Origin of the sequence: Ornithinimicrobium cavernae (assembly GCF_003121625.1) — a bacterium.
Taxonomy (GTDB): domain Bacteria; phylum Actinomycetota; class Actinomycetes; order Actinomycetales; family Dermatophilaceae; genus Ornithinicoccus; species Ornithinicoccus cavernae.
On the sequence record NZ_QDDJ01000007.1, the window covers coordinates 113,489 to 228,831 of the forward strand.

Consider the following 115,343-nt stretch of genomic DNA (forward strand, 5'->3'; position numbering starts at 1 on the left):
CCGGCGTCGGAGCCGAAGCCGATGTGCAGCCAGGTGGCCTCGAAGTGCACGATCTCCGCGGCCGCCCAGACGAGGTGGTCGCGCCAGGGGATGCCGGACAGGGCCAGCACCGGCAGGAGCCACAACCCGGACTGGACCGACAACGACTTCGCAGTGAGCGCCACGACCAGCAGCATCACGGCAGCGACCTGCACGGCGTCGGGGTGGCCCAGGGAGCGGAAGGTGAGCCAGGCACCGACCGCCAGGGCGGCCACCCAGCCGAGCAGCGCGACACCGGTCACCGTCGCGGCAGACAGCCCGGCGCCGAACTGCTGGGGAAGCAGGGCGAGCGCGCCGTAGCCCGGGCCCGCTGACCACCAGGCGCGCGGTGCCTGCAGCACGGCGTCGCCCAGGAGGAGGAGGGCGGGCAGGAACAGGGCGAGCGCTGCGAGCGCCGCCGACACCACGGCGGTCAGCGCAGCGCGCCCCCGACCGTCCCGCACCCCGACGAGCACCAGGGCGAGCAGGAAGACGAGCGGGTAGGGACGCACCAGGAACGCCAGGCCCAGCAGGGTCCCGGCCACGGCGGGGCGGTCGCGGCTCCAGGCCCACCACCCCCACATCACCAGGGCGATGCCGACCAGGTCGGTCGAGACGAGGGCGAGCACCGCCAGGACCGGTGAGGCAGCCAGGTGCGCGACGTGCCACGGGTCACCCGGTGCCAGCGCGATGCCGGCCAGGACGGCACCGCCGAGGAGCACCAGCGCCAGGGCGGCCCACAGGAAGAAGATCCACTGCTGCGCGCCCACCCCGGTGCCCGCCTGGGGGGTGACCCTGGCCAGCAGCCACATCACGAGCCCGGACAGCAGCGGCTGGTCGCTGCCCGAGCCGGCGTAGGGCAGCTGGCGGTCGGCCAGGCTCGTCGTCACGTGCAGGACCGGGATGTCGGAGTAGCACGCCCGCCAGAACTGGTCCGGGTTGGCCCACCCCTTGGCGACGCAGTGGCCCTTCTGGAAGACCCCGAGCGCGAGGGCGACCCCCGCCAGGGTGAGCAGCGTCGCGGCGACTGCGGCGAGGCCGCGGGCGCCGATCCGGGCGAACCGTCCCACCGGGCCGCCGAGGAAGCGGCTGGCCGTGGCAACGACCGGGTCGTGGCGCGAGGGCACGACGTACGGCGCTCTGGGCATGGCGGCAGGTTAGCCGGTCCGGCTGGCTCCTCCGGTCCCACGCGTGCCGGTCCCGTTGGTGCCCGTGGTGCCGGGCTCCGCGGGGTCGGTCGGGTCGTCCGTCTCGCCCGGACCGGTCGGGCCCGGGTCACCACCCGGTGGACCGGTCGGTTCGGTCCCGGTCGGCTCCGGCGGGGTCGTCTCGGTCGGCTCCGGCGGGCTGGTCTCGGTCGGCTCGGGAGGCCCGGTCTCCGTGGGCTCCTCGGTCGGTTCCGTGGTCGTCGGGTCCTCGGTGGTCGTGGTCGTCTCGTCCTCCGTCGTCGTGGTGGAGGTCTCCTCGGTGGTGGGCTCCTCGGTCTCGGTGACGGTGTCCTCCGTGGTCGGCTCGAGGGTCTCCTCCACCTCGTCCCCGATCCCGACGCGCTCCGGGAACGCCTCGACGGGCTCCCCCTCCATCGCGGCCCGCATGAAGTCACCCCAGATCCGGGCCGGGTAGGTGCCGCCGGTGACCTGGTCGAACTCACCGATGTCCTGCATCGCGACCGTGCCGTCACCCTGGTACATCCCGACCGTGGCGGTGAGCTGCGGCACGAAGCCGTTGAACCAGGCCGACTTGTTGTTCTCGCTCGTCCCGGACTTGCCCGCGGCCGGACGGCCCAGCTCGCCGGCCGAGACCCCGGAACCCTCGGTGATGACGTGCGTCATCGCCTCGGTGACGTCGGCGGCGACGGCCCCGTCGAGGACGTCCTCGGTCAGGGGCTCGCGCTCGTAGTCGTAGACGCCGTTCTCGCTGCTGACGGTCGTCACCAGGTAGGGCTCGGCGCGCACGCCCTCCGCGGCGAGCACCGAGTAGGCCGCGGACATCTCCAGCACCGTGGGGGCCGCGGGGCCCAGCACGTTGGAGAGCTCGTCGTCCAGGCCAGGCGTGTCCTCGGGCAGGCCCAGCTGCTCGGCCACCTCTCGGGTGCGCTCCGGGCCGATCTGCTGGTTGAGCTGGACGTAGACGGTGTTGACCGAGTGGGCGGTCGCCGTGCGCAGGTCGATGGGGCCGAACTGTGCGTCGCGGAAGTTGTTCACCTCGTAGGGCTCGTCCTGACCCTCGATGGTGAACTCCATCGGGCTGGGGCCGGGGAAGACGGACTCGGTGCTGATCCCGTCCTGGACGGCCGCGATGAGGGTGAAGACCTTGAAGAGGGAACCGGCCTGCAGCTGCGCGTCGGTGACCGTGTTGAGCTGCTGCTCGCTGTAGTCGGCGCCGCCGTACATGGCGGTCACCGCCCCGTCACCGGGCCGGATCGCGACCAGGCCGGCCCGCAGGTCCTCCGGCTCCTCGGGCAGGTTCTCCCGCACGGCGGTCTCGGCCGCCTCCTGGTGGCGCTCGTCGATGGTCGTCACGATGCGCAGACCGCCGCGGTCGAGGTCCTCCTCCGCGATGCCGAGCTCGTTGACCAGCTCCGCCCGCACCCGGGTGGCGATGTAGCCCTCTGTGCCCGTGGTGGCGGTCGTCGGCTCGGGGTCCTGGATCTCCGGGAAACCGGTCGCCTCGGCCTCGGCCGCGGGCAGCCACCCCTCCTCGACCATGCCGCCGATGACGTAGGCGAAGCGCTGCTCGGCGCGCTCCTGGTTGCCGTCCTGGTAGGCCGGGTCGAACAGGGCCGGACCGTTCGTCACCCCCGCCAGGAAGGCGCCCTCGGCGACACTGAGATCACTGACGTCCTTGCCGAAGTAGGCCCGCGATGCGGTCTGGATGCCGTAGGCCCCACGACCGAAGTAGATCGTGTTGAGGTAGTTCTCCAGGATCTGGTCCTTGGACAGCTCGCGGTCGATCTTGACCGCGATCAGCACCTCGTTGAACTTCCGGGTCAGTGTCTGCTCGTGCGAGAGGAAGTAGTTCTTGACGTACTGCTGCGTGATCGTCGAGCCACCCTGGGTGCTGTCGGACGTCAGGTTGCGCCACAGTGCCCGCGCGGTGCCGGTGACCGAGACGCCCTGGTTCTCGTAGAACGAGCGGTCCTCGGCGGCCAGCATGGCCTGCCGGACGTGTTCGGGCACCTCGGCGAGCGGCACGGACTCCCGGTCGTAGCCACCGGTGAACCGGGCCAGCTCCGTCTCGCCGTCCGCGTAGTAGAGGATGGAGCTCTCCGAGGTCGCGAACTCGTTGGGTTGCGGGATGTCAGTGCGGCTGTAGACCAGGGCCAGCACCGCACCGCCCAGCAGCAGCCCGGCCACGCCGAGCCCGAAGAGCGTCAGCAGCGCCCTGCGCCAGGTGAGCCGACGGCGTCGGGACCTGCGGGCGCGCACCGTGCGGCGCTGGCCGGCACGCGTGCGCGCGGGGCGTTGGGGTCCGTTGCCCACAGCGGGCCTCCTCGTTGTTGCGGGTGGGTCCATCCTGCACCGCGATGTGCCGGAGGGCGCGGGTCGACGCGACCTGCACCGGAAGTGCCGTACGATATATCGGGTCGATATATCCGGGTGACCGCGGGGTGTCGCCCGGACCGGCTCGGCAGGCTGCCGGGTCGTCCCGGTCCCAGTGGAGGAGGTGTGGCGTGACCAGGCGTTCCGAGATGCTCGAGCTCGCCATCCTCGGTCTGCTGCACGACTCCCCGATGCACGGCTATGAGCTGCGCAAGCAGGTCCACCGCGTGCTGGGCACGGTGCGAGCGATGTCCTACGGCACGCTCTACCCCAGGTTGCGGCTCCTGGTGGAGCGCGGTCTCATCGTCGAGCACGACACCCCGGTGTCGGGTCGTAGGGCCCGCATCACCTACGCCGTAACGTCCGCCGGCCAGCAGCGGTTCCAGTCCCTGCTGACCGGGGCCGGACCGAACGCATGGGAAGATGACGCCTTCGACGTGCACTTCGCCTTCTTCGGTCGCGCGGACCGTGCGGTCCGCCTGCGAATCCTCGAGGGCCGCCGCGCCCGCCTGGAGGAGCGTCTGGCGATGTATCGCGCCAACAGACCCGCAGAGGGAGACACCCGCGACGGCTATGCCGTCGAGCTTTACCGCCATGGCCTGGAGTCCGCCGAACGCGATGTGCGTTGGCTCACCGGGTTGATCGAGACCGAGCGCAGCGCGGGCCACCGCGGTGTCGCGCAACACGAGGAGTAACTATGGGATCAGTTCGAGTCGCCATCGTGGGTGTTGGCAACTGCGCGAGTTCGCTGGTGCAGGGGGTGGAGTACTACCGCGACGCGGACCCGGCCGCCAGTGTGCCCGGCCTGATGCACGTCCAGTTCGGCCCGTACCACGTGAGCGACGTCGAGTTCGTGGCGGCGTTCGACGTGGATGCCAAGAAGGTCGGCTTCGACCTGGCCGAGGCGATCAACGCCAGTGAGAACAACACCATCAAGATCGCCGACGTGCCGCCCAGCGGCGTCCTCGTGCAGCGCGGGCCGACCCTCGACGGCATCGGCCGCTACTACCGCGAGACCATCGAGGAGTCCGACGCCGAGCCCGTGGACGTCGTCCGGACGCTCCGCGAGGCGGAGGTGGACGTCCTCGTGTCCTACCTGCCGGTCGGCTCCGAGCAGGCGGACAAGTTCTACGCGCAGTGCGCCCTCGACGCCGGCGTCGCCTTCGTCAACGCGCTCCCGGTCTTCATCGCCTCCGACCCGGAGTGGGCCGCCAAGTTCGAGGAGGCCGGCGTCCCGATCATCGGCGACGACATCAAGTCGCAGGTCGGCGCCACCATCACCCACCGGGTGATGGCCAAGCTGTTCGAGGACCGGGGCGTGGTGCTCGACCGCACCTACCAGCTCAACGTCGGCGGCAACATGGACTTCAAGAACATGCTCGAGCGGGACCGGCTCGAGTCCAAGAAGGTCTCCAAGACGCAGGCCGTCACCTCCAACGTGAGCCACGACCTCGGCGCCCGCAACGTGCACATCGGCCCGTCGGACTACGTGCAGTGGCTCGACGACCGCAAGTGGGCCTACGTGCGCCTCGAGGGGCGCGCCTTCGGTGACGTCCCGCTGAACCTCGAGTACAAGCTCGAGGTGTGGGACTCACCGAACTCGGCGGGGATCATCATCGATGCGCTGCGTGCTGCCAAGATCGCCAAGGACCGGGGCGTGGGCGGCCCGATCGTGTCGGCCTCGGCCTACCTCATGAAGTCGCCGCCGCAGCAGATGCGCGACGAGGAGGGACGCGCTCAGGTCGAGGCGTTCATCCGGGGCGAGATCGATCGCTGAGCGCCGCCCCGCTCCTCCCACCGCCACCCGGACCTGCGGGTCCGTCCGAGAGTCCGCCCCACGCCGCGGCGAGGGCGGACTCTCGCCGTGTGGCAGGTAAATCACACCGATGGAATTCCCGGTGGTGTTTTCGTCTTTTGTCGGCGCACGAGAATGACACCTTTGTCATTTAAAAAACTGTGACCTACCCAACTGTTCGGTAGCTCGATTTCTTGTGTATTCTCCTAACGCCTCATAAGTCACAACGACACCATTGATCACAGGCGTCCGGCCCCGGTTCTGTGATGAAGGGAAGAACACATGCGCCCCCGCTCCTCGCGCCACCTCCGTGCGGCCAGCGTCGCGACGCTGGCCCTTCTGATGGCCGCACCGGTCGCCCAGGCCGATCCGGTCCCGGAGCCGGCTGTCGGCTCGGACGGGGCGGAGGACGTCGAGCTGCACGAGCACGACCACGGGCACGATGCCGCCACCCGGGCGTCCCTGCAGTCCCTGGGTGACCCCTTCGCCGAGAGCCTGCTCCTCCAGAGCGATCCCTTCGTGGTGCCGGAGGACAGCGGGGCGGGTGAGCTGGTGCGCACCTTCCCGGAGAGCCCGATGGACTGGGTGGGCCCGCCGCCGGACCCGTCCGAGTTCCCGGAGGAGTGGCTCACCGAGCAGCCGGCGGTCGAGGTGGACCCCGCGACGCCGGAGGAGCTGATGTCGGCCGCGGACGGCTACCTCGGTGGGGGCTATGACGCGCTCGGCGTGGCACCGGAGGAGACCGGTGTCGTCCCGGCGGCGGTGCCGGCGCCCCCGACCAAGGACCTGCCGAGCACCCTCGACGCGGCACCCCCGTGGCAGTACACCTACTCGTGCGACCCGAACAACCGGGCGGGCATGGTGGCCTTCGCCAACCTGGTCTCGAAGCACTACGACCGACCGACCTGGTGGGGTTCGCGGGCCTGCAAGTACGGCGACAACAGCCAGCACTACGAGGGCCGTGCCTTCGACTGGCCGATGAACGCCTACAACGCGGACGACAAGGCCATCGGGGACGCCGTCGCCCAGTGGCTGACGGCCAACAACGGTGAGATGGCCCGTCGCTTCGGTGTGCAGTCGGTCATCTGGAACAAGTACTCCTGGTACCTCTACAAGCCCGGCGCCTGGTACCCCTACTACGGGCCCTCCCCGCACACCGACCACCTGCACATCAGCTTCAGCTGGGACGGTGCGATGGGGCGCACCTCGTGGTGGGACGGCACGCCCATCACGACGCACGACCACGGCACCTGCCGGGTCTTCCGCGACGCGTACGCGCCCCGCTACACCCGCTACAACCCCACCCCGTGCCCCACGAACCTTCCGGCGCCGCCGACAGCCCCCAACCCCGTGCTGCTGCCGGGCGCCCGCAACGACTACGTCAAGCAGGCCCAGCAGGCCCTCGGCTTCACCGGCGCCGACGTGGACGGCAGCTTCGGGCCGATGACGCTCCGGGCGCTCCTGAACTACCAGGCGAACAAGAAGCTCCCGTGGACCGGAGTCCTGGACAAGTCCACGTGGGCGCACATGATCAGCTCGGGTGCCCTTCCCCCCGCGCCCCCGCCGCCTCCGCCGCCCCCCGCGCCGCCGGCGCCGGACCCCGGCGTCAGCCGGGTCTCGGGAACGGACCGCTACGCCACGGCCGCGAAGCTGTCCTCGCTCTTCCCCACGGGCAAGCCGTTGTACCTCACGGTGGGGGAGGAGTATCCGGACGCGCTGACGGCCGCTGCCCGCGCCGGGTCCCTCGGTGCTCCCGTGCTGCTCACCAAGTCGACCACGGTGCCGGGGGCGACCAAGGACGCGATCAAGCGCCTGAGGCCGTCCCGGGTGGTCGTCGTCGGTGGCAGGGGAGCGATCGCCGACTCCGTCCTCACGACGGTCCGGTCGCTCACTCCGGCGCCGGTGTCCCGTGTCGGTGGTGCCGACCGCTACGCGACGGCCGGTGCGCTGGCCCGCAACTTCGGCACCGCCGTGCCCGTCGTCTACGTCGCCACCGGCACGGACTACCCCGACGCGCTGGCCGGTGCGGCGCGCGCCGGCTACAACGACGGGCCGGTGCTCCTCACCCACCAGGACGGCATCCCGAGCGAGACGCGCAGGGCGATGCAGGCGATCAACCCCTACCGCGTCGTGGTGCTCGGAGGCAAGGGTGCGGTCAGCGACGCGGTCGCGGAGGACCTCCGGTCGATGACCCGGGCCAAGAACCTGCAGCGCGTCGCGGGACGGGACCGCTACGCGACCGCCTCCGAGCTGGCTCGGTACTACCCCAACGGTCTCGAGACGGTGATCATCGCCACGGGCAAGGAGTTCCCGGACGCGCTGGCCGGCGCGGCGCGGGCCGGTGCGCGTGGGGGACCCGTCCTCCTGGTCACGCCCAACTCCGTGGACAGCACGACGCGGGCCGCCCTGGCCGCCCTGGACCCGCAGAAGATCGTGATCGTCGGCGGCACGAACGTGGTCTCCCACAACGTCGCGACCATCCTGCAGGACTACGTGCAGTAGCAGCCACCGTGCGGACAGGCCTCCCGAGGACACCCTGAGGGCGTGGGTGCTCCACGGGAGGCCTCGCCCGTGCCCGGCTCAGCCCAGCAGCAGGAGGGTGGACCAGGCCAGCAGGGCGGTGGCGACGACCGTGCCGCCCCGCTCGAGCCACCGGGTGTGGCTGGAGAGGAACTGCTGCCAGCCGGGCCGTCCGAGCAGGATGTACTGCAGGACCGCCACCGACCGGGCCACCCCGAAGGCCGCACCCAGGCACGCGGCCCAGCCGAGCGGCATACCGGCCAGCAGGACGAACAGGGCCGCGACGTAGGAGGCGGCCGAGGGCACCAGGGTGCGGAAGCCGCAGCCGTACTCGACCCCGAACCGGAAGCCGCCGCGCGCCATGCCGCGGGCGAACACCTCCTGGGGGATCAGCTGGCTGCGCTGCGGCAGGCGCAGCACGGGCTGGCGCAGGTCCAGCACCACGAGGAACAGGGCGAGGGCGCCGAGCACCCCGGCGCGCAGCGGCAGCGGCAGCGGTGACAGCAGCCCGGAGAACACGCCGAGCGCCGTGCCGGTGAAGGCACCGCCGACGGTGCAGCCCGCCAGGAAGGCGAGCCACAACCGCAACTGGATCGACCGGCCCCGGACCGAGGCCACCAGCGCCCACGCGCTGTTCAGGCCTCAGGTGGAGCCCGACAGGGCCAGGCCCGCCGCGACCACCGCCAGCAGCGCCGGCACGGGCCAGGGCACCGCCACGCCGCCCAGGTGCAGCACCCCGAGCACGCCCCCGGCAGCTGCCAGCAGCCCGAGCAGCGGCAGCGGGTCGGCGACCCACCGCCGCGCGGGGGAGACCGGCGTGGTGCTCAGATCGCCCACGGGCAGATCGACTTGCTGCAGGCGCCGGAGGCGCTGCAGCTCCAGCCGTCGGAGCAGCGGTAGGTGTTGCCGTCGCTGAACTTCCAGTGCCAGGAGTCGTAGGTGCCGTTCCAGCAGTCGTCGGGCCGGTGCGTGTAGTAGCCGGTCGATCCGGGCGCGTGCTTGTGCCAGCCGACCAGGTTGCCGGCACCGTTGCGGTACTTCCAGCAGCACGCGCGCGAGGTGCACATCGGCGAGGGGCCGCACATGATGCCGTGCTCGGTGTGCTCCTTGGCGTAGGTCGCGCAGGGCCCGGTGGAGGTGTTGGTCCAGTCCTGCCAGTACGCCGCCTGGGCGCTGTCGGCCGCCCGGTTGACCAGGAACAGCGAGCCGAGCCCGACGGCGGCCCCGGCACCCAGGACCGAGCCCAGGAAGGTCCGCCGCGACGGTCGCGGCCGCAGTCTCCTGCGCAGGTGCCGCGTGTCCGCGACGGGGAGGTCGGCGAAGCGGATGGTCTGTCCGGTGCTGAGGTCGTCGCTCATCCCTGCTCCTCGGTGAGGCTGATCGAGCCGCGGGTCGCGCGGACCCAGGCGGTGAGGTCGGTGTGCTGGTCCGGCAGCGTCGCCGCGACGATCGTGCCGCCGCTGTCGAGGGCCATCAGGTAGGGGGTCGCGGGGACGTGCAGCTGCTCCAGCAGCGCGCGCCCCTCGGCTACGCAGCGGCCGGTGCCGGACAGGCTGCCCAGTGCCGGCCCGCAGGAGCCGGTCGAGACCGCCACCAGGGCGACCGAGCCGTCCCGCACGTCGGGGACGTCGGTCAGACCGCTCAGGGTGAGGTCGCACGAGGAGCACCCGGGGGACACGAAGGTCACCACGGTGCGGTGGGCGCCCGGCTCGGCCAGCCCGGCCAGCTCGCCGTGCGCGGGGAGCCGGAACCCGACCAGGTCGCGCGTGCTGCGCGGGGACCCGGAGGCCGCTGCCTGGGACCCGCCGCCGGCCTGGCCCCGGGTCAGCAGCGTGACCTGCCGCAGCAGCCCCGCGAGGCCCAGGGCCAGCAGCACGAGCGCGACCCAGGCCAGGAGCACGGCCGACTCCAGGAAGCTCATCGGTGGCCCCCGTGGTCGTGCGGCCCGGAGGCGAGCAGCGCCGCCTCGGGCACCGCGCGGGCGGCCGGCAGCAGGGCGGCCGCGAGCGCGAGGACCACCATGGCAGCGAGCGTCACGAAGACCTCCCGGGCCGGCGCCGTGGTCAGGCTCCAGCCCGCGGCGGTGGTCCCGCCCACGACGGCCAGGACGGCGAGTATGCCGCCACGCAGGACCGCGGACGGGCTCACCGGGGCGTCGCCCAGGCCGCAGGCGCAGGGCACGACCCTCCCGGCGGTGACCCGCAGCACCTGCCACAGGTAGCCGGTGAGGAGCAGGAGGAGGAGAGCGGACGGCATACTCACGGCGAGGGTGACGCCGGGTGGCGCGCCGGTGAGCGCGGTGACCAGCGCCGCGCCGCCCAGCAGCGCCTCGACCGGGCCGAGGACCCGCGCGACCGGTCCGTGGACTGTGCCGGGCAGGACCCCGTGGGCGCGCAGCCCGTCGCGCAGCGCGCCGGGGGAGCGCAGGTGCCCGGCGGACGCGGCGACGAGCACCAGGCCGACCGTGCCGAGCAGGGCGGGGGACAGGACGCTCATGCCAGCTCCGCGGTGACCTGGCTGAGGGTGGTCGCGACCGTGTCGAGGTCCTCGATGGTGCCCGGGATGCCGTAGACGACGAACGCCGGCGCCTCCAGGACCGCGTAGTGCGCCCGCTCGTCCTCGGCGGAGCGGCTCAGCCGCCCGCCGCGCACGTCCACGCCGGCCCCTGAGGGACGGGTGACCCCGGTGCGCGTCCGGCGGACGTCAAGGAGGGCGTGGCCCCCGGTGGACAGCTCGACGACCTGGGCGACGTCGTGGGTGCGGTAGGGCGACCAGTCCACGGACCCGCTCGGCGTGAGCACGGGACCGTCCGGCGTCGCCGTGAGCTCCACCTGGGACAGCACCGCGCTCAAGCCCTCGAGGTCGAGGGTGGGCACTGTGAAGCCGTAGACCTCGTGACCGCCGACGGCCACCGCGAAGGCCAGCCCGGAGGCGGGGTCGCCGCCGTAGCGGCCGTGGCGCAGGGTGACCCCGGTGCGCAGCCGCACCTCGTCGGTGAGGGTGCTGCCGCTGACGGACAGGTAGTGCTCCAGGTGATGGGCCACGCCGCTGTTGACCTCCAGCTCGAGCCCGTCGTGGGCCAGCACGCTGATGGAGGCGGCCGGCGGCAGCCCGGCGGCGGCCGGCACGTCCAGCAGGAGGGTCTCTCCGGTGTGCAGACGTCGTGTGGTGCGCATGGTCACTCCTCTCAGCCGACGTAGCGGCCGAGCTGGTCCAGGACGATGGGGCCGAGGGAGGCGCGGCCACCGATCAGCACCCCCGAGTCGGCGTCGAGGCTGGCGATGGCGGCGCGGCTGCTCTGGGGGAGCCGGTAGGGCTGGGCGAGGAGCACCGGGTTGTGCTCGCCGCCGGCGAAGGCGGAGCCGGCCAGGGCGTCGGGGAAGTCGGTGCCGGTGGCGACGAAGACCCGGCTGCGGTGGTCCGGGAAGGTCCTGGCGATGAGGGCCGCGGTCTCGTAGCGGTCGGCCCCGGCGATCCTGGTGACGTCCCCGTCGGTGTGTTGGGCGAGCGTGCGGGCCACCGCCTCGGAGACCGCGCCGGAGCCCCCGAGGATGACGATGCGACCGGGGTCGAGCCGGTCAAGGGCCGCCGCCGTGGCGCTCGGCAGCTGGGTCGGGTGGGTCAGCAGCAGCGGCCGGTCGTTGCGTCCCGCGGCCGCGCCACCGGCCAGCGCGTCCGGGTAGGCGGTGCCGCTGGCGACGTAGACCGTGCTGATCCCGGTCGGATAGGTGTCGGCGATCGCACGCGAGGTCTCGTAGCGGTTCTCCCCGGCCAGCCGGGTGACCTCGCCGCTGGTGGCGTGGGTCCGTGCCTGCTCCACCACGGCGGAGCCGACGGCCCCTGTGCCGCCGAGGACGACGATCCGGGCCGGGTCGAGCCGGTCCAGCTGCGCCGCCACCGGCTGCGGGATGCGGTCCTGCTGCACGAGCAGCACCGGCGCCTCGTGCTTGGCGGCCAGCGCCGCCCCGGCCAGCGCGTCGGGGAAGTTGGTGCCGTTGGCCAGGTAGACCACGTCCTGGCCCGCGGGGAACTCCGCGGCGATGCGCGCGGAGGTGTCGTAGCGGTTCTCACCCTGCACGCGGCTCACCGCGGCGCGCCGGCAGGTGTAGATCTGGATGTTGTCGACCTCCCACCACTGGGTCGCCCCGATCTGGTGGCGGTGCTGGAACCACGGGCCGAGACGGCCCGACTCGTCCTTCGTCGCGGCGGTGATGTCGAAGACCTTGCCGCGCCAGGACTCGGTGTTGGCCGCGGCCTGGAGGGACACCGAGTTCACGTCGGCGCGGGAGTAGCCCGAGGACTGCACGTTGCCCCGCGAGAGGAAGGCGAGCATCGTGTGGGCTCCCACCGGAGCCTGGGCCCAACGGGTGAAGAACCAGTCCTCGCTGTCCCCCGAGTTGACCTCCGAGCGCGCGGCGGCGCCGACCAGGCCCCGGGTGACCAGCCGCCAGCCGTTGTTGAAGCCGGCGTGGGGCACGCCCTTGCCGAAGCCCTCGGTCATCAGGGTCGCGTTGCGGCTGTGGCCCTCGGGGCAGGGCGCCTCACCGGCCAGCCCACCCGCCCACGACACGGCCTGGCGGCTCTCGTCGGGTGAGGCGGCGCCCCCGGGTGGTGGTGCCGTGCTGGCTGACCCGGTGGCCAGGGTGGCGGCCACGATCACCGTGACCAGGGCAGCGACCCCCCGCCGTGCTGTGCGCGTACTGAGCGCCATGTCTGCTCCCCGTCGTGAACTGCGTGCCCGTCTCTGCACCCCAGACGCTACCGGGTGGTCAGAAGGTTGCACAGGAAAAAGTTGAGGTCCCTCCGGGCCCCCGCGACACCGCATACGGACCGGTCCGATCCGTCGCCCGTGAGACGATATGCGCTGCCCCGAGACCCCGACCTGACCTGCTGAGTGACTGCCCCCAGTTCTGAGAACGTGCAGCAGACCCGCCGACCGCGCCACAGCCGCGGCAGCGGGTCTACTGGTGGGTCCCCCTTCCGGGGCGACATCGAGGGGTTGCGGGCGATCGCGGTGCTGCTCGTCCTCGTCTACCACGCCGGCGTCGCCGAGGTCTCCGGCGGCTTCGTCGGGGTCGACGTCTTCTTCGTCGTCTCGGGCTTCGTGATCACCAACCAGCTCGTGCGCGAGGTCGAGTCGACCGGCCGGCTGTCGCTGTGGGGCTTCTACGGCCGCCGGGCCAAGCGCCTGCTGCCGGCGGCCGGTCTGGTGCTGGTCACCACCTCGGTCGTGGCGTGGCTGATGGCCTCGCGGGTGCAGTGGCAGACGATCGGCGGGGACATCGCGGCGGCCGCGGCGTACGTCGTGAACTGGGGTTTCGCGGCCCGCTCCGTGGACTACCTGGCCGAGGACGTGCAGCCCTCGCCGGTCCTGCACTTCTGGTCACTCGCGGTGGAGGAGCAGTTCTACCTCCTGTGGCCGGTGCTCATCCTCGGCCTGCTCGCCCTGGCGCGGCTGCCGTGGCGGCGCCGCACGGCCGCCGGGGACGACGAGGTCTCCCCGGGGCCGGTGCAGGGTCGCCTGGCGCTGGGGCTCCTCGTCGTGCTCGTCCTGCCCTCCTTCCTGTTCTCGGTGCTCTACACGCAGCAGGCGCCGAGCGAGGCCTTCTTCATCACCCCGACGCGCCTGTGGGAGCTCGGCCTGGGGGCCCTGGTGGCGCTCGGGGCGGGGGTCTTCGAGTCCTGGGGCCGGTTCGTCGCGGGGCTGGTCGCCTGGCTCGGCCTGGGGGTGCTGCTGTCCAGCGCCTTCCTGGTCGACGCGACGACCGCCTGGCCCGGGTATGCCGCTCTGGCACCCGTGCTGGGGACGGCGGCGGTCATCGCGGGAGGCTTCCGGGCGAGACGGTGGGGACCCGCCGGCCTGCTGGGCCTGCGGCCGTTCGTGTGGGTCGGCGGGCTCTCCTACTCGTTGTACCTGTGGCACTGGCCGCTGCTGCGGTTCTGGGAGTGGGAGTTCGGCACACCGTCGGTGTGGCAGGGCCTGGTCATCGTGGCGGCGTCCTTCCTGCCGGCCTGGCTCGCCTACACCTTCGTGGAGACCCCGGTCCGGCACGCCCCCGCCCTGAGCGCACGGCCGCGGTATGCCCTGTCCGTCGGCGCCAACTGCTCCCTGGCCGCCCTCCTGGCAGGGGTGCTGCTCGTCCTCGGCGCCCTCGGGGGGACCTCGGGGGGCGGGCAGTCGACCGGTGCCGGCTGGTCGACGGACGGCTCGGCCGCCACCGCGCCCGGCGGGCAGGCCGAGGAGCCGTCCGGTGCGGACGACCCCGGGTCGGCGGGCGACCCGCAGGAGCCGGGGACGACGGGCCCGCCCCTGCCGGGGGAGGAGCAGCCCGGCGACGAGCCGTTCTTCGACCGCCTCACCCCGGACCCGCTGGAGGCGACGGCCGACGTGCCCGGGCTGTATGCGTCCGGGTGCCAGATCCGTCAGGACGACGACAGCTCCGAGCCGTGCGACTTCGGCGACCTCGACAGCGACGTGGTCGTGGCCGTCGTGGGCGACTCCAAGGCGGCCCAGTGGATCCCGGCGCTGGAGCGGATCGGTGAGGAGCAGGGCTGGCTGATCCGCACCTACACCAAGCAGACCTGCGCCTTCGCGGACGTCCTGCAGCTCACCCCCCAGGGGGAGCCCTACACCACGTGCCGGGACTGGGGGCGCGACGTCCTGGAGCGGCTGACCGGTGAGGAGCGCCCCACCGTCGTCCTCGCCTCCGGAGTCCGCAGCGAGGCGCTGCCGACCGACGACGCCACCACGGAGTCCACGCAGGCCCTGGTCGACGGTTACGTGCGCTACTGGTCGGCCCTGCGTGAGGAGGGGGTCGGCGTGATCGCGCTGTCCGACACGCCGTCACCGGACGGGGACGTGGGGCCCGTGTACGAGTGCGTCGACGAGCACCGGGACGACCCCGGCGCGTGCTCCTGGCCCTACGATCCCTCGCCCGGCACGGAGGCGCTGCAGGAGGCGGTCAACCAGGTCGAGGGGGCCCAGTTCGTCGACATGGGGCCGTGGGTGTGCCCGGGAGGCACCTGTGTGGGGGACTATCGGAACGTGATGACCTATCGACAGGGCTCGCACATCACCGCGACCTTCGCCGAGGTGCTCGCCGAACCGCTGGCGGCCTACCTGGCGCCGCTGGTGGAGACCTTCGCCGCCGATCCACCGGGCGACGAGGGCCGGGGCGAGGGCCCGGCCGGATGACGGCGGCCACCGCCACCCCCGCGACCGGGGAACGGGTCACCGGCTCGCGGTTCCGCAAGGACGTGGAGGGCCTCCGGGCCGTCGCGGTGCTGCTCGTGCTCGCGTACCACGCCGGGGTGCCGTGGCTCAGCGGCGGCTTCATCGGCGTGGACGTCTTCTTCGTCGTCTCGGGGTTCGTCATCACCAACCAGCTGGTGCGCGAGGTCGAGGCCACCGGGCGGGTCCACCTGCTCGGCTTCTACGGGCGCCGGGCCAAGCGGCTGCTGCCCGCCTCCGCCCTCGTCCTGGTCGTCACCGCCGTGGCGTCGTGGCTGCTCACCTCGCGGGTCCAGTGGCAGAGCATCGGCGGGGACATCGCCGGCTCCGCCGTCTACCTCGTCAACTGGGTGTTCGCGGCCCGCTCGGTGGACTACCTGGCGGAGGACGTCGAGCCGTCCCCGGTCCTGCACTTCTGGTCGCTCGCGGTGGAGGAGCAGTTCTACCTGCTCTGGCCGCTGGTCCTCATCGGCCTGGTGCTCCTGCTGCGCCGGCGGGCCCGGCGCTCCGGCGCTCGCGGCGCGAGCGGGGCCGCCGTGTCCCGGCGGTCGCTGGCGGCCGGCCTGCTCGCGGTGATCGTCGTGCCGTCGCTGGTGTTCTCGGTGGTGTTCACGGCCCTGCAGCCCGCAGCGGCGTTCTTCGTCACCCCGACCCGGCTCTGGGAGCTGGGTGCGGGGGCGCTGGTGGCGCTCGGCGCGGGCACGTTCGGCAGGTGGCGGCAGCGGACGGGCGCCCTGGTCGCCTGGGTCGGGCTGCTGGTGCTCGCGGCCAGCTCGGTGGCCGTCACGAGCAGCACGCCGTGGCCGGGGGCGGCCGCCCTGGCTCCGGTCCTGGGCACCGCAGCCATCATCGCCGGTGGCTTCAGCTGCCGGCGGATGGGGGTCGCCGGCCTGCTGGGGCTGCGTCCCCTGGTCTGGGTCGGCGGGCTGTCGTACTCGTTGTACCTGTGGCACTGGCCGTTGCTGCGGTTCTGGGAGTGGGAGCTCGGGACCCCGTCTGCCGTGCAGGGCCTCGTGGTGGTGGCCTTCTCGTTCCTCCCGGCGTGGCTCTCCTACCGTTACGTGGAGTCCCCGATCCGCCACGCCCGGGCCCTCAACCTCTCCCCGCGCTACGCCCTGTCGGTGGGGGTCAACGCCACCCTCGTGGCGCTGGTCGCCGGACTGGCGCTCGGGCAGGGCGGCACCCTCGGCCCGTCGGCGGCAGCACGGCCCACGGGCGCCACCTGGTCCGGCTCGGCCGCGGGGGACGGCGCGTCACCGCCGGACGCGGACCCGTCCGGACCGTCGCTGGCCGGTGAGGTCGTGGCGCTGCCGCACCCGAGCTCGGAGAAGCCGGGTGACGAGCCGTTCTTCGACCGGGTGACACCGGACCCGGCGTCGGCGACCAGCGACCTGCCGGCCCTGTACGACCTGGACTGCGCCAGCGAGGTCACCGATGCCACGGTGCGGATGTGTGAGCGGGGAGCTGCCGACGGGGACGTCGTGGTGGCGGTCGTCGGCGACTCCAAGGTCGGGCAGTGGCTGCCGGCACTAGAAGAGATCGCGGCCGACCGCGGCTGGCTGCTGCGGGTCTACACCAAGAGCGGCTGCACCTTCACCGCGGCGACGATCGTGCTGCCCGAGACCGGAGAGCCGTTCACATCCTGCCGGACCTGGTCCGACGAGGTCTTCCAACGGATCACGGGCCCTGAGCTGCCGGACGTCGTGGTGACCTCCGGTCTGCGTGGTGAGGCCCTGGACGCCTCGGGCGAGGTCACCGAGGACGCCATGGTCGAGGGCTACACGGCCTACTGGACGGCTCTCGGGGCCGAGGAGGTCCCGGTCATCGCGATCTCCGACAGCCCGCAGCCCCGCGGCGAGGTCCGCAGCTACCAGTGTGTGGCGGACGCGCCGGACGACGTCGCGTCCTGCGACTGGCCCGCGGGGGACGGGAGCGGCTCGCCCGCCCTGCGCGCCGCCGCCCAGCAGGTGGACACCGCCGAGTACGTCGACATGAACCCGTGGGTCTGTCCGGAGGGAACCTGCCCCGCGGTCTACCGCAACGTGCTCACCTATCGACAGGGTTCCCACATCACGGCGACGTTCGCCGAGGTGCTGAGCGAGCCCCTCGCCGGCTACCTGGTGCCGCTGGTGGAGGGCGCCGGGCCGTCCGGCGACCCGGAGACGTCCCCCGGTCGCTGATGCCGACGGCCGCGGTCAGGGGCTGAGCAGGCCGGGGAGCAGCTCCTCCAGCTCGAGGACCTGCGCCTCGCTGAGCCCGGGAGCCGGCACCCAGCGCGGACCGGTGCCCCACCAGGCCCGGCAGGTGTCGCTCACCGCGAGCAGGTCGATCGGCAGGCCCGAGGTGTCCGGTGCCAGGACCCGGGGTGAGAGCCACACCTCGACCTGACCGGCCCGGAGACGGCAGGGCTGCGCCTCGGCCAGGAGCAGGACCCCGGGGTCCAGCACGACGAGCCGCTCGACCCGGACCTCGTCCAACCGGGTCAGTGGCACGACGGCACCCTCGGAGGCGATGAGGCGGTCGAACCACGCGTCGTGCATCTCCGGGCGCTTCCTCCGCACTGGTGGGGCGGCCGTCTCCAGGTGCCACAGGCCGACCCGCGGCTCGCGGGGCTCGCCCAGCTCGCGCCAGAGGTGCCCGTCGGCGCCGGCCCCGGACTCACGCGGGTCGGCCGAGAGGTCGCCGAGGTAGGCCACGGGCACCGTGTCCCAGTCGGGGTAGTGGTCGAGCCCGCGCAGGAACGAGCGCGGGACGGGGCAGCCGAGCTGGTCGTCGGGGCCGAGGACGGCCGAGGTCGCTGGCGGGCCGCCCTCCCGGTCGGTCGTGAGCCTGCGGTGCCACGCCCGGTAGCTTCCCTTGAACACCAGCCGCTCCGGCGTGGACCACTGGTAGGTGAAGTCACCGCGGGAGAGGGTGCCCGTGCGCAGCCGGGTGATGGCCAGCGGCGTGCCGGTGTCCAGGACCGGACCGGCGAGACAGGTGACCCGTTCGGCATACTCCGAGTCCGCCCCCTTCCGGATCGCCCCGAACGGACCGATCCGGTCGATCACGCTGCGGCGCACCATCAGGCTGGAGGCGTTGTCGCGGACCGAGCGGTAGCCGAACCACTGGTGGGTCAGGTCGTCCTTGGCCCGCACGGCGAGGCTCCGGCTCGCTGCCGCCTCCGCGTCGGCGGTGAGCAGACGTGCCTGGTGCTCGATCCGTCGCGGGTGCGACCAGTCGTCGGCGTCCTGGAAGGTGACCAGCTCCCCGCGGGCCTGCTCCAGGGCGGCGTTGCGTCCGAGGTAGCTGCCACCGTTGCGCGGCATCCGCACCAGCCGGGCCCGGTCGTCGGAGGCGACCGCGCGCTCGAAGAGCTCCTCGTGGTCCGGTCCCGAGGCGTCGTCCACCACGAGGATCTCGAGGTCGCCCCACGTCTGGTTGCTGATCGAGGCGAGGGAGGTCAGCAGTCCCTCGTCCGGCCGGTAGCACGGCATGATCACCGTGACCAGCGGTCCCGGGCCCGCGGTGCCCCTCAGTCCCGGGTCGGCCCGTAGCCGGTCGAACAGGTGGGTCGCCTCGCCGGAGACCTGGACCGGCTCGAGACCCGCGTCCACGAACCGGGAGGTCAGCAGGTGCACCCAGCGCTGGTGGTCCGCCAGGGCGACGGCTCCACCGGCGAGGTGCGGGTTGGCCAGGTCGACCTCGACGTCGTGCCGCACCGGCGCGGCCAGCCGGTTCAGGTCGGGCAGGACCCGGCGCAGGCGGTCGTGTCGCCCGGTGAGGAGGAAGGCCTGGGCGAGGGCCTGGTGGTGGATCGGCGCACAGTCGCCCAGGGCGTCGGCGGCCCACAGCTCCTCATAGAGGTCGGCCGCGGCGACCAGGTCCTCGACCGAGCGTCCCGTGCCCGCGAGCGCGAGGGCGAGCGCGGCGGCCGGGGCCGTCCGCCCGGGGGCGAACCGGATGGTGCCCAGCCCCAGCAGCTGGTCGACGGTGAGGGACCCACCGGTCGCGGTCAGGGCCAGCGCGTCGAGGACCACCGGGGACCTCGTGCGCAGCGCGAGGTGGGCCAGGGCATCGGGGTGCTCGCCCCGCCGCCACAGCTGCCAGGCCGTGCGGTACCCGGGCCCGTGCACCGGCTGGACCGGGTGCGTCGCTCCAGGACCTCGGGGGCGGTCCAGCATGCTCGTCTCCATCGGGTCGGCACCGGGGCGGCGACAACGGTGCCGCCGTGCCCGGTGGGTTGTGCGGGCACCGGAAACGTTACGGGGTAGCGTGCTGGCGACACGATCAGGCTCGCGGCGTGCGCGGAAGCGCCGGGCCGGACGGACCGAGGAGGCCCACGGTGAGATCCAAGTTCCTGCTGGCGGGGGGCGCCCTCTCGGTCGTCCTCACGGCCGCGGCCGTGCTCGGCGCGGTCCAGGAGTGGTGGTGGCTCGTCGTCGCTGCGGGCATGGTGCTGCTCAGCGTGACCCTCATCATCGCGATGGACGCCGACCGTCGCGCCCGCGCCCTGCGCCCCTACATCCGTGGTGAGGTCAGCAAGAACGGCAAGAGCGCCTTGCCTCCCGCGCTGGAGGCCCCGCCCGTGTCCGAGGTGGACGTCGTGGGCACGGTGCGCGTCCTGCAGGCGCAGTTCACCGGTCGGCTGGACCGGATGCAGGCCTCCCTCGACCAGGCCGTCGCGCAGCTGCGCGACGTGGCCGACCGTGAGCCGTCGGCCGCGCAGAGCCCTCCGACCCCGGAGAGCGACCAGGCGTGACGTCCAGCACCCCCGCCACGGGGGAGGCGGCCGAGCCGGAGAGCGGCGGCGCCCGCCTCCACGCGCCCGACACCCCCGTGACCCCAGAGGACATGGCCGCCGTCCACGGCCCGGTCCGGGCGACGCGCGCGCAGGTGGCCCTCGACCACACGTTCTTCGCCCTGCGTGACCCGGACGCGCTCGTGGCGACCGCGCTGCGCACGAAGTCCGTCCACGCCCGCGAGATCCTGGCCCAGCTCGCCTGGCCGGGCCACACCCCGTCCGAGGTGGAGCGGTGGGCGGCCTCGGGTGCGCCGTGGCCGGCGCTGCAGGACGGGATGGACCCGGGCTGGATCGGTCGCTACGGCCAGGTGCTGGCCCTGCAGACCGGCCGGCCCGAGGAGCGGGCCGCAGGACGGGCCGCGGTGGAGGCGGTCCTGGCCGCCGGCCTCGACGAGCAGCTGCCGGAACGGGTGACCGAGCTGCTGCTGCAGCTCAGGGTCGCCGACCGGGACCGGGACGGCGCCCTGGACCTGCTCGAGCACCCTGCCGTCCGTGCGCCGATGGCCCAGGCGGTGCGGGCAGACCTGGCCAACCCGGTGCTCTTCCCCGGTGACACCGACGAGCGGGCCTGGCTGGACGCGCTCGACGAGGCGCTCGGCAGCGAGGGGATGGCTCCGCTCGCGCTGCTCCCGCCCGGCGCGTCGCAGGAGGCGGTCTTCGACAGGTTGTCGGCTCCCGGGGCGGAGCCGGTCGACGCGCCCCAGCTGGTGACCGTGCTGATAAGCTCCTTCCGGCCCGGTCCGCCGCTGCTCACCGCCCTCCGGGCGCTGCGGGAGCAGACCTGGGGCAACCTGGAGATCCTCGTCGTCGACGACGCCTCGGGACCGGCGTATGCCGCCCTGCTGGCTCAGGCGGAGGCGCTCGACCCCCGGATCCGGGTGATCCGCAAGGCCATCAACGGAGGCACCTACCGGGCGCGGAACACCGCCATGCGGCAGGCCAGTGGCGACTTCCTCACGGTGCTCGACTCCGACGACTGGCTCCACCCGCAGGCCATCGAGGTCGCGGTGCGGACCCTGCTCGCCCAGCCGGGGGCGATGGCGACCCGGGGGCAGGGCGTGCGGATCAGCGAGGACCTGGAGCTCAACCGCCCGGGCTACCTGCCCCGCGTCACGTCCGCGCCCTCGCTGCTGGTGCGGGTGCACCCGGTCGTGGACCGGATCGGCTACTTCGACCCCACGAGCAAGAGCGCCGACACGGAGTACGCCCGCCGCATCCAGGCCGCGTTCGGCCGGCGCGCCGTCCGCGACCTCCCCGTGGTGGTCACCTTCCTGCGCGGCGGCGACACGCTCTCCTCCAGCGAGTTCTCCCGCGGCTGGCGGCACAGCGCCCGGCACGCCTACAAGGGCGCCTACGGGGTGTGGCACCGGCGGATCAGCACGGGCGATGAGTGGGACCCGTTCCTCGACCCCGCCGCGCCGCGTCGCTTCCCCGAACCGCGCCGGTGGGCCAAGCCCGTCGCGCCGGACCTCGGCGCGCCCCGCCACTTCGACCTGTGCCTGGCCGGCGACTGGCGCCGGTGGGGCGGGCCGCAGCGCTCGATGATGGAGGAGATCACCGCTGCCCGGCGGGCGGGTCTGCGGGTGGCGATCATGCACCTCGAGGCCTTCCGGTTCATGACGACCAAGGACCACACCCTGTGCTCGGCGGTGCTCGCCCTGGTCGACTCCGGGGAGGTCGAGTGGGTCCACCCGGACGACGACGTCGACATCGACGTGCTCATGGTCCGCTATCCCCCGATCCTGCAGTACCCACCGCTGCCGGGACGACGCACGGTGCGCGCCCGCCACGTCCTGGTCATGGCCAACCAGGCGCCCCTCGAGCCCGACGGGTCGGACCAGCGCTATGTGGTGCGCGACGTCACCGAGCGCACCCGCGAGCTGTTCGGCCGGGACCCGCTGTGGGTGCCACAGGGCCCGACGATCCGCCGGGTGCTCCGGGAGCAGGACCCGACCGTCCGGATGACTCCCTGGGACAACCCGGGGCTGATCGACGTCGAGGAGTGGGCCGTCCGGGAGCACGTGGCCCCGGGCGCCGACGGGAGGCCGGTGGTCGTCGGCCGCTACTCGCGCGACAACGTCATCAAGTTCGCACCGACCCTCGACCAGATCATCACCGGCTACGACTTCGGAGCCGGCTACGAGGTCCGGATGATGGGGGCCCAGAACACCCTCGCCAAGCTCCTCCGCGCGCAGGAGCAGACGCTGACGGACCTGCCTGACAACTGGGTGCTGGTGCGGCACAAGGCGGTTGATGTCATCGACTACCTCGCCGGCCTGGACTTCTTCCTCTATCTGGACAACCCGGACATGCACGAGGCGTTCGGCCGCACGATCCTGGAGGCCGCGGCCAGCGGGGTCCTCACCATCGCGCACCCCAAGCACGAGCCGGTGTTCGGTGAGACCGTCGACTACGCGCTCCCGGGCGAGGCGCAGGCACTGATCGCCTCCTACGTCGCCGATCCCGAGCGGTATGCCGCACGCGTCGCCAGGTCGCGGGCCCTGGTCCAGGAACGGTTCAGCCACGGACAGTTCGTGGACCGGATCGCGGCGCTCTCCGGCGAGGCGGTCCCGGGCGAGGCGCTCGCCGGGGAGGTGGACGCGTTGGCCGCCGACACCGCGGTGGACAGGACTCCGGCGGAGGGTGACGGACCGCGGGGGGCGCAGGACACGACGGGCGCGCAGCCGGTGGTGCGGGTCCTCCCGGTGCGACCGGGGTCGGACGGTGCGCCGGTGGTGGTGGCGGAGGAGCCCTGGCAGGTGCGCGCGGTGGCCATCCGCTCAGCAGCCGACGCGACCCGCGCCGACCACCTCGCGGTGGTCCACGCCCCCGGCTCCGACGAGCAGGTGGCGCAGTGGCTGGGCGAGCAGCTGGCCGCCCACCCCGGCGACGGGCTGCCCCACGCGCTGCTGGACACTGCCCCCTCGCCGGTCGCGGCCCTGGTCACCTGCCGCGACCGCCTCGTCCACGTCGCCAGCCGGCTGCCGGCCGACGAGGGGGACCAGGGCCCACCTGCCCCTCGCCGCGACACCACGGTGCAGGTGGACCTGCCGGGCGCGGAGGCGGAGCTCGTGACGCTGGCTGACATCGTCGTGCCGGAGGGCTGGACCGCGTCCGCCGGGTGGGCCACCTCCCCGCACCCGGACGACGAGCAGGTGCGCTGACTCCTCGCGGTGGGGAGCTCGCTCTACTCCAGCTCCGCCGCGAGCCGGCCGACCAGCGCCCCCGCCCGGCGCTGCTCCACGGGCACGCTGAGCATGAGCTCCAGCAGGCGCCGGTCGTTGAACGGCAGCAGCACGCGGTGGGCGAGGTCGCCCTCACGGAAGGGACCTCCCAGCCCCTCCCAGGAGTCCAGGTCCACGATGTCCGCGCCGGCCGAGTGCAGCTCGACCGTGTCCCGGGGCAGGGTGTGTCGGGCGAACGCGCTGGCCAGCGAGTCACCCCGGGGGTAGGTGCGCCGGTAGGCGAGGGAGAACACGTCGTCACGCGACGGCTCCATCGCGCGGAGCACGCGGTGGGGCAGCTCCAGGCGGTGGGCCAGGGCGCTCGCCGCGAACAGGTCCTCCGCCTGCCCCGGCCCGTCCCGGAAGGACTCGGTCGCGAAGTGGGTGAACGCGTAGCCGCCGTCCCGGCGGTGGGGAAGGTAGGCCGCCAGGACCGCGCGGCTGCGGGTGCCCCCCGTCAGCGCGACCCCCGGACGACCGAGGTCCGACAACAACCGCGTGTGCGCCACGATCCGGCTGCGGAACTCCTCGTAGACGGCCTCAGTGCTCGAGCCGGCCGGGAGACCGTCCACGCCCGCGTCCTGTGGCTCGTCCCAGGGCCAGTAGCGGCGCACCTGCACCGTGCCGCCGTGGACCTCGAGCAGGGAGTTCGTCGGCAGGACGGTGCCGCCGGGCACCAGGGAGGCGTAGGACGCCAGCGTGGAACCGTCGTCGGAGTGCCAGACCTGCTGACTGGCCAGTGCGTCCGTCACCACGGTCAGGGACCCGTCCCCGCCGTGCACGAAGAGGGTCCAGCGGCCGCCGAGGTAGGCGGCCGCCCGCACGACGGCATCGGTCCCGGAGGCGTCAGCGGCCAGGACGGCGAGCCGGTCGGCGATGGTCTGCGTGGTGGTGGTGCGGGTGTCCACGTCCACGGGTCGTCCGATGAGCACCACCGCCCCGTCCGGACCCGTCGGACTGATCGTGATGCGGGCCCGCGCGTGGTAGTGGTAGCCACCCACGCTGCGGGTGCGCCACCCGGCGACCTCGGCCGGCCGCGGCACGCCCGGACCACGCACCAGGTAGCCACAGCCGAAGGCGAGGTCCCCGGCCACCGACCGGACACCGTGCTCACGGTCCCGCTCCCGCACCACCGTGACCCGTTGCTGCACAGCGGTGCCGACGCGGTCCCGGACCCGGCCGACGGTGCGGGTGACCCGGTCGGGCAGCCCGGTCACGGCATACTCCGGTCGGAGCTCCGCCGCAGGGGCACCCGGTCCAGTGCGCTGCGGATCCGGGGCCGCACGTGCGGGCGCGCGTGGACGAGGTCGCGCCAGGTGATGGCCTGCTCCTCGGGTGGGGGGTCGGGTCGCAGGTGGGCCGGGAGGTGGGCGTCGGACAGGGCGGGCACCGTGGCCAGCATCGCGCGCAACAGCACCTTGTCGGCGCGCTGCGCGTAGGGCAGGGACTGCATGATCTCGATGAGGCCCCGGGCGTTGAACGGCATGAGCATCCGGTGCGCGAAGTCGCCGTCCTGGTACTTCAGGTAGCCCCACTTGCCCATCCGCTGCTCCCAGTAGAAGACGTCGTGGTAGTCGTAGCCGCCGATCGCGGACGGGGTGAACTGCGCGTAGTCGAGGTAGTCGCCGAACGCCTGCTGCTCCAGCTCCGCGGGCAGGTCGCTGCGGCCCGTGACGATCTCCATCAGCCGGTGCGGGGTGAGCGGCGCGTCGGGACGCACGGTGTAGAACGTCGTGCCCAGCTCGGCGCCGATGGACTGCAGGTGCACCAGGTCGTGCGGCAGGTCGGCCCACATGGCGTGGGCCGCACCCGTCGAGCCCCGGCGGACCGGATAGGTCCGGTCGTAGATCTCGGCGAACACGCTGCCCTCCGGTGGCTGGCGCCACCGCAGCACCCGGTGCTGCACGCCCACCGAGGCGGACAGGGCGTTGGCGGTGAACACGTCCAGGGGCGCGCCCTCACCGACCAGGCCGTCGCGCGGGTTGTAGTAGGTGAACGTGAAGGAGTCCCGGCGCAGGTGCGGCAGGGCCGCGGCGAGGGTGGTGCGGCTGTCGCGACCCCCGGTCAGGCTGACGACCGGGCGGTCGATGGTGCACAGCAGTCGGGTGTGCTCCCGGAAGTAGTCGACGAACTCGTCGATGACCCGGGAGGTGTCGGTGATCTCGACGCGGTCCTGGAACGGCCAGAACCGCTCGTGCCCCACCGCGGCGGAGCGGCCGCCGAGGCGGATCCGCAACAGGTGGTTGGGCACCAGGGGCAGCACGTCCTCGTGCGTCGTCATCGTGCCCGGGAGGAAGACCACGCCCCTGGGCCGTGCGGCCCGCAGGTCGCTCATCATCCGCACGGACGCCGGGTTGGGGTCCGCGCCGACCGCGCCGGCGACCAGGGCGGGCTGCGACCCGAGCGCGATCCCGGCCCGGGTCGAGTAGAAGACCGCCTGGGTCGCCTGGCAGTCCGGGACGACCGTGATCTCCCCCGGCACCTCCGCGTCCGGTGCCGACAGGGGCTCCAGGACCGCGGTCCAGCGGCCCCCCAGGTAGGCCAGGTAGCGGACCGCGGCGGCGAGCCCGCCTGCCGCCCACGTGTCGAGCGCCGTCTCGCAGACGGCCTGGCCGTCGGCCGTGCCGGCGTCCACGTCCACCGGGTGACCGAGCAGGACGACGCGGCCCGGGCCGTGCGCGCGCACGGCCGTCTGCAGGCGGGTCCGGGGGTGCAGGTGGTAGGTCAGGGCCCCCAGACGGTGCACGGGCCACCGGTCCACGAGGTCGGGAGCAGAGGCTGCGCCACCCCGGACCAGGTAGCCGCAGCCGAAGGCCCCGTCGACGACGAGGCGCTCGCGCTCCTCGTCCTCGCTGACAGTCCGCTCCGTCACGCGTGGTGCCCCTTTCTGTGGTGTCCTCAAGCGTATGGTGCCCCCTACCCGTGCGCGAGGACTGGAGGATGGCAATGAGGGAGAGCCTGCGTCGCAGGATCGTGCGCAAGGTCCCGGTGGTGGGATGGCGCACCGAGCTGCTCGCCAAGCGGGCGCGGCAGGTGCTGAAGCTGCGTGAGACGCTCGAGGCGAAGGACGCCACGATCGCCCGGCTCCGGGAGCAGGTCGCCCGGGAGAAGGGTGCCCGCAAGCGCGCGCAGGAGCGCCTGGCGACGGACCGGCCCGAGCACCTGGACACCGTGCCGCCGTCGTTCCGGCGCAACCTGATCAACCTGCGCCGGGACGTCGAGGCCCTGCGCCCGCTGGACCCGGACGTCTTCCATCCGGTGCTCCAGATCCCGCGCAAGCTGCGCAACTACCGGCTGGCGGCCAGCCACGGCATCGCCGTCCCCGAGATCCTCGGCGTCTGGGGCCGGATCGAGGACCTGGACCTCTCCGGTCTCCCCGACACCTTCGTGCTCAAGTCCGACCTCGGCGCCGGCGGCCACGGCGTCTTCCCGCTGCGGCGGGTGGACGAGGACCGCTACGCGCTGGTCGGCGGTGACGAGGTGTTCACCACCGCGTCGCTCATCGAGCGCTACCGGTCCAAGAAGTCCACCGGCGGCCCCTTCTTCGCCGAGGCGTTCCTGCGTCAGCGGGTGGTCACCGAGGAGATTCCCGACGACATCAAGATCTACTCCTCCTACGGCGAGGTCGCCATGGTGCTCCTCCGGCAGATGCCGGTGCACGCCAACCTCGACCACGCGCGCTACCGCTACACCGACGGCCGCGGGCGCGACCTGGGAGCGGACCTGGTGCACGGCGCGCGCATTGACCCGTCGATCCCGCTGCCCGAGCCGTTCGAGGAGTTCGTCGCGGTGGCCCGGCACCTGTCCCGGGCGGTCGCCCTGCCGTTCATCCGCGTCGACGTCTACGACACGGTGGACGGGCCGGTCCTGGGTGAGCTGACCCGTGCGCCGGGCGGGCCCCAGCGCTACCGCCGCGACCACGACATGGCGATGGGCCGTGCCTGGGACGAGGCGAGGTGGCGCCTGGACCTGGACGTGATCGACGGGCGTCCGCTGCGCAACCTGCACGGACTGCACCCGGCGACCAACTACTACCCGCCCGGTCACCGGTCGCACCAGGAGGACCCCCGCGGCTGGGAGGTCGTCACGGCCGACTGCGCCCAGTGGTGCTTCGGCGGTCACCTGCCGGCGCCGCGCGACTGAGGGGTGGCCCCTGCGCTCGCGGGCCCGCCGACCCTGCGGTTGTGTGGAGGGGAACCGACGACCCCACAACACGGAGGTGTGGCCATGAGCCAGGTAACCGAGTCTGTCGACGTGAACGTCCCGATCCGCACGGCCTACGACCAGTGGACGCAGTTCGAGTCCTTCCCCCGGTTCATGGAGGGGGTGCAGTCGGTCACGCAGGTCACGGACACCCGCAACCACTGGGTCGTCGAGGTGGGCGGCGCCACCCGCGAGTTCGACACCGAGATCACCGAGCAGCACCCGGAGGAGCGCATCGCCTGGACCACGGTGGACGGGGACGTGAAGCAGGCCGGCGTGGTCACCTTCCACAAGCTGGACGACGCCTCGACCCGGGTCACCATCCAGATGGACTGGGACCCGCAGGGGCTCGTGGAGAAGGCCGGGGCCGCTGTCGGCGTCGACGACCGCCGGGTCAAGGGTGACGCCCAGCGCTTCAAGGAGTTCATCGAGGCACGCGGCACCGAGACCGGCGCCTGGCGCGGGGACGTCCCGCGCGCCTGACCCCCGCGCTCAGGGAGTCTCGGGACCCAGGCTGCGCAGGTAGGTGAGCGTCAGCGGGTGCTCGGGACCGAACTCCAGGAGCGCTGCCGCCCGGTAGTTGCGGCGGACCTCCCGCAACCGCCGGGCCAGGTAGGCCTCCCAGCCCGCCTCGTCGCGCAGCCGCTCCTGGCCGTCCCACTGCGCGCGGCTGAGGACGAGCTCAACCGGCCAGCCGTACTCCCGCACCGCGCCGAAGTGGTCACCGTCCACGACCAGGACCGGCCGGAACCCCGCCGTGAGGAGCTGCTCCCGGCCGATCTCCTCGAGACGTTCGGGCACCAGCTCGTCCGGGGTCCCGACCAGCGTGAGTATGACGACGGGCACGTTGTCGAGGCCCTGCCCGGCGAGCAGGTGGCCACCGTCCAGGAAGACCGTGCCGCCGATACCCTCCAGGTCCATGTCGAAGGCCCGGGACACCGCGGTCCGGGCCAGCTGGCTCTCCCGCAGCCCGGTCGCCACCCGCAGCGCCGCCGCCTCGGCGCGGGGGACGCGCCGGGCCCGGCGGACGAGGGCCAGTGCCACCCGCTCCACCGACAGCCCCTTGCCGGATCCGTTGCCCGCCATCAGGATCGTCCTCCCGCCTGCTCGGTCAGGAACTGTGCCGCGGCGAGGGCCCCGTTGCCGGGGTCGGCCTCCCGGGCGCGGGCCGCCATCGTCCGGCCGCGGTCCAGCAGGTCCTCCAGCAGCGGGGTCGCGGTCTCGACGCTGAGCTGGGGCAGCTGGTGGGCCCACCCCTGGTCCGCGGCGAACCGCGCCCGGGCCTCCTGGTCGTCCAGCGAGGTCTCGGTGTTCGGCACGAAGAGGGTCGGCACGCCCATCCGCAGCAGCTCGTGGAAGGAGTTGTAGCCGGCGGCGCTGATCACCACGTCGAAGGCCGAGTAGCGCCGGGACAGCGGGTAGTCGCGCACCAGGTGCAGGTCCTCCCCGGCGGCGGCGCCGGCGCGTGCGATGCCCGGCACCGTCACGCACACCCCGACCCCCAGGCCGGTCAGCGCGTGGACCGCGGCACCCACCTCGGAGGTCGTGTCGTTGATATTGCCCGCCCCCAGGGACACCAGGGCGAGCGGCCCGTCCGCGGGCAGACTGAGAGCGGCCCGGGCCTGCTCGCGCGGCTGCAGCTCGGCGGCGTCGACCAGGGTCACCGGCCCCACCCGGTGCGCCTCGGCCGTGACGGTGGCGCCGCGGTCGTAGGCCGCGGCGAGGTCGCCGGGCTCCAGCACGCTGTCGAACCACGCGGTCTTGGCCAGCTGCTCGCTGTTGCGCCCCTCGCGCCACATCGCGCGCCGCGACCAGGTCCAGTGCGCCTCGGGGTGCGCGGCCCGGATCTCCTCCATGCCGCCGTAGGGCCAGGTGCCGTCGAAGACCACCACGTCCGGGTCGAACCGGTTGAGCGCGTCGCCGAGCCGGTCCTGGAAGATCGGGCGCCACCGGCCGGGGGGCATCGACAGCGCCTTGGCGCTGGGGAGGTACTCGTAGCTCAGCCCGAGACGCCCCGCCAGCGGCGCGGCCTGGGACAGCGAGACCACGTGCGCGCTCACGCCGGGCTCCAGGCGCGTGGCGTAGGAGAACAGGCGGGTGAGGTGGCCCATCCCGGCCCCGTTGCTGGACATCAGCAGGATGCGCGGCCCACCCGGGCGGCGCACCGCAGGGGTATGCCGCGTGGCCGGCGCCGCGGCAGCCTCCCCCACGGCGTGGGCCGGCGCGGTCCGATCCTCCCCAGAACTGCTTTCCGGACGGTCCGAACCTCCCTCAGAATGGGGGGTGCCGATCAGGTCCGCCACGCGCGCGACGTGCGCCTGGTAGCTGAACCGTTCGCGGACCAGGGCCCGTGCGCGGTCCCGCTGCGCGACATACGCCGCCCGGTCGGCGCGCAGCCCCTCGACCACCTCACGGACCCCGGCCGGCTCGGCGTAGACCGCCGCGTCGCCGAAGAGCCGCCGGAAGTGTGGTGGGAGGACGGCGACCGCCCCGGCGGCGAGGGCCTCCAGGATGGTGCGACCGAAGGCCTCCACCCAGTGGGGGTCGTGGTAGTAGACGAAGAAGTCGAGGCCCTGCAGGAAGGTCCGGGGGCTCAGCTCGCCGAACTCGGTGACCGTCCAGGCCCGGGGGATGCCGCGCAGGGGCCGCTCGACAGGATCGGCGCCGCCGAGGACGCGGACGTCCCAGGACCCGTCGACGGGATAGACCTGGGTGAGCGTCGCGGCGTCGCGGGGCCACTTCTGTGCCGACGGCCGGCTGTGGCGACCGATGACCGGGCGGTCACCCGCCCAGCCCTCCCGCGGACGGGGCGGCGCCCAGGCGTCGACGTCGATGATGTTGACCCAGTCCTGCTCCATCAGCCGGCCGCCCGGGACGACCCCCTCGATCTCGTCGCGCACCAGCGGGCCGATCGGGGCCCACAGCGGCTCGACGCCCAGGCTCTCGCGGGCCGCACGGTCAGCCAGCCCCACGTCATACACGGTCCTTCCGCGGGCGTCCCGCGGACCGGAGTTGGCCAGGACGACCGCCCGGTCGGTGCTGATCGGCGGCAGCTGGTCGGCGGCAGCCTGCAGGACCCCCGGGTGGCGGAACACGACCAGCCGTGCCGTCACCGGCGCCCGCCCGAGGAGCAGGGCGGCGCTGCCGGAGCGGACCAGCCCCGCGAGGGCCGGGTTGATCGGGGTGACGCGGGCGACGAGCGGACCGTTGAGGTGGACCAGGCCGACCCGGTAGCCCGCGCCGTGGAGGGCCTCGACCTCGGCCGCGATGCTGTGGGAGGTGCCGCCCGGGAAGCGGAGGTCGGAGACGAGGAGCACGTCCACGTCGCGGCTGGTTGGGCTCATGGTGCCCACATCCTGCCACGCTGCCGCGGGCCGGCCGGGGAACCCGGGACACCGTTCCGGCGCTCGCTGCGGCGCGCCGCCCGGTGCGTGAGATGGAATACATCTGCCGGTGCGGGGCGTTGGGAGACGGCCCGACAACCGGGTTCCGGGGAGGTCCCTGCGATATGCTGCCGACCACCTCCGGACCGACCGGATGGTGCCCGCCCTGAGCGTGGTGCCACGGGGGTGGACCGAGGGCGCCCCGCCGTCCGGAGCAGAGACCACAGACACGCTAGGAGCACTTCGTGGCCGTAGACGCCGTCATCATCGGCCTGGGATATGTCGGTCTGCCGCTGGCCCAGGAGGCCACGCGGGCAGGTCTGTCGATCCTGGGTTATGACATCAATCAGGGTGTGGTCGATGCGTTGAACGCGGGGACCTCGCACATCGATGACCTCTCGGATGCCGATATCGCCGAGATGGTCGCCGGGGGGTTCCGGGCCACGACGGATGAGTCGGAGATCGCCTCGGCCCAGGTCGCGGTGATCTGTGTGCCCACGCCGTTGTCGGACGAGGGCGGGCCGGACCTGCGGGCGGTGGAGGGCGCGGTCGACGCGGTCGCGCGGAACCTGCGCCCGGGGATGCTGGTGGTGCTGGAGTCCACGACCTACCCGGGCACCACCGATGAGGTGGTGCGGCCCAAGCTGGAGGCCGGTGGGCTGGTCGCGGGCACGGACTTCCACCTGGCCTTCTCCCCGGAGCGGATCGACCCGGGCAACGAGCGGTTCGGGGCCAAGAACACCCCGAAGGTCGTGGGTGGGCAGACCCCGGCGTGCACCGAGGCGGCTGCGGAGTTCTACGGCAAGTTCGTCGACACGATCGTGCGGGCCAAGGGCACCCGGGAGGCCGAGACGGCCAAGCTGCTGGAGAACACCTACCGGCACATCAACATCGCGCTGGTCAACGAGATGGCCCGGTTCTGCCACGAGCTGGGCATCGACCTGTGGGACGTCATCGACGCGGCGTCCTCCAAGCCGTTCGGGTTCCAGGCGTTCTACCCCGGACCCGGGGTGGGCGGGCACTGCATCCCGATCGACCCGAACTACCTGTCCCACAACGTGCGGGCCCGGCTGGGCTACCCGTTCCGGTTCGTCGAGCTGGCCCAGGAGATCAACTCCGGCATGCCCGGCTACGTCGTCTCCCGCATCCAGGACCTGCTCAACGAGGACGGCAAGTCCCTCAAGGGCTCGACCGTGCTGCTGCTCGGCGTGACCTACAAGCCCAACATCGCCGACCAGCGCGAGTCCCCGGCCGTGCCGCTGGCCCGCCAGCTGATCGCCAAGGGCGCCGTCGTCCAGTTCCACGACCCGCACGTGGCCTCCTGGGGCGCCCTGGGCGAGTCCGCCACCCGCGTCGAGGACGCCACGACCGCCGTCGCCGAGGCCGACCTCACCGTCCTGGTCCAGAACCACCGCGAGTACGACGTCGACACCCTCGCCGCCGCCGCCAACCGCTTCTTCGACACCCGCGGCAAGGCCGCCGGCGGCGAGCGGGTCAGTCGGCTGTGACCACGGGCGGCCCCGACCACCAGGGCTCCCTGCCGGGTCTGTCGGCGCAGGAGGCTGCTGCGCTGGCCCGCCGGCACGGGCTCGACCAGGTCGGGGTCCGTCCTCCGCTGGGCCGCTACTGCGCCGACCTCTGGCGGCACCGCAACTTCATCTGGACCATGGCCCAGGCCGGGTTCATCTCCCGGCACCAGAACAACTACCTCGGCCTGGTGTGGTCGGTGCTCAACCCGCTGCTGCTGGGAGCGGCCTACTTCCTGATCTTCGGGCTCCTGCTCGGCACCCGCGGCCAGGTCGACAACTTCGTCGCCTTCCTCACCGCCGGGCTGTTCACCTTCATCTTCATCTCGGCCGGGTTCAACTACGCCTCACGGGCGCTGGTCGACAACACCGGGCTGGTCCGCGCGCTCCGGTTCCCGCGGGCGATCCTGCCCATCGCGGTGATGATCACCGAGCTGATCGCGACGATCCCGGCGTTCGTCATGCTGCTCATCCTGGCCATGGCCACCGGTGAGGAGCCCTCGCTCAAGTGGTTGCTCTTCCCCGTCTCCCTGCTGATCACCGGCCTGGTCACCCTCGGCATCGGGCTCATCGCCGCCCGGATCGTCCACGCGGCGCGCGACGTCAGCAACCTGGTCCCGCTGCTCACCCGCATGCTGCGCTACATCTCGGGCATCTTCTTCCCCATCGCCGACTTCGCCTCCGGCTGGATCGGTGCGGTGCTGATGTACCAGCCGATCGCGGTCTGCCTGACGATGGTCCGCGAGTCGCTGCTCGGCGAGTTCCCGCTCAACCCGACGACCTGGCTGGTCAGCCTGGGCTGGGGGCTGGTGCTGACGGCCATCGGGTTCGTCTTCTTCTGGCGGGCGGAGGCGAGCTATGGCCGCGGCTGAGCTCTCCCCGGACAACGGGACCGGTGCGGACCGGACCGGTCAGGACCCGACCCCCGCCGTCGGTGCCGACCAGGACCGGGTGCCTGCCGTCATACTCAGTCATGTCCACGTCACCTATCGGGTGTTCGGCGCCGGCCGGGGCAAGACCGTGCCCGAGGAGTCGCGCCTGGCCCGCCTGCTCAACAGGGGCGCCAACCAGGTCGGCGTGCGGGAGGTGCACGCCGTCAAGGACGTGTCCTTCGTGGCCTACCAGGGCGAGTCGGTCGGCCTGATCGGCCGCAACGGGTCCGGCAAGTCCACCCTGCTGCGCGCGCTGGCCGGGCTGATCCCGCCCGACCAGGGCGAGATCTACCTCAACGGCAAGGCCGCGCTGCTCGGGGTCAACGCGGTGCTCATGCGCCAGCTCAGCGGGGCGCGCAACGTCATGATCGGGGGCCAGGCGCTCGGGCTCAGCACGCACGAGGTCCGTGAGAAGTTCGACGAGATCGTCGACTTCTCCGGGATCGGCGAGTTCATCAACCTGCCGATGAGCTCCTACTCCTCCGGCATGGGTTCCCGGCTGCGGTTCGCCATCTCGACGGCGGCCGTGCCCGACATCCTGGTCGTCGACGAGGCCCTGGGCACCGGTGACGCCGAGTTCCGCAAGAAGGCCAACGACCGCATCAACAAGATCCGCGAGAGCGCCGGCACGGTGTTCATGGTCAGCCACAACAACGCCACCATCAAGCGGATGTGCACCCGGGCGCTGTGGCTCGAGCAGGGGCACGTGATCATGGACGGCCCCAGCGGCGAGGTGGTCGACGCCTACACGCGGTGGGTGGAGCAGCAGCAGGCCGCCCGGGCGAAGGCGCAACAGGCCAAGCGTGCCCAGCCGAGGGCGACGGAGGACCCGGACGAGCCCGGGGGCGACGGGCAGGACGAGGCCGGGGCCCAGGGCGGCGGCCGATGACCCGGTCCGCCCTCGTCGTGACGGTCGTCCACCACCCCGGGGACGCCCGCATCCGCCACCGCCAGATCCAGTCGCTGCTGGAGGCGGGCTGGCAGGTGACCTACGCCGCCCCGTTCGCGGACTACGGCCTCACCCGGCCGGTCGGCATCCGGGGGCTGGTCCCGGTCGAGCTCCCGCGTGCCTCCGGCCGCAGCCGGCTCACGGCGCTCCGCGCCGCCCGTCAGCTGCTGCGTGACCGGGGCCCGGGTCACGACGTGGTCCTGCTGCACGACCCCGAGCTCCTGCTGGCGGTGCGGGGCCTGCGGGGCCTGCCGCCGGTCGTGTGGGACGTGCACGAGGACACCGCCGCGGCCCTGGAGGTCAGGCCGTGGGTGCCCGACCCGCTCCGCTCACCCGCCGGGTGGGGGGTGCGTCGGCTCGAGCGCTGGGCGGAGGACCGGATGCCGCTGCTGCTGGCCGAGCACGAGTACGCCGGCCGGTTCCGCAGGAAGCACCCGGTGGTGCCCAACACGACGCGGGTGCCCCGCACGCCGGTGCTCCCGGGCCGTCGCGACCGCGAGGGCCGTCAGCGGGTGGTCTACCTCGGCACCCTGACCGTGGAGCGCGGCGCCCGCGAGCTCATCGAGGTCGGGCGGCACCTGGAGGCCGCGACCGGTGGTGAGGTCCGGGTCCACGTGATCGGTCAGGCGCACGGCGAGGCCGTGCCGGAGCTGCGCTCGGCCGTCAAGGACGGTGCGGTCGTGTGGTACGGTTTTGTCCCGAGCGACCGGGCGCTGCCGATGCTCGACGGCGCCCTCGCGGGGCTGTCGCTCCTGCACGACGAGGCGAACTTCCGGCACTCGATGCCGACCAAGGTCATCGAGTACCTCGCCCACGGCGTCCCCGCGATCAGCACGCCCCTACCCGTTCCCGCCGAGCTGCTGCGCCGCACCGGCGCCGGGATCCTGGTGCCGTTCAGGGACGTCTCGGCGACCGTGGACGCGGTGCTCGGGCTGCACCGCGACCCGGAGCGGGCCCGCGAGCTCGGCCGCGCCGGCCACCATGCCGCGGCGGAGGGCTACGACTGGGAGACGGTGGCGCCGGTGTTCATCGCGGCCCTCGAGTCCGCCGCCGCCACCCCCGCGTCACCCCCCTCCCCCTGACCGGGCGCACGGTCATCCGACGTTCCGGCCGACCGGGCGCACGGTGACCTGAGGCTCAGCCGCACCGGGCGCGTGGTAGACGACCAGTCAGACCGGTGGCGACCAGGCGGGGTCCCGACCGATGAAGCCGATGAGCCGGTCCTGGACATCGGCCTCGTCGGGCACCGGCACCGCGTCACCGAACTGGCCGGAGGAGGCGCCAGCGCTCTGCACTTCACGTCGCATGGCGTCACTTCTGCAGAGCCGGGCACTGCCGTCGCGCCAGCGCTCTGCAGTTCATGTCGCAGGGCGTCACTTCTGCAGAGCCGGGCACTGCCGTCGCGCCAGCGCTCTGCAGTTCATGTCGCATGGCGTCACTTCTGCAGAGCCGGGCACTGCCGTCGCGCCAGCGCTCTGCAGTTCATGTCGCATGACGTCACTTCTGCAGGACCGCGGATCTTGCGGCAGTGTCAGGGGCGGCCGAGGCCGACGTAGGTCCAGCCGGCCTGACGGTAGGCCTCGCGGTCCAGCAGGTTGCGGCCGTCGATGACGAGCTTGTTCGCCACCTGCTCGCCGATCACGGCGGGGTCGAGCTCGCGGAACTCGGGCCACTCGGTGAGGTGCAGGACGGCCTCGGCGTCCTGGATCGCCTCGGTCGCGGAGGCGGCGTAGTTGAGGGTCGGGAACACCTTGGCGGCGTTGTCCATCGCCTTGGGGTCATAGACGCTGACCTGGGCACCGGAGAGGTGGAGCTGGCCGGCGATGGACAGGGCCGGCGAGTCACGCACGTCGTCGGAGTTGGGCTTGAACGCGGCACCCAGGACGGCGACCCTGCGCCCGAGCAGGGCACCGAGGTGCTCGCGCACGAGGTTGACGACGTGCTCGCGACGGCGCTGGTTGATGGCGTCCATCTCGTTGAGGAAGGCGACCGACTGGCCGGCGCCGAGCTCGGAGGCCCGGGCGCTGAAGGCGCGGATGTCCTTGGGCAGGCACCCGCCGCCGAAGCCCACTCCGGCGTTGAGGAACTTGCGGCCGATCCGCTCGTCATAGCCGATCGCGTCGGCGAGCGCGGTGACGTCTGCGCCGGTGAGCTCGCAGATCTCGGCCATCGCGTTGATGAAGGAGATCTTGGTGGCCAGGAAGGAGTTGGCGGCGACCTTGACCAGCTCGGCGGTCGGCAGGTCCGTGACGACGACCGGCGTCTGCTCCTCGGTGAGGGTGCGCGCATAGACCTCGCGCAGGATGCGCTCGGCGTTCTCGCCGTTGACCCCGAGCACGAGCCGGTCGGGGTGCAGGGTGTCCTGGACGGCGAAGCCCTCGCGCAGGAACTCCGGGTTCCAGGCGAGCTCGACGGTGACGCTCTCCGGGGTGGTGACCTCGATCCGCTCGGCGAGCTTCTCGGCGGTGCCGACGGGGACGGTCGACTTGCCGACGACCAGCGCGCCGTCCTTGAGGAACGGGATCATCGCGTCGACGGAGCCGTAGACGTAGGACATGTCCGCGGCCAGGCTGTTCTTGCGCTGCGGGGTGCCCACACAGATGAAGTGGACGTCCGCGTCGGCGATCTCCGACATGTCGGTGGTGAACCGCAGGCCCTTGCCGACGTGCTTCTCCAGGAGCGGCTCGAAGTCCGGCTCGTAGAACGGCATACGGGCCTGGCTCAGCATCTCGATCTTGGCGGCGTCGACGTCGACGCCGACCACGTCGAAGCCGAGTTCGGCCATCCCCGCGGCGTGCACCGCCCCGAGATAGCCCGTTCCGATCACCGAGATGCGCATTGTCATACCCCTTGGTCGTGACACACAGAATCCCCCCGAGGCTACCGGCCACCCCGCACGGGGGACAGGCGATGGCGTGTGTCGTTGGCCACCTCTGAGCACGGGGTGTGACGTGGTCGACAGGGCGCTGGCAGGATGTCGGACCATGGACCCGCAGACCGCGACCGCCCACCCGGTGACGGGCGCACCGGTCGTTGGCGGACCGCTGCGGAGCCGGTCATGACACCCGTCGTCCGCACCGGAGCGCCAGGCCGGGCAAACCCCATCTCGTATGCCGTGTCCGGCCCGGGTGGGTCCGGCACCAGGGACCTGGTGCTGGTCCACGGCTGGTGCTGTGACGGCAGCCTGATGGCGCCCCTGAGGGAGCGGCTGGAGCAGACCCACCGGGTGGTCACGCTCGACCTGCGTGGGCACGGACGCAGCCAGGACGTCGCCGAGGACGGGTCGATCGGGGTCGGTCGTGGCCGCTGGGGCGAGGACCTTCCGGTGCCGACGGGCACGGTCGCCACGAGCGTGGCGGAGTTCGCGCAGGACGTCGTCGTGGTCTGTGAGGCGGCGGGGCTGCGGGACCCCGTGGTGATCGGGCACAGCATGGGTGCCCTCGTCGCTCTCGACACCCTGGTGCGCGCCGACAGCCCGCTCCGTCGCGTCCCACGGCGGCCGGCGCACCCCGTGGGGGCGGTGCTCCTCGACCCCGCGCCCCTCGCGCACGAGAGGAGCAAGGCCGACTGGGCCGAGCGGGCCGCGGCGATCCGTCGCGACCACACCGGCGACCTGCGCCGCGCGTTCGCCCGCTCCCTCGTGCTGGACACTGACCGCGCCGGCTACGACCGGGTGGTCGAGGTGATGGCCGCCACCCACCCGGAGGTCGCGGCGGGGGGCGCCCGGGCGATGGCGACGTTCGACGGTGCGGGGGCCCTGGGCAACCTCGCCTCGCCGATGCTGGTCATCCAGGCCGCCCACGCCGAGCGGGGCCTGGAGCAGCTGGTGCCGGACCGCCGCCTGCTCACGCTCGGACGCACCGTGGGGTCCGGCCACTTCCAGCAGCTGGAGGTGCCCGACCAGCTCGTGCCGATGATCGGGCGCTGGCTCGAGGTGGCCCTCGGCTAGCCACGGCTCGGATTAGGCTGCGGCCCCGCGGACTCGGTATCGTGGACGGGTTCACCGATGACGGCTGCCTCCGGCCTGCCTGTGGATCGACCCCTGCGGGTGTCGGTCGACTCTGGCAGGGTGGGAGACAGCACGAAGCGGTGGGACGAATGCAACCCTCCTGTCACGGAGAGACCGTGACCGCTGAGACCGAAGGAGGTGGGTTCACGCATGCGTCAGTACGAACTCATGATCATCCTCGATCCGGAGTCCGACGAGCGGAACCTCCAGCCGACGCTGGAGAAGCTGCTTGCCGTTGTCACCAAGGAAGGTGGCACGGTCGACAACCTCGACATCTGGGGTCGTCGTCGCCTGGCCTACGAGATCAAGAAGCAGTCTGAGGGCATCTACGCCGTGGTCAACCTGACCGCGACGTCTGCCACCGCACAGGAGCTCGACCGTCAGCTTGGCCTGAACGAGACCGTTCTGCGCACCAAGATGATGCGCGTCGGGGCCTGACCGACTCCCCACAGCAAAGGACTCAGACATGGCTGGCGAAACCCCGATCACCCTGGTGGGCAACCTCACTGCGGACCCCGAGCTGCGCTTCACCCCCTCCGGTGCGGCCGTCGCGAACTTCACCGTGGCCTCCACGCCGCGGCAGTTCGACCGGCAGACCAACGAGTGGAAGGACGGCGAGACGCTGTTCATGCGCTGCTCGATCTGGCGTGAGGCCGCCGAGAACGTCGCGGAGTCGCTGACCCGCGGTGCCCGCGTCGTCGTGACCGGTCGTCTCGTCTCCCGCTCCTGGGACACCCCCGAGGGCGAGAAGCGGACCGTCATGGAGATGCAGGCCGACGAGGTCGGGCCGTCGCTGCGCTACGCGACGGCGAAGGTCACCAAGGCCCAGCGTGGCGGCGGTGGCGGCGGCTTCGGTGGCGGTCAGGGTGGTGCCCCGCAGGGCGGCCAGCAGTTCGGCGCACCTCAGGGTGGCCAGCAGCCGGCTCCGCAGCAGGGTGGCCAGGCCAGCCAGTCCGAGACCGACCCGTGGGCCACCGGCGGCAGCGCCGGTGGTCAGCAGGGTGGCGGTTGGAACAGCCCGTCCTACGACGAGCCCCCGTTCTGATCGCACCCTGACCTCATGACCGGGCCCGGGGTGATCCTCGGCGCCCGGAAGAAACACCCCATCCCGAGGTGATCCCTCGGGCTCTCACAGAATGGAGAGCACCACGATGGCCAAGCCCGTTGTGCGCAAGCCCAAGAAGAAGGCGAACCCTCTCAAGGCCGCCAAGATCGAGTCCATCGACTACAAGGACACCGCGCTCCTGCGCAAGTTCATCTCCGACCGCGGCAAGATCCGTGCGCGTCGGGTGACCGGTGTCTCCGTGCAGGAGCAGCGTCGCATCGCCACCGCGGTCAAGAATGCCCGCGAGATGGCGCTGCTGCCCTACTCCAGCTCGGCGCGCTGAGCACCTTTCGACAAGGAGAAGTTGATGAAGCTCATTCTCACCCAGCCGGTGTCCGGCCTCGGTGTGGCCGGTGACGTCGTTGACGTGAAGGACGGCTACGCCCGCAACTACCTGCTGCCCCGCAAGCTGGGCACCGCCTGGACCAAGGGCGGCCAGAAGCAGGTCGACGCGATCCTGGCCGGCCGCGAGGCCCGTTCCCACAAGACCGAGGAGGAGGCCAAGGCCGCCAAGGCGACCCTGCAGTCCACCCCGGTGACCGTGTCCGCCCGCGCGGGCCAGGGCGGCCGCCTGTTCGGCGCCGTCACGGCCTCCGACATCGCCGAGGCGATCGTCGCCGCCGGCGGTCCGCAGGTCGACAAGCGCCGGATCGAGGTCCCGACCCCGATCCGCACCGTCGGCGAGCACTCGGCCCACGTCCGCCTGCACGACGATGTCGCAGCCGACATCACCGTCGTGGTCCAGGAGGCCTGAGCCACCGCAGCACGGGAGGGGCCGGTGGGGAGCGATCCCCACCGGCCCCTCTGCTGTCCCGGCGACAATCGCCGGCCCCTGAACAGGTAAAGTGAGCCTGACTCCAACCCCCTTCCGCCGCCGCGGATCGTGGGTCGAGGGCACCCACTGACCCGGGCCTCGGCTGCACCGCCCGACCATCGAGGAGGCCCATGCTCGCGCTTGTCGTCGCGCACGCGGTCGCCGCCCTCCTCGCGCCCGTGCTGGTCCGCTTCCTCGGCACCCGCGCCTTCGTGCCCCTGGCAGTGGTCCCCGCGGTGACAGCCGGCTACGCCGCCTGGCAGTTCCCCCGCGTCGACACGGACGCACCGCCCCTGGAGCAGTTCGGCTGGGTCGAGTCGCTCAACCTGACGCTCACGTTCCGGATGGACACCCTTGCGTGGCTGATGACGCTCATCGTCTCCGGGGTCGGCGCCCTCGTGCTGCTCTACTGCGCGCACTACTTCGACGACCGCGAGCGCAGCAAGGGCCTGGGGCTGTTCGCCGGCTCCCTGACGGCGTTCGCCGGGGCCATGCTCGGCCTGGTCACCACCGACGACATGCTCCTGCTCTACGTGTTCTGGGAGCTCACCACGATCCTGTCCTACCTGCTCATCGGCTACGTGATGACGAGCCGGGCCAGCGTCGCGGCGGCCAAGCAGGCGCTGCTCGTCACCACCTTCGGCGGCCTGGCGATGCTGGTCGGGCTGATCATGATCGGCCAGACCCAGGGGACCTACCGGATCAGCGAGATCCTGGCCGACCCGGGGTCCGGCACCTACCTCACCTGGGGCGTCGTGCTGCTCCTGGTGGGCGCCGTCACCAAGTCCGCCCTGATCCCGTTCCACTTCTGGCTGCCGGGCGCCATGGCCGCCCCCACGCCGGTCAGCGCCTACCTGCACGCCGCGGCCATGGTCAAGGCCGGTGTCTACCTCGTCGCCCGGTTCGCGCCGGCCTACGCCGACCTGCCGGCCTGGCGCTACACCGTGGTCGTCCTGGGCGCCGGGACCCTGCTGCTCGGGGGCTACCGGTCGCTGCGCCAGTACGACCTCAAGCTGCTCCTCGCCTACGGCACCATCAGCCAGCTGGGTTTCATCACCCTGCTGGTCGGGTACGGCACGCACGGCGCCACGCTCGCGGGTCTCGGGATGCTGCTGGCCCACTCGCTCTTCAAGTCCTGCCTGTTCCTGACCGTCGGCACGGTCGAGCACGCGACGGGCACCCGGGACATCCGTCGCCTCTCGGGCGTCGGTGCGCGTATGCCGTGGCTCACCGCAGCGGCGGCCGTCGCCTCGCTCTCCATGGCGGGTCTGCCGCCGGTCCTGGGTTTCGTGGGCAAGGAGGCGGCCCTCCACGCGCTGCTGCACCCGGCCGGGGGCTGGTGGTCCTTCGACGGCGTCATGCTCCTGGCCGTCGCCTCCGGGTCGGTGATCACCTTCGGCTACACGGCGCGGTTCATGTGGGGTGCCTTCGCCCGCAAGGACCCGGTGCTGGCCGGCGACGCCGGCCAGGTCACCACGGTGGCCCACCACCCGGAGTACCTCCTGGTGACCGTCCCGGTCGTGCTCGCGCTCGCCGGCCTGGCCCTCGGCCCACTGTCACCCGTCCTCGAGGACCTGCTCGCGCGGCATACCTCCGTCTTTCCCGCGGGTGAGGATCCCGCTCACCTGGCGCTGTGGAGCGGGCTGACCCCGGCGCTGGGCCTGTCCGTGGTGATCTGGGTGCTGGGCGGTCTGCTCTTCCTCGGCAGTGCCCCGGTCGCCGCGGTCCAGCGCCGCCTGCAGCTGCCGTACGACGCCGGTCGCAGCTACCAGCACCTGGTGCGGGGTGTCGACCGCCTGGCGCTGGAGGTCACGGGTGGCTTCCAGCGGGGCTCGCTGCCGACGCTGCTGGCGATCATCCTGCTGGTCCTGGTGGCCCTGCCCACCGTCGTGCTGGTGCGTGGCGTCACCTGGCCGTCGGGCGTGCGCTGGTTCGACACACCCGCCCAGGTCGGGGTGGCACTGGTGATCGTCGTGGCCGCGATTGCGACGACGCGCGCCCGGCGCCGCCTGCGGGCGGTCTTCCTGGCCAGCGTCACCGGCTACGGCACCGCGCTGCTGTTCCTCCTCCACGGGGCCCCGGACCTGGCCCTGACCCAGGTGCTGGTCGAGACCGTCACGCTGGTCGTCTTCGTGCTGGTCCTGCGCCGGCTCTCCGGGCGCTTCCCCGACGACCCCAGCGTGCTGACCCGCCGCCTGCGCGGTCTGCTCGGTCTGGCGACTGGGCTCGTGGTTGCCGCCGTGGCGCTCACTGCCGCGGCCGTCCGCACCCACGAGCCGTCCGCCAAGGGCCTGATCGAGACCGCCAAGGAGTACGGCGGCGGCAACAACATCGTCAACGTCATCCTGGTCGACGTGCGCGCCTGGGACACGATGGGCGAGCTCTCGGTGGTCCTGGCCGCCGCCACCGGCGTGACCAGCCTGATCTTCCTCAAGCAGGACGCCGTCATCCGGGCGCGCCGGGCCCTGCGGCACACCTGGCGCAACCGGACGACGGTCGAGGAGGAGGGCACCACGCGGTGGATCGCCGCGGCCCCGCAGCTGGACCCGAGCCGCCGGTCCACCATCTTCGAGGTGGTCACCCGGATCGTGTTCCACACGATCATGCTGTGGTCGGTCTACCTGTTGTTCAGCGGGCACAACGCGCCCGGCGGCGGGTTCGCCGCCGGCCTGGTCGCCGGGCTGGCCCTGGCGCTGCGCTACCTCGCGGGACGCGGCTACGAGCTGCGCGTGGCCCTGCCCGTGATGCCCGGTCTGCTGCTCGGTGGCGGACTGTTCATCGCCGGGGCCTCGGCGATCCTGCCGATGTTCCTCGGCTCACCGCCCCTGCGGACCTGGGTGGTGGACGTCCCGCTGCCGCTGATCGGCGACGTCCACCTGGTCACCTCCCTGCTCTTCGACATCGGCGTCTACCTCGTCGTCATCGGCCTGATGCTCGACATCCTGCGCAGCCTGGGCTCCGCCCTGGACGACCAGATCACCGAGGAGGAGGCCGGGTGAGCCCCAACATCGCCCTCGTCCTGGTCGCCGCCACGCTGATCGGCACCGGGGTCTATCTGTTGCTGGCGCGGTCCATCGTGCGTGCCCTGGTGGGTTTCCTCCTGATGGGCAACGGCATCAACATCCTGTTCATGGTCTCGTCGGGACCGGCCGGCGAGGTGCCGATCCTGGGCCACGGTGACGGCGACCGGATGGCCGACCCGATCCCGCAGGCCCTGGTGCTCACCGCCATCGTGATCACCCTGGCGATGGTGGCGTTCGTGCTGTCCCTGGCGCACCGGGCGTGGCAGCTCGGCCGGGACGACCTGCTGGAGGACGACGAGGAGTCGGTGCGCATCCACCGGCGCGCCGAGGAGAACGACCTGTCGGACGAGTCCAGGGACGATGCCGACGTCATCGCCGCCGAGTTCGCGGAGGAAGACGAGTGATGGGGAGGGCGAGCTGATGAACGACTTCTCCTGGATGGTGCCGCTGCCGGTCGTCCTGCCGCTCGTCGGGGCCGGCATCAACCTGGCGGCCGTCGGCCGCACCCGGGTGCAGCGGCTGGTGAGCATGTCGATCCTCACCGCCGTGCTCGCGATCAGTGTGGCCCTGCTCTTCGCCGCGGACCAGCTGGGGCCGCAGGTCGTGCAGGTGGGCGGGTGGGCCCCGGCGGAGGGCGTGGTGCTGATCGTCGACCGGCTGTCCGCCCTGATGGTCATCGTCTCGACCGTCGTCACGATGGGGGTGCTGCGCTACTCCATCGGCCAGGGCCGCTCCTCGTTCGACAACGAGAGTGACGGGCACGCGCCGCTGCCGGTGTTCCACCCCACGATGCTGGTGCTCTCGGCCGGGGTGTCCACGACCTTCATCTCCGGCGACCTGTTCCACATGTACGTCGGGTTCGAGATGCTCCTGGCCGCGAGCTTCGTGCTGCTCACCCTGGGGGGCACCGAGGCCCGGGTGCGTGCCGGCGTCACCTACGTCTTCGTCAGCCTGCTGTCCTCGATGATGTTCCTCATCGCGATCGCGATGATCTACGCGGCGACCGGCACGGTGAACCTCGCGATCCTGGCGACCCGGCTGGACATGATCCCGGACGACACCTCGGTCGTGCTGCACGTGCTGCTGATCCTCGGGTTCTGCGTGAAGGCGGCGGTCTTCCCGATGTCCGGCTGGCTGCCCGACTCCTACCCCACGGCACCCGCGCCGGTCACCGCGGTGTTCGCGGGGCTGCTCACCAAGGTCGGTGTCTACGCGCTGATCCGCACCCAGACCCTGCTCTTCCCCGACGGCACGCTCAACGCGGTCCTCATGTGGGCCGCCCTGCTGACGATGATCGTCGGCATCCTCGGCGCGGTCACCCAGGACGACATCAAACGGATGCTGTCCTTCACCCTGGTCAGCCACATCGGCTACCTGCTGTTCGGCATCGCGCTCGGGAGCGCGGCCGGGGTGTCCGCGGCGATCTTCTACGTGCTGCACCACATCACCATCCAGACCACGCTGTTCCTGGTGACCGGGCTGGTCGAGCGGGTCGGCGGGACCACCGCCTCCTCGCACCTGGGTGGGCTGGCCAAGGTCAGCCCGCTGCTCGGCATACTCTTCTTCGTCCCCGCGATGAACCTGGCGGGCATCCCGCCGTTCTCCGGGTTCCTGGGCAAGGTCGGCCTCCTGCAGGCCGGGGTCGAGGACGGCACCTGGCTGGCCCTGGTGCTGGTCATCGGCTCGGTCGTCACCAGCCTGCTCACCCTGTATGCCGTGGCGCGGGTCTGGGGGCGGGCGTTCTGGGGGTCTGCTCCCCAGGCGGAGGACGGCATGACCTACACCCCGGCGCGGACCGGCAACGGCCGCGCGATGGGTGCCGGCGTGGTCCTGCCGACCGTGTCGCTGGTGGCCTTCGGGCTGGGCCTGACCCTCGTGGCGGGGCCGCTGTTCGACATCACCGACCGGGCCGCGCTGGACCTGCTGCTGCGCGAGCCCTACCTGCTGGCCGTGCTCGGGGAGGGACCGCGATGAGGCAGCTGCGTGGCATCCACTGGCTCCCCCTGCTGATGCTGACCGTCGTGTGGGTGATGCTCATGGGTGAGGTGTCGGTCGGCAACGTCCTGGCGGGCGTGCTGGTCGCCTTCCTCGTCCAGCTGGTCTTCCCCCTGCCCTCGGTGACGCTCGGCGTGCACTTCCGGCCGGTCGCGTTCGTCGTGCTGGCGGTGCGCTTCCTCTGGGACATGACGACCGCGTCGGTGCAGGTGGCCTGGCTCGCGGTGCGCCCCGGGCCGACCGTCAGCGGTGTGGTGGTGGACCTGCGCCTGCGCTCGGACAACGACCTCTTCCAGACGATCACCGCCGAGATGGTGGCGCTGGTGCCCGGCACCGTCGTGATCGACCTGGACGGTGAGCGGCGGCTGCTCACGCTGCACGTCATCGACGTGACCACCCGGCAGCAGGCCGAGGTCGTCCGGCACCGTGTGCTGGCGCAGGAGGCCCGGGTGCTCCGTGCGTTCGACCCGGACCCGGACGCCGTGCTGAACCCGAGGCGACGCCGGGAGGTGACCGGCTGATGGGGTTCTCCGAGATCATGACCTGGGCGATCGGCATACTGCTCGTCTCGGCGTCGCTGCTGTCGGTGGTGCGCATCATCACCGGCCCCAGCGTCCTGGACCGGGTCGTCGCCACCGACGTCCTCGTGTCGATCGTGGTGTGCAGCCTGGGCGCGCAGACCGCGCTGGTCGAGGGCTCCAGCACCATGCCGCTGCTGATCACCCTCTCGCTCGTCGGTTTCATGGGGTCGGTGGCGGTGGCCCGCTTCGTGGCGCGCGACCGTGACTACCCGGTGGACTTCGACGAGCCGGACACGGTGGAGGAGCCGGGCAGGGGTGAGCAGGCATGACGTGGACGCTCGACTCGGTGACCGACGTGATCGGCATGGTGCTCATCCTGTGCGGTGCCATCCTGTGCCTGACCGCCGCGATCGGCCTGCTGCGCTTCCGGGACCTGCTGACCCGCATGCACGCGGCGACCAAGCCCCAGGTGCTCGGCGTCCTGCTCGTGCTGTGCGGCGTCGCGCTGAGCAAGGAGGGCGGCCTGCACATCGGCACGCTGATCCTGGTCGGGGTGTTCCAGATGCTGACGATTCCCGTCGGGGCGCACATGGTGGGTCGCGCGGGCTTCCGCACCGGCCAGGTGGCCCCCTCCGACATCCACCTCGGACCGTCGAAGGACCACGCGGACGCGAGCCGGGGCGACCAAGCCGTCGACGGCCAGACGCCCGCTCGGGAGGACGCCGCTCCGGAGGACGGCACTTCCTGAGCAGTGCGTTCCGCGGACAACAGTGGCCCGCGGGCGGCTGTGGCTCTGCAGAAGGTGTCGCATGGCGTCACAGGTGCAGAGCGTTGCTCCCAGGGCGGGTACTGGCGAGCCGCGCCACCCACAGTCACCGGGCCCGCTGCCGGTGACGCCCGAGACCAGTGACAGCCACACCATGGGCAGGTCCGCCAGAAGGGCCGACGCGGTGACTATTTCTGGTCCACATGCGGTGGACAACGTTCCCGCTGGTCAACCGGCGTCCGGGCGCCGAGAAAGTTGGTTATCCACAGGCCTGTGCACAGCCTGTGAACGACCGGCCACAGGTCTGTACACAGGCTGTCCCGAGGGTTATCCACAGGACCGTTTGGGGAGGTGCCCGGACCGCCGTAACGTGAGCCGATCACCTGAGGTCGGAGGGGTTGTTGTCGTGCGCGCCGAGCTGTGTCAGGGGTCAGTGGTTGGCTGCGTGACAGAAGGTGCAGGAGTGACAGAACGGGAGAGGCGGGCGGATGTCGCTCAGTGAGCTGGAGGCAAGCTACTCCGAGGCGCCGGACGGCCCCCCGGAGGACCGGCTGCCCCCTCAGGACGTCGCCGCCGAGCAGAGTGCCCTGGGCAGCATGCTGCTGTCCAAGGACGCCATCGCCGACTGCGTCGAGACGCTCAAGGCCAACGACTTCTACCGCCCCGCGCACGAGTCGATCTACGAGGCGATCCTCGATCTCTACGCCCGCGGCGAACCGGTCGATGCCGTCACCGTCTCTGACGAGCTGACCAAGCGCGGTGACCTGACCCGGATCGGCGGGACGCCCTACCTCTACCAGCTGATCAACGGTGTCCCGACCGCGGCCAACGCGAGCTACTACGCAGAGATCGTTGCCGAGCGCGCCGTGCTGCGCCGCCTGGTCGAGGCGGGAACCCGGATCGTGCAGATGGGCTTCGCCCAGGGCGGTGGCGACGTCGACGACATCGTCAACCTTGCCCAGGCCGAGATCTACGGCGTCGCGGACAAGCGTGGCGGGGAGGACTACCACGCGCTTGCCGCCCTGCTCGAGCCGACGATGGACGAGATCGAGCACGCCGCTGGGACCTCGGGGGAGATGCTCGGCGTGCCGACGGGCTTCACAGACCTGGATGAGCTGACCAACGGCCTGCACCCCGGCCAGATGATCATCATCGCGGCCAGGCCGGCTGTCGGTAAGGCACTCGCCCTCGACACCCCACTGGCGACACCCGAGGGGTGGACGACCATGGGGGAGGTCTCGGTCGGCGATCAGCTCATCGGGGCGGACGGGAGACCGACGACAGTGTTGGCCGCCACCGAGGCCATGCCGGACCGGCCGTGCTACGAGGTGGAGTTCTCTGACGGGTCCGTGATCGTGGCGGACGCGGAGCACCTCTGGCAGACCAGCACGCGGCTGGAGCGGAGGGGGCTGCGCGAGGCCTCAGCGAGCATCCGGACCACAAGAGAGATTGCCGAGACAGTTCGGTGCCAGACTGCCGATGCCCGCCTCAACCACAGCATCGCCCTCACGCAGGCTCTCGACCTCCCCGAAGCCGATCTCGCGTTGTCCCCCTATGTCCTGGGCGCGTGGCTGGGCGACGGCGAAACGGCTGGTAGCCGGTTCACCTCCGCCGACCCCGAGATGGTGATCCACCTCGAGGCCGAGGGCATCGAGGTCAGGCAGTTGGCTGCGATGAGCTACTCGCTGCTCCTTCCCCACGACGTCGTTGGCGCGGCAGACCACGGCTCGGTGAAGGCGCTGCTGCGCAAGATTGGAGTGCTTGGCAACAAGCACATCCCGCAGGAGTATCTCCGTGCCAGCGAGGTGCAGCGTCGGGCGCTGCTCGCAGGGCTCCTCGACACTGACGGCACAGTGACGGCGAGCGGGTGCCCCCAGTTCACCTCAACGTCTGAACGCCTCGCTGCCGATGTCTATGAACTGATCCTCGGCCTCGGTTATCGCTGCGGTTGGTCCAAGAAGCAGGTCCGTGGGCATACACCAGAGTCCTCGATCGCACATACGCTCACGTTCTCGACCGACCACGATGTCTTTCGGCTGGAGCGCAAGAAACTTGTGCACAAGGAGCGCCGTTCCCGCGCTTTCCACCGGCGCGACTCCCTCTTCATCACGAATGTGCGGCAAGTGACCTCCGTCCCGGTGCGGTGTGTTCAGGTCGATAACGACAGTCACCTCTACCTCGCTGGTCACTCGATGATCCCTACGCACAACTCGACCCTGGCGCTCGACATCGCCAGGGCGGCGGCCATCAAGAGTGACCTGGCAACCGTTGTCTTCAGCCTGGAGATGAGTCGAACCGAGATCACCATGCGCCTGCTCTCGGCGGAGTCAGAGATTCCGCTGCAGCACATGCGTAAGGGCACGATGCGTGACCAGGACTGGGCACGGATGGCCGAGACGCAGGGCCGCATCCACGGTGCGCCACTCTTCATCGATGACAGCCCAAACATGTCGCTGATGGAGATCCGGGCCAAGTGCCGGCGGCTCAAGCAGCGGCACAATCTCAAGCTCGTGATCGTCGACTACCTGCAGCTCATGAGCTCCGGCAAGCGTGTCGAGTCGCGGCAGCAGGAGGTCGCAGAGTTCTCCCGTGCGCTCAAACTCCTTGCCAAGGAGCTCGAGGTGCCGGTGATCGCGCTCTCGCAGCTGAACCGAGGTCCGGAACAACGCACGGACAAGAAGCCGCAGATGTCGGACCTCCGTGAGTCCGGTTGCCTCACCGCTGACACCCGGATCCTGCGCGCCGACACCGGCGGCTCGGTGACCCTCGGTGAACTGCATGCGTCAGGCGAGAAAGACATCCCCGTGTGGGCCCTGGACGACTCGCTGCGGTATGTGCGACGACATGTCACGCACGTGTTCTCCACTGGTCGGAAGCCCGTCTTTCGGATGACACTCGCGTCAGGCAAGACCATCCGCGCGACGGAGAACCACCGCTTCCTGACCTATGACGGGTGGCGAGCCCTCGGCGATCTCCGCACCGACGACCGACTCGCTGTTCCCCGGCACGTGCCGGCGCCGGAACGCCACGAACCCTGGGCCGACGATGAGGTTGTGCTGCTTGCCCACATGCTCGGTGACGGCTCGATGGTGAGGCGTCAGCCCCTGAGGTATGCGTCGGTCGACGAGGAGAATCTGCGCGCAGTGACACGAGCCGCGATGCACTTCGGTGTGTTGGCCGTGCGCGACGAGTATCCCGCCGCTCGTTGCGCGACGCTGCGTCTTCGAGCGCCTTACCGCCTTGCTCGGGGCCGCCGCAATCCGATCGCAGGGTGGCTTGACGACATGGGCCTGTTCGGTCTCCGCAGCCATGAGAAGTTCGTGCCGGAGCGGCTGTTCCATGCCTCGAAGAGGCAGATTGCCTTGTTCCTCAATCACATCTGGGCGACCGATGGCTCCGTGACAGTCAACAAGTCGCAGCGCGGCGGACGGATCTACTACCACTCGACGAGTCGGCGACTTGTTGACGACCTCTCTACGCTCCTGCTGCGCTTCGGGATCTCCACCAGGACTCGGGTAGTGCACAAGAGTGGCTACCGGGACGGCTACACGATCGACGTCTCCGGTGTGGACAGCCAGCGCCGCTTCCTGCAGGAGATCGGGGTGCACGGTGGCCGATCCGCGTCCGCGGTCGCGCTCCTGGAGATCATCCGAGATCGTCAGGCCACCACCAATGTGGACACGGTCCCGGTGCAGGTCTGGGACGCCGTCCGTGCAGAGATGGCAGGGCAGGGCATGACGACCCGAGAGTTCCAGGCGGCGCTCGGGACTCAGTACTGCGGGTCAGCGCTGGACAAGTCAGCGCCCTCGCGAGAGCGGCTCGGTCGGGTAGCGGCCGTGCTGGACAGTGCCGCGCTGGAGATGGAAGCCACGAATGACGTCTTCTGGGACAGGGTGACCTCGATCGAGCTCGAGGGTATGGAGGAAGTCTTCGACGCCACTGTCCTCGGCACGCACAACTTCGTGGCCAATGGCATCGCCGTTCACAACTCGATCGAGCAGGATGCCGACGTCGTGATCCTCCTCCACCGAGAGTCCATGTACGAGCGCGAGTCACCACGCGAGGGTGAAGCCGACGTGATTGTTGCCAAGCACCGTAATGGTCCTACGGACACGATAGTCGTCGCGTTCCAGGGGCATTATTCACGCTTCACAAACATGGCGAGCAGTTTCTGACCTTGGTGTCGAGATGTCGAGATGCAGCCAACTCTGCATAACTGCACCTCCTATGTCGCATAACTAGCAGTAACCGCATCAGTAAGTGGAGCGTATGACGACTAGGCCAGGGCGCTTCACGCTGGCAGAGCGGGGAGATTCCGCCACAGGATGCTGGTGACGGGTTGTCGCGACCATTCGGGTGGCGGTCCGAAGTCGCCGAGCGGCGATGGGGCAAGATCGGGGCATGTCGGCGTCGATCTACGAGGTTCTGGAGCAACTGCGGGGGTCTGCCACGTCGGAGGTGGACAAGGGGAGCAAGCTCGAGCAGCTGATGCTGTCCTACCTGCAGACGGATCCGGTGTTCGCGGAGCAGTTCAGTGACGTGTGGTTGTGGCAGGACTGGCCGGGACGCGACGGCAAGCACGACACGGGGATTGACCTGGTCGCGGTGGACAAGATCACTGGGTCGAACGTGGCGATCCAGTGCAAGTTCTACGCACCGTCCTCGACGATCGGCAAGCAGGACATCGACTCGTTCCTGTCGGCCTCGGGCAAGGAGGGTTTCACTCAGCGGATCATCGTCTCGACCACGGATCGGTGGAACCAGCACGCCGAGGACGCCCTCCAGGGTCAGCAGATCCCCGTGCGTCGCATCGGTTTGGCCGATCTCGAGGCCTCGATTGTGGACTGGGATGAGTTTTCCTGGGCACAGCCGGAGGTCCTGCCGGTCACGGACAAGAAGAAGGTCCGCCCGCACCAGGCTGAGGCGATCGACGCGGTCACCCAGGGGCTCAGCACCGGGGACCGAGGCAAGTTGATCATGGCGTGTGGGACGGGCAAGACGTTCACCTCCCTTCGGTTGGCCGAGGAGATGGTCGGCGCCGGCGGCAGCGTTCTGTTCCTCGTCCCCTCTATCAGCCTGCTGTCCCAGACACTGCGGGAGTGGGCCACCGAGGCGCAGGTGCCGTTGGCGCCGATCGCGGTCTGCTCGGATCGCAAGGCTACCGTCCGGTCAAAAGCGGTCGATGAGGATATTTCGGCGGTCGACCTGGCACTGCCGTCGACGACGAACGTGGCCGTGTTGGAGTCCCGCCTGACCCAGGCCCTCGGCGAGAGCGACTCGATGACGGTCGTGTTCTCCACCTACCAGTCGATCGATGTCATCGCCCAGGCACAAGCCCAGGGCGAGCTAGACCCGTTCGACCTGGTCATCTGCGACGAGGCGCACCGCACCACCGGCACGACACTCGCGGGCGCGGATGAGTCCGCGTTCGTGAAGGTCCACGACAACACCTACATCCGGGCTAGCAAACGCCTCTACATGACAGCGACCCCTCGGATCTATGACGACCCCTCCAAGGCCAAGGCCGGTGAGGCAAACGCGGTCCTGGCCTCGATGGACAACGAGGACCTCTACGGCCCGGAGCTGCATCGCCTCGGATTCGGTGAGGCGGTCTCCCAGGACCTGCTGACCGACTACAAGGTCCTGGTGCTGGCGGTTGATGAGAAGTCGGTGTCACGCACGTTCCAGATGCAACTGGCCGACGACGGCAACGAGCTGCGACTGGACGACGCGGCCAAGATCGTCGGCTGCTGGAACGGGCTGGCCAAACGTGGGGCGGTCGAGCACTCCTTCGAGACCGACCCGTCCCCGATGCGTCGAGCGGTCGCGTTCTCCGGCACGATCAAGGACTCCAAGCACATCGAGGCCATGTTCGGCCAGACCGTAGCGCAGTATGCCGCCGCCCACGACCTCGAGGACACCACCGGTGACCCGGTGCTCACCTGCGAGATCCAGCACGTCGATGGCACCTTCAATGCTTTGGAGCGCAATACTCGGCTTGACTGGCTCCGGGCCGAGGTCCCCGACGGGACGTGCCGGATCCTGACGAATGCCCGCTGCCTGTCCGAGGGTGTGGACGTCCCAGCCCTGGACGCGGTGATGTTCCTGTCCCCGCGCAAGTCGGTGGTCGACATCGTCCAGTCAGTTGGGCGAGTGATGCGCAAGGCCCCGGGCAAGAAGTATGGCTACATCATCCTGCCGATCGGCATCCCGGCCGGGATGACACCGGAGCAGGCGCTGAAGGACAACAAGCGGTACGCCGCCGTGTGGGAGGTCCTGCAGGCGCTGCGTGCCCACGACGAGCGGTTCAATGCGATGGTCAACCGCATCGAGCTGGTTGACAAGCGCGACGACAAGGTCAACGTCATCGGCGTCCCCGGCGGCTCAGACGGCGACCAGGACGGCACGTCCTCGGGCACGCAGGGCAGTCTGGACCTGACCTGGTTGGGTGAGTGGCGTGAGGCGATCTACGCGAAGATCGTCGCCAAGGTCGGCTCCCGACGCTACTGGGAGGATTGGGCTAAAGATATCGCCGACATCGCGAACCGGCACATCACCCGCATCACCGCGCTCCTGGACGGCGGCAACCCGAAGGTCACAACAGAGTTCGACACCTTCCTGACCGGTCTACGCGGCATCCTGAACGAGGGCATCACCCGCGACGACGCGGTCGAGATGCTGGCCCAACACCTGATCACCCGCCCGGTGTTCGAGGCGCTGTTCGCCGGGTATGACTTCGCTGCACACAACCCGGTCTCCCAGACGATGGACCGGATGCTCGCCGTGCTGGACGAGCACCACATAGACGACGAGAACCACTCGTTGGCAAAGTTCTATGACTCGGTGGCCATGCGCGCCCAGGGCGTCGACACTGCAGAAGGCCGGCAGAAACTCATCGTGCAGCTCTACGACACGTTCTTCTCCACCGCCTTCAAGAAGACCGTCGACAAGCTCGGCATCGTCTACACCCCGGTCGAGATCGTCGACTTCATCCTCCGCTCCGCCGACAATGTCCTGCACGAGCACTTCGGGCAGGGCCTGACCGATGAAGGCGTGCACATCCTGGACGGATTCACCGGCACCGGAACCTTCATCGTCCGGTTGCTCCAGCTGGGCCTGATCGAACCGCACGACCTTGCCCGCAAGTATGCGTCTGAGTTGCACGCGAATGAGATCCTGTTGCTCGCGTACTACATCGCCGCGATCAATATCGAAGTCACCTACCAAGACTTGCTCCGCGAATCGGCCGAGAGCGACAGCCCAGGTTACGAGCCGTTCCCCGGGCTAGTCCTCACCGACACCTTCCAGTCCTACGAGGACGGCGACACCGACTCCCTCGACGTCTTCCCGGCGACCAGCCAACGCATCGCCCGCCAACGCGGGTTGCCGATCACGGTCGTCATCGGCAACCCGCCCTACTCAGCGGGACAGGATTCGAACAACGAAGGTAACGCGAATGAGTCGTATCCACACCTGGATGCCGCCATTCGGGCGACCTACGCGGCAGCGTCTACTGCCAAGAACCTGAACAAGTTGTACGACTCCTACATCCGCGCCATCAAGTGGGCCTCCCTGCGCATCGGCGACCGCGGTGTCATCGCCTACGTCACCAATGGTGGGTGGCTCGACTCCAACACCGCCGACGGCATGCGCAAAACGCTCACCGAAGAGTTCAGCGACATCCACGTCTACAACCTGCGCGGCAACCAACGCACGGCCGGGGAAGAGTCCCGAAAGGAGGGGGGCAAGATTTTCGGCGGTGGCTCACGGGCGACCATCGCCATCACCATCCTCGTCAAGGACCCCGCACGAACCGGCCCCACCACGATCCACTACACCGACATCGGCGACTACCTCACCCGTGAACAGAAGCTCGCCAAGGTCACCGACGCTGAGACCGTGACGGGGCTTGAACCCGTCACGCACATCACCCCCAACGAACACGGCGACTGGCTCAACCAACGTGCCGCCGAATTCGCCAACTTCCCATCCATCGAACACCTCTTCGAGACTCCCACCGCTGGCCTGAAGACAGCGCGGGACTCCTGGGCGTCCAGTTTCAGTACCGCAGCTGTCGTCCGAAACATGTCGAGGCTGATTGCCACTTTCGAAGGTGAGCGAGCCGCTGATCGCACCTCAAGGACGGCGACCCGCGATTCGGCGCTGATCAGTTGGACGCGTGGCCTCCTCTCCGACTTGGACAGAGACCGCAAACGTGTCTTTGAACGTCAAAGTATCGTCCTTGGATCCTATCGACCCTTCACCAAGCAGCACATCTATTTCAGTCGCCCACTCAATGACATGGTGTACCGGGTTCCGGCGATCTATCCAAGCGCGGCATGCGCCAACCTTGGCTTCTATACACTGGGGGTCGGAGCCACGGCGGACTTTTCGACACTGATGTCTTCGGCGGTTCCAGACGTTCAGATGCTCGGCGCTGGGCAGAACGGTCGATACTTTGCGCGGTGGCGCTACGAGAGGCCCAACGACGATGGCATGCTGGCGCTCGATCCAGGTGAGGACGAGATCGCCGACGGCTACCGCAAGATCGACAACATCACCGACGAGGCGCTGGCCCGGTTCCAGACCGCTTACGGAGCCGGGGTCACCAAAGAAGACATCTTCTACTACTGCTACGGCCTACTGCACTCGCCTGAATACCGCGAGACCTACGCCGCGGACCTGAAGAAGATGCTGCCGCGCATCCCCCTGGTTACCGAGCCCACGGCATACCTCGACGCGGGCCGTCGGCTCAGCGAGCTGCACCTCGGCTACGAGACCGTCACTCCCTATCCCCTCGACGGGCTGGACGTCGAAGGACCAGCCGGCGACGCGGCATACGACTTCTTCCGGGTCCAGAAGATGGGGTTCGCCAAGACGCGTGACCCCGAGACCAAGAAGCTCGTCGCAGACCGGTCGACGATCATTTACAACTCGCAGATCAAGCTGAGTGGCATTCCCGAGCAGGCGCACCGCTACATGCTCGGGTCGCGGTCGGCGATCGAGTGGATCCTCGACCGCTACCGCGTCAAGGTCGACAAGGCCTCTGGCATCGTCAACGACCCCAACGACTGGTCCCGCGAGGTCGGTGACCCGCGCTACATCGTTGATCTGCTCGCCAGGATCGTGACCGTGAGTTTGGAGACCATGGAGATCGTGGACGCGTTGCCGGGCCTTGAAGTGCGTGACGGCTCCTGAGCCGCCCCGTCCGCTCAGTCCCCGTCACGTCCGGGATATCGTTCCAGGGCCCATCGACGGTGCGCCAGCGCGGTAGCGATCTTTAGCTGTTGCTCGTAGGACAGGTGCGGTTGGCTCATTGTCGAGGTGAGCACGCCGACTTCCCACGTCAGGCGTCCACGCACCCGAGTGAAGATCTGTCGACACCTTCGGGAGCAGAACCGGGCGGGGCGCCCAGCGTGCTGACCTGATCCCAGATCACACGATTGATCGCAGTCCGGGTTCATGCAGCGGTAACTGCGAGCGGGCTCGACGCAGTCTTCCAGTGCATCCACGAGTGTCTGCGGGTCCGGGGTGGTCTCACCCCGCAGGAGGGTCTGCAATGTTCGGGTCATCGGGCCGCCGTGGGCAGAGGGACGGTGGTCAGTCGTCACGTGGTTGGTCTGTTCCATCGTAGTCCCATGAGTCATAAGTCTGGAGTGTTGATGACGACAGTATCTAACTTATGACTAGGTGTCATCACCAGCAAGAAGACAGGGACCCAGCGACTCGAGTGTGGATTGTCGGAACGTGACCTGCATCGATGGCGTTCGAACATAAATCACTCGGTGGATCTCATTCACAGACTTCCATCGCGTTTCCGCGAGTCGTAAGTCTTGTGTGACCGGCTTGGTAGGGGTACGGTTCCGTTGGATCTAGTCAACGGCGAAGCGTCCTCGGAGTGTAGTGAGGGCGCACCGGTTGCACCCGGTACGCCCTCGACGACGGTCCTGATGCAGTCTGGTCGACAAGCGAAGGACAGTCATGGCCCATGCTACGGGTGACCCGTGTCGGTCGCCAGCCTCCGTTAGCCATGTCAAGCCCGAGTGGATAGTGCGGTCAGGTGGTCAGACAACCTCGTGGGACTGGTCGCGCGGGACGCCAGACCCGAAGAGTCTGGGTCCCGTGCGCACGCCGACTTCCAGCGAGAAGCAACGCCACATTCCGGTCCGCGTTCACAGCATGACGACAGGCAGTGTGCTGTTGGTGGAATCCGGCCTCGAGTACGAATTAGTGCTCGACCTGGACAGGGATCCCACGGTGGTCTGGCTGGTCCCCCAGCCGTTCCGGCTGCGCTACCTGGAATCAGGAGTTTCCCGTCGGCGGTCGCACACCCCGGACCTGCTCAGCATCGACGCGACGGGTGCGGTGACTGTCTGGGATGCACGGCCGACTGACAGGCAGGACGAGAAGTTCAAGGCCGCAACTAAAGCGGCCGCTGCGGCATGCGAAGAGGTCGAGTGGGGCTACCGAGTCTTTGCGGGGCATTCTCCCGTCCGGGCGGCAAACCTGCGCTGGGTGAGTGCGTTCCGTCACGTCCAGCCCTGGTACGAGAATGCGGCAGCGGAACTGGAACGAGTCAGTCGTAGGCCGGGAGCCAGTGTCGTGGACGTCCTGGCTGCCGACCACGGAGCGGGACACCTCCTCTCGGCGCTGTGGCACCACTGTTGGTCCGGCGCGGTCGAAATCGACCTCGACCTGCCGCTCACGCGCGATTCCGCCATCAACTGGGCGACCGCTGATGGCTGAGGGCTTCGGGGTCGAACTGTCCAACGGTGACAGGGTCATGACCGACCGTGGGCCCGCCGTCGTGACCCGACTCGGACGGCATGACGTAGACCTGAGCGACTCCTTAGGCTCGGTCAGATCTGTCCCGTTCACCCAACTGACGGCCCGCAGTCTGACCGCCGAGGGGGTCCAGGCCGAGCACTCCTCGCTAGTGCCCTGGTGGCACCAGCTTCCCGACGAGGCGCGCAAACTGGCTCTTTTCAAGCAAGAGTGCGTCCTGGAGGCCCGCACCGGCTTCCGCCATGGCCTCCCCGAGCTGGCCCAGCCCGGAGAACCGTTCTTCCCATTCGGGGACGGGTACGGCGTGAGCCTCACCCGGCGTTACGAGAACATGGCGGAGGTCATCAGTTTCGAACGCACCGCCGACCGCGATGTCATGCGTCGCGTGTACGACGGCGAGCTTCAGGATGGCCGGATAGGGGCACGCACCCTGCAGTCTTGGGACCAAGCCTGGGCGAAGGATGGGCTGCGCGGTCTCGTTGATGGTCGCTCAACACGTGGTCGACAGGACTTCGAGCCGCTCGACTCCAGATTTCGGCAGATCGCCCACGAAGAGTTCGCGGCCTTCGACGGGACTACAAGCACGGTCAACCTCCAGGAGATCGAACGCCGGATCAGGGTTCGGATGAAGTACGAGGGGATCGATGACGCGCACCTGCCCCAACGGCTTACCGCGCAGTTCCTCTCCCATCACTACCGCGCTTTGGGCCGCACCACTCGGGCGCAGAAGTCTCGATCGCTGCGCAAGGTGAGCAGCCGATCGAACTACCCGGCGCACCACCCCGGACACTGCGCCAGTGACCTCACGCGGGCAGACAACCTCGTCTATGACCCACTCCTGGAAAGACCGATGTCCGTGGAGATCGGCACCATCATGTCTGTTTCTACGCGAGTCATCACGGCACTGCGCATCTTTCCCCGCTCAGCCAACGGCGTCGATATCGGCCTCCTCCTCTACGACGCCCTGCGCAGCCACTCCATGCTGGTCGACGACCACGCCAACATCGACGACTGGAGGTGGACCGGCATACCCACATCCCTGGACTTGTCGGGCAACCCAATTCATACAGGTCGCCGGCCAGTTGCGAAGTCCGACCAGAGCCTGCGAGGAGTCCACCAGATCCCGGGGTTGACGCCACACAGCCTGCGCAGCGACCACGGCAGCATCTTCGTCGGAGCCCACTTCCGCAATCTGCTCGCACAGTTCGGCATCACCCTCATGCTCTCCCGCGGTAAGAAGCCGACCGACAATCCCCACGTCGAACGCCTGCATGAGACCTACCAGCGGTTCTACCAGCAGCAGCCCGGCTTCAAGGGCCGCGCCGTGCACGAACGCGGCTCGTATGTGGGAGTCGTCGCCGACGAGCCCCTGTGCACCGCACAAGAACTCGGCACTCGCCTACGGCAGTTCATCGCACTCGACTACCACCGTCAACCTCATTCTGGACTCACTCTTCCCGGCGCACCCGGCATCCGCCTCACACCACTGGAGATGTTCGACGCAATAGCCGAGGCGACCGGCCGACTGCTGGTCCCACAACACCCGGACCTGATCTACCAGTTCCTGCCTATCCGGTGGCTGCGGGTCGGGCACGCCGGCGTGGAGTACAAGGACCTCACCTACGACGCCGATGTCCTTGAGGACTTACGCGACGTCCGCCCCGGACAGTTTCGGGACAAGGACAACGCGGTCCCCTTCCACTACGACCCCCGCGACGTGACCAGATTGTGGTTCCGCCACCCCGACACCGACAGGATCCACGAGGTCAGATGGCGCGGCAGCCACTTGATCCACGCACCTCTCGTCGACGTGGTGCGCGACAGGGCGCTTGCCCGCATCAGGGAACGCGGCGGCAACCGTGCGCTGAACCGCACCACGGTGATGCGGCAGATCATCGATGAGATCGGAGAGCTGACGACGACGCCGTCCAGCGAGGAGTGGCGGAGCAAGATGGCAGCAGCGCGACTGCGCTGGGAACAGGCGCAGAAGGATCACAACGAGGTCGCCGAGGCGCACCGACTGCTGGAGCAGCACGCCTCACAGGGCTTGCCCCGTATCCCCAGGGTGGACCAACCACCTCAGGCAGAGGGAGTCGTTGAGGCTGTGCTCGACTTCGAGGAGCCTTGGCCGGACTACGAGGAGTTCGGCTGATGGACGCACGCATGTGGCACCGCCAGGCGACATTCACTCAAACTCCGTTGCCGGACCCGGTCCCGGTTGAGCAATTCGACGGACTGCCTCCCGGTGAGCAGGACGCATACTGGACCCAACTTTCCGAAGGGCTGCCAGCCCTGGTCGTTCCTTCTGTACTCACGGCACGGGCCGAGCAACGCCTGGACAGGCTGGTCGCGGTCAACATCCGCCGCCCCCCGGGGGCGAAGTCCGTGATCGGGATCGACGCTCCGTTCGCTGTGGGAAAGTCCACCTTCGTCAAAGCTTGGGCCCAAGGGGCCTACCGAAACCGCGTGGCCAGCGGGGCGCCGGAGGTGCTGCCGACCTGGACACCTGAGCCAGAACTATCCGCCGACTGGGTGCCGCAGGTTTACATCACACTTCGGGCGGCGTCGAAGATCAAGGACATCAACGCCTCAATTCTCGCCTTCCTCGGCTACCCGTCCGAGGGGCTGGTCCGGGTCACGACAACTCGGGTGGTCAAGGTCCTGGCCACTCACGGCGTGCGACTGCTGATCGTGGACGACGTGCACATGCTCACCACCACCCACGCCGACGGACGGGCTGTCCTCGATTACCTAAAGTTCCTCAACACAGAACTCGGAGAACTTGGCGCCACGATGATACTGGTCGGTGCCCATCTGGAGAGCGGCCCGCTGTATCAGGACCCGCAAATCGTCGGCCGCCTGGACAAGATCACCCTGACCCCGTACGAGATCACCACCGTAGGCGGCCGCGCCGACTGGCAGCTGTTCCTGCGCCGACTGGAGGAGCTGCTCTTGCCCTACTTCGACACGCTCCCAACCGGAACGTTCTCTCGTGAGCTGGCTGGGCACGTCTGGCGACGCACCCAGGGGTACGTCGGCGACACCGTCCGACTGGTAACGGAGGCGATGCTCGCAGGGTTTGACGACGCCCAGGACCTCATGACCCGGGACTTGATGCAGGCAGTGGCCCTGTCCGCTAGGGCCGCGGCCTCGGAGGCCGACCTCTTGTCCGCAGCCGCGGCACCGTCCAACCGGCGCAACCGCAAGCAGCGCGCCGATGTTTCCTGACCACGCCCTGCCTGTGTGCCCGGCGGTCATCGACGGAGAGGCACTGTCCGGATATGCCGTGCGACTGGCCGACGCCAACGGGATCGCCCCAAACGTGCTCATCGGACGGGACTACACCGACGTCACCGCCTCGCCTGCGATGGTGAGGCGCTTGTCCACCGCTGCCGGCATGACACCAGCGCAGGTCATCGGAATGACGATGGCGCCGATGCCGCCCTCGATCCGTGGCCGCGGAAAACTGGCCCGCCACGGGTGGCGGCTGCACCAATCGGTGACCTGGATCTGCCCGGTCTGCACCGACCAGCGGGGGTACCGAGCACTGCTGTGGCGGTTGGCCTTGATGCCGGTCTGCACCCGCTGTCGCGTCCTGCTTGTCCGCGCCTACGACATACACCGGGTCTGCACCGCACCCGACGCACTGCTGGACCTGACCGGCAGGCTGACTGGGCTCGTTCAGGACGCCACCACGGGCAACCGTGCGGCCCGGGCGAAGCTTGCCTCCTACCGCAAGGTGTGCGCCGCGGTCGCGCACACGATCAACCACGACTGGCCACCACGGCCCGCCGGCCTTCCGCGCGCAGACTTACCTGCCGCACGTGCGTGGGGACCGCACCCGTGCCCCGACCCAGCCACCACCGCGACCATTCTGACCGCAGCCCAGCCAGCGCTTGGGAGCAAACGTGCTCGGGAACGCTTCACCCAGGAGGTCATGGACCGGTACGAGCAGCGCGCCCAGACCCCCTCCGCGCCAGTGGTGCTGCCCCGCACCCTGCGGCCAGAAGAACGGCCGCCAGTGCTGCCGGTGTACCGCTACGCCGACCGTGCACGCCTCACCCAGCTCACTCACGACCTGCGACAGCTCGTCGTGGCTACCGGGCTGCACGCCCGTCACGTGCCCGGCTTCCTCCTGCTACTCGGAGATGACCCAGTCCCGCCCGGTCCGCTATGGCGTGAGCGCGGGCTCGCAGCAATCGGGCTGCACATGCTCATCTCCCGTGCCCACGGCGAACCCGGTGCCGCGACCGCCGCCTGCCACGACCTGGGCACCACCGACACCGAGACCAACTTCTTCCTCGATGGCATCCGCCTGCACCGTGGCATCCCCGCCGACCAGGACGAACTACTGCTTGCAGGCGTCGAGCACCTCCTCGATAGCGGTCTGGTCAACTACCGGCGCCGCAGGCAGGCCCTGCGAGCCGTGCGACGCCTACCGAAACTTCAGATCCCGGCAGATCGGCTGCCCGACATCAGCGACGTGCCCGGGCACCGCTTGGCCCTTTGCTGGATGTGGGTGCATCTCGCCCGAGGTCCGATGTGGACCAGCCCGTTCCGTTCCATCCGGACCAGCACCGTCATGGCTTTCGATGCCGCGATCGACCCCGAGGCCCGTCTGCACCTGCACGAAGCCGCACACGCCATCACCGAAGGCCCCGACCTCCACGCGAACCCGACCGAGCACGGCATCACCGTCCCCACGACGGCACGGAGTACCGGATGAACACCACCGGCACCTGGCAGGTCTGGGACTGCGGCGACTTGATCGGCACCTTCACCAACGAGCACGACGCGTCCGCGTGCCGCACGGACAGGCTGGACATGGAGACCCACGACTGGCCCCACCTGGGAGAACTGACGAGCCGTTGTATCTGCATCGTGCCTATCCGGAGCGACGGCACATCCCGAGGTCAGCGGAGGTCGGCGTGAGTGCGCTGCCAGTCCGGGTTCGACCTCACCCGGGCCAGGCACTCGACTCCTATCTCGAGCACCTCGCGGACGTAAACCAACTCACGACGGCCAAGCTGATCAGCCTGCTGCGCGCCGATGGGGCGCCGACTCGGTATTTGCCGGTGGCGCCCCATCCGCGGTTGCTGTCCGCGGTAGCTGACCTGGCCGGGCTCGACGTCAGCGACCTGCACGGCAGTGCCTTAGTTGACCATTCCCTCACGGACATCAGCACTGCTGGCGTGCAGGCGGCTGGCCGGTACGGCCACCGGGCCATCGCCGCCAAAGGGTGGGTGTTCCTGCACGGCACCCAGGTTTGCCCGACCTGCCTGGCCACCGACCGGTCCTGGCAGACCGTGTGGCGCCTGCCGATCGTGACCACCTGCACCACACACAGCGACCATCTGGTCACGTTCTGCCCGAGCTGCCGACGGCCACCCCGGGACGGGCGCCACAGCCATCTGCGTCCCGTCGGGGCCGACACCCGGTGCGGCAACCCTCTCGGTGCTGGACCTCTACTGCAGTGCCAGCACGACCTAGCCAGCATCATCGCCACGGCGGCTGACCCAGACAGCGTGGCCAGGCAACGCCGCACGAATGACGGACTGGCTGGTGAGCCCGTGACCGTGCTCGGCTCAGCCGCACCAGCACGGCAGTACCTGAGGAACCTGCGGGGACTGTGCGTGCTGCTGCTCCACCTCGCCAGCCAACCCACGGCCAGCGACCACGCACCCTGGGCTGGCCTGCTCCACGACGAACTGGCAACACGCACCGACCAGCGCGGCCCACGGTGGGGCGTGCGCCCTCCGACCGACACCACGGTCAGGGCATTAGCACTCGACGCGGCCGACCAGATCCTCAGCCTTGACCTCGAAACCGCAGGCAGCCAGCTCGCCGCATGGTTCTCCCTCATCCCGGCCACCAATGACGGCCCGCTTGGGTGGCTGGCCGACCGCACCACCATGACCCCGACCCTGACCAGGCTGGTCACCACAGGCCTCGCCCCATACCGACGCATCTCCCACCACCTCGACACCCGCCCCCTCCTTGGAGGTCGCCCCGTGCATCACATTCCCCAAGTGCTCCCCACCGACCTGTACGAGAAGTACCTCAGCGGGCTCATCGACCGAGTTGATCTGACCGGCCGCACCTATGCCAGCCTGTGCCTGGCTCGCGCAGCACCAGAAGTGCGGACCTGGGCCGAGGCCGCGGAGCGCCTCGGTCTCCCAGCGACCATAGGTACAAATACCGCGCGTGCCTGCTCGGCGCGCCTCACCGTCCCAACGGACGAGTTCACAAGAAGGCTCGCTCTGGCAGCTGAAGAGTTGCCACGCCTCGACTACCATGCGCTTGAAGCCACGATCACCCGCCGAGTTCACATGTCCAGGTGGTTCGCGGAGTGGGTGCGGATCTGGCGACCCGAAACACGGAACAGCGACCGACTCCACGCCATCACCTGGCTGTGGATCCACGCCGCCCACGCCCACCCAGACACCGCCCCCACCTGGGACAGATTCGACGATCTCCGCACCGCCAAGACCCAGTACAGACGGTTCGAATCCTCCCTCACGGGAGGAGACGAACGCTCCCTGACCAGCGCTTTGCACAAGCGCGCCTGAAGGTAGGAGTTGCGAGTGAGCCTGTTCATCCCACCCCATGTCGCGACGCGCGACCTGAGTCGCGTCGTCCTGGCTCAAGACCTCACCGCCGGCATCGCCGACGCAGCCTGCGCCGGGATGGCGGCCCAGTGGAGCATCTGGGAACATGCCTACAAACAAGCCAGAACCCCGGCGCAACGGTCAGCGGCACTAGCCGATCCTGGAACCATCTGCGCGACCTGCACGGCACACGACGACTGCGCCGACCTCGCCGAACTCACCCGCTACACCGGCATCGCCGCCGGACACCCCTACAACAACGGCCACCGCCTCGACCTTCGAGGACGTCGCTCAGGAAGCCCAGGATGACCACTGGACCGCCGCCCACGCTGTCGTGCTCGACATTTCCGGCGTCATCTCACCCATCCCCGGACCGGGTGACGGGGGCGAGCCGACCAACGAACCCACGCGCACAACCAAGCTGATGACAGCCAGTGAAGACAAGAGCCTCGACGTCGTCGTCTGGCCCCCGCCCAGATGACCAACGAGCCGGTTGCTCCCACTGCAGGTGCCCAGGCGGAGGGGGTGCCCGCTTAGGGCACTCGTAGATGCGGGCTTCCCAACGATGGGTCGCGCCACCATCTTGTTCTGCCCATCGGCGAGCAATTTGGGCTCGATGGAGGATCGCTATGCCTTCCTTCTTGTCCCGGTAGCGACGCTTCCCGGTGACCCGGCACCGGCCGGCCTGGGACATCACGGGACCACCTGTACAAGAAGGGCGTGTCCCGGCGCCAGTAGACGTGCGGCCTTCCCAATCTGGTCGGGCCGGGCCGCGAGGTCCTCAAGGAGCTTGTTCACTGCGTCGCGGTAGGCCGTATCCGCCCTCATGCGCAGGCAGTGCTGATTCAAGCGCCGGCTGGCCACTCCAGCCACCCGCCGCGGCCCGTCCAGTAGTCCTCTTGTCTGATTGTTGCTCATCGCTCATGTCCGATCTGCTCGCAGTTGTACAAGGCGACCTTGTTGCAGCCTTGTTCATAGCAGAAGCGTGCCACAGTCGAGGCTTGAGCGCAAGGCTGCAACGAGGTGATGTTGGAGGCTGTTGCTGCGTGCCTTAGTATGGCCGCATGGATGTTGAGGATGAGTACTGGCTGGTTGGTGGTGGAGAGCCAGGCGCCAGCCGTTTCGGCCAGATGGCCCAGCGCCTTCGCCAGGAGATAAACATGTCCGTGGACCAGGTGGCAAAAGAAGCTGGCCTGTCAGCGGGCACCATCCGAGCCGTGGAACAAGGTCGACGGGCGCCCAGTGAAAAATCTGGCGTGCGGATCCTCAAGGTACTCATGCCCGACACCCCCTTAACGAGACAGGTTGAAGGGGGTCCAGAGCGCGACCAGTCGTTGACTGACTATTCCTTCACTCACCCCCATACCGGCGGGCGAGTGCTGCTGAAATTCAAGGCCAAGACCGCGGGTGACAACCAGCGTTGGTCAAGCGCCAGATCGCCCGTAGGTTCGTCTGGGCTCGAAGCGCGACTGCTGGAACTGACGAGTGATCCCCATTGGCAGGAGAAATTCCGTTCGTCGATGGCGCCTGGTCTGGGCCGCCTTAGCGCTGCACTGACTACGGTCAAGGAGAGTGCGGAACGTCCAGCCAGTGACGCCACTTACGGATCTTTAACGCGTCGGTTCGCCGGCACATCCGAGTATCGCGCTCGACTCATCGGCCACCTTCTGGACCTCTGGCAGCACGTAGACAGCGACGATGGCGACCCGAAGACACGAGCAGTCGCGCGCCGGATCGAGCACTTGCTCGATTCCCACCACACGTTCCTTACGGAAGGCTTCTGGGTGGAGGCAGAGGGGTCTGCAACTGATGGTTGATCTACCGCGAGGATGCCTACGGGCGATCGGGGAGGCGCCAGGAAGGGCACTGGGATCCGGCGCGGGACGGAGGGCGGCATCCGACGGAGGTAGGTGAAGCTCGGCGAGGTACTGTCCGACATCTGTCATGATCAGCCGCAGCAAGCGAGGTCTCAATTTGCTGCCGCGTCCGCCTCGCTAACGACCACGGATGGAGTTCGTCGATGGATGACCTGACTGCCTGGTCGAGCCTGGGGCTCCTCGTCGTCACTGGAATCTACGCTGTTCTAACCTGGAAGCTTGCCAAGAGCGCCAAGGCTAGTGCCGAGTCCGCCCAGCAGTCGGCGGACGCAGCAATGCGAACGGCAGCAACGTCAGAAGCCAGTATTGTCCGGGACTTCGTCGCCAGGGTGGTGCGCCTGTCGAACGGGCAGGGGATGGTTCACGTGACACCCGTGGGCTTTAACGCCATCGTGCACAAGGTCGACCTCAAGTTGCTCCTGCTCCCGGATTCTGACGGCAAGATCACCGAGTCAACAAGTACAACGATCTACTCTGAAGGGCCCCTACACGTGCACGCCGGAGACGACGCGTTCGCCAAACTGAAGGACTCGTTGCCGGAAGGCGGGCTTGTCATCGGCCAAGCTCTCATCACCTACAGCTTGAGCTTAAAAGGCGAAACCTACGAGCGTCTCGTCTCGATCGCACGAGGCGAACCTCAGGCTCTGTAGCACATGCTCGACGATCGTTCCCGTCCACATGGAAACGGAATCGACACCAACCAAGTTCTCGGAGCAGCTTTGAGACCGCGCGCTCTACCGCCAGTTCGAGGACTCGCTCGATGACCAGCAACAGTTGGAACTCGCCTACGCGCTGCACAAGCGCGCATGAGGCCTGTCCACTGACCGACTTCATCAGCGGAGGCGTCGCGCTCGCGGGGACCTAGTGGAGTCCAGCCGGCAGCGCGGCGGGTTGGATCCGAGCCCGCCGCGCTGCGCACCGCGCCAACCGATACGACTCAAGGCAACGACCATGCTGGAAGTCGTGCGGTCAACGCTGCATCGGGGCACAGGGGTGTGTTGGGGATCCGGCGTCAGATGTAGCCCGGCAGGTCGTCGTAGAAGCTGTAGTGGTCGTAGTCGAAGTGATCGCTCAGCGATACCTCGCGTGGGGTGATCTCGAACGAGTGGAACTGCCCATCGCCGTGGGCGTAGCCATCGCCCAGAGCATTTAGCATGTCCGCAGCGTCGGGCGCGGCTTCTCCGTGAGGCGGGAAGCAGTCCAGGAACCACACGTACCCACCCCCCTTGGTGTCGTTGTGCCAGATGGCTCGAAGTCGGATACGCACGTCGAAGATTGCCGCAACCGCGGCGATGGTGTCGAGATGCTCATCGAGCGACTCCAGCTCGTACGCTCGGACGCCTCCGGCCGTGCGTGCACTCAGATGAAAATAGAAGCCGCGGTGCGCCGCCCGCCACTGGTTCGGACTGTCCGTGGCGAAGATCTTCCACCCGGCTGCTTCGCTGCTGACCGGCATGAACTGCTGAGCCACCGCCCACCCGCGAGGGGTCGTCAGAAGTCTCTCCAAAGTCACTCCGTCCCACACGTGGGCTGCGACACGACCCAGACGACGGGCCTCGATCTCGGTCAGGCGAGTAACAAGCGCAGCCGAGGGATGTGTGGTGCAAACCAACAGGAAGGCCTGGCAGTTGTGCTGCTCAAGGACCTCTAACATTCCGTCCGCCGCATCCGCCCCAACAGCCCGGCCTGCCTCGACGTTGTCCTTGCATGACACGAGCCAGCGCCGTTGCTTGCGTCCCAATATGGCATCGCCCTGTTCAACAAACGTCAGGTCCCGGCCCCCGTCTGGTCCCTGGCCGCTCCACTGCGGGTTGTACCCGACCTGGATGAGGACCTCCCGCACTAGTTGCTCCAAGCCGCGTCCGGCAGCGCCAAGTTCACTGAAGTCGAGCATCCGCCCAGTATGAGGCCAGCCCCTCCGTGCAGGACCAAGCCCGTGGCCGATCGGCACGGAAAGTTCGTCCCATGACAGTTGACCAATTCGGCCCCTACCGAGGTCGTGCACTCGACTCGCCCGGCGTGACAGGCACTACACGGCCACGGACGGCAGACCTGTGGCGATGCCCCGCCAGGATCTTGCACGCCGCGGCCGGATCGAGTCGAACCGGTGCAAAGTACCGCGCAAGCCGTTGTGCAATCTTCGCTGCGTCTCGACAACTTCGCACAAACGGCCACACCACCCGACCGGTACCGCTCCTTCCAGTTGAACCGGTCCCGCTCAACCCGCAGATCTTGTCTTCCTGTGCCTCGGCCGCGCTCTAGCCTTGGTCCCGTGCTCCCTCTCGTAGACCTTGAGCTTCGCTGGCCTCCACATCTGTTCATCTCTGAGGCGAAGATGCTGACCGCTGCGCCAGACACGTACAACTGGCAAGAGCGGGCTGAGAATCTGCTCGAGGAAGCATTTACCAGCACTGCTGCTCGTGACTACTTGGTTCGAGCCACGACAGATCGCACCCCGTGGGGTTCCCCTCCCCAGGTGCCAGCCAACACACCGGTGGAGTTCCTCAGGTGGCTCGCCAGTTCGGCAAGTACGTTCCCGAACCAGACTCAGCCGCGGCCCTACTGGAGCCAACGCCACGCGCCCCGGGCACCCGGTCAAGACAGATCCCACCTAGCCGAATGGTTCGCACGAACGGTCAGCGATCTGACCAGCCGAGGCTACTTCGAGTACGCCTTTCCCTCAGGCTGCGAAGACGAAGACAACACCGAGACTGGAGCAGACCCTTCGTTGATCTTGCTCGACCGCATCGGCGTCGCCGATCTCTGGCCCCTCCACTCCAGCCGCGAGATCTGGGACCCAGAGAACAATGATGTGGGCATCTTCTACGACCTGGTCGAAGCCCTCCACGACCTCGTGGCACGGCCCCGGCTCCGCTCTTACCACTCGTTCTGGCGCCACTGGCACTACGCAGAGTTCTCTTCAGCTGCCGGGCGGACCTTGTACCGGTGGCGCATCAACAGGCTGTTAGCCCTTGCTGGCACCGATCTACGGCTCGCTGACGCCGGTGAGGACATCGGCCGACTGACCCACACGACCGACGACAACCGCTCCATCCTGGTTGACCGGGTACTGGAGGCCGATACAGACCGCGACAGTCGCAGGCATGCAGTGGCCCTATTCCGATCACGCACTGCTGATCGTGAAGCCAAGCGGAGCGCCATCGTTGCTCTCGCACGGCTGCTTGAGGACCGTCGCCAAGAGCTGAAGAGCAACCTGCTGACAAAGGATGAAGGGGCACTCTTTCAGATCGCCAATCAGTTCGACCTGCGCCACAACAAGGCCGACCAGCAACGTGATTACGACGAGGCATACCTCGACTGGATCTTCTGGTGGTACCTCTCGACCCTGGATCTCACCGATCAACTTAGGAAGGGACATGCGTGACCCCTCACTCCTGTCGGCTAGCCGCGCGCAGCGGCACTACTCTGCACAACGCTCTGCTGCAGGCCCTGATTGTGCAGGGTTCACCGACCCGGACGCACCGTCTTCGCTGCATCTCGGCATCTGCGACGATGCCCTCGTGACGATGACCAAGCCGCAGAAACTCAAGAACACCGCAGAAGGGCTGCTGGCTGGTCTGGCCGCCATAGGCTTCCAAGGGCCGTGGCCGTGGGCCCACCACCAGTGGGAAGGCGCGTTCTACAGAGCTTGGCGGAACTGGGCGCCAGCGGCGAACACTGAAATGTTTCGCACCTTCCAGGTCGGGGGGTCTGCCAACGGGCGCACTTCCCAAGCGAGGGACATCCTCTTCTCCGTCAAGAGCACGTCACCGTTCTCCGACTACAAGGACGCTCTGAACCCCCAACCGCTGGGACTGACCCCCGAGGAGTACCTGGAGATCCACGTCCACGGGGCCAGCCCCGAGCAATGGAAGGAGCTCGCTAGGGCCTTCCTGGCCGAGATGAGCAACCCCAGCTGACGCAGCGACGACGAACTTGACACAACCCCGCGGGATCGTCTCGATCATGCAACGTATCTCGCGCGGGGTCCTGCAACCTTCCGTGCATCTCGACACGAGATGCAGCGAAGATGTCACGAACGCGGTTCGTATGTGTCATAAACCGCACGTTATGGGTTCCTGCGACTTCACGTACACAGGCCGCCGTCGAGCGCCAGCACATGCACACTCACGAGCCTGGTCTTAGCTTAGGGCGCGTCTCCGAGCAGTAGCCCGTCGATAACGAGCCTGGCTCCCGGTTCCATGCGTGAGCCCTGCTCAGCGAGCTGAGCGACGAAGGCATGCAACTCGGCGATCCGGAAGTCGTCGGCTCCCAGGCAACGAGGAGCTCGAGCAAGTCGATCGACGAGATCCTCCCATTGCTGATCCGCGGAAACAGAATCAGACTCGACCGCAGGCTTGACGAGCTCTAGGTGTACTGCCAGCAGGCGGCGAGCAGTTACGGTGCTGCCTCCTGAGGCATCGAACAGAAGGCCGCTGGCCTGAGCCGACGAAACGCCCATCGCGCCCACACCAGGATGCGTCCACGATGAGGATGAGCTCGTCATCGCTGATGGTTGGTAGGCCGGCCCGACCGTGTCCAGTGCCACCTCGTTTCGCACTTCGGCCAACGCCTTGGCCATCGTCATGGCAGAGTTCGCCAGTTTCGAGTGTCGACTCGAGTGCGCCAGTTGATGACTTCGCTGAGTACGCAGGATCTCGTGCGCACCTTGTAGGACCTGCGGGAAGTCGGCCCTCAGATCAGGCTCGCCACCCAGTTCTTTCACGCACCGAGCGATTGACTCGAGGAGGTCTTTCAGGCTCACTACGACCTGGGGCAGGTCTGCGCGATGGAACGCAGACTCAACCCTCGCAGTCTCGGCGGCGATCGCAGCCCATTGCTCGTCCGGCAGAGGGTCTGGCCTCTCGAGGGCTCACCGATCGTAGACGACTGCTGCGCCATTGGACGTCATGAATCCGCCGCCTCCGGCCGGTCGAGGAGGTGGTTTGTGTGGTCGATAGCCTTCGCCAAGAATTCCTAGCGTCCAGCGCGTCACGGTTGCCGAGCTTCTCGAGCATGGCTAGCGTTCGGATCGGGTCGTTCGGCGTCGATCGCCTCAGAGTCTGACGACGGCGTCCTCCCGTCCGGTCGGGACGGGCCCCGGCGCTGTGAGGTGACCACAAATGTCCGCCCCTTCAGATAAGCGTGACCAGCAGTACGCGCCAGAGATCTCCGCCCGCTATCTGCCAGGGGTTTCTTACGCCCCACTGCCGGAACCGCGCCCGCTCAAGGACGTGCTCGGGCCCAGCGTGCTACTGCTGGCCGGGGCCATCGGGTCCGGCGAGTTCGTGCTCTGGCCCTACATCTCGACGCAGACCGGTCTGGTGCTGGTCTGGCTCGCTGTGGTCGGCATCCTGACGCAGTACTACCTCAATATGGAAATCACCCGCTACACGCTAGCGACCGGCGAGACTGCGGTCACCGGGTTCACCCGGCTCTGGAAGCACTGGAGCTGGTTGTTCATCCTGATGGCCGTCATCCCGTGGATGTGGCCGGGCTGGGCGACTGGGAGTGCGACAGCATTCACCTACGTCTTCGGACTGTCCGAGGGCACCGTGGTGCCCATCACCATCGGGGTGCTGGTGGTCATCGGTCTGGTGCTCACGGTGTCGCCGGTCGTCTACCGCACGGTGGAGAAGATCCAGTTCCTCCTGGTGGCACTCATTGTCATCTTCATGATCTACATCCTGGTGGGCCTGCTGCGCGGCGACGCGTGGTCCGGACTTGCAGGTGGACTGACAACCGACATTCCGCAGATCCCGGATGCCATCGGCACGGTCGGCATCGCCGCTATCCTCGGCGCGATTGCGTTTGCTGGAGCGGGCGGAGTCATGAATCTCGCGCAGTCCAACTGGGTGCGGGACAAGGGTCTGGGTATGGGTGAACGCCTCCCCAAGATCGTCTCCCCGATCACGGGCGAGGAGGAGACCGAGGCCGCGATCGGCTACTTCTTCCCCCAGGACGAGGAGAACCTGCGTCGTTGGCGCGGTTGGTGGAAGGTCGCGCACCGCGAGCAGTTCACTACGTTCTTCGTGCTCGGCCTGGCTGCGATCCTGCTGTTCATGATGCTGGCATACACCACCGTGGGGCGTGGCACCTCGGCCGAGGGGTTTGAGTTCATTCGCCTCGAGGGCGAGATGCTCAAGAGCGAGCACGCCAACTGGGTCGGAAACGCCTTCTGGTTCACCGGCATGATCGTGCTGCTCTCGACCAATCTGACAGTCCTGGACATGGTGGCCAGGATCACGGCTGACATCGTGAAGACCAACTGGATGCGGGCGAGCAAGACGTGGACCGAGAGCCGCATCTACGTGGCCATGGTCTGGGCGATGATTGTCTTTGGGTCGAGCATCCTGCTGGCCGGGTTCGACCAGCCACTGGTCCTGATCATCACCTCGGCGGCGCTCAATGGCATCGTCATGTTCATCTACTCGGTGCTGCTTATCAGGCTCAACCGAGGCATGCTCCCCCGGGCGATCGGGCTCAAGGGCTTCCGCCTCGGTGCCGTGTCCTGGGCCGTGCTCTTCTACGGTGGGTTCTCGATCTTCCTTGTCTGGGACACGATCCTCGCGCCGCTGTTCTGAGTTGTGCGCCCCGCCACGCACCAGGCCACCCTCGGTTGGGCGTGCGCGCTCGCACATATCCCGATCGATGTGGAAGACGTGCTACTTTTTGGCCTGCTCGCTGATGCGTCGGTCGAGGTATGCCCGGTGGTCGGTGGTGAGCGCGAGCAGGTCGGCCTCGTCGGGGTTGAGGTCGGCCCACGGCGTGCCGAGCGCGGAGCCGGGTCAGGGAGTATGCCGTGGCGCGGCCAGCGATCAGAGCTGGGCAGCCCACTCGCCGTAGAACAGGGCCAGGCCGAGAGCGACACCGATTCCGGCGATGATCCAGAAACGCGCCACGATCGTGACCTCTGCCCAGCCGAGCAGCTCGAAGTGATGGTGCAGGGGCGCCATCCGGAACACCCGCTTGCCGGTCAGCTTGAAGCTGGCGACCTGGATGATCACGGACATCGTGATGATGACGAACAGGGCCCCCAGGATCGGCAGCATCAGCTGGGTGCGCGTGAGGATCGCCATGCCGGCCAGGGCCGCTCCGAGCGACAGTGAGCCGGTGTCACCCATGATGATCTGCGCCGGCGAGGCGTTCCACCACAGGAAGCCGAAGCAGGCACCGGCCACGGCGCAGGCCACGATCGCTAGGTCCAGGCTGTCCCGCACGTCGTAGCAGTTGGGACCGGGGACCGCCTGGCAGCTCTGGTTGTACTGCCACAGGCCGATGAGCGTGTAGGCGCCAAACACCATGACCGAGGCGCCGGTGGCCAGACCGTCAAGACCATCGGTGATGTTGACGCCGTTCGAGGCTCCGGTGATGAGGAGGTTCGCCCAGATGAGGAACAGGATGACGCCCACCACGGGGACGCCGAAGGCGAGGTCGAAGCTGGTGTCCCGCACGAACGAGATCGCGGTCGAGGCGGGTGCCCGTCCGTGCTCGTCCTTGACGAGAAGGGCGAGCAGGGCGAACACGGCGGTGATGAGAGCCTGACCGATGAGCTTCTGCGTCGAGGTGAGACCCAGGCTGCGTTCCTTGGAGATCTTGGTGAAGTCGTCCAGAAACCCCACCACGCCCAGGGAGACCAGCAGGAAGAGCACCAGGAAGGCACTGAGGGTGAACGGGTTCGCCCGGACGTCCATGAGGCCGCCGGCCGCCAGGCCCATCAGCACCAGGTGCGAGCCGAGATAGCCGGCGAGGGTGGCCAGGATGATCACGGCGCCGCCCATGGTCGGCTTTCCCCGCTTGTAGTGGTGATGGGTGAGGTCGTCCCGGATGAACTGGCCGTACTCCCGACGCACCAGGAACCTGATGAGCACCGGTGTCCCGAACAGCGCCACGACCATTGAGATCCCGCCAGCCAGCAGGACGTTGACCATCAGCCCCTCTTCTCCACGTCTCTCCCGAAGGTTGCCCGGTGGGCCGCCGACCTACGGTAAGCGATCGACTCGCGGAACGAGTGCATCCGGCCCGGCGCACCGCGCAGGGGCGCGACCAGGTCAGGACGCGAGGCGAACGGCCACCTCCACGGCCTCCTCGTCGGTGAGCCCCTGGCCGCGGACCAGTGAGTGCCAGGTGCCGAACGCCAGGGCCAGCCCGATGCCGGCTCGCAGCATGGCCCTCCGACGACCGGTGGCCCCCCACGGCGCGGCGAGGAGGTCGGCGGCACGGCTCCAGTGGGCGTGGTAGTCGGCCAGCACGCCGTGGTCGTCGGGGCCGGCCAGCACCTTCGTCATCATCGCCTCGGTGCTGCGGTGGAAGGCGTAGGTCTCCGCAAGGGCAGTGCGCAGTCGCGCCTCGGGGTCGGCGATCGCGGCCCACCCCTCGGTGTCGGGCGCGGGATGACACCCGAGGTAGTGCCCACTGCAGGCGCGGGCCAGGGCTGCCTCGTCCGGAAAGTGTCGGTACACGGTGACCCGACCCACCCGGGCCCGCTGGGCGATGTCGCTGACTGTGGTCGCCTGCGGGCCGACTTCCTGGTGCAGCTCGATGGCGGCGTCGATGATGCGCTGGCGGTTCTCGCCCTGGCGCTCGGCGCGGCGCTTCAACTCGTACGTGCGCGCCATAGCCAGATGATACGCAGTGTTTCACGATCTTGACGCACCCGCCGGGTCGTCCCTATGCTTCCCTGTTCATGAAACAGCATGTTTCATGAATGACTAGGAGCACCGACTCAACCCGACCGAAGGAGCACGTGATGACCATCGTTCTGGTCCACGCCGCGTGGCACAGCCCGTGGCACTGGCACCGGGTGCGCGCCGAGCTGAGCACGCCCACGGTCACCGTCGACCTGCCCAGCTGTGACGGGCGGCGGGGTGACATGCACGACGACGCCTCGGAGATCAGGCGCGTCCTCGACGAGCACGACGAAGTGACCGTCGTCGCTCACTCCTACAGTGGCGTGCCGGTGACGGAGGCCGCCGCCGGGCACCCGTCCGTGCGGCACCTGGTGTACCTGGCTGCCTACAACGCCGACCTCGACGAGACCGTCGCGGGATTCCTGCCTCCGGATCCGGCCGAGCCCAACGTCCGGCCGGACACCGACCTGGAGCCGACGCCAGACGGCCTGCTCAGGTTCCGCCCGGACCGGGCCGTCGACGTGCTCTTCCACGACTGCCCGGACCCACGGGCAGCGGTGCGGCACATGCGTGAGACCAACCCGGTCGTCATCGGCCAGGCGCCCCGTGCCATTGCCTGGCAGCAGACCCCATCGACGTATGCCGTGTGCACCGCCGACCGTGCGACCGCGGTCTCGGTGCAGCGCCGGCTGGCCACCCGTGCAGATCACGTCGTCGAGATCGACTCCGGTCACTCGCCGTTCCTGGCCCGGCCCCGACAGGTCGCCGACATCATCCTCGCCGCCCACTCGTCGACGACCGCGGCGTGAGCTCAGCGGGAGAGACTACGGATCCGCTCTCTCCCGGCTGCGGCGTCCACTCTCCGGGCTACGGCGTCCCGTGGAAGGCCGCGATGCCCATCTGCCTCTTGCCGGCCACCCGGGTGAAGTCGCCGCCCACCAGGACCCCGTCGGCCGTCAGCTCGATCGACCAGGGGCCCATGTCGCCGGCCAGGCTGGGGTCCCAGTCGGTCAGCGCGCCGTCCACCGTGATGGAGGCGAGCAGGTTCCGCTTGACCTTGAACGTGCTGATGTTGCGGAAGTGCCCGCCGAAGTACACCTCGGTCGCGGAGGCCGCGATCGCCTGTGTGTCGCCACCGCTCTTGACCGCATACACCGGCTCGTTCGAGACCGCGGGGTCGTAGGCATACAGGTTGTTGTCCGTCGTGGAGAAGAAGAACCGGGAGCCGTCGGGGGTGAGGGCCACGGCCAGGCCGACGCCTCCCTTGCTCGGGTTGAAGGCCGTCGCGGCGCCGGTGTCGGCGAGAACCTCCCCGGCTCCGTTGCGGTCGGCCGCACCGATCCGGGAGAAGCCGCCGGCGGCGTAGACCCTGGTGCCGTCGGGCGACACGGCGATGTCCTTGACGGTCCACGAGGGCCACGGGTTGAAGCGCAGGTAGACAGCGGCCGTGGTGACGTCGAGAGCGGCCAGCCGGCGCCTCGTCGCGTCCTTGATCACCGTGAAGGTGCCGGCGGCGTAGACCTTGGAGCCGGAGACCTCGATGGCGTGGACGATCCCGTTGGTGTCGGCCGTCCAGTCGGCGATGACGCTGCCACCCGTGTCGAGCGCGGCGAGCCCACCGCGCAGGAACCCGCCGATCTCGCTGAACTCGCCACCCACGAAGATGCGGGTGCCGTCGACGCTGCCGTCCAGGGCCCGCACGAAGCCGTTGGCTCCGGGGTTGAACGTCGGGTCGAGGCTCCCGTCCGGGCGGAGCGCCGCGATGTGCTGCCGGGGCTGGCCGTCGACGGTGGTGAAGGCCCCGCCGATGACGGTCAGGGTGCCGACCTGGGCGACGGCATAGACGTCACCGTTGGTCTGGGCGGTCCTGGTGTGGGTCTGCGACACCGACGCCGAGGCCGGTGCGACCCCGCTGACGATCAGACCGACGGCCATGAGGATGGCGGCAAGCGCGCGGAGGCCGAGCGACCGCGACGGGGGAGTGGTTGCTGGGGACTGCAGCGCGGTCATGGTCCGCCCTTTCGGAGGGGACGCGAGATCTGCAGACCTGGGCGGAATGCAAAAACTCGGTCAATGCCGTCTATGAAAACAGTAAAGTTGGGTGTGTGTCAACGCTTTCCGGACCCTGCTTCGCGCGCGATCAGCTGGCGTCTCGCGACAGGTCCAGTCGCTCGGGGAGGCTGTCGAACCCGGCGGACCGGTAGGCAGCAACGGCCGCCTGGTTGGCGCTGGGCGTGGCCACGAGCACGGCGGAGGAACCGAGCTCCCGGAGGGCCGCGGCGCCCGCGAGGGTGACAGCCCTGCCGTAGCCGTGGCCACGGTGCTCGGGGTGGGTGCCGAGCGGCTCGATCAGGCCGGGCCGGCCGGGGCCGGCCGACCACACGATCACCGCTGCCACGGCGTTGTCGTCCTCGTCGTGGGCCAGCAGGCACCGGGCGTCGGCGAACGGCTGGCCGGCGGACATCGCGTGCCACCGCGCGAGGACGACCTCCTCGGTCAGCGAGCCGCCGAACGCCAGTCTGTGCACGGCGGCCCACGCCGGTGCCCGCTCCGGACCGACCTCCTCGATCCGGAGTGCCGGGTCCTCGACCGGCTCCTCGAGGCCGCGACGCAAGGGCGTCCACGGCTCATCGGTGCTCCAGCCCGCGTCGACGAGCGCGCGGTGGAGGAGAGCACCGGGTGGGACCTCGAGGGCGACCTTTCCCGGTGGCAGAACCCCGTGCTCGGTGCTGCTCAGATCGGCCACGAGCTGCGCCGCCAGCTCGTCGTCCTGGTGCGCCTCCGGCGCGATGGCCACCCGCAGCAGGTCGGCACCGTCCAGCAGACCGACCGCAAGGGTCTGCCCACCACGGCGCCAGGTCCGCACGGCCGCGGCAGTGGCCCCAGCGCCATACCGCCAGAACCAGCCCAGGTCCCCCGGGTGGAGCTGGAAGGGAGTGCCGTCGTCCTGCCACTCCCGCAGGACCGCCACGACGCCGGCCAGGTCCTCGACGTCCGGTGAGCCCAGGTGAGTCGCCATCCCACGATCAGACACGATCGGGCGCCGGCGATCCACCAGATATCCGTCGGGGCGGCGGAGGCTCGGTCGCCCGGGTCACACGTCGGCTGGTGCCGAGAGCTTCTCCACCAGCAGGTCCAGCCCCTGACGTGCGGACCGCTCGGCCGCCAGGACCCGGTCGTGCATGACCCTGGCCGCCTCCACCGTCTCGGTGGCGCGCTGCTCCGCGGCCCGGCAGGCCGCGACGCCGTCCTCCCGCTCCCGCCGGGCGGCCGCCTGGTCGTCGTGGAAACCCTGCACCTCGCCCGCGGCCAGCTCCACGGCCCGGTCCAGCAGGAACCGGTAGGAGGTGCGGACCTTCTTGGGGTTCGTCCGGCGCTCCAGGCCGTCGACCTCCTCGTGCAGTCCCTGGCGCATGAACACGAGGGGGTCGGACGTGTACCGCTCGTCCGCGACGGCCTGCTCCGCGCGAGCCAGCCGCTCACGGGCCTCCTCGAGTCCCCGTTCCGACTCCCGCACGGCGGCTGCGGCCGCCTCACGGTGCGCCGCGAAGCGGGTCTCGAGGGCGTAGACCAGCTGCTCCTGCTCGCCGGGAGCCAGGCCCTCGCCCTGCTGGCGGTCCGGTCCGCCTCCGCCTGCCTGCTGGCCCCGCTCAGTCATCTCTGCACACCTCACACGTCACACTCGTTGGACCCACACTCTCTCACCCGCGGGAGACTGTGGGCATGCGCTTCTCCCAGGTTGACGTCTTCGCTCACGACCCCTACCGCGGCAACCCTCTCGCCGTCGTCCACGACGCCGACGGGTTGACCGATGAGGAGATGGCCCGGTTCGCGAACTGGACCAACCTCTCCGAGACCACCTTCCTGCTGCCGCCGACGGACGCGGCCGCCGACTACCGCGTCCGCATCTTCACGGTGAGCGAGGAGCTGCCGTTCGCCGGGCACCCGACGCTCGGCAGCGCCCGGGCGTGGCTGAGTGCGGGCGGGGTCCCGGCCACGGACGGCGAGGTCGTCCAGGAGTGCGGGGCCGGGTTGGTGCCGATCCGGTATGCCGAGGAGCGGCTGGCCTTCGCGGCGCCGGACTTCCTCCGGTCGGGGGAGGTCGCGGACGAGGACCTGGACCGGATCGTGGCCGCGCTGCGGATCCGGCCGGACCAGGTCAGGCACTCCCAGTGGATCGACAACGGCCCCGGCTGGGTCGGCGTGGTCCTCGACTCGGCCGACGAGGTGCTCGCCCTGGAGCCGGACTTCGCCTCCTTCGGTGACCTCGATGTGGGCGTCATCGGTCGGCACGCTGCCGGCGGGCCGGCGGACTACGAGGTCCGGGCGTTCGTCCCCGGGCTGGGGGTGACCGAGGATCCCGTCACCGGCAGCCTCAACGCCGGGTTCGCCGTCTGGCTCATCGGCGCCGGACTGGCGCCGGAGGCGTTCACCGTCCGCCAGGGCACCGCCCTCGGCCGGGCCGGTCATGTCGACCTGCGGGCCGAGGACGACCGGGTGTGGGTGGGCGGCCGGGCGAACGTGCTGATCAGCGGGGAGGTCACCTTCTGAGGGACGCAGGACCCCCGGGCCCATCCGCCTCGTCGATCGGCTGCTCACACGTCGCTGACCCGAAGAGCCCGGATCCGCCGCTCAGGCGTGGGCTCCGTGCTCGCGCTGCGCGTGCCCGGGCGGCTCGAGCTGGAAGGTGGAGTGCTCCACGCTGACGTCGAAGTGTGCCGCGACGCAGTCCTGCAGCTGGCCCAGCACCTCGGCGGCGTGACCGTCCTGGAAGCACGCGTCGTCGAGGACCACGTGCGCGGACAGGACGGGCAGGCCGGTCGCGATGGTGGAGGCGTGCAGGTCGTGCACGTCCCGCACGTGGGGGACGCCGAGGACGTGGTTGCGGACGGCCTCGAGGTCCAGCCCCCTCGGGGTCGACTCCAGCAGGATGCTGCCCGCCTCGCGCAGCACCGTGAGCGCACGGGGCACGATGAGGGTGGCGATGAGCATGCCGGCGAGGGCATCGACCCGGGTCCAGCCGGTCGTCGCGATGACGACGGCGCTGATGATGACTGCCACGGAGCCCAGGGCGTCGTTGACGACCTCCAGGAAGGCGGCGCGCATGTTGAGGTTGGCACCCCGGCCGGAGCTGAGGACCAGCAGGGCCACCAGGTTGCCGACGAGGCCGATGATGCCGAAGGCCAGCAGACCGCCGGAGCCCACCGCGGGCGGGTCGGCGAGGCGTCGGACACCCTCGATGAAGGCGTAGGCACCCACCGCCAGCAGGACGGCGGACTGGGCACCGGCCGCGAGCACCTCCGCGCGACGGAAACCCCAGGTGCGCTCCGGGCTGGGTGCGCGCAGCACCAGCGAGGCGGCGACCAGGGCCATGAGCAGCCCCGCGGCATCGGTCAGCAGGTGCGCCGCGTCCACGAGCAGGGCCAGGCTGCCGGTCCACAGCGCGCCGATGACCTCGGCCACCAGGATCGTCCCCGTGATCGCGAAGGCGATCGCCAGCCGGCCACGGTGGGTGGTCAGCGTGGCGTGGTCATGGCTCGACCCCGGCCGACCACGGTGGGTGGCCTGGCTGGACTCCGGGTGGTCGCGAGCCGCGCCCGGGCGCTCGGGATGCCTCCTCACGGCAACACCCGCAGCGGCTCCGGTGCGGCCCGGCGGGAGTCGGCCCTGGGCAGGCCTCTCGTCCGACCGGCGCGGACGCCGTTGGCGATGACGAACACCTCGGCGACCTCGTGGATGAGCACGACCGCCGCCAGGCCGAGGGTGCCGAGCAGGGCGAGCGGGATCAGGACCGCGATCAGCACCAGGGAGGCCACGACGTTCTGCAGCATGATGCGGCGCGTCCGGCGGGCGTGGTCGAGGGCCAGCGGCAGGAGGCGGAGGTCGTCGCCCAGCAGCGCGACGTCGGCGGTCTCGATGGCGACGTCTGTGCCCATCGCCCCCATGGCAACGCCCAGATCGGCGGTGGCCAGCGCCGGCGCGTCGTTGACCCCGTCCCCGACCATCACGGTCGTGCCGCCCGCACGCAGGCGCGCCACGACCGTCGACTTGTCCTCGGGACGCAACTCCGCGTGGACCTCGTCGATGCCGGCCTCGGCGGCCAGGGCCAAGGCCGTCGCCGCGTTGTCACCGGTGAGCATCGCCACCGTGCAACCCTGCTCCCGGAGACCGGCGATCACCGCAGCCGCCTCGGGGCGCAGCTCGTCGCGGACCGCGATGGCACCGACCGGCTGCCCCGCGACCTCCACGATCACCGTCGTCGCACCGGCCTGCTGCAGGCGGATCACGTCCTCGGCCAGCGGTCCGGGGTCCACCCAGCCCGGCCGGCCCAGACGGACCCGCACGCCCCCGACGGTGCCGGTCAGCCCCGACCCGACCACGGCCTCGACGTCCTCGGCTGCCGGCACCCGGTCAGCGGCCGCCAGGACCGCCGCGGCCAGGGGATGCTCGCTGCGGGCCTCCAGCGCGGCGGCCCAGGACAGTGTCCCCGCCCGCGTCTCACCGGCAGTCGTGACGACCTTCACAACGGTCGGCCGGTTGCGGGTGAGCGTGCCGGTCTTGTCCAGGGCGATGGTGCGCACCCTGCCGAGGGTCTCCAGGGCCGCGCCGCCCTTGACCAGGATCCCGCGCCGGCTCGCGGCCCCGATGGAGGCGACCGTGGTGACCGGCACCGAGATCGCCAGGGCGCAGGGGGAGGCGGCCACGACCATCACCAGGGCGCGGTGCACCCACAGTGTCGGGTCACCGGCAAGGGATCCGATGAGGGCGGTGACCGCAGCAGCGACGAGGATGCCGGGCACGAGGGGTCCGGCGACCCGGTCGGCCAGGCGCTGGGTCGCCCCCCGACGGGACTGCTCGGCCTCGACGATGTGCACGATGCGTGCCAGGGAGTTGTCCTCGGCGGTCGCGGTCACGTCGACCTCGAGCGCGCCGGTGCCGTTGATGGCGCCGGCGAACACCTCACTCCCGGGCCCCACCTCGACGGGCACGGACTCGCCGGTGATGGCCGAGGTGTCCACCGCGCTGCGGCCCGACCGCACGACGCCGTCGGTGGCCAACCGCTCACCGGGCCGGACCACCAGGACGTCGCCGACCCGCAGCTCCTCGGGACGGACCACGACGTCCCGGTCGCCGCGATGCAGCGTGGCCTCCTGAGGCACCAGCTCCAGCAGCGCGCGCAGCCCGTGCCGCGCCCGGGCCACCGAGAACTCCTCCAGGCCCTCACTGAGGGAGAACAGGAACGCCAGCGCGGCGGCCTCCTCCACGTGGCCGAGCGCGGTGGCGCCGACCGCACCGATCGTCATCAGCAGGCCCACGCCGAGCCGGCCCCGGGTGAGACGTCGGAGCGCGCCGGGCACGAAGGTGGATCCGCCGACGAGCAGAGCGGCCCACGCCAGGGCGAGTCCGGCCGTCTCCCAGCCGAGGTGGCCGGCGAGGAACCCGAGCAGGAGCAGCGCACCCGAGGCAAGCCCCAGCTGCACCTCCCGCACCTGCCAGAGGCGACCCGCCGGCTCCTCCCCGGACCCCGGACCGCCCGGGACCTCGCACCCGCAGGCGTCGAGCGGCATACCGCCGTCTGTCGGTCTCTCGCTCATGGCAGGGCCTGCCTCCGGCCGTGCCGTCGCAGCCGCTCGGCGGTGGGGTTGCCCGAGGAGCCGACGCCGTAGTTGGGACACAGCGCCACCCGGTCGCCGGAGGCGGCCAGCAGCCGCTCGGCCGCGCCCAGCACCGCGAGCAGGTCAGCGGCGTTGGTCATGGAGAACAGTGAGGCCCGACCGACCGGCCGCGACGAGACCAGGCCGCAGTCGCGCAGGCACGCCAGGTGGGCGCTCACCGTCGACTGGGCCAGCCCGAGGTGCTCGGTCAGCTCCCGCACCCGGTGCTCCCCGAGCGTCAGGTGCTGCAGGATCGCGAGCCGCGACGGGTCGGACAGGCTGTGGAACAGGGCTGCCGCGACCTCCAGGCTACGGTCCTCGGAGGTCTCCGAGGCCTCTTCGACGGTCTCCGATGTCATCGTCATATGACGATGCTAGCAGTGCGCAACGATGCAGGTGTGGGCGTGACCGCAGGGACCCGGGGTGAGCGCGCCGCGTACGGTGACCGCTATGAGGTATGCCGTGGCGATCCCACCGTTCCCCGAGCCGTCGCTGCGCCGGGTGATCACCTCGGCACGGTGACTCATCCGTTCCCGCCGGCGACGGACGGCGCGTCCCTGCCGGTGTCCCTGATCGACCGTTCCCGCACCCGGGACGGCGAGCCAGTTGGTGCCGCACTGCACGCCACGATCGAGCGGGCCCGCCGGGCCGAGGCACTCGGCTTTCACCGGTTCTGGGTGGCCGAGCACCACGCCGTCCCGGGGATCGCGAGCGGCAGCCCGCCCGTGCTGATGGCGGCGATCGCGGCGCGCACCGCGCGGATCCGCGTGGGCTCCGGCGGGGTCATGCTGCCGAACCACCGGCCGCTCGTGGTCGCCGAGCAGGCCCGGATGCTGACCGCGCTGCACCCCGGCCGGGTCGACCTCGGGCTCGGACGCTCGCTCGGGTTCACGGCACCGGTCCGCGAGGCGCTGGGCGTCGCGAGCTACGGCCCCGACGACTTCGCCCGGGACCTCGCGGACCTCGAGGCCTTCCTGGACGACGCGGGACCGGTGACCGCGATGCCGACCGGCGTGCCGCCACCGCCGCTCTTCGTGCTGGCCACCGGCTCCGGCCTCACGACGGCGGCCGAGCGCGGGCTCCCGGTCGTGGTGGGTGGGCCGCTCCTGCAGGGTGACCTCGCGCCCCTGGATGACTACCGTGAGCGGTTCCGGCCGAGCCGCGGGTGCCCCGAGCCCTACGTCATCGTCAGCGTCGACGTGATGATCGCCGACACGGCCGGGCGGGCCCGCGAGCTGATGCTCCCCGAGGCCTGGGCCATGGTGGAGTCGCGGTCGACCGGTGCCTTCCCACCACTGAGGGCGCAGCCGGTGAGCCGGCTGACCGAGCGCCAGCAGTCGATGGTCCAGCGGCACCTCGACCAGGCGGTCCACGGGACGGCCGCCCAGGTCGCCGACCAGCTCGCCGGACTGGTCCGACGCACCGGTGCGGCCGAGCTGCTCGCGTTCGCCTCGACATACGACCGGATGGCGCTCGCCGAGTCCGACGCGGCCCTCGCCAGCCTGCCCCTCACCGGCTAGGTTCGGCACGAGGGGCGCCGCCCTGCCCGCCCCGTGCCCCGAGCCGGAGGACCGACCGATGCCGACCAGCGCCTACCGCTCCCCGTGGATGACCGAGGAGCTGGACGACCTCCGCAGCCTGTCTCGCACCTTCTTCGAGAGGGAGTCGGTGCCCCACCAGCAGCGGTGGGCGGAGCAGCAGCAGGTCGACCGCGGCTTCTGGCTCGCGGCGGGCCGGGCGGGGCTGCTGTGCCTCTCGGTCCCGGAGGAGTACGGCGGGGGTGGCGGGACGTTCGCCCACGAGGCCGTGGTCGTGGAGGAGCAGGCCCGGGCCGGCGACGACGCCTTCGGCTACAGCGTGCACAGCGCGATCGTGGCGCACTACGTGCTGGCCTACGGGACCGAGGAGCAGAGGCGGGCGTGGCTGCCCAGGCTGGCGACGGGTGAGTACGTCGGTGCGATCGCGATGAGCGAGCCCGGCGCCGGGTCGGACCTGCAGAGCCTGCGCACCTCCGCCCGCCCGGACGGCGACCACTACGTCGTCAACGGCTCCAAGACGTTCATCACCAACGGGTCGCACGCCAACTTCCTGGTGCTGGCGTGCCGCACCTCCGACGCCGAGGGCGGCAAGGGCCTGTCCCTGCTCGGCGTGGAGACCGACGGGCTCGAGGGCTTCTCGCGCGGACGTGTCCTGGACAAGCTCGGCATGCACGGGCAGGACACGCGCGAGCTCTTCTTCGACGACGTGCGGGTGCCGCGGGACAGCCTGTTGGGTGGGCAGGAGGGGCAGGGTTTCGCCCAGCTGATGCAGCAGCTGCCGCAGGAGCGGCTCATCATCGCCGTCTCGGCCGTCGCGTGGACCGAGCTGGTGGTCTGGCTGACCGTCGACTACGCCAAGGAGCGCACCGCGTTCGGGCGGACGCTGCTGAAGTTCCAGAACACGCGGTTCGTCCTCGCCGAGTGCGCGACGGAGAGCCGGGCGGTCCGCACCTTCGTCGACCACTGCATCGGGCAGCACCTGGCGGGCGAGCTCGACGCCGCGGGGGCCTCGGCGGCGAAGTACCTCTCCACCGACACCCAGTTCGAGGTCAGCGACCGCTGCCTGCAGGTCTTCGGCGGCTACGGCTACATGATGGAGTACCCCATCGCCCGCGCCTTCGCGCTGGCCCGGGTGCAGAAGATCTACGGCGGGACCAACGAGATCATGAAGGAGCTGATCGCCCGCTCCCTCTGAGCGAGCCTCCCGTCAGGCGCAGCGTGACTCGATCGTCGCGACAGCCGCCGGGATGTCCTCGAGGCTCAGCCTGGCGAAGGCCTGGTTGAGGTCCGTCCCGGCGGTCTCCAGCTCCTCGTCCCCCGAGTCGATGCCGGCCGCGACCGCCAGCATGGCCAGCGCGTTCGTCCGCCAGAACCCCGGCTCCTCCAGGGGGTTGCCGAAGCTCGGGTCCTCGCCGCTGAGGGCGCTCATCTCCGGGAGCTGCGTGACCAGGTCGCACATGGCGTCCAGGTCCACCGAGGACCCCTCGCCTGGCGCCGCAGCGTCACCGGACGCCTCCGCGTCGCCGCCGAAGGCCAGCCAGCCCGCGCCCAGGCCCACCAGGAGACCGATGAGGACCGCTGCCAACGGCAGGACCCAGCGTGCTGTCGACCCTCCCTGACCCGGCTCCGTCTCGGTCCCCACCCGCGTGGTCATCGTGCCTCCTGGCGCTCTCTTCGCGGGAGGCGCACACGCCCCCCGTGTGGCGACGACCATAGCAACACGGTGACGAGGTCACGGCGCACTGAACACCCGGGACGGAGGAACGCTGCCCCCCGGTTGTCCCCTGTCGGAGCCGTCGGCGCAGGCGTAGGTTTGGCCCATGAGCCGCACGGGCGCGACGTTCCCGGCACCAGAGGCCACCAGGCAGGTCCGCAGCGTGGTGCTGGTCGGGCCGCCGGGCACGGGCAAGAGCGCCCTGCTGGAGCAGCTGGCGAGTGGCCAGCTGGGCCATGTCCGGGACGCCGAGGAGCCCTCCACCGAGCTGGCGGTCGCCACCACGGTGCACGAACCGACCGGCACCGTCGTCACCCTCGTGGACACCCCCGGAAGGGCCGACTTCGTCGGTGAGGTGCGTGCCGGCCTCCGTGCCGCCGACGCCGTGCTGTTCGTGGTCGCGGCCGGCTCCGGCATCGACGAGGCGACCCGGATGCTGTGGCGCGAGTGCGCCGCGGTCGGCATCCCACGGGCCGTGGCGGTGACCCAGCTCGAGCTGGCCAGGGCCGACTGGGACGAGGTCGTGGGCTCCTGCCGCCGGGTGTTCGGCGAGGCGGTGCCCCTGGCGCTCCCCGTCCTGGAGGAGCGTCAGCTCACCGGGGTGCTGGACCTGCTCGAGGCCGTGGTGCACGAGGGCTCCGGCGAGATCCGTGACCTGAGCGACGAGGAGACTTCCAGGACCGAGGGGCAGCGCGGCCAGCTCATCGAGGCGATCATCGAGCAGTCGGAGGACGAGAGCCTGCTCGACCGCTACCTGTCGGGGGAGCAGCTGGACCTCGAGGTCCTCCGCACAGACCTCCGCGCCGCCATCTCGTCGGCGCGGTTCTTCCCGATCGTGCCGGTCAACCCGCCCTCCGGCATGGGGGTGCCCGCGCTGCTCGACCTCATCGTCCACGCGTTCCCTGCACCAGACCAGGCCTGGCTGCCCGCCGTGATGACCCCCGACGGCGGACCGTTCGGCGAGCTGGCCGCGGACCCCGACGGGCCGCTCGTGGCGCAGGTCATCCACACCGCCTCCGACCCCTACGTCGGGCGCGTCTGCCTGGTCCGCGTCTTCTCCGGCACGCTGCACACCGATGACCACCTGCACGTCAGCGGGCACCTCGAGTGGTCCGTCGGGCACGAGGTGGAGGGGCACCCCGGTCACGATGAGGAGGACGAGCGTCCGGGGCAGCTGAGCACTCCGCTGTCGGGGGCCACGGCTCCCCGGGACCGCGCGATCGCCGGCGAGCTGGTCCTGGTCACCAAGCTCGCCGGCGCCGAGACGTCCGACACCCTCTCCGCGACGGCGCGGCCGGCGCTGGTCGAGCCCTGGTTGCTCCCCGAGCCCCTGTTGCCTGTCGCGATCGAGGCGGCGACCACCAAGGAGGAGGACAAGCTCGCCGGCGCGCTGCAGCGCCTCACCGCCGAGGACCTCACCTTGCGGCTCGAGCGCAACAACGAGACCCACCAGCTGGTGCTGTGGACCCTCGGGCCCACGCACGTCGACGAGGTCCTGGCCCGCCTGAGCGGACGTCACCATGTCGAGGTCGTCACCGAGCCGGTGCGCACCTCGCTGCGCGAGACGTTCGTCCGCCGGGTGGTCCAGCAGGGTCGCCTGGTCAAGCAGTCGGGCGGGCACGGGCAGTATGCCGTGGTGCAGCTCGAGATCGAGCCGCTCGCTCGGGGCGCCGGCGTGGAGTTCGTGGACCGGGTGGTCGGCGGAGCGGTGCCCCGTCACTTCATCCCGTCCGTGGAGAAGGGCGTGCGGCACCAGCTCGGGGAGGGGGTCCTGGCCGGCTACCCCTGTGTCGATGTGCGGGTCACGCTCACCGACGGCAAGGCGCACTCCGTCGACTCCTCCGACATGGCGTTCCAGCACGCGGCGGCCCTGGCCCTGCGCGAGGCGGCGAACGACTCGACGGTCTCGCTGCTCGAGCCGGTCGACAGGGTCGAGGTGGTGGTGGACGACGAGTTCGTCGGTGCCGTCATGGTCGACCTCCGCGCCCGGCGTGCCCAGGTGCACGGCACCGAGCCGGCCGACCTGCCCGGTCACACGGTGATCCGGGCGGAGATGCCACAGCACGAGCTCGCGAGCTACCCCATCGACCTGCGGTCGGTCTCCCACGGGTCCGGCACCTTTACGAGGACCTTTGCCCGTTACGACTACCTGCCGAGCAACCTGGCGCGCGAGCTCACGGGGTGACCGTGCCCGCGGGGTTCGCGCCACGCCGGAGGGGCTGGTCACGCGGCACCGCGTGCGGGACGATGGGCCATGTTCATCGAGTCCGTCGAGGAGTCCGCCGCCACCGGTGAGGTGGCCGCCTACTACGCCGAGCAGAAGGCCGCCTGGGGCTTCCTGCCGAACTACGCCGCGTGCTTCGCCGCACGACCCGAGGTCGCGCGGGCCTGGGCTGTCCTCAACCTGACGATCCGCGGCGGCATGGACCGACGCCGCTTCGAGATCGCCACGATCGCCGCCGCACGGGCCCGCCGCTCGACCTACTGCACGACCGCCCACTCGACCTTCCTGCGGGACGTCTGCGGCGACGCGCAGGCCGTCCTGGCGATCGGGGCCGACCCGACCGGAGCCGCACTGGACCCCGTGGATGCGGCCGTGTTCCGCTTTGCCACCACGGTCGCCACCGACGCCAGTGCGGTCGACCAGGCCGATGTGGATGAGCTGCGCCGCCACGGGCTGAGCGACACCGATGTCGCCGATGTGGTGCTCGCCGTCGCCGCGCGCCTGTTCTTCACCTCCGTCCTGGACGGGCTGGGTGCCCAGCTCGACGTCCAGACCGCCCAGCAGTTCGACGACGAGCTGCTCGCCAGCATGATCGTGGGGCGTCCCCCGGCGGACTGACCCTCCCGGCCAGGTGGGCTGCGGGCACACTGCGTGTGTCCGATGGCGTCCACGCCCCTCCGGCGCCATGGGCGACCGGGGCCCGGCTCAGCCGACCCAGCGGCGGGTGCGGTGCACCGCGACGATGAGCACCACGGCGACGACGGCGTGCAGCCCCAGCAGTGTGCCGGTTGCCGCCGGGGTGCGCGCGGAGAGCGGGCCCAGGGCTGACACGAGCGCGACGGCCACGGCGATGACGGTCCAGATCCGCAGGGCCCGAGGTGTGAGCCGCTCCAGGGTGCGCAGCAGCCCCACGCCGGCGAGCCCGGCCAGGGCAGCCGTGGTCACCACCGTGACGCCTCCGACCCGGCGCACGTCGCCACCCGTGACGACGTCCAGCTCGACTCCGCCCCAGAGGGCGACGCACAGCCACATCACGAGGGCGCAGATCATCGCCGCGCCCACGGCGACCAGGTCGCTGGACCACGGCACCGCGCCCTCCTGCGTCGTCCGGTCCCGCCCACGGGTTCCCTGGATGGTGCGTGACATTCCTGCCTCCTTGTCTGCCGCCTGCGCGGCCCTGTGCTGTCCACCCGTGCCACTACGGGCGTAGTGGCACGGTAGGCACTACGATCGTCGTGAGTCAAGGAGGTTGTCGATGGACCGTCGTGAGGCGATCGCCCGGGCGGCGGTGGAGCTGGTGGCCGACGGCGGGAGCCACGCGCTGACCCATCGTCGGATCGACCAGCGGCTCGGGCTGCCGCAGGGGACGACGTCCAACTACGCGCGCACGCGCCGTGAGCTGGTGCGGATGGTGATCGGCCGGGTGGCCGACATCGCCCACCTGCGCGAGAGCACCGAGCCGGCCCCCACGACCGTCCCGGAGGCCGTGGACCAGCTCGTCGTGGCCTTTGAGCAGACGGTGGCCCGCGGCGCGGACACCCGGGCCCGGATGGCGTTGAGCATCGACTGCCTCCAGGACCCCGAGCTGCACGAGCTGCTCACGACGCAGTCGCCCGTCCGGGTCAAGCTGTTGGCCGATGCCGAGCGCATCCTGGCCGGTCTGGGTGTCCCGGACCCCGATCTGCGGGCCAACGACTTCATCGGGGTGATGAACGGTCTGCTCTACGACCGCCTGGTCGGCAACGGGGTGCGCGGCCAGCCGGTTGACGCGGCGGCGGTGCTGCGGGCGTGGCTGGTCGGCATCGGCGCCCGGCAGGGGTGAGAGGGTTCCACGCGTGGTGCGGCACGGACCCCGGGCTGCTGGCTGCGCGTCGCGGCGCCGCGGTCACGTCGGCCGCCGTGTCTCCCGGCCCTCAGCCGGAGGGGACCGCGCGCGTGAAGTGGCCGGTCGCGAGCCAGTGCGCCAGCCGGTCGACCGACGTGGGCAGGTAGGTCCTGGCCATCTCGCGGAGCTGGGACGTCGAGCTGTTGAGCAGGGCGTTGGCCAGGAGCAGCTGGCGTGCCGCGACGAGGGCCTCGAGGTCGTCGGGGCTGATGTCCGGCAGTGGCCCGACCGTCTCGTAGCCCGCGCGCAGCTGCGTCTCCGCGGCCTCGTCCCCTCCGCGCAGATAGAAGATGCTGATCGCCAGGTCGAGCGCGGGCACGCCGAGGCCGCAGTCGTCGAAGTCGAACACCGCGAGCCGTCCCTCGTGCCACTTCAGGTTGCCGCCGTGCAGGTCGGCGTGCAACGGGATGACCTGCGCACCGGCATAGGCCCGGTGGAAGGCGGCGTCGGCGACCGCGGACGCGCGCCGGAGCACCTCGCGCTGACCCGGATCGAGGTCGGCGGCCCCCAGTCGGTCGGGGTCGCCGAACAGCGGGGTGTCGAAGAGTGGCATGCGGGCCCCCTCGGGCAACCGCCAGGAGCGTCCGTGCTCGTGCAGCAGCGCCATCGTCCGCCCGAGGGCATGGGCGACCTCGGGTGACGGTTCGACGACATCCGGCCCGTCGAGCCAGGAGGCGCAGGTCACCAGCACCTCGCGCCCGAGCGCGTCGGAGTCCACCACCGCACACCACCGACCGTCGGTCGTCCGCAGGGGGGTGGCCACCCGCACCGGAGTCTGCTCGGCGATCGCCAGCTGCCACGCCTGCTGGGCGACGACCTCCTCCGGAGGACTCGTGGAGTTGGTGTTGACCCGCAGCGCGAACCGTTGCCCATCGACCGTCTCGACGGCGTAGGTCGTGTTGTAGGCGTGCAGGGTCAGCTCGAGCCGGTGGACCTCCAGCCCGAAGTCCGCGGCGGCCCCGAGCGCGACCGGGCGCAGTGCCTCGGCCTGCTCCTCGTCGGAGAGCCCGAGGTAGGCCGGGCCGGCCGTCACGCGCCGGCTCCGGCGGGGGCCTGTGCGGTCATCCCCGCAATGTACGACACGCGACCGGATCCGTTGACCCGTGTCGAGGGGTCCTAGGCGTGCTGGCCGGAGACGCAGAACTCGTTGCCGTGCGGGTCGGCCAGCGTGGCCCAACGGAAGTGCTCGTCGCCGCGTCGCGCCACGAGGGTCGCGCCGGCGTCGAGGAGCCGGTCGACCTCCGCGTCCAGGTCGGTGGTCGTCAGGTCCAGGTGCAGCCGGTTCTTGCCCGCCGTCACCTCCTCGACCTTCTGGAAGGCGAGCCAGACCGGCAGGCCCCCGCCCCGCACGATCACGAACCAGCCGTCGTTGGTCTCGGCGATCTCGGCGCCGGTCTGCTGTGCCCACCAGGCCGCGAGGCCCTCCGCGTCCGTGGTGTCGGTGGTGATCATGCCGATGGAGAGAGTCATGGCCGCACGCTAGCGGCCGGGGGTGACAGGCCCCGGGGCTCCCGGGTGCGCAGCGACCGTGGACCCGAGCTCTACTCAAGCCACTCCGTCTCGAAGGCCTCGGCAGCATGGATGTGCACGGCCTCGTAGCCCCCTGGCCCGGTGGCGAACGTGTGGGGGGTCTGCGCCGGCACGACGAGCACCTGCCCTGCGTGGCCCGTCACCGTGGCGCCGGCGATGGTGAACACGGCGGAACCTCTGCGGATGACGAACGTCTCGGCATACGGGTGCCTGTGCAGCCGTGGCCCGACGCCCTCCCGGGTGGTGGACTCCAGGATCAGGGAGACGCCGGCGCCGCCGGGCAGCCGCTCGTAGTTCTCGGCCCACTCCTCCCCGTCGTCGCGTCCGTCGGTGCGGTCGATGACGAAACCTTCCATGCTCCCGACGGTAGGGGTCTGCACGGTCACGCGCGAGAGGTGGAACTCGGCCGGCCGCAGGGGCGCGATCCCCAGCTCCACGATGAGGCGTCCGGCTACGAGGTCTGCCTGCGTCATGGTCTCGCCGAGCCCGACCCGCACGAAGTAGGCCTCCTCCGACGTCGTCCCGGAGAGGGCTCCCTGCCGCCAGAGGCCGTCGAGGAAGACCTCGGCCGCCGAGCGGACCCGCTGCCACGTGCTGGCTCCGGCCGGCTCGAGGGCCGCCCACCCCAGCCCCTGCGAGACCGACCTCTGGACGTGGTCGACCAGCCGCCGGACACTCAGGTAGCGCTCCGCGGGCTCGGAGGAGCCGGCCAGCACGCGGGCTCCCCAGACGACCGTGCCCGTGCCCGCGAAGTCCCGCAGGGCGTTGACCCCGACCTGGGCCAGGCGCTCGGCTGTGCGGGGGTCGGCCCCGAGCAGCCCGTCGATGCCGCGCACGTCCGCCCCGGACCCGGCGGGCGGCTTCCAGACGCCGGACGCCGCGTCGGTCCGGGCGATCACCCCGGCGACCGCACCGGAGGGCGACAGCCCCACGCCGCCGACGGTGACCCAGGGGTGGTAGACGGCGGCCCGTTCCCGGTGCTCCGTCAGCAGTCCGAGGTCCCCCTCGGTCGCCGGGCTCCACGGTCCGGGTGGCGGGTCGAGAAGGAGCACGGCGCCGTATGCCGCGCAGCGGCTGAGTGCACGCCGCACCACCGCGGTGTGAGACGTGGTCAGACCCGGCACCACGAGGACGGTGACACCGACGCCCTCGAGCGCCTCGGCATACGCGGTCCCGTCCTCGGGCACCAGGTCCTCCGGAGCCTCGCCGGCCGCCCGGACGATCACCGCGCTGGGCCCGCCGTTGGCGAAGAACAGGTCGACGGCGTGGCCCAGCGGACGGGCCGGGTCCAGGCTGGGGCCGAAGGTCGCGTGGTAGTCCGCCGCACTGGTCACCCGGACCGGCGTGCCGACCGGGCCTTGCGCGCACGCCCCGACGAAGGCCGTGACCGAGGTCGGCAGGGGCTCGATCCGCACGTCGTGGCCGGTCTCCTCAACGTAGGTGCCGGGCGTGGTGTCGTGGGGCATGCACCATTCAACCGCGTTCGCGGGGGCCGCCACCAGGGTCTGGGCTGGCGGAATAGTCGGAGGGTGCGCTATGTTGTGAGGCATACCCCCTATGGGTATCTGCTGAGGAGAGAGTGATGACACAGCACACGCACCACCACGAGAGCGGTGGAGCTGGTCCCGACGAGCGGGACGAGCGCCACGACATCCACGGCGAGCACAGCCCCCACGACATGCCGGCCGGGCACGACAGTCCGCACGCCGCTGCCGGGCACGACCCGCACAGTGGTCACGCAGGGCACGGCGGTCACGAGGGGCATGCGGGCCACGGTGACCACGTGGCGATGTTCCGCCGTCTGTTCTGGATCATGCTGCTGCTGGCGGTGCCCACCGTCCTGACCAGCCCGATGTTCGCCGACCTGCTCGGCTACCGGCTCCCGGACGTGCCCGGCATCGGCTGGGTCGCCCCGGTGCTCGGCACCGTGATCTTCGTCTGGGGTGGCCGGCCCTTCTACACCGGTGCCATCGAGGAGATCCGCACCCGCCGGCCCGGCATGATGCTCCTGATCGGCATGGCCATCACGGTGGCCTTCGTCGCCTCCCTCGCCGCCAGCCTGGGGCTCATCTCGCACGAGCTCGAGTTCTGGTGGGAGCTGGCCCTGCTGGTGGTCATCATGCTGCTCGGCCACTGGCTGGAGATGCGCTCGCTGGCGCAGACCTCCTCCGCCCTGGAGTCGCTGGCGGCGCTGCTGCCCGATGAGGCCGAGGTCGTGGAGGGCAACACCACCACCACCGTCGCGCCGTCCGACCTCACGGTCGACGACATCGTCATCGTGCGTCCCGGCGGACGCGTCCCCGCGGACGGCACCGTCGTCCAGGGGACGGCGGCCATGGACGAGTCGATGATCACCGGCGAGTCCAAGGCGGTCCGTCGTGGTGAGGGCGACCAGGTGGTCGCCGGTACCGTGGCGACCGACTCCGGCCTGCGGGTGCGGGTGTCGGCCGTCGGTGAGAACACCGCCCTGGCCGGCATCAGGCGCCTGGTCGAGCAGGCCCAGGGGTCCTCGAGCCGGGCGCAGCGCCTGGCCGACAAGGCCGCGGCCTGGCTGTTCTGGTATGCCCTGGCGGCCGCCGTGGTCGCCGCGGTGGTCTGGCTGCTGGTCGCCGACCCGGGCACCACGCTCGAGCGCGTGGTCACGGTCCTGGTCATCGCCTGCCCCCACGCTCTCGGGCTCGCGATCCCGCTGGTGGTCTCGATCACCACCGAGCGCGCTGCCCGGGGTGGCGTCCTCATCAAGGACCGGTTGTCGCTGGAGCGGATGCGCTCGGTCGACACCGTCCTGTTCGACAAGACGGGCACGCTGACCAGGGGTGAGCCCGCCGTGGGGAGCGTCCTCGGCAACGGACTGGGCGAGGACGAGCTCCTCGCCCTCGCGGCCGCGGCCGAGGCGGACAGCGAGCACCCCCTCGCCCGTGCCATCGTGCGCGCGGCGCGCGAACGGCAGCTGGACGTGCCCTCCGCGACGGCCTTCAGCGCCTCACCGGCCGTCGGCGTGACCGCGACCGTGGACGGCGCGACGGTCCGGGTCGGCGGGCCCTACCTCCTCGAGGAGGAGGGGCTGCAGCCGGTGCCCGACAGCGCCCGGTGGGCGGAGGACGGAGCGACCGTCCTCCACGTCGTCCGGGACGGTGCGGTGATCGGTGCCCTGTCGGTCTCCGACGAGGTCCGGCCCGAGTCGCGTGAGGCGGTCGACGCCCTTCACACGCTGGGTCTGCAGGTGGTCATGATCACCGGCGACGCCGAGCCGGTGGCCCGCGCAGTGGCGGCCGACCTGGGCATCGACGAGGTCTTCGCCGGGGTGCGCCCCGAGCACAAGGCGGACAAGGTCGCCGAGCTCCAGGAGCGCGGGCTCACGGTGGCGATGGTCGGTGACGGTGTCAACGACGCCCCCGCCCTGGCCCGGGCCGATGTCGGCATCGCGATCGGCGCCGGCACCGACGTGGCGATCGCCTCGGCCGGGGTGATCCTGGCCAGCGACGACCCGCGGTCGGTCCTGTCGATCGTGCAGCTGTCGCGGGCGGCTTACCGCAAGATGACGCAGAACCTCTGGTGGGCGGCCGGTTACAACCTGGTGGCGGTGCCGCTCGCGGCAGGGATCCTGGCTCCGGTCGGGTTCGTCATGCCGATGGCTGTCGGAGCGATCCTGATGTCGCTGTCCACCGTCATCGTCGCGCTGAACGCCCAGACGCTGCGGCGGCTCGACCTGCGCCCCGAGAACAGCGTCCGCGAGCTCGCCACCGGCTAACGGGCTCCGCCGGGTCCAACGAACGGTCTCCGCCGGGTCACACCAGGTCGCGGCGCATCACCAGCCGGGGCATCCGGCTGGCCACCGCGTCCGTGGTGCCGACCTGGCGGAAGCCCGCGCGCTCGAACATCGCCCGGGTGCCGACGAAGGCCATGGTGAGGTCCATCCGGCCGGGCGGGTCCACAGGATAGGCCTCGACCGCAGGGGCACCCAGCCCCGCGGCATACGCCACCGCCCCCTCGAGCAGGTGCTGGGTGACGCCCTGCCGACGGTGTCCGCTGCGCACCACGACGCAGATGATGCTCCACACGGGCACCTCGTCGACCGGGCGGATGAGTGTGGAGGACACCAGGCGAGGGATCTCGGCGCGGGGGCTGATGCTGCACCAGCCGACCGGCGTGCCCTCGCGGTAGGTCACGACACCGGGGGCGTGCTCCCGCCGGGTGAGGCAGCGCATCGCCTCCTGGCGGGACCCGCCTCCGAGCTCGGCGATCTCGCGGGCGGGTAGTCGGTGTGACAGGCACCAGCAGTGCGTCTCGCGGCGGTTCGGGTTGATGACGTCGGCCAGGTCCTCGAACCGGTCCTCGGTCACCGGATGGGTCTCCCATTGGGTCATGGCCACACCGAAGCACACCGCACTGACACTGCTCCCCGCATGGGCCAGGGGTGCTCTGCCTCAGCGGTCGCCGGGCACCGTTCCCGGTGGCGGCCCCGGGCTGGACGGCTCGTCGTCGGGGGAGTCGACCGACTGCACGTCCTCCTCGAGAGGGTTGTGCGGCGGCGGGCCGGGGCTCCTGGGCGTGCCCTCGTCGACGTCCGTCTCAGCGGTGTCGTCGTCGCGGTCCAGCGGGTCGGTCTCGTCGGGTGTGCTCATCGCGGCCTCCTCAGGCAGGTGCTCTCGCGCCTGCCTCGATCGTGGTCCCCGGCAGGCCACCACGCAACCGCACGCCGTGGGGTCCGGCGGCCGGGTCGCCCGGGCAGGGTCCGACCGCGGTCCCGACGACGAGAATGTCCCGGCGATGTCGAGAAGACTTGATCTGCTCCGTCCCAGGGGTGAGGGTGGCCAGAAGGGTCACCCCGGGACAGAGGAGACAACCATGGCCAAGTACCTGTTGCTGAAGCACTACCGGCGCAGCTCCGGCCCGGGCAACCTGCCCGCGGCCGACGTCCCCATGGACCAGTGGACCCAGCAGGAGATCGATGCCCACCTCACGTACATGGACGACTTCGCGGACCGGCTCCGCGAGCGGGGCGAGTTCGTCGACGGGCAGGCGCTCTCGCCGGAGGGCACGTTCGTGCGCTACGACGGCGAGGGTCGGCCGCCGGTGACCGACGGTCCCTTCGCGGAGACCAAGGACCTGATCGCCGGCTGGATGATCATCGATGTCGACAGCCAGGAGCGCGCCCACGAGGCCGCGGCCGAGCTGTCTGCGGCGCCGGGCAAGGGCGGCGAGCCGATCCACGAGTGGCTCGAGGTCCGGCCGTTCCTGACCGAGTTGCCGACCGTCACGGAGTGACTGGTCATGCCGGTCATCGTGAGCAACATCGTCTCACTCGACGGCTTCTACGAGGGGCCCGACGGGCACCCGATGGACCTGAACATGGACGCGGCGTTCGACGCCTACAACCTGGAACGGATCAGGGCCGCGGGCAGCGTGCTGCTCGGCCGCCGCTCGTTCGAGATGTTCAGTGGGTACTGGCCCGGTGTCGCCGACGCACCAGAGGACCCGGACAACCGCGCGCTCAGCCCGACCAACCGCGAGATGAGCCGCATCTACAACGCGCTGCCGAAGGTCGTGGTGAGCGACAGCTACGTGGTGCCGACGGAGAACCCCTGGCACGACACGACCTCCGTGGTCGCCCGGGTCGACGTCGCCGACCGGGTGACTCAGGAGCAGACCCGTGGCGCAGGGGACGTCGTGGTCTTCGGCAGCCGCACCCTCAGTCTCCTCGCCGAGGGGCTGGTCGATGAGCTGCACCTGATGGTCAGCCCGGGCACGCTGGGCCGGGGCACGCCGCTGTTCTCCGGTGCCCACGACCTGGCACTGCGCGGCTCCCGCCGGTTCGACGACTCGGACAACGTGCTGCTCTGCTATGCCGTGCGTGCCTGAGGGGGGTCGAGCCCCCACCGCCGAGGAGCTGCGGCTGCTCGGCCCCCAGGTGCTGGGTGTCCTCGTCCGTCGCGGCGCCGACTTCGCGACGGCCGAGGACGCCGTGCAGGAGGCCCTGATCGAGGCGCTGCGCCGGTGGCCGGAGGGCACACCGCACGACCCCAGGAGCTGGCTGGTCACTGTGGCCTGGCGCAGGTATGTCGACGCGCACCGCTCGCAGACCGCTCGCCACCGGCGGGAGCGGGCCGAGCTGGAGCAGCCACCGTCCGGCCCGACCGAGCAGGCCGACGACACCCTGCAGCTGCTGTTCCTCTGCTGCCACCCCGCGCTCACCCCGTCGTCGGCCGTGGCCCTGACCCTGCGTGCGGTCGGCGGCCTCACCACCCGCCAGGTCGCGGAGGCCTATCTCGTCCCGGAGCCCACGATGGCGCAGCGGATCAGCCGCGCCAAGCGGACGATCGCGACGGAGGGGCTCTCCGGACCGGGCGACCTGGATCGCGTGCGGCGGGTGCTCTACCTGATCTTCAACGAGGGCTACAGCGGGGAGGTCGACCTCGCGGCGGAGGCGATCCGCCTGGCCCGTGAGCTGCACGAGCAGACGGACGACCCCGAGGTGGCCGGGCTGCTCGCGCTGCTGCTGCTCCACCACGCCCGGCGTCCCTCACGGTTCACCGCCGGAGGCGCCCTCGTGCCGCTGACGGACCAGGACCGCAGCCTGTGGGACACCGACCTGATCACCGAGGGCATCGGCATACTCCAACGCGCGCTGGCCCGCGACCGCCTGGGGGAGTTCCAGATCCAGGCGGCCATCGCCGCCCTGCACGCCGACGCCCCCAGCGCCGGCGAGACCGACTGGGTCCAGATCGTCGAGTGGTACGACGAACTGGTTGCCCGCACCGACAGCCCGGTCGTGGCGCTCAACCGGGCCGTGGCGGTCGGGGAGGCGGACGGGCCGCACGCGGGGCTGCGCGCCCTGCAGCAGGTGCCCACGAGCGTGCCGCGCCACACCGCCGCGCAGGCGCACCTGTGGGAGAAGGCCGGCGAGCTGGCTCGTGCCGCCGAGCTCTACGCGCTCGCCGCGCAGCAGGCGTCCAGCCTGGTCGAACGGGACCACCTCAACCGGCAGGCGGCTCGGCTGCGGTCCGGCTGAGGTGGCCACGTCGGACGGTCCGATCCATGAAGAGTTGATGAAGGTCCGGGCGTGAGGTCGTGAGATGCCGGGCCCGGGTTGTTGACTTGATGAGATCCACACTCCGAGAAAGAGGGATAACGTGAAGCTCGTACGCCGCATGACTGCCTTCGCAGGCGTAGGCCTCCTTGCTCTTGTCCTCACGGCGTGCGGGGACGACGGCGGGGGCGACACTGCATCGCCGGCTCCCGGCGCCACAGCCGGGACCCCAACGACTGGGCCCGACGCAGCCGTGGATCAGACACACACCGAGGCCGACACCGAGTTCGCCCAGATGATGATCGTGCACCATGAGGGGGCCATCGAGATGGCCGACCTGGCGATCGAGAAGGCAGGCTCTGACGAGGTGCGCACTCTGGCCGAGGGCATCTCTGCCGCCCAGGGCCCGGAGATCGACACGATGACCTCGTGGCTCCAGTCGTGGGACGAGGACACCGCCCCTCACCATGGTGGCATGGAGATGGACGGCATGGAGATGGGCGGAATGAGCCAGGAGGAGGTGATGGCCGAGCTGGAGTCATTGTCGGGACAAGAGTTCGACCGGCGATTCCTGGAGTTGATGATCGAGCACCACCGGGGCGCTGTGGAGATGGCCGCGACCGAGTTGGAGGACGGGCAGAACCCGCAGGCGCGAGGGCTCTCGGAGCAGATCATCGAGGACCAGAAGGCCGAGATCTCCGAGATGGAGGAGCTTCTCTCGAGTGACTGATCTCCCTCCACCGTTGGCTCGGACCGCCGGGCCATCGGTGAGGCCGCGGCCCGCGGCATACAGAAGGACCCGATACCCATGATGGCTGAGCTGTCACCACCCCTGGCCAGGCGCGGTCCCGGTCGTGGATTCCGGGTGCTCATCGTCGATGACGAGAAGCCCTTGGCTGAGGTCGTGGGACGCTACCTGGCGCGCCAGGGCTACGAGGTGGAGCTCGTCTTCGACGGTCCGGCGGCTGTGCGGACTGCGCGCGAACTCGACCCCGATGTCGTCATCCTCGATCTGGGTCTGCCCGGGCTGGACGGGTTGGATGTCTGCCGCGGACTGCGCGAGTTCTCTGACTGTTACATCATCATGCTCACGGCTCGGGCCGAGGAGCCGGACACGTTAGCCGGGTTGCGGGCCGGGGCCGATGACTACGTGACCAAGCCGTTCAGTCCGCGAGAGCTGGTCGCACGGGTCGAGGTGATGTTGCGCCGGCCGCGACAGGTGACGAAGGAGCCATTGGCGCACGAGCCGCCACGAGTGTTCGGACCGATGCGTATTGACGTCGCTGCCCGGGAGGTCCGCATGGGCGGTGATCGTGTCGTCCTGACCCGCACCGAGTTCGACGTACTCGAGTCGTTGACGGCCCGGGCGGGCCAGGTCATGAGCCGCCGCGAGATCATCGATGACGTGTGGGGAGCGGCTTGGGTGGGTGATGAGCAACTGGTCGATGTTCACGTGGCGCATCTGCGCCGCAAACTGGGCGATCCGGCCGGCGACCCTCAGTTCATCCACACTGTACGAGGCGTGGGTTACCGTCTGGGCCTCTTCGCCCAACGGGAGGGACAGTGAGCCTACGGGCCCAAGCGCGGACGGTCAGCCTCGGCACCAGGCTCCTGATAGGCCAGGGGCTGGTCGTGCTGGTGGGGATCGGCACGATTCTGGTCGTCACGGAAGCCGTGGCTCCTGGGCTGTTCCACGAGCATATGTTGATCGCCGGTCATGAGAACCCAGACGTGGAGGCTCTTCACGCTGAGGAGGCCTTCCGCTCCGCGATCACCATCGCGCTGTTCGTTGCCCTGGCCGCTGCCCTCGTCGCCGCGCTGGCGGCGAGTTACTACCTCACCAGGCGGATAGGTCAGCTGGTCCGAGGCGTGGCTGACGCAGCCTCGACCATCGCGGCAGGTGACTATGAGGCCAGGGTTCATCCTCCGGCCCTCGGTCCGGAGTTCGACGTTCTGACCGACTCCTTCAACCAGATGGCCGGCCGGCTCGCGGATACCGAGACCACCCGCCGACAGATGCTGGGAGACCTTGCCCACGAGATGCGCACCCCCATCGCCACCGTGGACGCCTACCTGGAAGGCGTGGAGGACGGTGTCACCGAACTCGACCCCTCGACCCTCGAGATGCTTCGTGGGCAAACCCAGCGTCTGGCCAGACTTGCCGAAGACATCAGCGCAGTCTCGCGCATCGAGGAACACCACCTAGAGCTTGCCTGGGAGCCAGTCCAGCTGACGGAGCTCATCGAGCAGACCATCATCGCCCACGAGGCACGCTATGCGACACAAGGAGTTCGCTTCGCGACACAGCTCGACCCGAAACTTCCCGTGGTGAGGGCAGACCGGGACCGACTCGGACAGGTCATGACGAATCTGCTGGATAACGCGCTACGGCACACCCCCGAGGGGGAGGTCACCATCGCGACTCACGCCGACACCAGGCGGGTTGTGGTGAGCGTCGCCGACACCGGTGAAGGGATCCCCGGTGACGCCTTGCCCCATGTGTTGGAAAGGTTCTACCGGGTCGACACGGCCCGTGACAGGCAGCGCGGCGGCTCCGGGGTTGGCCTGACGATCGCCCGCGGCATCGTCCAGGCCCACGGCGGGGACCTGGACATCACCAGCCCCGGTTCGGGGCGCGGAACGACCGTCACGTGGTGGCTGCCACGAAAGTGATGCCGTCCACGCGTAGGGCGTCACAGGGTCGCCCGGCATCTGGAGCTTCATGAAGATTCCATGAAGACCGGCCTCAGATCCGGGGAGTCGTCACAACCCAGACAGTTCTGCCGTTACCGTTTTGTGACCTACCGGTCCCTGGTGGGTCCCGGACGTTCCGCCGAGTCTTGTCAGTGCTCCGGGTCAGACGAGAAGGCCGCATGACAAGAGCGGGGGACCCACCCACTGGAACGCGCCGCGTTCCTTCGGGGCGAAGGTATGACCCAGGACAGCTGGGCCGCACCCGGGCAACTCCAGCCCGAGCCCGACAGCTAACCCCGCAGGCGCAGGAGAGGTATCACCCGTGAAGCGACGCATCCCCGGGCGCCACCGCGCGCCGATGAACCTGCCCCGACCCGTGACCGGAACCGCGACCGTTGCGGCCTCCGGCCTGCTCGCGGCCACCCTCGGGGCCGCAACCGCGGTCCCGGCCCCCCCGGCGACAGCCTTTGATCTCACGAGTCCCTCAGGCTCAGCCTCCGCAGAAGCCGACCCGATCATGACGGATCAGAGCCCTACCCACAGCCTCCCCGCCACCATCAAGGGGACCACCGGGCCGGCCACAGACCTCCCCGCGCAGGCCGTGCCGGCCCCAGCCCCAGATGACCTAGAGCAGCACAGCCACTTTGGTGAGCTCGGGTTCACCGGCCTCTCTCCCGAGCCGGTCGCTGTCAGCCAGGCAGCGTCCGCCTCCGAGGGGCTCAGTGATGCGGAGACCTCCGCAGCCCAGGCCCGCGACGAGGTCAGCGCAGGCAGCCGGTCGGAGTTTCGACAGGCTGCACCCGTGGTACCCCCCGCCAACAACCAGGGGGCCGAAGCCGCCATCGCCTGGGCGCAGGCCAATCTGGGACTGCCCTACAGTTGGGGATCAAGCAGCGGGGGCGCCTACGACTGTTCCGGTTTCACCACAGCGGCGTTCCGCGCCGCCGGCATCAGCATCCCGCACCAGAGCGAGGCCCAGTACCACGCCACCAGCCGTGTCTCGCTGTCGGACATCCAACGAGGTGACCTGCTCTTCTACAGCAACAACGGCACCCCGTCGGGCATCTTCCATGTGGCCATCTACCTTGGGGACGGCCAGGTCATCCACTCACTGCGCGACTGGTCCGGATGGGACGGGTCAAAGATCAACGGCATCCACTATGCCTCTGGTCTGATGGGGGCGGGACGCCCCTGAGCGCCAGTCACCGTCATCGCGACTGGTCGATGTCGTCAGGCGACGGAGGACCGACCCTCCTCACCGAGGTGCTCTGACGTTGTTGGGCGCGCCACCCGTAGCGAGTCAGGCCCCGTGGCTTGTAGATGTTGAGAACCAGCGGGATCATCAGCACGGCGAGACCGGCCACCGCATGGAACATGTCGCCCGTCAGCCCGGCGACGTCGCTCCGTGGGTCCGCGGCGCGGTCTGCCAACGCGCTGACCGTGGGCAGGTGGAGCAGGAGGATCGTCGTAGCGAACACGGTGATGACGAGGCTGATGACGACCCAGTAGTGGCGAAACAGCCCCCACACAGTGCCGAGGGCCAATGCCACGCCGGTAAGGAGTGAGACGATCGCCAACGGAGTCACGGCATACAGAGCGACCGGCTCCATCATGAGGTGTGCGGCACGCACCGAGGCTGGATGGGGACTGGTGAGTGCGGGAACGTTCAGGGCGACGTAGGCGACGATTGCGCCCATCCAGCCGACCGAGGCAGCAATGTGCACGGTCAGCACAGCCCTGCGCACGCCTGGCGCCCACATCACAGGTGGCGACCCGGACCGTGCTGCCCGCCGCTGAGGATCATTGCGGCCACGACCAGAACGGCAACCGCAACGAGCACGATGACTAACGTCTTCACCCAGCGCGGCGCCCGATGACGGTCTTCAGACGGTGGTGACCCGCCGCTTGCTGGCCGAGTGGGGTCAGTCATGGAGCCTCCTCCGTCACGCAGCGAGAACAACTCTCACGATCCTACGAGTGGTCGGTGGCACCCGGACCGGTGCCTCTCTCGCCCTGGACCTGGCGGTGTGCAGCGACTGCAGTAGCGTGCCGGTCGTGTCGACGAGTGCCGTGCCCGCAGAGCGCCTGGAGAGCTTCCCGGTGCGGGTGCCCGTGCCCACGAGGTGGGCGGACAACGACATGTACGGGCACCTCAACAACGCCGTGTACTACCAGATCTTCGACACGGTCATCAACGGGTGGCTGGCCGACCACGTCGGCACCTCACCCGTGGAGGCACCGGTCCGGGGAGTCGTCGCCGAGTCGTCCTGCCGCTTCCTGGCCGAGGTCGGCTTTCCCGACCCGCTCGTCGTCGGGCTGCGCGTCGAGCGCCTGGGTCACAGCAGCGTCACCTACGTGCTGGGGATGTTCCGTGACAGGGCCGATCCGGTGCTCGTCGCGCTGGGGCGCTGGGTGCACGTGTACGTCGACACCGCGACCCGACGCAGCGTCTCGATCCCGGAGCAGCTGCGCGAGGTGCTGCACAAGGCCGTGCCCGAGAACGACACCTCCGCCGCGACGTAAGGGCGCTGTCGGGCTCGGCAACCGGGGGGGCCGTCACGCCGGTGGGGACCAGGCCTCGAGGCCGAGCCACCGAGCCAGGGCGGCGATCTCGGCATCCACCTCGGCGCGGGCCGTCCGGCTGAGTCCCACGTCGTCGTGCACCGCATCGACCCGGAGCACGCCGCGCTCGTGGTCGGCCGTGGCGTCGACCTTGCCGACGAACCGGTCACCGCGCAGCACGGGCAGCGCGTAGTAGCCCCACCGGCGCTTCGCCACGGGCTTGTACATCTCGAGCTGGTAGTCGAACTGGAACAGGTCGACCATCCGCTTGCGGTCGGAGATCAGCCGGTCCAGCGGTGACAGCAGGACGGTGCGACCGCGGAACGGGTTGCCGAGCCGCGCGAGCTGCTCGGGGTCGACCCGCCACCGGCCGCGGACCCCCTCGACCACGGCCTCCTCGCCGACGGGGCCGACCGAGTTGGGGTCCCCGGGAGTCTCCGTGGTGCGCTCGCGCGCGATGCCGAGGGCGGCCAGGCGCCGCTGGTTGCGGATGGTGACGGCCTCCTCGACCGGGACGGTGGGACCGTCGGGATAGATGCGCTCGGCCAGGTCCCACAGCCGGTCGCGCCCCTCGCGACCGGCGACGGCCACCTCACCGCGGGCCTCCAGCAGCTCGATCATCATCCGCACGTTGCGGTTGTTGTTCCAGCCGCTGGAGCGCCAGGGGCGCACCGTCGTGTCGGGCAGGTCCCGGGCGGGGAGCGGGCCGTCCGCACGGAGCGTCTCGAGGATGTCCTGGCGGCAGCCTTCGTTGTCCTCCACCCACTCAGCGATGCTCTCCCGCCACTCGTCCACCTCGCCAGCCCCGGGCCAGGCCGCCATCGCGCCGCGCAGCAGGGCCAGATCCTTACCCGGCCGCAACAGTCCCTGGAACTCGATCAGCCGCTGACTGGCGACGGCCTCGTCCAGGTCATCGGGGGAGTAGGCCGTGCCCAGCCGGCTCCAGAGCACCAGGTCGGCGCTGGGGGCGACGGTGGCGGTCAGGTCGACCTGGATCACCGCGAGTTGCTGTGCGACCTCCAGGAGGTCTGTCGGGCGAGGGGCATCCAGCAGCTGTGCCCGCACAGCGATCCGGCGGGCGTCCCGCTGGGACAGTTGGTGCACCATGACCCCACGCTAGAGCCCGTCCCGGACGTTCTGCTGCCCGTTTCGACAGAGGCCGACCACCGTGCCCTCCGCCGCCGGAAGCGCATGGTCCTCAGGTATCAGGTGGAAAGCCGACCAGAGAGTGAGGCCGACCAGGGGTCCTCGTCCCTAGCGTCGAGATATGACGACACAGACCCTTGCCCGCGTGCCACGCACCACCACCGGAGCAGCTGCCCCGGCCGGAGGATGGACCGTCCCGCCCCTGTCGTGGCGCTCGATCGGCCCCGACCTGGCCTATCTGACCGCTGGATTCTTCGTGACGCTCGTCAGCTTCATCCTGCTGGTCATCCTCTTCACCCTCGGCGTCAGCACCCTGGTGCTGTGGGTCGGCGCACCGGTGCTCGGCCTCATGCTGCTCACCGCCACCGGCTTCGCCCGGGAGAACCGCGAGCTCCTCCGCTGCTGGGGAGCCCCCGTGTCCGAGCCCGCCTACCGCGGCGGCAGCCGTCACCTCCTGACCATGCTCGTCGACCCCAGGGCCTGGCTCGAGGTGCTCCACGGCACGCTGGTCGCCTTCCCCCTCCGGATCGTCACCTTCGTCGTCCCGGTCACCTGGGCCGCCGGCGCCCTCGGTGGCCTCACCTGGTTCCTGTGGGGTCATTTCCTGCCGCCCGGGGACTACCACGGCCTCGCCTGGGTCCTCCTGACGTTCACCGACGTGGACGTGGACGGCAGCCGGTACCTCCTCGAGTCGGTGGCGATGTTCGTCTCCGGCGCCGCCCTGCTGGTCACCGCGCCGCTGGTGACGCGCCTGAGTGCGCACGCGGACGCCAGCGTCGCCCGGGCACTCCTCGGTGGACCAGGGGCCGGTGGAGCACGGGAGATCGGGCGATGACTGCCGGGAGTGAGGGCGGCGCGGCCGTGACTGCTGCGCTGGTGCGGGGTGGGACCGCGCCGGGCGGTCAACCGACCCGGCGCTGGACAGGTGGTGCCACCGCCCTGGTGCTGGACCGGCCTGGTGAGCGGCTGGGGCCGCAGGTCTGGGCCGGACTGCTGGTGGCTCTGGCCGCCGTGGCCCTGACGGCGGTGAGCATTCCCACCCTCAGTGCGCTGTACGGCGTGTTCGTCCCGCTGTCTTTCCTGCTCGCCGCCGCGCACGGGGGCGCGCTGGTCCTTGCGACCTACCGGGCCGGGGCGGCGATCGGGCTGTCGGCCTTGGCGGTGCTGACGACTGGTCTGTTGACCGTGACCTCGTCCGGGCTGCCGTGGCCGCTGCCGGTCGCCACCATGATCACCCAGCTGTTGGTGGTCGCCTTCGTTGCCCTCCGGGGAGGTGTGCGGGTTGCCCTCACGGCGCTCCTGGCGAGCGTGGTCGCGGCCTCTGCGCCCCTGGTGCTCATGGTGGGGGACGGTGACCTGTGGTCGGTGGCCGCCCCGACATTGGTGACCTTCCACGCGGTCGCCGTGCTGGTCACCGGACTTGCCCTGGTGGCCTCCCGCCTCGTCCCGTGGGGCGCGCAGAGCCGGCCCGAGGGTTAGCCTCGGGTCCGTGAGCATCCCGACCGGTCGGCATACCGGCACCTGTCCCTGCGGGACCGGCAGACCGTATGCCGTGTGCTGCGGCCCGTATGTCAGTGACGGTCTGCCGGCGCCCACCGCGGAGGCCCTGATGCGCTCGCGGTACACCGCCTACGCGCTCGGCGTCGATGACCACGTGTTCCGCACCTGGCACCCGCGCACCCGGCCCGGCGACACTCGGGCCGACCCCTCGGTGCGCTGGGTGGGGCTGGACGTGCTGGACGTCAGCGGTGGCGCCGAGGACGACGAGGAGGGGTTCGTGGAGTTCCGCGCCCGCTGGTCGACGCCCGCACCCGACGGCCAGCAGGGGGAGCAACGGGAACGCAGCCGGTTCGTCCGGCGGGCCGGCCGGTGGGTGTACCTCGGCCCCACCTAGAGGTGCCGAACTCCCCCAAAAAGGTGATGAAGGCGGTCCGAACCTCCCCAAAAAGGTGATCAAGGCGGTCCGAACCTCCCCAAAAAGGTGATCAAGGCGGTCCGAACCTCCCCAAAAAGGTGATCAAGGCGGTCCGAACCTCCCCAAAAATGGGTCAGGCGAGGCGGCTGCGGATGACCTCGTAGGCCGCCGTGACGGCGGTCGACAGGGTCGGCTCGAGCACGGGGGCGAAGTGCGGGGAGTGGTTGGACGGTGTCGGCTCCGGGGCGTCGAGGACCTCCTGCGGCAGCCCACCGAAGAACCAGTAGACGCCGGGGATCCCGAGCGCGTCCGGCAGCGCGCCGAAGTCCTCGCTGCCCATCTGGGCCGGCCGGGGCCCGACCCGCTCCTCGCCGAGCGCGGCCCCCAGCACCTCGGTCACCCGGGCCGTCTCGTCGGGGTCGTTGGTCAGCAACGGGAAGGTGTAGAGCTCACGCACCTCCGGCTCCGGGGCCCCGGAGGCGGCCGCCTCGGCCGAGAGGACCCTGCGGACCGCGGCCAGGACGCGCTCCCGGACGCCCTGGTCCAGCGAGCGCACATTGAGGGTGAAGACAGCCTCCGCCGGGATGATGTTCTCCTTGAGCCCGGCGTGGATGGTGGCCACCGACACGACCGCAGCCTCCTGCGCGGGGACCTCGCGGGAGACGATCCCCTGCAGCCGCACGACCATGTGCGAGGCGAGCAGCACCGGGTCGATCGTGTCCGCGGGACGCGAGGCGTGCCCGCCGGTGCCGTGCACCGTGACCTCGAGGGCGTCGGCCATCGCCATCGCGGGGCCGCTGGAGAGCCGGATGGTGCCGGTCAGCTCGTTGGAGAGGTGCTGGGCATACATCACCTCGGGCCGGGGAGCCCGGTCCCACAGGCCGTCCGCCAGCATCGCGCGGGCGCCGGCCGCCGTCTCCTCGCCCGGCTGGAACACCATGACCACCGTGCCGCGCCAGGCCGCCCGGCTGTCCACGAGCAGGGATGCCGCACCGATCGCGGCCGTGATGTGCGTGTCGTGACCGCAGGCGTGCATCACCGGCACCCGCGACCCGTCCGCGAGGGTGCCTGTCGCGGTGGAGGCGTAGTCCAGACCCGTCGCCTCCCGGACGGGCAGTCCGTCGGTGTCGGCACGGAACCCGACCACGGGACCGGGGCCGTTCTCCAGGACGGCCACCACGCCGGTCCCACCGCAGCGGAACGTGGCCCAGCCGAGGGCGGACATCCGCTCCTCGATGAGCGTGGCGGTCGCCGACTCCTGCATGGACAGCTCGGGGTGGGCGTGGAGGTGGCGGTACAGGCCGTGGAGGTCCTGGGTCAGGGTCTCGGGGAGCGCGGTCACACCGGCATCCTCGCAGAGCGTGGTCGCTGCCAGCCGCACGGCGTAGCATGACGGTCCCGTGTCCCTACCCCCTGTCTCGGGAGGCCTCATGAATCCGGTTGAGCGCGCGGCCCTGTACGCGCGGATGAGCCGGGACCTGCTCGCCCAGAAGGACGAGCCGCTGACCCTGCAGCGCATCGTGGAGCTTGCCGTCCGGGTCGTCCCCGGCTGCGACTGGGCCGGCATCTCGCTGCGCACCCAGCAGTCACCCGCCACGGCGGCAGCGTCCACCGACGACCTGGTGCACCGCGCCGACCAGCTGCAGGAGACGCTGCACGAGGGCCCGTGCTACGACACCTCGGTCGAGAACGAGACCCACATCATCCGCGACACCCGGCTGGACCGACGGTGGCCGGAGTGGTCCCCCCGCGTCGCTGACCTGGGCATCCTCTCGGTCCTCAGCGTCCAGCTGCTCGGGGCGGACGGCGACCTGCTCGGCGCGCTGAACCTCTACGCCCGTGAGGTGGACGCCTTCTCCCGCAGCGACCTCGACGAGGCGCACCTCTTCGCCGCGCACGCCGGTGGGGCGATCCAGGTGAACAGGGAGGTCACGGGCCTGCGTGAGGCGCTGCGCTCCCGGCACCTGATCGGCGTCGCGCAGGGCATGCTGATCCAGCGCTACGACCTCACGCTGGACCAGTCGTTCGCCGTCCTGTCCCGGCACTCGCAGGACAGCAACATCAAGCTGCGCGACGTCGCCGCCCAGATCGTGGAGGGCGGCCGGCTGCTGCCCCAGGAGGACCTGCTCACCGCGGGCGAGTCGGAGATGGCCAACTAGCCTCTGCCGGAGCCGGCGCCGGATGAAAAGTTGCCGAGCGCGCTTCTTCCCGCAATACTGAACCTGCCTCTAGAAGTGGGGTTCTCGACAGACTGCTGGTGACGCGCAGAGTTGTCTGAGCAACCACTGGCAGTGACGTCCCAAGGACAGGTTCACCATGCACGAGGCTTCTCTCATCCAACCTCTGGGCGCCGAGTGGGACTGGCAGCACGAGGGCTTGTGCCGCACCCGGAGCCCGGAGCTCTTCTTCCACCCTGACGGCGAGCGGGGCTCGGTCAAGCGGGCCCGCGAGGCGCGCGCCATCGCCCTCTGTCAGGCGTGCCCGGTGATCAGCGAGTGCCGGGAGCACGCGCTCACCGTTCCCGAGCCCTACGGTGTCTGGGGCGGCCTCACCGAGGAGGAGCGCGCCGAGATCCTGGCCCTCCAGGACCGGAGGATCTCCTGATGGGTCCCCGGACCGCTCTCATCACCACCGTCCGACGACAGCACGACGAGGTCATCGACCAGGTCAGCGGCTTCTCGCTGGGTGCCGTGGTGCCGGACTTCCACGTCGTGATCGCCCTGGCGGACCGGACGGTGACCCAGGGTCGGCTCCCCATCACCAGCGACCGGTGGAAGACACTCATCGACGGCCTGCCGACGGTGAAGCAGCAGCTGCCGACCGCCCGGGCCCTGCAGCTCGGTGTCGAGACCGCGGTGGACGCGGGTGCCGAGCTGCTCGTCCTGGTCGACGTCACGTGCATCCCCGGCCCGCGCTTCCTCGAGAAGCTGGTCGAGCACATCGAGGGCACGCAGCACGCCGGGCCGACCCTGTGGGCGCCGACCGTCCAACGGCTCCGTCCGCCCCCTCCGGAGGGCTACGAGTTCACGCGGCTGGAGGAGTGGGTGCGCACGGCGCACCCGCACCCCCTGCACGTGGTCCCGCCCGAGCTGGGCGAGGTCGACCTCGACCCCGACCAGTTCAGCAGCCCGTGCCTCGCCGTGCTGGCCGACGACCTGGCCGCGGTGGGAGGTCTCTGCGCCGACTACGTCGGCGGGATGGGCCACGACACCGACCTGGCAGCCGCCGTGACAGCGGCCGGGGGCGCGGTCCGGCTGGTGCCGGGGGCGACGGTCTACCGCCAGCACCACAGCACACAGGTCCCGGACGCCCCGCACGTGGCCTCCGCCACCAGGGACGCCTATCTCTACCGTGAGCGGTGGGGGCGGTGGCCGACGGCGCCGTGGCTGACCGAGCTGGTCGAGGCCGGCCTGGTCTCCCTGGAGGAGGACCGGGCCGGCTGAGCCGCTGGTATGCCGCGGGGCTCAGATCCCGAAGACGTCCCGCGGCTGGTCGGTCACCAGGTAGCGCGCCGTCTCGGCCGCCTCGTCGATGCCGAGGCGGTGCTGGGCGACCAGCTCGGCCAGGTGGGCACAGTCCAGCCTGCGGGACATATCATGCCGTGCCGGGATCGACAGGAAGGCCCGGGTGTCGTCGATGAAGCCCGACGTGCGGGTGAACCCGGCGCTCTCGGTCACCGCGGCCCGGAACCGGCGGATCGCGTCCGGGGCATCGAGGAACCACCAGGGCACACCGATCCGCAGCGAGGGGTAGAACCCGGCCAGGGGCGCGAGCTCTCGGCTGTAGACGGTCTCGTCGATAGTGAACACCACCAGCGTGAGGTTGGGGTGGGTCCCGTAACGGTTCAGCAGGGGCGACAGCGCCTGTGTCACCTCCACGCCGAGGGGGATGTCCGCCCCGACGTCGGCGCCGAACCGGTCGGAGGTGGGCCCGTGGTGGTTGCGGTGCACTGCTGGGTGGAGGGTCATGGTCAACCCGTCCTCCGTGGCCATGCGGGCCATCTCGTCCACCATGTGCCGTCTCAGCCGGTCGCCGTCGGCGGCGCTGATCCGCCCGGCCCGGGCCGCGGCATACAGCTGCTCCGCCTCCCGGTCCGGGAGTCGCTCGGTGCCCAGGTCCCGGTGCGAGTGGTCGGTGGAGACCGCGCCGTGCTCCCTGAAGTAGGCGCGGCGGTCCTCCATCGCGGTCACCCAGCCGGCGTAGTCGCCGGTGTCGGTGCCGCTGACGGCGGCCAGCCGGTCCACGGCCGCCACCCAGGTGGGACGGGCCGGCTCCAGGTAGGTGTCCGGCCGGAAGGTCGGCACGACGCGGGGGGCGAAGCCGTCGTCCCGGGCGATCGCCCGGTGGTGAGCCAGGTCTTCGCAGGGGTCGTCGGTCGTGGCCAGGAACTCGATCCCGAACTCCCGCATCAGGGCCCTCGGCCGCGACGTGGGCTGCCCGATCCAGCTGCTGATCCGGTCGTAGAGCGCGTCCGCGGACGTGGCGCTCGGCTCCAGGTAGGCACCGAACACCTCCACGAGCTGGGACTCGAACCAGTAGCGCATCGGGGTCCCGCGGAACACCCGCCAGTGCTCGCACAACAACCGGAACGCGCGGCGGGACCCCTCGGGGGTGAGCTCGGTGCCGACGCCGAGCTCGGCCAGGTCCACGCCGCTGGCGTGCAGCAGTCGGGTGAGGTAGTGGTCCGGCGTGATCAGCAGCGACGTCGGGTCCCGGAAGGCCGTGTCCTCGGCGATCCACTGCGCCGGGACGTGCCCGTGCGGGGAGATGATCGGCAACCCGGCCACCGAGGCGTAGAGCTCGCGGGCGATGTCCCGGACGGTGGGATCCGCGGGGAGCAGACGGTCCGGGTGCAGTTCCAGGGACACCTCAGACCCGTCCTGGCGCGGTCGGCACCGACCAGCTCGGAGGCGGGCAGGGCAGGGTGAGGTCCGTCGCCGGCGACGCCGGGGTGTCCGGGCCGAGCTGGGTCTGCATCATGGAGGTGCCTATCTGGTTGCCTCCCGGCCCCGTGCGGGCCTGGTCTGAGGTTGGCTACCTGGATTAATCCACCGGCCACCGGGCGGTCGCCCGCTGTTGCCACAAGTTGCCGTTGCGTGGCCCTGACGGCGCGATCAGCGGCGGGGCCCGGTGGACGTGCGGCTGACCAGGCGGACGGGGAGGACGGACAGGGCGTCCCGCGACTGGGCCGTGCCGTTGACGAGGTTGACGATGTAGAGGGCTGCCGTCTCGCCGAGCAGCACGGCGGGGGAGGCGACCGTCGTCAGCCCGACCAGCTCGGCCGAGAGCGTGTTGTCGAACCCGACGACACTCACGTCCTCGGGCACCCGGGCCCCCAGGTCCTGCAGACCCCGCAGCAGGCCCACCCCGAGCAGGTCGTTGTAGGCGATGACCGCGGTGAGCTGGTGCTCCACGACAGACCGGGCGGCGCCGCGCCCGCCGGAGACCGTGGGCCGGACCGGGCCGATGCGTAGGTCGTCCAGGCCCAGCTCCAGGGCTGCCTCACGCACCGCCCGCCAGCGCACACCATCGGCCCAGGACGCCTCCGGCCCGGCCACGTAGCCGATCCGGCGGTGGCCCAGGGTGCCCAGGTGCTCGACGGCGCGCCGGATGCCCCGGGCGTTGTCCGGCACCACGCACGGCAGGCCGGTGACCTTCCGGTTGAGCACCACGACGGGAACCCTGCGGGCGATGCCGCGGAGGTCCTGGTCGGAGAGCCGGCTGGAGGTGATCACCATGCCGTCGACCAGGGGCAGGTGCCGCTCCAGCATCCGCCGCTCGGCGTCCGCCGACTCGTGGGCGTCGCCGACCATCAGCGTGAAGTCGGCGGTGGACGCCGCGCGCTCCGCCCCGCGGATGATCCCGAAGTAGAACGGGTTGGTGATGTCACTGACCGCCAGCCCGAGCACCCGGGTGCGGCTCGGCGCCCTCGGCCGGAAGACGGCGTCCCGGCGGTAACCCAGCTCGGCGGCGACGGCGTGGATCCGCTCCGCGGTGGCACTGCTCACCCGGCCCGGACGGGCGAACGCCCGCGACACCGTGGAGGCGCTCACTCCCGCGCGACGGGCGACGTCATAGATCGTCGTCCGCCGCGGGACCTCGTCGTCCGGCTCCGCCACGGGCTCAATCTAGCCCGGCGGGGGGAATACGCCAGCGGCCCTCGCCCGTTGCTGCTGCTGTGACGACTCCCCTCAAGGTTGACATCTGGTCCGACATCGCCTGCCCGTGGTGCTACATCGGCAAGCGCAGGTTCGAGCGGGCCGTCGAGCAGTTCGCGGCCGACGGGAGGCAGGTCGAGGTCGAGTACCACTCCTTCGAGCTGAGCCCCGACACGCCGGTCGACTTCGAGGGCAGCGAGGTCGACTTCCTGGTGGCGCACAAGGGGATGCCCGCCGAGCAGGTCGAGCAGATGCTCGCGCACGTGGGCTCGATCGCCTCGTCGGTGGGCCTGGCCTACGACTTCGACGCGCTGCAGCACACCAACACCGTCCGCGCCCACCAGGTGCTGCACCTGGCCAAGGGCAAGGGGCTGCAGGGTGAGCTCAAGGAGCGGTTGCTGAAGGCCTACTTCGAGGAGGGCCGGCACGTCGGGCGCGCCGAGGACCTCGCGGACTTGGCAGCCGAGGTCGGGCTCGACCGTGACGAGGTGCTCGCGGCCCTGGAGTCCGAGGAGTTCCTCCCGGACGTGCGCGCCGACATCCGCCAGGCCCGCGCCTACGGCATCAGCGGAGTGCCGTTCTTCGTGCTCGACCAGAAGTACGGCGTCTCCGGTGCCCAGGAGAGCGAGAGCTTCGTGCAGGCGCTGACCCAGGCGTGGGACGGGCGCGAGGCGACGGCATGACCGGGGCCCGTTCCGCCGGCACTGACGGGGACGCCACGGCGCGGGTCGCCCGCGGGCTCAAGCCCGCCCGGGAAGACGCTGACCGGACCATGCAGCCGGGGGGCCTCGTGGCGCTCGGCGCTGCCGATGCGGTCGTCTGCGAGGGCGACGTCTGCTGGGTCCCGCCGGCCGAGGGCTGACACCCGCCGGACACGCTCGGCTGCCCCTGACGCCCGGTCGGTGACCCGGCGGCAGCCCCTCCTCACCCTCGCCTCCACCCGCGGGCGCTGTCTCACACCGCCGTCCCCTCTCGGCGACGGATCAGGGGTTGACAGATTGTACGGCCCTTTCTAGTCTGGCCGTCTAAATCGGAGCAGCGCCGGACGAGGAGGTCTGTGCATGATGACGGACGGGCGTCCTCAGAGCCCCACCGGCGACTGGATCACCCCGCGCCCGCCCATGCCCCCCAGCGCTCGGGCCGGGCGCGTGGCTGACCACTCCTGAGACTCCCCTGAGCCCCGACCCCTGTGGAAGGAGAGTTCCACCCCGCCGGCACCGCCCCCGCCGACCCCCGCTCCGTTGATGAAAACCGTGACCATCGACGCGCCCCCGCGATCACGCACCCCCGCCGCCCCCTGCGGCGAACGAAAGGTCGAACGATGAATGTCATGACTGTGGGTCTTCTGAGCATCGCCCTGTATGCGGTGTTCGTCGTCTTCTGGCTCCGCTACGACAAGAACAAGGATGACTACGCCGGCCGGGAGGAGGAGCGCTGATGAGTGTCGCTGCCTACGGCTGGACCTTCCTGGCCATCTTTGCCGCCTTCATGGTCTGGATCGGCCTGAAGGGGATGACCAGGACCGTCACCTCCGACGACTACGCCACCGCTCGCGGCTCCTACGCGGGGTGGGCCCTGGGGCTCAGCTACATGGCCGTCGTCGCCAGTGGCTCCACCTTCATGGGGATCCCCGGCCTCGCCTACGAGTACGGGTTCAAGGCCGGGTACTACCCGATGCTCTACCCGATCGGCATCTACATCGGCACCATGGTGATCGCCCGGCGGCTCAAGCGTGCGGGTGACCGGTTCAGCTCCCAGACCGTCCCCGACTTCCTGGGAGACCTCTACCGCAGCCGCTGGCTGCGGGTCATCGCCGCCCTGGTGTCGATCTTCCTGATCTACTACCTGATGTCCCAGTTCGCCGCCTCGGGCCAGATGTTCGACGTGATCCTCGGCGTGCCCTACCGGTGGGGCGTCGTGCTGGCCGTGGTCCTGGTCATCGCCTACATGATCACCGGCGGTGCCCACGCGGACATCATCACCGATGCCGTCCAGGGCCTCTTCATGCTGGCCATCGCAGTGTTCATCGTCGCCTGCTTCGTGGCCGGAGTCGGTGTCGCGGGAGCGGGCCCCTCGGCGGTCAACGGCGCGCTCCCCGCGGAGATGCGCTGGGACGTCCACACCGACCCGTCGGTCCCGACCTTCAGCTCCTGGTGGGTCCTGGTCCTGCTGCTCATCGCGCACCTCGGGTTCGTGACGCTGCCGCACCTGGGCAACAAGTTCTTCGCGCTCCGCGGGGGCGGCCAGGTGCGGCAGTTCGTCATCCTGTCCAGCGTCACGGGCCTGGTCGTCGGCTTCCTGTTCCTCGGCGGCATCCTCGGCCGGGCGATGGGCATCGAGACCGACAGCCCCGACGCCATCATCCCGCTCATGTTCCTGGAGCTCCTGCCGCCGTGGGGTGCCGCGGCACTGGCGATCGCCGTGCTCAGCGCGATCATCTCCACGGCCGACGGTCTGCTGATGAGCATCAGCCAGATCTTCGCCAACGACCTCTACCGCAAGACCTGGGTGCCCATGCGCGGCGGCGACCCCAACTCCCCGGAGGTCGACCGGCGGGCCCTGCTCATCGGCCGGGTCGGGATCCTCGTGACCGGTGTGGTGGCGGCGCTCGCGGTCTTCGAGCCGCCGAAGCTCCTCGCGATCCTGCTCTGGGTCGGGATCGGCGGCATCATCTCCGCGCTCACCGGACCCATGTTCGTGGGTCTCTTCTGGAAGGGTGCGACGCCGTTCGGCGCCATCACGGCGGCGGTCGCTGCCTTCGGTCTGTACTTCGCCATCCACCTCGGTCCGCAGTTCGGCTTCTACGCGGGTGTCTACCCGTGGAACGAGAACCCGTTCGCCTCCACCGGCGTCGCGAGCATGCTCGGCGTGCTGCTCACGATCGTGCTCAGCCCGCTCGGCAAGGCGATGCCGGCCGAGCACGTGGACGGTGTGCACGCCAACGAGACCGAGCAGGAGTGGCGGGGCACCTCCGACCGGCAGGTCCCCGTCCTGAGCCGCGAGGCGCGGACGGACCCGGCATGAGTGTGGCGACGACGATGGTGCTGCTCGAC

At 70.2% G+C, this 115,343-nt stretch carries 102 protein-coding genes and 1 riboswitch (2 of these 103 running past the window's edge); of the genes, 64 read left to right on the forward strand and 38 right to left on the reverse strand.

The window, feature by feature from the left end:
* Both DA085_RS09550 and DA085_RS09555 read right to left on the reverse strand, forming a co-directional pair.
* Positions 1 to 1,166, reverse strand: the 5' portion of a protein-coding gene (locus DA085_RS09550) for a glycosyltransferase 87 family protein (protein WP_109472729.1). It extends 187 nt beyond the left edge of the window; only the first 1,166 of its 1,353 coding nucleotides appear in the window; it begins with the start codon at positions 1,164 to 1,166; its stop codon lies off the left edge, out of view.
* Between the two features lie 9 nt (positions 1,167 to 1,175).
* The gene (locus tag DA085_RS09555) at positions 1,176 to 3,500 is read right to left on the reverse strand and encodes a transglycosylase domain-containing protein (protein WP_161958469.1); all 2,325 of its coding nucleotides are present in this window, start codon (positions 3,498 to 3,500) and stop codon (positions 1,176 to 1,178) included.
* Positions 3,501 to 3,691: 191 nt separating this feature from the next.
* Here DA085_RS09555 and DA085_RS09560 point away from each other — a divergent pair, with 191 nt between their 5' ends.
* The 3 genes from DA085_RS09560 (at position 3,692) to DA085_RS09570 (ending at position 7,857) form a co-directional block, all read left to right on the forward strand.
* Positions 3,692 to 4,255: a PadR family transcriptional regulator gene (locus DA085_RS09560; RefSeq protein ID WP_237565416.1), complete on the forward strand. Its 564-nt coding sequence runs from the start codon at positions 3,692 to 3,694 to the stop codon at positions 4,253 to 4,255.
* Positions 4,256 to 4,257: 2 nt separating this feature from the next.
* Positions 4,258 to 5,337, forward strand: a complete 1,080-nt coding sequence (locus DA085_RS09565) for an inositol-3-phosphate synthase (protein ID WP_109472731.1) — start codon at positions 4,258 to 4,260, stop codon at positions 5,335 to 5,337.
* Positions 5,338 to 5,637: 300 nt separating this feature from the next.
* The gene (locus tag DA085_RS09570) at positions 5,638 to 7,857 is read left to right on the forward strand and encodes a cell wall-binding repeat-containing protein (RefSeq protein WP_109472732.1); all 2,220 of its coding nucleotides are present in this window, start codon (positions 5,638 to 5,640) and stop codon (positions 7,855 to 7,857) included.
* Positions 7,858 to 7,935: 78 nt separating this feature from the next.
* On the opposite strand, the gene DA085_RS09575 is transcribed toward DA085_RS09570, so the two are convergent.
* From DA085_RS09575 to DA085_RS09605, 7 genes are read right to left on the reverse strand one after another with little or no spacing between them, the layout of a single operon-like run.
* Complete coding sequence (locus DA085_RS09575; protein ID WP_109472733.1) at positions 7,936 to 8,493, reverse strand: hypothetical protein; 558 nt, start codon at positions 8,491 to 8,493, stop codon at positions 7,936 to 7,938.
* Between the two features lie 24 nt (positions 8,494 to 8,517).
* Complete coding sequence (locus DA085_RS09580; protein ID WP_109472734.1) at positions 8,518 to 8,712, reverse strand: hypothetical protein; 195 nt, start codon at positions 8,710 to 8,712, stop codon at positions 8,518 to 8,520.
* A complete protein-coding gene (locus DA085_RS09585) occupies positions 8,700 to 9,233 on the reverse strand; it encodes a hypothetical protein (protein WP_109472735.1) in 534 nt (177 codons plus the stop codon). Before DA085_RS09585 ends, DA085_RS09580 begins: the two co-directional genes overlap by 13 nt.
* On the reverse strand, positions 9,230 to 9,796 hold the full coding sequence (locus DA085_RS09590) for a hypothetical protein (RefSeq protein WP_109472736.1): 567 nt from the start codon (positions 9,794 to 9,796) through the stop codon (positions 9,230 to 9,232). Before DA085_RS09590 ends, DA085_RS09585 begins: the two co-directional genes overlap by 4 nt.
* On the reverse strand, positions 9,793 to 10,371 hold the full coding sequence (locus DA085_RS09595) for a MauE/DoxX family redox-associated membrane protein (protein WP_109472737.1): 579 nt from the start codon (positions 10,369 to 10,371) through the stop codon (positions 9,793 to 9,795). Before DA085_RS09595 ends, DA085_RS09590 begins: the two co-directional genes overlap by 4 nt.
* Entirely contained in the window at positions 10,368 to 11,051 is a 684-nt protein-coding gene (locus DA085_RS09600) for a hypothetical protein (RefSeq protein WP_109472738.1), read from the reverse strand. The genes DA085_RS09595 and DA085_RS09600 overlap by 4 nt, the downstream gene beginning before the upstream one ends.
* 11 nt (positions 11,052 to 11,062) lie before the next feature.
* Positions 11,063 to 12,586: a cell wall-binding repeat-containing protein gene (locus DA085_RS09605; RefSeq protein WP_161958470.1), complete on the reverse strand. Its 1,524-nt coding sequence runs from the start codon at positions 12,584 to 12,586 to the stop codon at positions 11,063 to 11,065.
* Between the two features lie 207 nt (positions 12,587 to 12,793).
* Here DA085_RS09605 and DA085_RS09610 point away from each other — a divergent pair, with 207 nt between their 5' ends.
* Both DA085_RS09610 and DA085_RS09615 read left to right on the forward strand, forming a co-directional pair.
* The gene (locus tag DA085_RS09610; protein ID WP_161958471.1) at positions 12,794 to 15,070 is read left to right on the forward strand and encodes an acyltransferase family protein; all 2,277 of its coding nucleotides are present in this window, start codon (positions 12,794 to 12,796) and stop codon (positions 15,068 to 15,070) included.
* Positions 15,067 to 17,286 carry an acyltransferase family protein gene (locus DA085_RS09615; protein WP_109472741.1) on the forward strand — a complete coding sequence of 740 codons (2,220 nt, stop codon included), beginning with the start codon at positions 15,067 to 15,069 and terminating at the stop codon, positions 17,284 to 17,286. The genes DA085_RS09610 and DA085_RS09615 overlap by 4 nt, the downstream gene beginning before the upstream one ends.
* A 15-nt stretch (positions 17,287 to 17,301) precedes the next feature.
* Here DA085_RS09615 and DA085_RS09620 read toward each other — a convergent pair whose 3' ends face one another.
* Positions 17,302 to 19,269, reverse strand: coding sequence for a glycosyltransferase family A protein (locus tag DA085_RS09620; RefSeq protein WP_109472742.1), 1,968 nt, complete (start codon positions 19,267 to 19,269; stop codon positions 17,302 to 17,304).
* Between the two features lie 161 nt (positions 19,270 to 19,430).
* Between DA085_RS09620 and DA085_RS09625 the strand changes: the two genes are divergently transcribed.
* Positions 19,431 to 19,847, forward strand: a complete 417-nt coding sequence (locus DA085_RS09625) for a hypothetical protein (protein ID WP_109472743.1) — start codon at positions 19,431 to 19,433, stop codon at positions 19,845 to 19,847.
* The gene (locus DA085_RS09630; RefSeq protein WP_109472744.1) at positions 19,844 to 23,053 is read left to right on the forward strand and encodes a glycosyltransferase; all 3,210 of its coding nucleotides are present in this window, start codon (positions 19,844 to 19,846) and stop codon (positions 23,051 to 23,053) included. The genes DA085_RS09625 and DA085_RS09630 overlap by 4 nt, the downstream gene beginning before the upstream one ends.
* Before the next feature lie 23 nt (positions 23,054 to 23,076).
* Here DA085_RS09630 and DA085_RS21825 read toward each other — a convergent pair whose 3' ends face one another.
* Both DA085_RS21825 and DA085_RS09640 read right to left on the reverse strand, forming a co-directional pair.
* A complete protein-coding gene (locus tag DA085_RS21825; RefSeq protein WP_109472745.1) occupies positions 23,077 to 24,330 on the reverse strand; it encodes a hypothetical protein in 1,254 nt (417 codons plus the stop codon).
* The gene (locus DA085_RS09640) at positions 24,327 to 25,985 is read right to left on the reverse strand and encodes a hypothetical protein (RefSeq protein WP_109472746.1); all 1,659 of its coding nucleotides are present in this window, start codon (positions 25,983 to 25,985) and stop codon (positions 24,327 to 24,329) included. Before DA085_RS09640 ends, DA085_RS21825 begins: the two co-directional genes overlap by 4 nt.
* A 68-nt stretch (positions 25,986 to 26,053) precedes the next feature.
* Here DA085_RS09640 and DA085_RS09645 point away from each other — a divergent pair, with 68 nt between their 5' ends.
* Positions 26,054 to 27,256 (forward strand): ATP-grasp fold amidoligase family protein, encoded by a 1,203-nt coding sequence (locus DA085_RS09645; RefSeq protein WP_154402152.1) that lies wholly within the window; start codon positions 26,054 to 26,056, stop codon positions 27,254 to 27,256.
* Between the two features lie 84 nt (positions 27,257 to 27,340).
* Complete coding sequence (locus tag DA085_RS09650; protein WP_109472748.1) at positions 27,341 to 27,799, forward strand: SRPBCC family protein; 459 nt, start codon at positions 27,341 to 27,343, stop codon at positions 27,797 to 27,799.
* Positions 27,800 to 27,808: 9 nt separating this feature from the next.
* Here the strand turns inward: DA085_RS09650 and DA085_RS09655 are convergent, their stop codons facing one another.
* Both DA085_RS09655 and DA085_RS21595 read right to left on the reverse strand, forming a co-directional pair.
* Positions 27,809 to 28,402 carry a hypothetical protein gene (locus DA085_RS09655; RefSeq protein WP_109472749.1) on the reverse strand — a complete coding sequence of 198 codons (594 nt, stop codon included), beginning with the start codon at positions 28,400 to 28,402 and terminating at the stop codon, positions 27,809 to 27,811.
* Positions 28,402 to 30,660, reverse strand: a complete 2,259-nt coding sequence (locus DA085_RS21595) for a glycosyltransferase (RefSeq protein ID WP_237565417.1) — start codon at positions 30,658 to 30,660, stop codon at positions 28,402 to 28,404. Before DA085_RS21595 ends, DA085_RS09655 begins: the two co-directional genes overlap by 1 nt.
* 284 nt (positions 30,661 to 30,944) lie before the next feature.
* On the opposite strand from DA085_RS21595, the gene DA085_RS09665 reads away from it, so the two are divergent.
* From DA085_RS09665 to DA085_RS09680, 4 genes are read left to right on the forward strand one after another with little or no spacing between them, the layout of a single operon-like run.
* Complete coding sequence (locus DA085_RS09665) at positions 30,945 to 32,207, forward strand: nucleotide sugar dehydrogenase (RefSeq protein WP_109472750.1); 1,263 nt, start codon at positions 30,945 to 30,947, stop codon at positions 32,205 to 32,207.
* Positions 32,204 to 33,097: an ABC transporter permease gene (locus tag DA085_RS09670; RefSeq protein WP_109472751.1), complete on the forward strand. Its 894-nt coding sequence runs from the start codon at positions 32,204 to 32,206 to the stop codon at positions 33,095 to 33,097. The genes DA085_RS09665 and DA085_RS09670 overlap by 4 nt, the downstream gene beginning before the upstream one ends.
* Positions 33,084 to 34,046, forward strand: a complete 963-nt coding sequence (locus DA085_RS09675; RefSeq protein WP_109472752.1) for an ABC transporter ATP-binding protein — start codon at positions 33,084 to 33,086, stop codon at positions 34,044 to 34,046. Before DA085_RS09670 ends, DA085_RS09675 begins: the two co-directional genes overlap by 14 nt.
* A complete protein-coding gene (locus DA085_RS09680; RefSeq protein WP_109472753.1) occupies positions 34,043 to 35,188 on the forward strand; it encodes a glycosyltransferase in 1,146 nt (381 codons plus the stop codon). Before DA085_RS09675 ends, DA085_RS09680 begins: the two co-directional genes overlap by 4 nt.
* A gap of 87 nt (positions 35,189 to 35,275) precedes the next feature.
* On the opposite strand, the gene DA085_RS09685 is transcribed toward DA085_RS09680, so the two are convergent.
* Entirely contained in the window at positions 35,276 to 35,413 is a 138-nt protein-coding gene (locus tag DA085_RS09685; protein ID WP_202619175.1) for a hypothetical protein, read from the reverse strand.
* 224 nt (positions 35,414 to 35,637) lie between these two features.
* Positions 35,638 to 36,945, reverse strand: a complete 1,308-nt coding sequence (locus DA085_RS09690) for a UDP-glucose dehydrogenase family protein (protein WP_237565434.1) — start codon at positions 36,943 to 36,945, stop codon at positions 35,638 to 35,640.
* Positions 36,946 to 37,164: 219 nt separating this feature from the next.
* On the opposite strand from DA085_RS09690, the gene DA085_RS09695 reads away from it, so the two are divergent.
* The 22 genes from DA085_RS09695 (at position 37,165) to DA085_RS09790 (ending at position 66,259) form a co-directional block, all read left to right on the forward strand.
* Positions 37,165 to 38,055: an alpha/beta fold hydrolase gene (locus tag DA085_RS09695; RefSeq protein WP_161958472.1), complete on the forward strand. Its 891-nt coding sequence runs from the start codon at positions 37,165 to 37,167 to the stop codon at positions 38,053 to 38,055.
* A 210-nt stretch (positions 38,056 to 38,265) separates the two neighbouring features.
* A complete protein-coding gene (gene rpsF / locus DA085_RS09700; protein WP_109472756.1) occupies positions 38,266 to 38,553 on the forward strand; it encodes a 30S ribosomal protein S6 in 288 nt (95 codons plus the stop codon).
* A 28-nt stretch (positions 38,554 to 38,581) separates the two neighbouring features.
* Positions 38,582 to 39,160, forward strand: coding sequence for a single-stranded DNA-binding protein (locus tag DA085_RS09705; protein WP_109472757.1), 579 nt, complete (start codon positions 38,582 to 38,584; stop codon positions 39,158 to 39,160).
* A gap of 106 nt (positions 39,161 to 39,266) precedes the next feature.
* Positions 39,267 to 39,503, forward strand: a complete 237-nt coding sequence (gene rpsR / locus DA085_RS09710) for a 30S ribosomal protein S18 (RefSeq protein WP_109472877.1) — start codon at positions 39,267 to 39,269, stop codon at positions 39,501 to 39,503.
* A gap of 24 nt (positions 39,504 to 39,527) precedes the next feature.
* Complete coding sequence (gene rplI / locus DA085_RS09715) at positions 39,528 to 39,974, forward strand: 50S ribosomal protein L9 (protein WP_109472758.1); 447 nt, start codon at positions 39,528 to 39,530, stop codon at positions 39,972 to 39,974.
* Positions 39,975 to 40,165: 191 nt separating this feature from the next.
* Positions 40,166 to 43,033: a Na+/H+ antiporter subunit A gene (locus DA085_RS09720; protein WP_109472759.1), complete on the forward strand. Its 2,868-nt coding sequence runs from the start codon at positions 40,166 to 40,168 to the stop codon at positions 43,031 to 43,033.
* Positions 43,030 to 43,461: a Na(+)/H(+) antiporter subunit C gene (locus tag DA085_RS09725; RefSeq protein WP_109472760.1), complete on the forward strand. Its 432-nt coding sequence runs from the start codon at positions 43,030 to 43,032 to the stop codon at positions 43,459 to 43,461. The genes DA085_RS09720 and DA085_RS09725 overlap by 4 nt, the downstream gene beginning before the upstream one ends.
* Positions 43,462 to 43,477: 16 nt before the next feature.
* Positions 43,478 to 45,031: a Na+/H+ antiporter subunit D gene (locus tag DA085_RS09730; RefSeq protein WP_109472761.1), complete on the forward strand. Its 1,554-nt coding sequence runs from the start codon at positions 43,478 to 43,480 to the stop codon at positions 45,029 to 45,031.
* The gene (locus DA085_RS09735) at positions 45,028 to 45,573 is read left to right on the forward strand and encodes a Na+/H+ antiporter subunit E (protein WP_109472762.1); all 546 of its coding nucleotides are present in this window, start codon (positions 45,028 to 45,030) and stop codon (positions 45,571 to 45,573) included. Before DA085_RS09730 ends, DA085_RS09735 begins: the two co-directional genes overlap by 4 nt.
* Positions 45,573 to 45,902 (forward strand): MrpF/PhaF family protein, encoded by a 330-nt coding sequence (locus DA085_RS09740; protein WP_109472763.1) that lies wholly within the window; start codon positions 45,573 to 45,575, stop codon positions 45,900 to 45,902. The genes DA085_RS09735 and DA085_RS09740 overlap by 1 nt, the downstream gene beginning before the upstream one ends.
* Positions 45,899 to 46,321 (forward strand): monovalent cation/H(+) antiporter subunit G, encoded by a 423-nt coding sequence (gene mnhG / locus DA085_RS09745; RefSeq protein WP_109472764.1) that lies wholly within the window; start codon positions 45,899 to 45,901, stop codon positions 46,319 to 46,321. Before DA085_RS09740 ends, mnhG begins: the two co-directional genes overlap by 4 nt.
* 506 nt (positions 46,322 to 46,827) lie before the next feature.
* Positions 46,828 to 50,514, forward strand: coding sequence for a replicative DNA helicase (locus DA085_RS09750; protein ID WP_109472765.1), 3,687 nt, complete (start codon positions 46,828 to 46,830; stop codon positions 50,512 to 50,514).
* Positions 50,515 to 50,740: 226 nt separating this feature from the next.
* A complete protein-coding gene (locus DA085_RS09755; protein WP_109472766.1) occupies positions 50,741 to 55,537 on the forward strand; it encodes a DEAD/DEAH box helicase in 4,797 nt (1,598 codons plus the stop codon).
* Between the two features lie 924 nt (positions 55,538 to 56,461).
* Positions 56,462 to 57,085, forward strand: a complete 624-nt coding sequence (locus DA085_RS09760) for a TnsA-like heteromeric transposase endonuclease subunit (RefSeq protein ID WP_237565418.1) — start codon at positions 56,462 to 56,464, stop codon at positions 57,083 to 57,085.
* Complete coding sequence (locus tag DA085_RS09765; RefSeq protein ID WP_109472768.1) at positions 57,078 to 59,276, forward strand: DDE-type integrase/transposase/recombinase; 2,199 nt, start codon at positions 57,078 to 57,080, stop codon at positions 59,274 to 59,276. Before DA085_RS09760 ends, DA085_RS09765 begins: the two co-directional genes overlap by 8 nt.
* Entirely contained in the window at positions 59,276 to 60,352 is a 1,077-nt protein-coding gene (locus DA085_RS09770) for a TniB family NTP-binding protein (protein WP_109472769.1), read from the forward strand. Before DA085_RS09765 ends, DA085_RS09770 begins: the two co-directional genes overlap by 1 nt.
* On the forward strand, positions 60,342 to 61,850 hold the full coding sequence (locus DA085_RS09775) for a TniQ family protein (protein ID WP_109472770.1): 1,509 nt from the start codon (positions 60,342 to 60,344) through the stop codon (positions 61,848 to 61,850). Before DA085_RS09770 ends, DA085_RS09775 begins: the two co-directional genes overlap by 11 nt.
* Complete coding sequence (locus DA085_RS21150) at positions 61,847 to 62,056, forward strand: hypothetical protein (RefSeq protein ID WP_161958474.1); 210 nt, start codon at positions 61,847 to 61,849, stop codon at positions 62,054 to 62,056. The genes DA085_RS09775 and DA085_RS21150 overlap by 4 nt, the downstream gene beginning before the upstream one ends.
* Positions 62,053 to 63,693 (forward strand): TniQ family protein, encoded by a 1,641-nt coding sequence (locus tag DA085_RS09780; protein WP_161958475.1) that lies wholly within the window; start codon positions 62,053 to 62,055, stop codon positions 63,691 to 63,693. The genes DA085_RS21150 and DA085_RS09780 overlap by 4 nt, the downstream gene beginning before the upstream one ends.
* Before the next feature lie 15 nt (positions 63,694 to 63,708).
* The gene (locus DA085_RS20940) at positions 63,709 to 64,041 is read left to right on the forward strand and encodes a hypothetical protein (RefSeq protein WP_154402153.1); all 333 of its coding nucleotides are present in this window, start codon (positions 63,709 to 63,711) and stop codon (positions 64,039 to 64,041) included.
* Between the two features lie 755 nt (positions 64,042 to 64,796).
* Positions 64,797 to 65,549: a helix-turn-helix domain-containing protein gene (locus tag DA085_RS09785; RefSeq protein WP_109472771.1), complete on the forward strand. Its 753-nt coding sequence runs from the start codon at positions 64,797 to 64,799 to the stop codon at positions 65,547 to 65,549.
* Positions 65,550 to 65,752: 203 nt separating this feature from the next.
* Positions 65,753 to 66,259, forward strand: a complete 507-nt coding sequence (locus tag DA085_RS09790; RefSeq protein WP_109472772.1) for a hypothetical protein — start codon at positions 65,753 to 65,755, stop codon at positions 66,257 to 66,259.
* 362 nt (positions 66,260 to 66,621) lie between these two features.
* Here DA085_RS09790 and DA085_RS09795 read toward each other — a convergent pair whose 3' ends face one another.
* Positions 66,622 to 67,503, reverse strand: a complete 882-nt coding sequence (locus DA085_RS09795) for a restriction endonuclease (protein ID WP_109472773.1) — start codon at positions 67,501 to 67,503, stop codon at positions 66,622 to 66,624.
* 378 nt (positions 67,504 to 67,881) lie between these two features.
* Here DA085_RS09795 and DA085_RS20945 point away from each other — a divergent pair, with 378 nt between their 5' ends.
* Positions 67,882 to 68,994: a hypothetical protein gene (locus tag DA085_RS20945; protein WP_154402154.1), complete on the forward strand. Its 1,113-nt coding sequence runs from the start codon at positions 67,882 to 67,884 to the stop codon at positions 68,992 to 68,994.
* 298 nt (positions 68,995 to 69,292) lie between these two features.
* Positions 69,293 to 69,529, forward strand: a complete 237-nt coding sequence (locus DA085_RS21155) for a hypothetical protein (protein WP_161958476.1) — start codon at positions 69,293 to 69,295, stop codon at positions 69,527 to 69,529.
* A gap of 227 nt (positions 69,530 to 69,756) precedes the next feature.
* Here the strand turns inward: DA085_RS21155 and DA085_RS20950 are convergent, their stop codons facing one another.
* Positions 69,757 to 70,197 (reverse strand): hypothetical protein, encoded by a 441-nt coding sequence (locus DA085_RS20950; RefSeq protein WP_154402155.1) that lies wholly within the window; start codon positions 70,195 to 70,197, stop codon positions 69,757 to 69,759.
* 535 nt (positions 70,198 to 70,732) lie between these two features.
* Here DA085_RS20950 and DA085_RS09810 point away from each other — a divergent pair.
* Positions 70,733 to 72,193 (forward strand): Nramp family divalent metal transporter, encoded by a 1,461-nt coding sequence (locus DA085_RS09810; RefSeq protein WP_109472776.1) that lies wholly within the window; start codon positions 70,733 to 70,735, stop codon positions 72,191 to 72,193.
* 234 nt (positions 72,194 to 72,427) lie between these two features.
* Here DA085_RS09810 and mraY read toward each other — a convergent pair whose 3' ends face one another.
* Together mraY and DA085_RS09820 are read right to left on the reverse strand one after the other, a co-directional pair.
* On the reverse strand, positions 72,428 to 73,540 hold the full coding sequence (gene mraY / locus DA085_RS09815) for a phospho-N-acetylmuramoyl-pentapeptide-transferase (protein WP_109472777.1): 1,113 nt from the start codon (positions 73,538 to 73,540) through the stop codon (positions 72,428 to 72,430).
* A 120-nt stretch (positions 73,541 to 73,660) separates the two neighbouring features.
* The gene (locus tag DA085_RS09820) at positions 73,661 to 74,227 is read right to left on the reverse strand and encodes a TetR/AcrR family transcriptional regulator (protein WP_109472778.1); all 567 of its coding nucleotides are present in this window, start codon (positions 74,225 to 74,227) and stop codon (positions 73,661 to 73,663) included.
* Positions 74,228 to 74,358: 131 nt separating this feature from the next.
* On the opposite strand from DA085_RS09820, the gene DA085_RS09825 reads away from it, so the two are divergent.
* The gene (locus tag DA085_RS09825) at positions 74,359 to 75,048 is read left to right on the forward strand and encodes an alpha/beta fold hydrolase (protein WP_161958477.1); all 690 of its coding nucleotides are present in this window, start codon (positions 74,359 to 74,361) and stop codon (positions 75,046 to 75,048) included.
* 58 nt (positions 75,049 to 75,106) lie between these two features.
* Here the strand turns inward: DA085_RS09825 and DA085_RS09830 are convergent, their stop codons facing one another.
* The 3 genes from DA085_RS09830 to DA085_RS09840 form a co-directional block, all read right to left on the reverse strand.
* Positions 75,107 to 76,249: a delta-60 repeat domain-containing protein gene (locus DA085_RS09830; protein WP_109472780.1), complete on the reverse strand. Its 1,143-nt coding sequence runs from the start codon at positions 76,247 to 76,249 to the stop codon at positions 75,107 to 75,109.
* Between the two features lie 130 nt (positions 76,250 to 76,379).
* Entirely contained in the window at positions 76,380 to 77,258 is an 879-nt protein-coding gene (locus tag DA085_RS09835; protein ID WP_109472781.1) for a GNAT family N-acetyltransferase, read from the reverse strand.
* Between the two features lie 75 nt (positions 77,259 to 77,333).
* Positions 77,334 to 77,897 carry a hypothetical protein gene (locus DA085_RS09840; protein ID WP_109472782.1) on the reverse strand — a complete coding sequence of 188 codons (564 nt, stop codon included), beginning with the start codon at positions 77,895 to 77,897 and terminating at the stop codon, positions 77,334 to 77,336.
* Between the two features lie 65 nt (positions 77,898 to 77,962).
* Here DA085_RS09840 and DA085_RS09845 point away from each other — a divergent pair, with 65 nt between their 5' ends.
* Entirely contained in the window at positions 77,963 to 78,790 is an 828-nt protein-coding gene (locus tag DA085_RS09845) for a PhzF family phenazine biosynthesis protein (protein WP_109472783.1), read from the forward strand.
* Positions 78,791 to 78,871: 81 nt separating this feature from the next.
* Here DA085_RS09845 and DA085_RS09850 read toward each other — a convergent pair whose 3' ends face one another.
* From DA085_RS09850 to DA085_RS09860, 3 genes are all read right to left on the reverse strand, one after another.
* Entirely contained in the window at positions 78,872 to 79,759 is an 888-nt protein-coding gene (locus DA085_RS09850; RefSeq protein ID WP_109472879.1) for a cation diffusion facilitator family transporter, read from the reverse strand.
* A gap of 98 nt (positions 79,760 to 79,857) precedes the next feature.
* Positions 79,858 to 81,834: a heavy metal translocating P-type ATPase gene (locus DA085_RS09855; protein ID WP_109472784.1), complete on the reverse strand. Its 1,977-nt coding sequence runs from the start codon at positions 81,832 to 81,834 to the stop codon at positions 79,858 to 79,860.
* Positions 81,831 to 82,259: an ArsR/SmtB family transcription factor gene (locus DA085_RS09860; protein WP_109472785.1), complete on the reverse strand. Its 429-nt coding sequence runs from the start codon at positions 82,257 to 82,259 to the stop codon at positions 81,831 to 81,833. The genes DA085_RS09855 and DA085_RS09860 overlap by 4 nt, the downstream gene beginning before the upstream one ends.
* On the opposite strand from DA085_RS09860, the gene DA085_RS09865 reads away from it, so the two are divergent.
* Positions 82,260 to 83,414, forward strand: coding sequence for an MsnO8 family LLM class oxidoreductase (locus tag DA085_RS09865; RefSeq protein WP_237565420.1), 1,155 nt, complete (start codon positions 82,260 to 82,262; stop codon positions 83,412 to 83,414).
* Between the two features lie 58 nt (positions 83,415 to 83,472).
* The gene (locus tag DA085_RS09870; protein ID WP_109472786.1) at positions 83,473 to 84,627 is read left to right on the forward strand and encodes an acyl-CoA dehydrogenase family protein; all 1,155 of its coding nucleotides are present in this window, start codon (positions 83,473 to 83,475) and stop codon (positions 84,625 to 84,627) included.
* 12 nt (positions 84,628 to 84,639) lie between these two features.
* On the opposite strand, the gene DA085_RS09875 is transcribed toward DA085_RS09870, so the two are convergent.
* A complete protein-coding gene (locus DA085_RS09875) occupies positions 84,640 to 85,086 on the reverse strand; it encodes a hypothetical protein (protein WP_109472787.1) in 447 nt (148 codons plus the stop codon).
* A 166-nt stretch (positions 85,087 to 85,252) separates the two neighbouring features.
* Here DA085_RS09875 and DA085_RS09880 point away from each other — a divergent pair, with 166 nt between their 5' ends.
* The gene (locus tag DA085_RS09880; RefSeq protein WP_109472788.1) at positions 85,253 to 87,331 is read left to right on the forward strand and encodes an elongation factor G; all 2,079 of its coding nucleotides are present in this window, start codon (positions 85,253 to 85,255) and stop codon (positions 87,329 to 87,331) included.
* A gap of 69 nt (positions 87,332 to 87,400) precedes the next feature.
* A complete protein-coding gene (locus tag DA085_RS09885) occupies positions 87,401 to 87,988 on the forward strand; it encodes a carboxymuconolactone decarboxylase family protein (RefSeq protein ID WP_109472789.1) in 588 nt (195 codons plus the stop codon).
* Positions 87,989 to 88,075: 87 nt separating this feature from the next.
* On the opposite strand, the gene DA085_RS09890 is transcribed toward DA085_RS09885, so the two are convergent.
* Entirely contained in the window at positions 88,076 to 88,516 is a 441-nt protein-coding gene (locus DA085_RS09890) for a DUF6069 family protein (RefSeq protein WP_109472790.1), read from the reverse strand.
* A gap of 109 nt (positions 88,517 to 88,625) precedes the next feature.
* On the opposite strand from DA085_RS09890, the gene DA085_RS09895 reads away from it, so the two are divergent.
* Complete coding sequence (locus DA085_RS09895; RefSeq protein WP_109472791.1) at positions 88,626 to 89,192, forward strand: TetR/AcrR family transcriptional regulator; 567 nt, start codon at positions 88,626 to 88,628, stop codon at positions 89,190 to 89,192.
* A gap of 91 nt (positions 89,193 to 89,283) precedes the next feature.
* Here DA085_RS09895 and DA085_RS09900 read toward each other — a convergent pair whose 3' ends face one another.
* The 3 genes from DA085_RS09900 to DA085_RS09910 form a co-directional block, all read right to left on the reverse strand.
* Complete coding sequence (locus DA085_RS09900) at positions 89,284 to 90,288, reverse strand: phosphotransferase enzyme family protein (RefSeq protein ID WP_161958478.1); 1,005 nt, start codon at positions 90,286 to 90,288, stop codon at positions 89,284 to 89,286.
* 83 nt (positions 90,289 to 90,371) lie between these two features.
* Entirely contained in the window at positions 90,372 to 90,725 is a 354-nt protein-coding gene (locus tag DA085_RS09905; RefSeq protein ID WP_109472793.1) for a VOC family protein, read from the reverse strand.
* A 71-nt stretch (positions 90,726 to 90,796) separates the two neighbouring features.
* On the reverse strand, positions 90,797 to 92,251 hold the full coding sequence (locus DA085_RS09910; protein WP_161958479.1) for a cupin domain-containing protein: 1,455 nt from the start codon (positions 92,249 to 92,251) through the stop codon (positions 90,797 to 90,799).
* A 116-nt stretch (positions 92,252 to 92,367) separates the two neighbouring features.
* Between DA085_RS09910 and DA085_RS09915 the strand changes: the two genes are divergently transcribed.
* Positions 92,368 to 94,536: a copper-translocating P-type ATPase gene (locus DA085_RS09915; RefSeq protein WP_109472795.1), complete on the forward strand. Its 2,169-nt coding sequence runs from the start codon at positions 92,368 to 92,370 to the stop codon at positions 94,534 to 94,536.
* 37 nt (positions 94,537 to 94,573) lie between these two features.
* Here the strand turns inward: DA085_RS09915 and DA085_RS09920 are convergent, their stop codons facing one another.
* Both DA085_RS09920 and DA085_RS09925 read right to left on the reverse strand, forming a co-directional pair.
* Complete coding sequence (locus DA085_RS09920) at positions 94,574 to 95,152, reverse strand: GNAT family N-acetyltransferase (protein ID WP_109472881.1); 579 nt, start codon at positions 95,150 to 95,152, stop codon at positions 94,574 to 94,576.
* A gap of 60 nt (positions 95,153 to 95,212) precedes the next feature.
* Positions 95,213 to 95,410 carry a hypothetical protein gene (locus DA085_RS09925; protein ID WP_109472796.1) on the reverse strand — a complete coding sequence of 66 codons (198 nt, stop codon included), beginning with the start codon at positions 95,408 to 95,410 and terminating at the stop codon, positions 95,213 to 95,215.
* Between the two features lie 223 nt (positions 95,411 to 95,633).
* Here DA085_RS09925 and DA085_RS09930 point away from each other — a divergent pair, with 223 nt between their 5' ends.
* The 7 genes from DA085_RS09930 (at position 95,634) to DA085_RS21160 (ending at position 101,704) form a co-directional block, all read left to right on the forward strand.
* Entirely contained in the window at positions 95,634 to 96,053 is a 420-nt protein-coding gene (locus DA085_RS09930; RefSeq protein WP_109472797.1) for a YciI family protein, read from the forward strand.
* 6 nt (positions 96,054 to 96,059) lie between these two features.
* Positions 96,060 to 96,647, forward strand: coding sequence for a dihydrofolate reductase family protein (locus DA085_RS09935; protein ID WP_109472798.1), 588 nt, complete (start codon positions 96,060 to 96,062; stop codon positions 96,645 to 96,647).
* A complete protein-coding gene (locus tag DA085_RS09940; protein ID WP_237565421.1) occupies positions 96,640 to 97,797 on the forward strand; it encodes an RNA polymerase sigma factor in 1,158 nt (385 codons plus the stop codon). Before DA085_RS09935 ends, DA085_RS09940 begins: the two co-directional genes overlap by 8 nt.
* A gap of 271 nt (positions 97,798 to 98,068) precedes the next feature.
* Complete coding sequence (locus DA085_RS09945; protein ID WP_237565422.1) at positions 98,069 to 98,545, forward strand: DUF305 domain-containing protein; 477 nt, start codon at positions 98,069 to 98,071, stop codon at positions 98,543 to 98,545.
* A gap of 135 nt (positions 98,546 to 98,680) precedes the next feature.
* Complete coding sequence (locus DA085_RS09950) at positions 98,681 to 99,382, forward strand: response regulator transcription factor (RefSeq protein WP_337189775.1); 702 nt, start codon at positions 98,681 to 98,683, stop codon at positions 99,380 to 99,382.
* Positions 99,379 to 100,488: a sensor histidine kinase gene (locus DA085_RS09955; RefSeq protein WP_109472800.1), complete on the forward strand. Its 1,110-nt coding sequence runs from the start codon at positions 99,379 to 99,381 to the stop codon at positions 100,486 to 100,488. The genes DA085_RS09950 and DA085_RS09955 overlap by 4 nt, the downstream gene beginning before the upstream one ends.
* A gap of 184 nt (positions 100,489 to 100,672) precedes the next feature.
* A riboswitch (cyclic di-AMP (ydaO/yuaA leader) is annotated at positions 100,673 to 100,827 on the forward strand.
* Positions 100,828 to 101,311: 484 nt separating this feature from the next.
* Positions 101,312 to 101,704: a C40 family peptidase gene (locus DA085_RS21160; protein WP_161958480.1), complete on the forward strand. Its 393-nt coding sequence runs from the start codon at positions 101,312 to 101,314 to the stop codon at positions 101,702 to 101,704.
* A gap of 13 nt (positions 101,705 to 101,717) precedes the next feature.
* On the opposite strand, the gene DA085_RS09965 is transcribed toward DA085_RS21160, so the two are convergent.
* The gene (locus DA085_RS09965; RefSeq protein WP_202619177.1) at positions 101,718 to 102,242 is read right to left on the reverse strand and encodes a DUF2269 domain-containing protein; all 525 of its coding nucleotides are present in this window, start codon (positions 102,240 to 102,242) and stop codon (positions 101,718 to 101,720) included.
* 322 nt (positions 102,243 to 102,564) lie between these two features.
* Between DA085_RS09965 and DA085_RS09970 the strand changes: the two genes are divergently transcribed.
* On the forward strand, positions 102,565 to 103,032 hold the full coding sequence (locus tag DA085_RS09970; RefSeq protein ID WP_237565423.1) for an acyl-CoA thioesterase: 468 nt from the start codon (positions 102,565 to 102,567) through the stop codon (positions 103,030 to 103,032).
* Between the two features lie 33 nt (positions 103,033 to 103,065).
* Here the strand turns inward: DA085_RS09970 and DA085_RS09975 are convergent, their stop codons facing one another.
* Positions 103,066 to 104,178, reverse strand: coding sequence for a DNA glycosylase AlkZ-like family protein (locus tag DA085_RS09975; RefSeq protein WP_109472802.1), 1,113 nt, complete (start codon positions 104,176 to 104,178; stop codon positions 103,066 to 103,068).
* 160 nt (positions 104,179 to 104,338) lie between these two features.
* Between DA085_RS09975 and DA085_RS09980 the strand changes: the two genes are divergently transcribed.
* The 3 genes from DA085_RS09980 to DA085_RS09990 are packed head-to-tail and all read left to right on the forward strand — an operon-like array spanning position 104,339 to position 106,111.
* Positions 104,339 to 105,052: a sensor domain-containing protein gene (locus DA085_RS09980; protein WP_109472803.1), complete on the forward strand. Its 714-nt coding sequence runs from the start codon at positions 104,339 to 104,341 to the stop codon at positions 105,050 to 105,052.
* A complete protein-coding gene (locus DA085_RS09985) occupies positions 105,049 to 105,696 on the forward strand; it encodes a hypothetical protein (RefSeq protein WP_109472804.1) in 648 nt (215 codons plus the stop codon). Before DA085_RS09980 ends, DA085_RS09985 begins: the two co-directional genes overlap by 4 nt.
* Positions 105,697 to 105,706: 10 nt before the next feature.
* Positions 105,707 to 106,111 carry a YchJ family metal-binding protein gene (locus DA085_RS09990; RefSeq protein WP_109472805.1) on the forward strand — a complete coding sequence of 135 codons (405 nt, stop codon included), beginning with the start codon at positions 105,707 to 105,709 and terminating at the stop codon, positions 106,109 to 106,111.
* Positions 106,112 to 106,265: 154 nt separating this feature from the next.
* On the opposite strand, the gene DA085_RS09995 is transcribed toward DA085_RS09990, so the two are convergent.
* Positions 106,266 to 107,474, reverse strand: a complete 1,209-nt coding sequence (locus tag DA085_RS09995) for an amidohydrolase (RefSeq protein WP_237565424.1) — start codon at positions 107,472 to 107,474, stop codon at positions 106,266 to 106,268.
* Positions 107,475 to 107,562: 88 nt separating this feature from the next.
* On the opposite strand from DA085_RS09995, the gene DA085_RS10000 reads away from it, so the two are divergent.
* The 3 genes from DA085_RS10000 (at position 107,563) to DA085_RS10010 (ending at position 109,575) form a co-directional block, all read left to right on the forward strand.
* Complete coding sequence (locus DA085_RS10000; protein ID WP_109472807.1) at positions 107,563 to 108,291, forward strand: GAF and ANTAR domain-containing protein; 729 nt, start codon at positions 107,563 to 107,565, stop codon at positions 108,289 to 108,291.
* Between the two features lie 157 nt (positions 108,292 to 108,448).
* Positions 108,449 to 108,736: a WhiB family transcriptional regulator gene (locus tag DA085_RS10005; protein WP_109472808.1), complete on the forward strand. Its 288-nt coding sequence runs from the start codon at positions 108,449 to 108,451 to the stop codon at positions 108,734 to 108,736.
* Positions 108,736 to 109,575 (forward strand): hypothetical protein, encoded by an 840-nt coding sequence (locus DA085_RS10010; RefSeq protein WP_109472809.1) that lies wholly within the window; start codon positions 108,736 to 108,738, stop codon positions 109,573 to 109,575. The genes DA085_RS10005 and DA085_RS10010 overlap by 1 nt, the downstream gene beginning before the upstream one ends.
* Positions 109,576 to 109,596: 21 nt before the next feature.
* Here DA085_RS10010 and uxaC read toward each other — a convergent pair whose 3' ends face one another.
* Together uxaC and DA085_RS10020 are read right to left on the reverse strand one after the other, a co-directional pair.
* Positions 109,597 to 111,000, reverse strand: coding sequence for a glucuronate isomerase (gene uxaC / locus DA085_RS10015; protein ID WP_109472810.1), 1,404 nt, complete (start codon positions 110,998 to 111,000; stop codon positions 109,597 to 109,599).
* A gap of 246 nt (positions 111,001 to 111,246) precedes the next feature.
* Positions 111,247 to 112,251 carry a LacI family DNA-binding transcriptional regulator gene (locus tag DA085_RS10020; protein WP_109472811.1) on the reverse strand — a complete coding sequence of 335 codons (1,005 nt, stop codon included), beginning with the start codon at positions 112,249 to 112,251 and terminating at the stop codon, positions 111,247 to 111,249.
* Positions 112,252 to 112,310: 59 nt separating this feature from the next.
* Between DA085_RS10020 and DA085_RS10025 the strand changes: the two genes are divergently transcribed.
* The 4 genes from DA085_RS10025 to DA085_RS10040 all read left to right on the forward strand — a co-directional run.
* Complete coding sequence (locus DA085_RS10025; protein ID WP_109472812.1) at positions 112,311 to 112,973, forward strand: DsbA family oxidoreductase; 663 nt, start codon at positions 112,311 to 112,313, stop codon at positions 112,971 to 112,973.
* Positions 112,970 to 113,152, forward strand: a complete 183-nt coding sequence (locus DA085_RS10030) for a hypothetical protein (protein WP_154402157.1) — start codon at positions 112,970 to 112,972, stop codon at positions 113,150 to 113,152. The genes DA085_RS10025 and DA085_RS10030 overlap by 4 nt, the downstream gene beginning before the upstream one ends.
* Positions 113,153 to 113,727: 575 nt before the next feature.
* Positions 113,728 to 115,314: a sodium:solute symporter family protein gene (locus DA085_RS10035; protein WP_109472814.1), complete on the forward strand. Its 1,587-nt coding sequence runs from the start codon at positions 113,728 to 113,730 to the stop codon at positions 115,312 to 115,314.
* A protein-coding gene (locus tag DA085_RS10040; RefSeq protein ID WP_154402158.1) for a hypothetical protein crosses the window boundary here: on the forward strand, positions 115,311 to 115,343 show its beginning. It continues 558 nt past the right edge of the window; the window shows 33 of its 591 coding nt (coding positions 1–33); the start codon lies at positions 115,311 to 115,313; its stop codon lies off the right edge, out of view. Before DA085_RS10035 ends, DA085_RS10040 begins: the two co-directional genes overlap by 4 nt.

Coding starts and splice junctions, on each gene's coding strand:
- DA085_RS09570 (WP_109472732.1), top strand. CDS start 5,638: ATGCGCCCCCGCTCCTCGCGCCACCTCCGTGCGGCCAGCGTCGCGACG.
- DA085_RS09845 (WP_109472783.1), top strand. CDS start 77,963: ATGCGCTTCTCCCAGGTTGACGTCTTCGCTCACGACCCCTACCGCGGC.
- DA085_RS09585 (WP_109472735.1), bottom strand. CDS start 9,233: ATGAGCGACGACCTCAGCACCGGACAGACCATCCGCTTCGCCGACCTC.
- DA085_RS09775 (WP_109472770.1), top strand. CDS start 60,342: ATGTTTCCTGACCACGCCCTGCCTGTGTGCCCGGCGGTCATCGACGGA.
- DA085_RS09835 (WP_109472781.1), bottom strand. CDS start 77,258: ATGGCGACTCACCTGGGCTCACCGGACGTCGAGGACCTGGCCGGCGTC.
- DA085_RS09675 (WP_109472752.1), top strand. CDS start 33,084: ATGGCCGCGGCTGAGCTCTCCCCGGACAACGGGACCGGTGCGGACCGG.
- DA085_RS09915 (WP_109472795.1), top strand. CDS start 92,368: ATGACACAGCACACGCACCACCACGAGAGCGGTGGAGCTGGTCCCGAC.
- DA085_RS09595 (WP_109472737.1), bottom strand. CDS start 10,371: ATGAGCGTCCTGTCCCCCGCCCTGCTCGGCACGGTCGGCCTGGTGCTC.
- DA085_RS09975 (WP_109472802.1), bottom strand. CDS start 104,178: ATGGTGCACCAACTGTCCCAGCGGGACGCCCGCCGGATCGCTGTGCGG.
- DA085_RS09920 (WP_109472881.1), bottom strand. CDS start 95,152: ATGACCCAATGGGAGACCCATCCGGTGACCGAGGACCGGTTCGAGGAC.
- DA085_RS09735 (WP_109472762.1), top strand. CDS start 45,028: ATGAGGCAGCTGCGTGGCATCCACTGGCTCCCCCTGCTGATGCTGACC.
- DA085_RS09600 (WP_109472738.1), bottom strand. CDS start 11,051: ATGCGCACCACACGACGTCTGCACACCGGAGAGACCCTCCTGCTGGAC.
- DA085_RS09730 (WP_109472761.1), top strand. CDS start 43,478: ATGAACGACTTCTCCTGGATGGTGCCGCTGCCGGTCGTCCTGCCGCTC.
- DA085_RS09810 (WP_109472776.1), top strand. CDS start 70,733: ATGTCCGCCCCTTCAGATAAGCGTGACCAGCAGTACGCGCCAGAGATC.
- DA085_RS09930 (WP_109472797.1), top strand. CDS start 95,634: ATGGCCAAGTACCTGTTGCTGAAGCACTACCGGCGCAGCTCCGGCCCG.
- DA085_RS09925 (WP_109472796.1), bottom strand. CDS start 95,410: ATGAGCACACCCGACGAGACCGACCCGCTGGACCGCGACGACGACACC.
- DA085_RS09605 (WP_161958470.1), bottom strand. CDS start 12,586: ATGGCGCTCAGTACGCGCACAGCACGGCGGGGGGTCGCTGCCCTGGTC.
- DA085_RS09755 (WP_109472766.1), top strand. CDS start 50,741: ATGTCGGCGTCGATCTACGAGGTTCTGGAGCAACTGCGGGGGTCTGCC.
- DA085_RS09880 (WP_109472788.1), top strand. CDS start 85,253: ATGAGCCGCACGGGCGCGACGTTCCCGGCACCAGAGGCCACCAGGCAG.
- DA085_RS10010 (WP_109472809.1), top strand. CDS start 108,736: ATGGGTCCCCGGACCGCTCTCATCACCACCGTCCGACGACAGCACGAC.
- DA085_RS10005 (WP_109472808.1), top strand. CDS start 108,449: ATGCACGAGGCTTCTCTCATCCAACCTCTGGGCGCCGAGTGGGACTGG.
- rpsF (WP_109472756.1), top strand. CDS start 38,266: ATGCGTCAGTACGAACTCATGATCATCCTCGATCCGGAGTCCGACGAG.
- DA085_RS09885 (WP_109472789.1), top strand. CDS start 87,401: ATGTTCATCGAGTCCGTCGAGGAGTCCGCCGCCACCGGTGAGGTGGCC.
- DA085_RS10030 (WP_154402157.1), top strand. CDS start 112,970: ATGACCGGGGCCCGTTCCGCCGGCACTGACGGGGACGCCACGGCGCGG.
- rplI (WP_109472758.1), top strand. CDS start 39,528: ATGAAGCTCATTCTCACCCAGCCGGTGTCCGGCCTCGGTGTGGCCGGT.
- DA085_RS09690 (WP_237565434.1), bottom strand. CDS start 36,945: ATGCGCATCTCGGTGATCGGAACGGGCTATCTCGGGGCGGTGCACGCC.
- DA085_RS09750 (WP_109472765.1), top strand. CDS start 46,828: ATGTCGCTCAGTGAGCTGGAGGCAAGCTACTCCGAGGCGCCGGACGGC.
- DA085_RS09905 (WP_109472793.1), bottom strand. CDS start 90,725: ATGACTCTCTCCATCGGCATGATCACCACCGACACCACGGACGCGGAG.
- DA085_RS09785 (WP_109472771.1), top strand. CDS start 64,797: ATGGATGTTGAGGATGAGTACTGGCTGGTTGGTGGTGGAGAGCCAGGC.
- DA085_RS09650 (WP_109472748.1), top strand. CDS start 27,341: ATGAGCCAGGTAACCGAGTCTGTCGACGTGAACGTCCCGATCCGCACG.
- DA085_RS09870 (WP_109472786.1), top strand. CDS start 83,473: ATGCCGACCAGCGCCTACCGCTCCCCGTGGATGACCGAGGAGCTGGAC.
- DA085_RS10000 (WP_109472807.1), top strand. CDS start 107,563: ATGAATCCGGTTGAGCGCGCGGCCCTGTACGCGCGGATGAGCCGGGAC.
- DA085_RS09855 (WP_109472784.1), bottom strand. CDS start 81,834: ATGAGCGAGAGACCGACAGACGGCGGTATGCCGCTCGACGCCTGCGGG.
- DA085_RS10035 (WP_109472814.1), top strand. CDS start 113,728: ATGAGTGTCGCTGCCTACGGCTGGACCTTCCTGGCCATCTTTGCCGCC.
- DA085_RS21155 (WP_161958476.1), top strand. CDS start 69,293: ATGTTTCGCACCTTCCAGGTCGGGGGGTCTGCCAACGGGCGCACTTCC.
- DA085_RS21150 (WP_161958474.1), top strand. CDS start 61,847: ATGAACACCACCGGCACCTGGCAGGTCTGGGACTGCGGCGACTTGATC.
- rpsR (WP_109472877.1), top strand. CDS start 39,267: ATGGCCAAGCCCGTTGTGCGCAAGCCCAAGAAGAAGGCGAACCCTCTC.
- DA085_RS09590 (WP_109472736.1), bottom strand. CDS start 9,796: ATGAGCTTCCTGGAGTCGGCCGTGCTCCTGGCCTGGGTCGCGCTCGTG.
- DA085_RS21595 (WP_237565417.1), bottom strand. CDS start 30,660: ATGAGCCCAACCAGCCGCGACGTGGACGTGCTCCTCGTCTCCGACCTC.
- DA085_RS09910 (WP_161958479.1), bottom strand. CDS start 92,251: ATGCCCCACGACACCACGCCCGGCACCTACGTTGAGGAGACCGGCCAC.
- DA085_RS09875 (WP_109472787.1), bottom strand. CDS start 85,086: ATGACCACGCGGGTGGGGACCGAGACGGAGCCGGGTCAGGGAGGGTCG.
- DA085_RS09830 (WP_109472780.1), bottom strand. CDS start 76,249: ATGACCGCGCTGCAGTCCCCAGCAACCACTCCCCCGTCGCGGTCGCTC.
- DA085_RS09765 (WP_109472768.1), top strand. CDS start 57,078: ATGGCTGAGGGCTTCGGGGTCGAACTGTCCAACGGTGACAGGGTCATG.
- DA085_RS09620 (WP_109472742.1), bottom strand. CDS start 19,269: ATGCTGGACCGCCCCCGAGGTCCTGGAGCGACGCACCCGGTCCAGCCG.
- DA085_RS09720 (WP_109472759.1), top strand. CDS start 40,166: ATGCTCGCGCTTGTCGTCGCGCACGCGGTCGCCGCCCTCCTCGCGCCC.
- DA085_RS09895 (WP_109472791.1), top strand. CDS start 88,626: ATGGACCGTCGTGAGGCGATCGCCCGGGCGGCGGTGGAGCTGGTGGCC.
- DA085_RS09680 (WP_109472753.1), top strand. CDS start 34,043: ATGACCCGGTCCGCCCTCGTCGTGACGGTCGTCCACCACCCCGGGGAC.
- DA085_RS09860 (WP_109472785.1), bottom strand. CDS start 82,259: ATGACGATGACATCGGAGACCGTCGAAGAGGCCTCGGAGACCTCCGAG.
- DA085_RS09645 (WP_154402152.1), top strand. CDS start 26,054: ATGGCAATGAGGGAGAGCCTGCGTCGCAGGATCGTGCGCAAGGTCCCG.
- DA085_RS09790 (WP_109472772.1), top strand. CDS start 65,753: ATGGATGACCTGACTGCCTGGTCGAGCCTGGGGCTCCTCGTCGTCACT.
- DA085_RS09740 (WP_109472763.1), top strand. CDS start 45,573: ATGGGGTTCTCCGAGATCATGACCTGGGCGATCGGCATACTGCTCGTC.
- DA085_RS09985 (WP_109472804.1), top strand. CDS start 105,049: ATGACTGCCGGGAGTGAGGGCGGCGCGGCCGTGACTGCTGCGCTGGTG.
- DA085_RS09615 (WP_109472741.1), top strand. CDS start 15,067: ATGACGGCGGCCACCGCCACCCCCGCGACCGGGGAACGGGTCACCGGC.
- DA085_RS09840 (WP_109472782.1), bottom strand. CDS start 77,897: ATGACTGAGCGGGGCCAGCAGGCAGGCGGAGGCGGACCGGACCGCCAG.
- DA085_RS09820 (WP_109472778.1), bottom strand. CDS start 74,227: ATGGCGCGCACGTACGAGTTGAAGCGCCGCGCCGAGCGCCAGGGCGAG.
- DA085_RS09770 (WP_109472769.1), top strand. CDS start 59,276: ATGGACGCACGCATGTGGCACCGCCAGGCGACATTCACTCAAACTCCG.
- DA085_RS09655 (WP_109472749.1), bottom strand. CDS start 28,402: ATGGCGGGCAACGGATCCGGCAAGGGGCTGTCGGTGGAGCGGGTGGCA.
- DA085_RS09705 (WP_109472757.1), top strand. CDS start 38,582: ATGGCTGGCGAAACCCCGATCACCCTGGTGGGCAACCTCACTGCGGAC.
- DA085_RS09795 (WP_109472773.1), bottom strand. CDS start 67,503: ATGCTCGACTTCAGTGAACTTGGCGCTGCCGGACGCGGCTTGGAGCAA.
- mnhG (WP_109472764.1), top strand. CDS start 45,899: ATGACGTGGACGCTCGACTCGGTGACCGACGTGATCGGCATGGTGCTC.
- DA085_RS09890 (WP_109472790.1), bottom strand. CDS start 88,516: ATGTCACGCACCATCCAGGGAACCCGTGGGCGGGACCGGACGACGCAG.
- DA085_RS09685 (WP_202619175.1), bottom strand. CDS start 35,413: ATGCGACGTGAAGTGCAGAGCGCTGGCGCCTCCTCCGGCCAGTTCGGT.
- DA085_RS09825 (WP_161958477.1), top strand. CDS start 74,359: ATGACCATCGTTCTGGTCCACGCCGCGTGGCACAGCCCGTGGCACTGG.
- DA085_RS09695 (WP_161958472.1), top strand. CDS start 37,165: ATGACACCCGTCGTCCGCACCGGAGCGCCAGGCCGGGCAAACCCCATC.
- DA085_RS20950 (WP_154402155.1), bottom strand. CDS start 70,197: ATGACGATGGCCAAGGCGTTGGCCGAAGTGCGAAACGAGGTGGCACTG.
- mraY (WP_109472777.1), bottom strand. CDS start 73,540: ATGGTCAACGTCCTGCTGGCTGGCGGGATCTCAATGGTCGTGGCGCTG.
- DA085_RS09980 (WP_109472803.1), top strand. CDS start 104,339: ATGACGACACAGACCCTTGCCCGCGTGCCACGCACCACCACCGGAGCA.
- DA085_RS09935 (WP_109472798.1), top strand. CDS start 96,060: ATGCCGGTCATCGTGAGCAACATCGTCTCACTCGACGGCTTCTACGAG.
- DA085_RS09865 (WP_237565420.1), top strand. CDS start 82,260: ATGACGATGCTAGCAGTGCGCAACGATGCAGGTGTGGGCGTGACCGCA.
- DA085_RS09565 (WP_109472731.1), top strand. CDS start 4,258: ATGGGATCAGTTCGAGTCGCCATCGTGGGTGTTGGCAACTGCGCGAGT.